At 72.0% G+C, this 112936-nt stretch carries 99 protein-coding genes and 1 pseudogene (1 of these 100 cut by a window edge); 57 read left to right on the top strand and 43 right to left on the bottom strand.

Going from position 1 to position 112936, the window contains the following annotated elements:
• The 9 genes from cysC to QBL25_RS31440 form a co-directional block, all read left to right on the top strand.
• Positions 1-225, top strand: partial view of an adenylyl-sulfate kinase gene (gene cysC, locus QBL25_RS31480; RefSeq protein ID WP_409060324.1) — the 3' portion only. Its footprint begins 363 nt before the window's first position; only the last 225 of its 588 coding nucleotides appear in the window; its start codon lies beyond the left edge, outside the window; it ends in the stop codon at positions 223-225.
• Positions 222-1160 (top strand): sulfate adenylyltransferase subunit CysD, encoded by a 939-nt coding sequence (cysD, locus tag QBL25_RS31475; RefSeq protein WP_409060323.1) that lies wholly within the window; start codon positions 222-224, stop codon positions 1158-1160. Before cysC ends, cysD begins: the two co-directional genes overlap by 4 nt.
• 2 nt (positions 1161-1162) lie before the next feature.
• Positions 1163-2533 carry a sulfate adenylyltransferase subunit 1 gene (locus tag QBL25_RS31470; protein WP_409060322.1) on the top strand — a complete coding sequence of 457 codons (1371 nt, stop codon included), beginning with the start codon at positions 1163-1165 and terminating at the stop codon, positions 2531-2533.
• A gap of 229 nt (positions 2534-2762) precedes the next feature.
• The gene (locus QBL25_RS31465; protein ID WP_409060321.1) at positions 2763-3893 is read left to right on the top strand and encodes an aliphatic sulfonate ABC transporter substrate-binding protein; all 1131 of its coding nucleotides are present in this window, start codon (positions 2763-2765) and stop codon (positions 3891-3893) included.
• 36 nt (positions 3894-3929) lie between these two features.
• Positions 3930-4721: an ABC transporter ATP-binding protein gene (locus QBL25_RS31460; RefSeq protein WP_409060320.1), complete on the top strand. Its 792-nt coding sequence runs from the start codon at positions 3930-3932 to the stop codon at positions 4719-4721.
• A complete protein-coding gene (locus QBL25_RS31455) occupies positions 4708-5610 on the top strand; it encodes an ABC transporter permease (RefSeq protein ID WP_409060319.1) in 903 nt (300 codons plus the stop codon). The genes QBL25_RS31460 and QBL25_RS31455 overlap by 14 nt, the downstream gene beginning before the upstream one ends.
• A gap of 5 nt (positions 5611-5615) precedes the next feature.
• Complete coding sequence (locus tag QBL25_RS31450; protein WP_409060318.1) at positions 5616-6377, top strand: sirohydrochlorin chelatase; 762 nt, start codon at positions 5616-5618, stop codon at positions 6375-6377.
• Positions 6378-6388: 11 nt separating this feature from the next.
• Positions 6389-7246 carry an SCO6745 family protein gene (locus QBL25_RS31445; protein ID WP_409060317.1) on the top strand — a complete coding sequence of 286 codons (858 nt, stop codon included), beginning with the start codon at positions 6389-6391 and terminating at the stop codon, positions 7244-7246.
• A 47-nt stretch (positions 7247-7293) separates the two neighbouring features.
• Positions 7294-7803, top strand: a complete 510-nt coding sequence (locus tag QBL25_RS31440; RefSeq protein WP_409060316.1) for a GNAT family N-acetyltransferase — start codon at positions 7294-7296, stop codon at positions 7801-7803.
• Here the strand turns inward: QBL25_RS31440 and QBL25_RS31435 are convergent.
• The 7 genes from QBL25_RS31435 to QBL25_RS31405 all read right to left on the bottom strand — a co-directional run bounded on the left by QBL25_RS31435 (position 7796) and on the right by QBL25_RS31405 (position 14449).
• Positions 7796-8827: a ketopantoate reductase family protein gene (locus QBL25_RS31435; RefSeq protein ID WP_409060315.1), complete on the bottom strand. Its 1032-nt coding sequence runs from the start codon at positions 8825-8827 to the stop codon at positions 7796-7798. The two genes, QBL25_RS31440 and QBL25_RS31435, sit on opposite strands and share 8 nt — an antisense overlap.
• Before the next feature lie 32 nt (positions 8828-8859).
• Entirely contained in the window at positions 8860-9243 is a 384-nt protein-coding gene (locus QBL25_RS31430; RefSeq protein ID WP_409060314.1) for a DUF4440 domain-containing protein, read from the bottom strand.
• A complete protein-coding gene (locus tag QBL25_RS31425; protein ID WP_409060313.1) occupies positions 9236-9799 on the bottom strand; it encodes a DUF1697 domain-containing protein in 564 nt (187 codons plus the stop codon). Before QBL25_RS31425 ends, QBL25_RS31430 begins: the two co-directional genes overlap by 8 nt.
• A gap of 66 nt (positions 9800-9865) precedes the next feature.
• On the bottom strand, positions 9866-11074 hold the full coding sequence (locus QBL25_RS31420; protein ID WP_409060312.1) for a S8 family serine peptidase: 1209 nt from the start codon (positions 11072-11074) through the stop codon (positions 9866-9868).
• A gap of 393 nt (positions 11075-11467) precedes the next feature.
• The gene (locus QBL25_RS31415; protein ID WP_409060311.1) at positions 11468-12436 is read right to left on the bottom strand and encodes a CDP-alcohol phosphatidyltransferase family protein; all 969 of its coding nucleotides are present in this window, start codon (positions 12434-12436) and stop codon (positions 11468-11470) included.
• Positions 12437-12660: 224 nt separating this feature from the next.
• Entirely contained in the window at positions 12661-13872 is a 1212-nt protein-coding gene (gene mgt, locus QBL25_RS31410) for a macrolide-inactivating glycosyltransferase (protein ID WP_409060310.1), read from the bottom strand.
• Between the two features lie 130 nt (positions 13873-14002).
• Positions 14003-14449, bottom strand: a complete 447-nt coding sequence (locus tag QBL25_RS31405; RefSeq protein WP_409060309.1) for a MarR family winged helix-turn-helix transcriptional regulator — start codon at positions 14447-14449, stop codon at positions 14003-14005.
• 81 nt (positions 14450-14530) lie between these two features.
• On the opposite strand from QBL25_RS31405, the gene QBL25_RS31400 reads away from it, so the two are divergent.
• Positions 14531-15649, top strand: a complete 1119-nt coding sequence (locus QBL25_RS31400) for a hypothetical protein (RefSeq protein WP_409060308.1) — start codon at positions 14531-14533, stop codon at positions 15647-15649.
• A gap of 136 nt (positions 15650-15785) precedes the next feature.
• Here QBL25_RS31400 and QBL25_RS31395 read toward each other — a convergent pair whose 3' ends face one another.
• Entirely contained in the window at positions 15786-18011 is a 2226-nt protein-coding gene (locus tag QBL25_RS31395) for an MMPL family transporter (RefSeq protein WP_409060307.1), read from the bottom strand.
• Positions 18012-18282: 271 nt separating this feature from the next.
• Here QBL25_RS31395 and QBL25_RS31390 point away from each other — a divergent pair, with 271 nt between their 5' ends.
• Together QBL25_RS31390 and QBL25_RS31385 are read left to right on the top strand one after the other, a co-directional pair.
• Positions 18283-19500 (top strand): sensor histidine kinase, encoded by a 1218-nt coding sequence (locus QBL25_RS31390; RefSeq protein ID WP_409060306.1) that lies wholly within the window; start codon positions 18283-18285, stop codon positions 19498-19500.
• Positions 19497-20327 carry a response regulator gene (locus tag QBL25_RS31385; protein ID WP_409060305.1) on the top strand — a complete coding sequence of 277 codons (831 nt, stop codon included), beginning with the start codon at positions 19497-19499 and terminating at the stop codon, positions 20325-20327. Before QBL25_RS31390 ends, QBL25_RS31385 begins: the two co-directional genes overlap by 4 nt.
• Positions 20328-20339: 12 nt before the next feature.
• Here the strand turns inward: QBL25_RS31385 and QBL25_RS31380 are convergent, their stop codons facing one another.
• The 3 genes from QBL25_RS31380 to QBL25_RS31370 are packed head-to-tail and all read right to left on the bottom strand — an operon-like array spanning position 20340 to position 23391.
• Positions 20340-21629, bottom strand: a complete 1290-nt coding sequence (locus QBL25_RS31380; RefSeq protein ID WP_409060304.1) for an ABC transporter substrate-binding protein — start codon at positions 21627-21629, stop codon at positions 20340-20342.
• A complete protein-coding gene (locus QBL25_RS31375; RefSeq protein WP_409060303.1) occupies positions 21629-22471 on the bottom strand; it encodes a carbohydrate ABC transporter permease in 843 nt (280 codons plus the stop codon). The genes QBL25_RS31380 and QBL25_RS31375 overlap by 1 nt, the downstream gene beginning before the upstream one ends.
• Positions 22468-23391, bottom strand: coding sequence for a carbohydrate ABC transporter permease (locus tag QBL25_RS31370; protein ID WP_409060302.1), 924 nt, complete (start codon positions 23389-23391; stop codon positions 22468-22470). The genes QBL25_RS31375 and QBL25_RS31370 overlap by 4 nt, the downstream gene beginning before the upstream one ends.
• Before the next feature lie 182 nt (positions 23392-23573).
• On the opposite strand from QBL25_RS31370, the gene QBL25_RS31365 reads away from it, so the two are divergent.
• Positions 23574-24428, top strand: coding sequence for a phosphotransferase enzyme family protein (locus QBL25_RS31365; RefSeq protein ID WP_409060301.1), 855 nt, complete (start codon positions 23574-23576; stop codon positions 24426-24428).
• Positions 24429-24440: 12 nt separating this feature from the next.
• Here QBL25_RS31365 and QBL25_RS31360 read toward each other — a convergent pair whose 3' ends face one another.
• The 4 genes from QBL25_RS31360 to QBL25_RS31345 all read right to left on the bottom strand — a co-directional run bounded on the left by QBL25_RS31360 (position 24441) and on the right by QBL25_RS31345 (position 28808).
• Positions 24441-25166 carry a 3'-5' exonuclease gene (locus QBL25_RS31360; protein WP_409062838.1) on the bottom strand — a complete coding sequence of 242 codons (726 nt, stop codon included), beginning with the start codon at positions 25164-25166 and terminating at the stop codon, positions 24441-24443.
• A 129-nt stretch (positions 25167-25295) separates the two neighbouring features.
• Positions 25296-26537 carry an SAV2148 family HEPN domain-containing protein gene (locus QBL25_RS31355; RefSeq protein WP_409060300.1) on the bottom strand — a complete coding sequence of 414 codons (1242 nt, stop codon included), beginning with the start codon at positions 26535-26537 and terminating at the stop codon, positions 25296-25298.
• Between the two features lie 103 nt (positions 26538-26640).
• Positions 26641-27960, bottom strand: coding sequence for a copper amine oxidase (locus tag QBL25_RS31350; RefSeq protein ID WP_409060299.1), 1320 nt, complete (start codon positions 27958-27960; stop codon positions 26641-26643).
• A gap of 62 nt (positions 27961-28022) precedes the next feature.
• Positions 28023-28808, bottom strand: coding sequence for a Tat pathway signal sequence domain protein (locus tag QBL25_RS31345; protein WP_409060298.1), 786 nt, complete (start codon positions 28806-28808; stop codon positions 28023-28025).
• A gap of 158 nt (positions 28809-28966) precedes the next feature.
• Between QBL25_RS31345 and glgX the strand changes: the two genes are divergently transcribed.
• Positions 28967-31075 (top strand): glycogen debranching protein GlgX, encoded by a 2109-nt coding sequence (gene glgX, locus QBL25_RS31340; protein WP_409060297.1) that lies wholly within the window; start codon positions 28967-28969, stop codon positions 31073-31075.
• Here the strand turns inward: glgX and QBL25_RS31335 are convergent.
• Positions 31050-32387: an MFS transporter gene (locus QBL25_RS31335; protein ID WP_409060296.1), complete on the bottom strand. Its 1338-nt coding sequence runs from the start codon at positions 32385-32387 to the stop codon at positions 31050-31052. The genes glgX and QBL25_RS31335 overlap by 26 nt on opposite strands.
• Positions 32388-32468: 81 nt before the next feature.
• Here QBL25_RS31335 and treY point away from each other — a divergent pair, with 81 nt between their 5' ends.
• A complete protein-coding gene (gene treY / locus QBL25_RS31330; RefSeq protein WP_409060295.1) occupies positions 32469-34895 on the top strand; it encodes a malto-oligosyltrehalose synthase in 2427 nt (808 codons plus the stop codon).
• Here the strand turns inward: treY and QBL25_RS31325 are convergent.
• Positions 34875-35894 (bottom strand): cytochrome P450, encoded by a 1020-nt coding sequence (locus QBL25_RS31325; protein WP_409060294.1) that lies wholly within the window; start codon positions 35892-35894, stop codon positions 34875-34877. The genes treY and QBL25_RS31325 overlap by 21 nt on opposite strands.
• A gap of 355 nt (positions 35895-36249) precedes the next feature.
• On the opposite strand from QBL25_RS31325, the gene QBL25_RS31320 reads away from it, so the two are divergent.
• Entirely contained in the window at positions 36250-37467 is a 1218-nt protein-coding gene (locus QBL25_RS31320; RefSeq protein ID WP_409060293.1) for a M14 family zinc carboxypeptidase, read from the top strand.
• Positions 37468-37577: 110 nt separating this feature from the next.
• On the opposite strand, the gene QBL25_RS31315 is transcribed toward QBL25_RS31320, so the two are convergent.
• Positions 37578-38129, bottom strand: coding sequence for an FHA domain-containing protein (locus tag QBL25_RS31315; protein WP_409060292.1), 552 nt, complete (start codon positions 38127-38129; stop codon positions 37578-37580).
• Between the two features lie 156 nt (positions 38130-38285).
• Here QBL25_RS31315 and treZ point away from each other — a divergent pair, with 156 nt between their 5' ends.
• A complete protein-coding gene (treZ, locus tag QBL25_RS31310; RefSeq protein WP_409062837.1) occupies positions 38286-40031 on the top strand; it encodes a malto-oligosyltrehalose trehalohydrolase in 1746 nt (581 codons plus the stop codon).
• Positions 40032-40163: 132 nt separating this feature from the next.
• On the opposite strand, the gene QBL25_RS31305 is transcribed toward treZ, so the two are convergent.
• The 3 genes from QBL25_RS31305 to phsA all read right to left on the bottom strand — a co-directional run bounded on the left by QBL25_RS31305 (position 40164) and on the right by phsA (position 45420).
• A complete protein-coding gene (locus QBL25_RS31305; RefSeq protein ID WP_409062836.1) occupies positions 40164-41318 on the bottom strand; it encodes a M24 family metallopeptidase in 1155 nt (384 codons plus the stop codon).
• Positions 41319-42468: 1150 nt separating this feature from the next.
• Positions 42469-43329, bottom strand: a complete 861-nt coding sequence (locus QBL25_RS31300; protein ID WP_409060291.1) for a PDZ domain-containing protein — start codon at positions 43327-43329, stop codon at positions 42469-42471.
• 129 nt (positions 43330-43458) lie between these two features.
• Positions 43459-45420 carry an O-aminophenol oxidase PhsA gene (phsA, locus tag QBL25_RS31295; RefSeq protein WP_409060290.1) on the bottom strand — a complete coding sequence of 654 codons (1962 nt, stop codon included), beginning with the start codon at positions 45418-45420 and terminating at the stop codon, positions 43459-43461.
• 276 nt (positions 45421-45696) lie between these two features.
• Between phsA and QBL25_RS31290 the strand changes: the two genes are divergently transcribed.
• The 6 genes from QBL25_RS31290 (at position 45697) to rbsD (ending at position 53482) form a co-directional block, all read left to right on the top strand.
• Positions 45697-46917 carry a hypothetical protein gene (locus tag QBL25_RS31290; RefSeq protein ID WP_409060289.1) on the top strand — a complete coding sequence of 407 codons (1221 nt, stop codon included), beginning with the start codon at positions 45697-45699 and terminating at the stop codon, positions 46915-46917.
• 563 nt (positions 46918-47480) lie between these two features.
• Positions 47481-48497 carry a LacI family DNA-binding transcriptional regulator gene (locus QBL25_RS31285; RefSeq protein ID WP_409060288.1) on the top strand — a complete coding sequence of 339 codons (1017 nt, stop codon included), beginning with the start codon at positions 47481-47483 and terminating at the stop codon, positions 48495-48497.
• On the top strand, positions 48494-50080 hold the full coding sequence (locus QBL25_RS31280) for a sugar ABC transporter ATP-binding protein (protein WP_409060287.1): 1587 nt from the start codon (positions 48494-48496) through the stop codon (positions 50078-50080). Before QBL25_RS31285 ends, QBL25_RS31280 begins: the two co-directional genes overlap by 4 nt.
• Positions 50070-52019 carry a substrate-binding domain-containing protein gene (locus QBL25_RS31275; protein WP_409060286.1) on the top strand — a complete coding sequence of 650 codons (1950 nt, stop codon included), beginning with the start codon at positions 50070-50072 and terminating at the stop codon, positions 52017-52019. Before QBL25_RS31280 ends, QBL25_RS31275 begins: the two co-directional genes overlap by 11 nt.
• A 132-nt stretch (positions 52020-52151) precedes the next feature.
• Complete coding sequence (locus tag QBL25_RS31270; protein ID WP_409060285.1) at positions 52152-53096, top strand: ribokinase; 945 nt, start codon at positions 52152-52154, stop codon at positions 53094-53096.
• Positions 53093-53482 carry a D-ribose pyranase gene (rbsD, locus tag QBL25_RS31265; protein ID WP_409060284.1) on the top strand — a complete coding sequence of 130 codons (390 nt, stop codon included), beginning with the start codon at positions 53093-53095 and terminating at the stop codon, positions 53480-53482. Before QBL25_RS31270 ends, rbsD begins: the two co-directional genes overlap by 4 nt.
• On the opposite strand, the gene QBL25_RS31260 is transcribed toward rbsD, so the two are convergent.
• The gene (locus QBL25_RS31260) at positions 53479-54384 is read right to left on the bottom strand and encodes a kinase (RefSeq protein WP_409062835.1); all 906 of its coding nucleotides are present in this window, start codon (positions 54382-54384) and stop codon (positions 53479-53481) included. The two genes, rbsD and QBL25_RS31260, sit on opposite strands and share 4 nt — an antisense overlap.
• 171 nt (positions 54385-54555) lie before the next feature.
• Between QBL25_RS31260 and QBL25_RS31255 the strand changes: the two genes are divergently transcribed.
• The 6 genes from QBL25_RS31255 to QBL25_RS31230 all read left to right on the top strand — a co-directional run bounded on the left by QBL25_RS31255 (position 54556) and on the right by QBL25_RS31230 (position 61064).
• On the top strand, positions 54556-55545 hold the full coding sequence (locus tag QBL25_RS31255; protein ID WP_409060283.1) for a pyridoxal-phosphate dependent enzyme: 990 nt from the start codon (positions 54556-54558) through the stop codon (positions 55543-55545).
• A 126-nt stretch (positions 55546-55671) separates the two neighbouring features.
• Entirely contained in the window at positions 55672-56499 is an 828-nt protein-coding gene (locus tag QBL25_RS31250) for a Rossmann-like domain-containing protein (RefSeq protein WP_409060282.1), read from the top strand.
• Positions 56496-57902 (top strand): MFS transporter, encoded by a 1407-nt coding sequence (locus QBL25_RS31245; protein WP_409060281.1) that lies wholly within the window; start codon positions 56496-56498, stop codon positions 57900-57902. Before QBL25_RS31250 ends, QBL25_RS31245 begins: the two co-directional genes overlap by 4 nt.
• 134 nt (positions 57903-58036) lie before the next feature.
• Positions 58037-59176, top strand: a complete 1140-nt coding sequence (locus QBL25_RS31240; RefSeq protein ID WP_409060280.1) for a FecCD family ABC transporter permease — start codon at positions 58037-58039, stop codon at positions 59174-59176.
• A 1-nt stretch (position 59177) separates the two neighbouring features.
• Positions 59178-59957, top strand: coding sequence for an ABC transporter ATP-binding protein (locus tag QBL25_RS31235; RefSeq protein WP_409060279.1), 780 nt, complete (start codon positions 59178-59180; stop codon positions 59955-59957).
• A 111-nt stretch (positions 59958-60068) separates the two neighbouring features.
• Positions 60069-61064: an ABC transporter substrate-binding protein gene (locus tag QBL25_RS31230; RefSeq protein ID WP_409060278.1), complete on the top strand. Its 996-nt coding sequence runs from the start codon at positions 60069-60071 to the stop codon at positions 61062-61064.
• Between the two features lie 54 nt (positions 61065-61118).
• On the opposite strand, the gene QBL25_RS31225 is transcribed toward QBL25_RS31230, so the two are convergent.
• Positions 61119-61688, bottom strand: coding sequence for a MarR family winged helix-turn-helix transcriptional regulator (locus QBL25_RS31225; protein ID WP_409060277.1), 570 nt, complete (start codon positions 61686-61688; stop codon positions 61119-61121).
• Positions 61689-61813: 125 nt separating this feature from the next.
• Between QBL25_RS31225 and QBL25_RS31220 the strand changes: the two genes are divergently transcribed.
• The 3 genes from QBL25_RS31220 (at position 61814) to QBL25_RS31210 (ending at position 64442) form a co-directional block, all read left to right on the top strand.
• Positions 61814-62224, top strand: a complete 411-nt coding sequence (locus QBL25_RS31220; protein ID WP_409060276.1) for an organic hydroperoxide resistance protein — start codon at positions 61814-61816, stop codon at positions 62222-62224.
• A 203-nt stretch (positions 62225-62427) separates the two neighbouring features.
• On the top strand, positions 62428-62889 hold the full coding sequence (locus QBL25_RS31215; RefSeq protein ID WP_409060275.1) for a hypothetical protein: 462 nt from the start codon (positions 62428-62430) through the stop codon (positions 62887-62889).
• Between the two features lie 245 nt (positions 62890-63134).
• A complete protein-coding gene (locus QBL25_RS31210; protein ID WP_409062834.1) occupies positions 63135-64442 on the top strand; it encodes a M28 family metallopeptidase in 1308 nt (435 codons plus the stop codon).
• A 164-nt stretch (positions 64443-64606) separates the two neighbouring features.
• Here the strand turns inward: QBL25_RS31210 and msrB are convergent, their stop codons facing one another.
• The 4 genes from msrB to QBL25_RS31190 all read right to left on the bottom strand — a co-directional run bounded on the left by msrB (position 64607) and on the right by QBL25_RS31190 (position 68038).
• Positions 64607-65014 (bottom strand): peptide-methionine (R)-S-oxide reductase MsrB, encoded by a 408-nt coding sequence (gene msrB / locus QBL25_RS31205; RefSeq protein WP_409060274.1) that lies wholly within the window; start codon positions 65012-65014, stop codon positions 64607-64609.
• A gap of 50 nt (positions 65015-65064) precedes the next feature.
• The gene (murC, locus tag QBL25_RS31200) at positions 65065-66459 is read right to left on the bottom strand and encodes a UDP-N-acetylmuramate--L-alanine ligase (protein WP_409060273.1); all 1395 of its coding nucleotides are present in this window, start codon (positions 66457-66459) and stop codon (positions 65065-65067) included.
• A 195-nt stretch (positions 66460-66654) separates the two neighbouring features.
• Positions 66655-67128, bottom strand: a complete 474-nt coding sequence (locus tag QBL25_RS31195; protein WP_409060272.1) for an indole-3-glycerol phosphate synthase — start codon at positions 67126-67128, stop codon at positions 66655-66657.
• 145 nt (positions 67129-67273) lie between these two features.
• Positions 67274-68038, bottom strand: coding sequence for a pyrimidine reductase family protein (locus tag QBL25_RS31190; protein WP_409060271.1), 765 nt, complete (start codon positions 68036-68038; stop codon positions 67274-67276).
• 37 nt (positions 68039-68075) lie between these two features.
• Here QBL25_RS31190 and zapE point away from each other — a divergent pair, with 37 nt between their 5' ends.
• Together zapE and QBL25_RS31180 are read left to right on the top strand one after the other, a co-directional pair.
• The gene (gene zapE, locus QBL25_RS31185) at positions 68076-69170 is read left to right on the top strand and encodes a cell division protein ZapE (RefSeq protein WP_409060270.1); all 1095 of its coding nucleotides are present in this window, start codon (positions 68076-68078) and stop codon (positions 69168-69170) included.
• Between the two features lie 94 nt (positions 69171-69264).
• Positions 69265-70629, top strand: a complete 1365-nt coding sequence (locus QBL25_RS31180; RefSeq protein ID WP_409060269.1) for an alkaline phosphatase PhoX — start codon at positions 69265-69267, stop codon at positions 70627-70629.
• Positions 70630-70746: 117 nt separating this feature from the next.
• Here the strand turns inward: QBL25_RS31180 and sph are convergent, their stop codons facing one another.
• The 3 genes from sph to QBL25_RS31165 form a co-directional block, all read right to left on the bottom strand.
• Positions 70747-71757, bottom strand: coding sequence for a sphingomyelin phosphodiesterase (gene sph, locus QBL25_RS31175; RefSeq protein WP_409060268.1), 1011 nt, complete (start codon positions 71755-71757; stop codon positions 70747-70749).
• Between the two features lie 240 nt (positions 71758-71997).
• Entirely contained in the window at positions 71998-72576 is a 579-nt protein-coding gene (locus QBL25_RS31170; RefSeq protein WP_409060267.1) for a TetR/AcrR family transcriptional regulator, read from the bottom strand.
• 72 nt (positions 72577-72648) lie between these two features.
• Positions 72649-73830: a Cmx/CmrA family chloramphenicol efflux MFS transporter gene (locus QBL25_RS31165; protein ID WP_409060266.1), complete on the bottom strand. Its 1182-nt coding sequence runs from the start codon at positions 73828-73830 to the stop codon at positions 72649-72651.
• Between the two features lie 195 nt (positions 73831-74025).
• Between QBL25_RS31165 and QBL25_RS31160 the strand changes: the two genes are divergently transcribed.
• Complete coding sequence (locus tag QBL25_RS31160) at positions 74026-74436, top strand: hypothetical protein (protein ID WP_409060265.1); 411 nt, start codon at positions 74026-74028, stop codon at positions 74434-74436.
• Positions 74437-74510: 74 nt separating this feature from the next.
• Positions 74511-75200 carry an alpha/beta fold hydrolase gene (locus QBL25_RS31155; RefSeq protein ID WP_409060264.1) on the top strand — a complete coding sequence of 230 codons (690 nt, stop codon included), beginning with the start codon at positions 74511-74513 and terminating at the stop codon, positions 75198-75200.
• A gap of 20 nt (positions 75201-75220) precedes the next feature.
• On the opposite strand, the gene QBL25_RS31150 is transcribed toward QBL25_RS31155, so the two are convergent.
• The 3 genes from QBL25_RS31150 to QBL25_RS31140 all read right to left on the bottom strand — a co-directional run bounded on the left by QBL25_RS31150 (position 75221) and on the right by QBL25_RS31140 (position 78035).
• On the bottom strand, positions 75221-75826 hold the full coding sequence (locus QBL25_RS31150; protein WP_409060263.1) for a TetR-like C-terminal domain-containing protein: 606 nt from the start codon (positions 75824-75826) through the stop codon (positions 75221-75223).
• Between the two features lie 145 nt (positions 75827-75971).
• Positions 75972-77015 (bottom strand): GlxA family transcriptional regulator, encoded by a 1044-nt coding sequence (locus QBL25_RS31145; protein WP_409060262.1) that lies wholly within the window; start codon positions 77013-77015, stop codon positions 75972-75974.
• Between the two features lie 162 nt (positions 77016-77177).
• Positions 77178-78035, bottom strand: a complete 858-nt coding sequence (locus QBL25_RS31140) for a S1 family peptidase (protein WP_409060261.1) — start codon at positions 78033-78035, stop codon at positions 77178-77180.
• 151 nt (positions 78036-78186) lie between these two features.
• On the opposite strand from QBL25_RS31140, the gene QBL25_RS31135 reads away from it, so the two are divergent.
• The 13 genes and pseudogenes from QBL25_RS31135 to QBL25_RS31075 all read left to right on the top strand — a co-directional run bounded on the left by QBL25_RS31135 (position 78187) and on the right by QBL25_RS31075 (position 90472).
• Positions 78187-79203 carry a GlxA family transcriptional regulator gene (locus QBL25_RS31135; protein WP_409060260.1) on the top strand — a complete coding sequence of 339 codons (1017 nt, stop codon included), beginning with the start codon at positions 78187-78189 and terminating at the stop codon, positions 79201-79203.
• Positions 79204-79367: 164 nt separating this feature from the next.
• The gene (locus tag QBL25_RS31130) at positions 79368-80288 is read left to right on the top strand and encodes a polysaccharide deacetylase family protein (RefSeq protein WP_409060259.1); all 921 of its coding nucleotides are present in this window, start codon (positions 79368-79370) and stop codon (positions 80286-80288) included.
• Positions 80289-80372: 84 nt separating this feature from the next.
• Positions 80373-80549 carry a hypothetical protein gene (locus QBL25_RS31125; RefSeq protein WP_409060258.1) on the top strand — a complete coding sequence of 59 codons (177 nt, stop codon included), beginning with the start codon at positions 80373-80375 and terminating at the stop codon, positions 80547-80549.
• 120 nt (positions 80550-80669) lie between these two features.
• Positions 80670-81482: an aminoacyl-tRNA hydrolase gene (locus QBL25_RS31120; protein WP_409060257.1), complete on the top strand. Its 813-nt coding sequence runs from the start codon at positions 80670-80672 to the stop codon at positions 81480-81482.
• 10 nt (positions 81483-81492) lie between these two features.
• Positions 81493-82218, top strand: coding sequence for a TetR/AcrR family transcriptional regulator (locus QBL25_RS31115; protein WP_409060256.1), 726 nt, complete (start codon positions 81493-81495; stop codon positions 82216-82218).
• Positions 82219-82386: 168 nt separating this feature from the next.
• Positions 82387-82863, top strand: coding sequence for a hypothetical protein (locus tag QBL25_RS31110; protein ID WP_409060255.1), 477 nt, complete (start codon positions 82387-82389; stop codon positions 82861-82863).
• Positions 82860-83504, top strand: coding sequence for a TIGR03086 family metal-binding protein (locus QBL25_RS31105; protein ID WP_409060254.1), 645 nt, complete (start codon positions 82860-82862; stop codon positions 83502-83504). Before QBL25_RS31110 ends, QBL25_RS31105 begins: the two co-directional genes overlap by 4 nt.
• Positions 83505-83590: 86 nt before the next feature.
• Entirely contained in the window at positions 83591-84355 is a 765-nt protein-coding gene (locus QBL25_RS31100; RefSeq protein ID WP_409060253.1) for a DUF4142 domain-containing protein, read from the top strand.
• 109 nt (positions 84356-84464) lie between these two features.
• Positions 84465-85967 (top strand): DUF692 domain-containing protein, encoded by a 1503-nt coding sequence (locus QBL25_RS31095; protein WP_409060252.1) that lies wholly within the window; start codon positions 84465-84467, stop codon positions 85965-85967.
• Positions 85968-85980: 13 nt separating this feature from the next.
• A complete protein-coding gene (locus QBL25_RS31090; protein ID WP_409060251.1) occupies positions 85981-86937 on the top strand; it encodes a TIGR04222 domain-containing membrane protein in 957 nt (318 codons plus the stop codon).
• A gap of 134 nt (positions 86938-87071) precedes the next feature.
• A pseudogene (locus QBL25_RS31085) lies at positions 87072-87806 on the top strand (DUF4142 domain-containing protein); the annotation flags it as partial.
• Between the two features lie 187 nt (positions 87807-87993).
• On the top strand, positions 87994-88755 hold the full coding sequence (locus tag QBL25_RS31080; protein ID WP_409060250.1) for a TIGR04222 domain-containing membrane protein: 762 nt from the start codon (positions 87994-87996) through the stop codon (positions 88753-88755).
• Between the two features lie 97 nt (positions 88756-88852).
• Positions 88853-90472 (top strand): alpha/beta hydrolase, encoded by a 1620-nt coding sequence (locus tag QBL25_RS31075; protein ID WP_409060249.1) that lies wholly within the window; start codon positions 88853-88855, stop codon positions 90470-90472.
• An 18-nt stretch (positions 90473-90490) separates the two neighbouring features.
• On the opposite strand, the gene QBL25_RS31070 is transcribed toward QBL25_RS31075, so the two are convergent.
• From QBL25_RS31070 to hemG, 3 genes are all read right to left on the bottom strand, one after another.
• Positions 90491-90865 (bottom strand): RNHCP domain-containing protein, encoded by a 375-nt coding sequence (locus QBL25_RS31070; RefSeq protein ID WP_359349703.1) that lies wholly within the window; start codon positions 90863-90865, stop codon positions 90491-90493.
• Positions 90866-91055: 190 nt separating this feature from the next.
• Positions 91056-91775, bottom strand: coding sequence for a hydrogen peroxide-dependent heme synthase (gene hemQ, locus QBL25_RS31065; protein WP_409060248.1), 720 nt, complete (start codon positions 91773-91775; stop codon positions 91056-91058).
• Between the two features lie 4 nt (positions 91776-91779).
• Positions 91780-93231 (bottom strand): protoporphyrinogen oxidase, encoded by a 1452-nt coding sequence (hemG, locus tag QBL25_RS31060; protein ID WP_409060247.1) that lies wholly within the window; start codon positions 93229-93231, stop codon positions 91780-91782.
• Positions 93232-93373: 142 nt separating this feature from the next.
• Between hemG and QBL25_RS31055 the strand changes: the two genes are divergently transcribed.
• Positions 93374-94333: a DUF4349 domain-containing protein gene (locus QBL25_RS31055; RefSeq protein WP_409060246.1), complete on the top strand. Its 960-nt coding sequence runs from the start codon at positions 93374-93376 to the stop codon at positions 94331-94333.
• 37 nt (positions 94334-94370) lie between these two features.
• Positions 94371-95765 carry an FAD-dependent oxidoreductase gene (locus QBL25_RS31050; protein ID WP_409060245.1) on the top strand — a complete coding sequence of 465 codons (1395 nt, stop codon included), beginning with the start codon at positions 94371-94373 and terminating at the stop codon, positions 95763-95765.
• A gap of 120 nt (positions 95766-95885) precedes the next feature.
• Here QBL25_RS31050 and hemE read toward each other — a convergent pair whose 3' ends face one another.
• Positions 95886-96893 (bottom strand): uroporphyrinogen decarboxylase, encoded by a 1008-nt coding sequence (gene hemE / locus QBL25_RS31045; RefSeq protein WP_409062833.1) that lies wholly within the window; start codon positions 96891-96893, stop codon positions 95886-95888.
• A gap of 184 nt (positions 96894-97077) precedes the next feature.
• On the opposite strand from hemE, the gene QBL25_RS31040 reads away from it, so the two are divergent.
• The 5 genes from QBL25_RS31040 to QBL25_RS31020 all read left to right on the top strand — a co-directional run bounded on the left by QBL25_RS31040 (position 97078) and on the right by QBL25_RS31020 (position 103597).
• Positions 97078-97746, top strand: a complete 669-nt coding sequence (locus QBL25_RS31040) for a DUF3000 domain-containing protein (protein ID WP_409060244.1) — start codon at positions 97078-97080, stop codon at positions 97744-97746.
• Positions 97747-98007: 261 nt separating this feature from the next.
• Positions 98008-98670 carry a response regulator transcription factor gene (locus QBL25_RS31035; protein WP_160507754.1) on the top strand — a complete coding sequence of 221 codons (663 nt, stop codon included), beginning with the start codon at positions 98008-98010 and terminating at the stop codon, positions 98668-98670.
• A 78-nt stretch (positions 98671-98748) separates the two neighbouring features.
• The gene (locus QBL25_RS31030) at positions 98749-100032 is read left to right on the top strand and encodes an HRDC domain-containing protein (protein ID WP_409060243.1); all 1284 of its coding nucleotides are present in this window, start codon (positions 98749-98751) and stop codon (positions 100030-100032) included.
• Positions 100033-100241: 209 nt separating this feature from the next.
• Positions 100242-101468: a thiolase family protein gene (locus QBL25_RS31025; protein ID WP_409060242.1), complete on the top strand. Its 1227-nt coding sequence runs from the start codon at positions 100242-100244 to the stop codon at positions 101466-101468.
• Complete coding sequence (locus tag QBL25_RS31020; protein WP_409060241.1) at positions 101465-103597, top strand: 3-hydroxyacyl-CoA dehydrogenase NAD-binding domain-containing protein; 2133 nt, start codon at positions 101465-101467, stop codon at positions 103595-103597. Before QBL25_RS31025 ends, QBL25_RS31020 begins: the two co-directional genes overlap by 4 nt.
• A gap of 81 nt (positions 103598-103678) precedes the next feature.
• Here QBL25_RS31020 and QBL25_RS31015 read toward each other — a convergent pair whose 3' ends face one another.
• Positions 103679-104800, bottom strand: coding sequence for a hypothetical protein (locus QBL25_RS31015; RefSeq protein WP_409060240.1), 1122 nt, complete (start codon positions 104798-104800; stop codon positions 103679-103681).
• Positions 104801-104914: 114 nt separating this feature from the next.
• Between QBL25_RS31015 and QBL25_RS31010 the strand changes: the two genes are divergently transcribed.
• On the top strand, positions 104915-105307 hold the full coding sequence (locus QBL25_RS31010) for an NTP pyrophosphohydrolase (RefSeq protein ID WP_409060239.1): 393 nt from the start codon (positions 104915-104917) through the stop codon (positions 105305-105307).
• Here QBL25_RS31010 and QBL25_RS31005 read toward each other — a convergent pair.
• The 5 genes from QBL25_RS31005 to QBL25_RS30985 all read right to left on the bottom strand — a co-directional run bounded on the left by QBL25_RS31005 (position 105277) and on the right by QBL25_RS30985 (position 112759).
• Positions 105277-106773: an ArnT family glycosyltransferase gene (locus tag QBL25_RS31005; protein ID WP_409060238.1), complete on the bottom strand. Its 1497-nt coding sequence runs from the start codon at positions 106771-106773 to the stop codon at positions 105277-105279. The genes QBL25_RS31010 and QBL25_RS31005 overlap by 31 nt on opposite strands.
• 83 nt (positions 106774-106856) lie before the next feature.
• Positions 106857-108359, bottom strand: a complete 1503-nt coding sequence (locus QBL25_RS31000; protein WP_409060237.1) for an amino acid permease — start codon at positions 108357-108359, stop codon at positions 106857-106859.
• A gap of 145 nt (positions 108360-108504) precedes the next feature.
• Positions 108505-110439, bottom strand: a complete 1935-nt coding sequence (gene dxs, locus QBL25_RS30995; protein ID WP_409060236.1) for a 1-deoxy-D-xylulose-5-phosphate synthase — start codon at positions 110437-110439, stop codon at positions 108505-108507.
• A 248-nt stretch (positions 110440-110687) separates the two neighbouring features.
• Positions 110688-111974 carry a sugar ABC transporter permease gene (locus QBL25_RS30990; protein WP_409060235.1) on the bottom strand — a complete coding sequence of 429 codons (1287 nt, stop codon included), beginning with the start codon at positions 111972-111974 and terminating at the stop codon, positions 110688-110690.
• Complete coding sequence (locus QBL25_RS30985) at positions 111971-112759, bottom strand: ATP-binding cassette domain-containing protein (protein ID WP_409062832.1); 789 nt, start codon at positions 112757-112759, stop codon at positions 111971-111973. Before QBL25_RS30985 ends, QBL25_RS30990 begins: the two co-directional genes overlap by 4 nt.
• Between the last annotated feature and the right edge of the window lie 177 nt (positions 112760-112936).

Genomic DNA, 112936 nt, shown 5'->3' with positions numbered 1-112936 from the left:
TACCTGGAGGTCCATGTGGCCACGCCGGTGGAGGTCTGCTCCGTACGCGACGTGAAGGGTCTGTACGCCAAGCAGGCGGCCGGTGAGATCTCCGGGCTCACGGGGGTCGACGACCCGTACGAGGCACCCGAGTCACCCGATCTGCGCATCGAGTCCCAGAACCAGACCGTGCAGGAGTCCGCGGCGGCCGTGCGCGCGCTGCTCATCGAAAGGGGTCTGGCATGACGACCACCGTGGCCACCGTGTCCGAGGGGACGGACAGCCCTTACGCCCTGTCCCACCTGGACGCGCTGGAGTCCGAGGCCGTGCACATCTTCCGCGAGGTGGCGGGGGAGTTCGAGCGGCCGGTGATCCTCTTCTCCGGCGGCAAGGACTCGATCCTCATGCTGCACCTGGCGCTGAAGGCCTTCGCCCCCGCGCCGATCCCCTTCTCGCTCCTCCACGTGGACACCGGGCACAACTTCCCCGAGGTCCTCGAATACCGCGACCGCGTCGTCGCCGAGCACGGGCTGCGGCTGCACGTGGCGTCCGTGCAGGAGTACATCGACGCGGGCAAGCTGCGCGAGCGCCCCGACGGCACGCGCAATCCCCTTCAGACCGTGCCGCTCACCGAGAAGATCCAGAACGAGAAGTTCGACGCGGTCTTCGGCGGCGGGCGCCGGGACGAGGAGAAGGCCCGGGCCAAGGAGCGGGTGTTCTCGCTGCGCGACGCGTTCTCGCAGTGGGACCCGCGCCGCCAGCGCCCCGAACTGTGGCAGCTGTACAACGGCCGCCACGCGCCGGGCGAGCACGTACGCGTCTTCCCGCTGTCCAACTGGACCGAGCTGGACGTGTGGCAGTACATCGCCCGCGAAGGCATCGAACTCCCGCAGATCTACTTCGCGCACGAGCGAGACGTGTTCCAGCGCTCGGGCATGTGGCTGACCGCCGGTGAGTGGGGCGGGCCGAAGGACGACGAGACGGTGGAGAAGCGGCTCGTCCGCTACCGCACGGTGGGCGACATGTCCTGCACCGGCGCCGTCGACTCCGACGCCACCACGCTGGACGCCGTCATCGCCGAGATCGCCGCGTCCCGGCTGACCGAGCGCGGCGCGACGAGGGCCGACGACAAGCTCTCCGAGGCCGCCATGGAAGACCGCAAGCGCGAGGGGTACTTCTAACCATGACCAGCACCACCGAACCCGACAAGGCGCAGCCGCTCTCCACCGAGCAGCTGTCGGCCACCACCCTGCTGCGGTTCGCCACGGCCGGGTCCGTCGACGACGGGAAGTCCACCCTCGTGGGCCGCCTCCTGCACGACTCCAAGTCGGTCCTCACCGACCAGCTGGAGGCCGTGGAGCGCGTCTCGCTCGGCCGCGGCCAGGAGGCGCCCGACCTGGCGCTGCTCACCGACGGCCTGCGGGCCGAGCGCGAGCAGGGCATCACCATCGACGTGGCCTACCGCTACTTCGCCACGCCCCGGCGCCGGTTCATCCTCGCCGACACCCCGGGCCACGTGCAGTACACCCGGAACATGGTCACCGGCGCCTCGACGGCCGACCTCGCCGTGGTCCTCGTCGACGCCCGCAACGGCGTCATCGAGCAGACCCGCAGGCACGCCGCCGTCGCCGCGCTCCTGCGCGTCCCGCACGTCGTGCTCGCCGTGAACAAGATGGACCTCGTGGCGTACGAGGAGACGGTCTTCGCGAAGATCGCCGAGGAATTCACCGCGTACGCCAGCGAGTTGGGCGTCCCGGAGATCACCGCGATCCCGATCTCCGCGCTCGCCGGGGACAATGTCGTCGAGCCGTCCTCGAACATGGACTGGTACGGCGGCCCCACGGTCCTGGAGCACCTGGAGACGGTCCCGGTCAGCCACGACCTGACCTCCTGCCACGCGCGGCTGCCCGTCCAGTACGTGATCCGGCCGCAGACCGCCGAGCACCCCGACTACCGGGGTTACGCGGGACAGATCGCGGCGGGCACCTTCCGGGTCGGCGAGTCCGTGACCGTGCTGCCCTCGGGCAAGACGTCGAAGATCGCGGGCATCGACCTCCTCGGCACCCCGGTGGACGTCGCCTGGACGCCGCAGTCGGTGACGCTGCTCCTGGAGAGCGACATCGACATCGCGCGCGGCGACCTGATCGTGCCGAGCGGCGACCAGCCGCCGACCAGCCAGGACATCTCGGCCACGGTCTGCCACGTCGCGGACACCGCGCTGAACGTCGGCCAGCGGGTGCTGCTCAAGCACACCACCCGCACGGTCAAGGCCATCGTCAAGGAGATCCCCTCGCGGCTCACGCTGGACGACCTGTCCCAGCATCCGGACCCGGGGGTCCTGGTCGCCAACGACATCGGCCGTGTCGTGATCCGCACCGCCGAGCCGATCGCGCTCGACACGTACGCCGCCTCGCGCCGCACCGGTTCGTTCCTCCTGATCGACCCGGCCGACGGCACGACGCTCGCGGCGGGCATGGCGGGCGAGGCGTTCGCCGGCACCGAGGCTGCCGAGGAGCCCCAGGCCGCCGCGGACGACGAGGGCTGGGACTTCTGACATGACCTCCATCGACTACTTCTCGACCTTCGCGAAAGAGGGCGGCCGCGTCGGCAGCGGCGCCCTCGGCAGCGGGCAGGGCGGGGTCGGGCGATGTGCGCGATGACGTACGCGCACTGCTTGCGCGCCCACACCCCCCGCGAGTTCGATCTACGAAGACGAAAACCTGCCGATCTCCCGGCCACGCCCTGACGGCGTGAACGCCGGGCCAACGAGAGGACCACCTCCCGTGTCTGCCAGCTTCCGCACCCCACGCACCACCGGCGGCCGCCGCGCCCTGGCCGCCGTGACCGCCCTGCCCCTGCTCGCCGTGGTGCTCACCTCCTGCGGCTACGGCTCCTCGGCGGACAAGGACGACGACAAGGCCGAAGTGGCCTCGGGTGCGAAGAAGATCGAGGGACTCGACGAAGTGAAGATCGGGTACTTCCCGAACCTCACGCACGCCACCGCGCTCGTCGGTGACCAGGAGGGCCTGTTCCAGAAGGAACTGGGCGCGACGAAGGCGAAGTACACGCAGTTCAACGCCGGCCCGTCGGAGATCGAGGCGCTGAACTCGAAGTCCATCGACATCGGCTGGATCGGCCCGTCGCCCGCCATCAACGGCTACACCAAGTCCCAGGGCAAGAACCTGCGCATCATCGGCGGTTCGGCGTCCGGCGGCGTGAAGCTGGTGGTCAACCCCAAGAAGATCAAGTCCCTGGACGACGTCAAGGGCAAGAAGATCGCGACGCCCCAGCTCGGCAACACCCAGGACGTGGCGTTCCTCAACTGGGCGGCCGAGAAGGGCTGGAAGGTCGACGCGGAGAGCGGCAAGGGCGACGTCTCGGTGGTCCGCACCGACAACAAGATCACCCCTGACGCCTACAAGTCCGGTTCGATCGACGGCGCCTGGGTGCCGGAGCCGACTGCGTCGAAGCTGGTCGCCGAGGGCGGCAAGGTGCTCCTGGACGAGTCCGACCTGTGGCCGGACAAGAAGTTCGTGATCACGAACATCATCGTGTCGCAGGAGTTCCTCAAGGAGCACCCGAAGGTCGTCGAGGCCGTGCTGCGCGGTTCGGTGAAGACCAACCAGTGGATCAAGGACAACCCGGAGAAGGCGAAGGCCTCCGCCAACGCCGCCCTCAAGGAGGCCTCCGGCAAGGAGCTGCCCGCCGAGGTCCTCGACCCGGCGTGGAAGTCGATCCAGACCACGGACGACCCGCTGGCCGCCACGCTCGACTCCGAGGCCAAGCACGCCGTCAAGGCGGGCCTCCTGGAGAAGCCGAACCTCAAGGGCATCTACGACCTGGCGCTTTTGAACAAGGTCCTCAAGGCCGAGGGCAAGCCCGCCGTCGACGACGCCGGTCTCGGCGTCAAGTAACCCCGGACTCAGACCAGTTCCCAGGAGGTGACGACCATGGCGACGACGACCCTCGCCAAGGCGGCGGACGACATCACGGCCGCCCCGCACGCAGCCCGGATCGAGCATGTCTCGAAGTCCTTCTCCACGCCCGCCGGGCAGCAGCTCGTCCTGGACGACATCACGCTCGATGTCGCGCCGGGCGAGTTCGTCACCCTCCTGGGAGCCTCGGGCTGCGGCAAGTCCACACTGCTCAACCTGGTGGCCGGGCTCGACGAGCCGTCGGCCGGCGACATCGCCACCGACGGCCGCCCGGCCCTGATGTTCCAGGAGCACGCGCTGTTCCCGTGGCTGACCGCGGGCAAGAACATCGAGCTCGCCCTGAAGCTGCGCGGTGTCGCGAAGGCCGAGCGGCGCGAGCGTGCCGAGGAGCTCCTCGGCCTCGTACGGCTCCAGGGCGCGTACGGCAAGCGGGTGCACGAGCTGTCCGGCGGCATGCGCCAGCGGGTGGCGCTGGCCCGTGCCCTCGCGCAGGACAGCAAGATCCTGCTGATGGACGAGCCGTTCGCGGCGCTCGACGCCATCACGCGCGACGTCCTGCACGACGAGCTGACCCGCATCTGGCGCGAGACCAACGTCTCCGTCCTCTTCGTCACCCACAACGTGCGCGAGGCCGTCCGCCTCGCCGAGCGCGTCGTGCTCCTCTCGTCGCGCCCGGGCCGGGTGGCGCACGAGTGGCGGGTGGACATCCCCCACCCGCGCCGCATCGAGGACTCCGCCGTGGCGGAACTGTCCGTCGAGATCACCGAACAACTGCGTGGGGAGATCCGCCGACATGGCCAGCACTGACACTCCGGTCGACAAGGCCGAGAGGGACAGCAGCCAGGACCTGGCCGGCCTGGAGGCGGGCCTGGACGCCCTGGACGCGGTCCAGCCCCGGCGCATCCCCTTCCGCCAGACCCTCGTCCAGAAGATCCTGCCGCCGGTGACCGCCGTCGTCCTGGTCCTCGTGGTGTGGCAGATCCTGGTGTGGGCGAAGGTCACCGACTCCTACAAGCTGCCCGCGCCCTCCGCCGTCTGGCACGAGGTCGAGGACGCCTGGATGCAGGGCACCCTCCTGGAGTACGTCTGGACGTCCGTCTCGCGCGGGCTGCTCGGCTTCCTGATGGCGCTGGCGATCGGCACGCCGCTCGGCCTGATCGTGGCCCGGGTGCGCTTCGTCAGAGCGGCCATCGGCCCCATCCTGTCGGGCCTCCAGTCGCTCCCGTCGGTGGCCTGGGTGCCGCCGGCCGTGATCTGGCTCGGCCTCAACGACCAGATGATGTACGCGGTGATCCTGCTCGGCGCGGTCCCCTCCATCGCCAACGGTCTGGTCGCCGGCGTCGACCAGGTGCCGCCGCTGTTCCTGCGGGCGGGCCGCACCCTGGGCGCGACGGGCCTGCGCCACACCTGGCACATCGTCATGCCGGCCGCGCTGCCCGGCTATCTGGCCGGCCTGAAGCAGGGCTGGGCGTTCTCGTGGCGCTCGCTCATGGCGGCCGAGATCATCGCGCAGTCGCCGGACCTGGGCATGGGGCTCGGCCAGCTCCTGGAGGCGGGCCGCACGAACAGCAGCATGTCGCAGGTGTTCTTCGCGATCCTGCTCATCCTGATCGTCGGCATCGCCATCGACCTGCTGATCTTCAGTCCCCTTGAGCGGCGCGTCCTGCGCAGCCGCGGACTCCTCGTGAGGAGCTGACCACCATGTACGCCCGTCCCGTCCTGTTCGTCGTCGCCCACGGCAGCCGCGACCCGCGGCATGCCGCGACGGTGCGCGCCCTGGTGCGCCGGGTGCGCGAACAGCGGCCGGGGCTGCGGGTGGAGACGGGTTTCCTGGACTTCAACTCCCCCTCGGTCCCCGAGGTCCTGGAGTCCCTGGACGCCGAGGGCGTGCGCGACGTGATCGCGCTGCCCCTGCTCCTCACCCGGGCGTTCCACGCGAAGTCGGACATCCCGGCGGTCCTGAGTCAGGCACCGCCCCGGCTCCGCATCCGGCAGGCGGCCGTCCTCGGGCCCTCTCCGCTGCTCCTGACCGCCCTGGACCAGCGGTTGTACGAGGCGGGGCTCACCCCCGCCGACAAGTCCTCGACCGGGGTCGTGCTGGCCTCGGCGGGGTCATCGGACCCGGAGGCGATCGCAGTGATCGCTGAAATCGCGCGGGAGTGGCGGCACACCGGTTGGTGCGCCGTGCGGCCTGCGTTCGCCTCCGCATCTCTGCCCCGCACGGAGGACGCCGTGCGGGAACTGCGGGCCCTGGGGGTGCGCAGGGTGGCGGTGGCTCCCTATGTCATCGCGCCCGGTTTCCTGCCGGACCGCATCGAGCGCGGGGCCGCCGAGGCGGACGTCCTGGCCCGTGTCCTCGGTCCGTCGGCGGGTCTCGCGAGGCTGCTGGTCCGGCGCTACGACGAGGCGTGTGCCGAGAACGGTGTGGTCGGGCATATGGCGCGGGTCCCCGCGCTGGCCTAGCTTGTGGGTTCATGACCCTCTCCAGATCCCGCACGCTCTGGCTGCGGACCGAGCCCCTGCACGCAGTGATCTACTTCGAGGAGCGCTGCCGCGACCTCGGCAGGGCGCTGGGCCTCAAGGGTTTCTGGATGGGCTACTTCGCGGCCCGCACCGCTCCCATGGGCCCGGTCGAGTCGGGTGCCGCGACGGCCGCGCTCGGCGTGTTCGCCCCCGGCATGGTGGAGCGGGCCCTTCCGTCCGCCTGGCAGTACGTGTCGCCGGGCCGGATCGTGGAGGAGCGCGCGGCCTACACGGCGCGGGCCCTGCGCGCGCTGGTCCCGGGCATCGACGACCAGGCCATCGCCCTGTGTCCGCCGCTCGCGGCGATGGTCGAGGACGCCCCGTCGCCGGCCCGCCCGCTGTTCGCGGCGAACCGCGACGTGAGCGAGCGGAGCGACCCGGTGCAGCGCCTGTGGCAACTGGTCACCTGCGTAAGGGAGTTCCGGGGCGACGCGCATGTCGCCGCGCTCGCCGACCATGGACTGGACGCCTGCGAGGCGCTGGTGCTCGCCGCCGCGACGGGCCGGGTCGACCCGGACACCATCCGGCACGACCGGGGCTGGGACGAACAGGACTGGGCGCACGCGGTGGACCGGCTGCGCGGGCGCGGTCTGGTGGACGGGGACGGGCACATCACCGAGCACGGCCGCACGGAGCGCGAGTCGGTCGAGGACGCCACGGACCGGCTGGCGGCGCGCCTGCTGCGACCGCTGCCCGCGCGGGAGGCGGACACGCTCCTCGCCGCGCTGGAACGCCCGGTGCGGGACATCCTCGCGGCGGACGTCGTCCCCTTCCCCAACCCGATCGGGCTGCCGCGGCCCACAGGCTGAGCCAATCCGCTTGCGGACCGGTTCCCCCAGCACCTACCGTCTCGCCGATGACCCCCGTACTCCGTTCCGAGCGTCTGACGCTGTCCCCCTATGTCGCCGCCGACGAGGAACAGTTCGTCGCGCTCCTCCAGGACGAGGCCGTGGGCCGCTGGTTCGGCGACGGGATGCAGAGCGTGTCCCAGACCCACGCGCTGTTCCGCCGCGTCTTCGACCTCGTCTACGCGGAGAACCAGTTCCCGGTGTGGGCGGTGCGGCACGAGGGCCGCTACATAGGCCACGCGGAGATCAAGCCGTCGCCCGAGCGCTGGCTCGACGGCCACGAGATCGTCTACGGCCTCTTCCGGGGCAGCTGGGGCAAGGGCCTGGGCACGGAACTGGCCCGCCTGCTCACCTCGTACGGCCATCAGACCCTGGAGCTGGCCGAGGTGCACGCGACCGTGGACGCGGAGAACACCGCCTCCCTCACGGTCCTCAAGCGCCTCGGCTACACCCAGGGGCGCGCGGTCCCGGAGGACAACGGCCGCACCACGCTCCTGATGACCTCGGTCGTCAGCTGAGACCCGGCACCGCGGCCCTCTCCTCCGCCCGGGCCACCAGGCCGAGCAGTTCGGTCACCGGCATCGATCCCGCCGCGCGCCGCTCGCGCGCGAACTCCTTCGCCACGGCCTGGAGGGTGTCGTTCACCGGTGTGGGCACGCCGTGCAGGCGGCCGAGGAGCGCGATCTCGCCGTTGAGGTAGTCCGCCTCGATCGTGCCCGTGCCCCGGGTCAGGCTCTGCCAGGACGAACCCCCGCCCCGCGGCTCACCGTCCAGGGGCTCCAGGCGGACCCGGTCGCCGCGGGTCTCCTGCTGCTCCTGCTCGCCGACGGCCTCGATGCCGGCGGCGGCCAGCACCGCCTCGCCCTCCGCACGGGCCCGGCGGTAGAGCGCGGCGGCCTCCTCGCCGGAGAGCGGGCCGGTGACCGCCTCGATGGCGTTGGCCAGGTTCGACAGCAGCTTCCCGTACTTCCAGCGCATCACGTCCGCCACTACGGGCGCGAGCAGCTTCGACTTCTCCAGGCCGGCGGAGACGAGCCGGGCGGTGTCGTCGGTGCCCCGCGGGTAGCGGCCGAGGTGCAGGATGCCCGTGTAGGGGGCACCCGCCGCGGAGACCGCGCCGGGCTCGACATGGGTGGCGGGCAGCCAGACGCACATGCCGTAGACCCGCCGGAAGCGGCGCAGCGCGATGCGCTCGCTCTCGACGCCGTTCTGCGCGCAGACCAGCGGCAGGACCTCGCCCGCGGTGCCGCCGCCGGCCACCGGGCGCCCGCTCCAGGCGTCGAGGGCGGCCGTCGCGTCCTGGGTCTTCACGGCGAGGAACAGCACGTCGTCCGGGCGTAGTTCGCCCAGTTCGGACGGGTCCCGGACGACGGGGAGCCGGTGGGTCGTCGTCCCCTCCGGCGTCCTGACCCGCAGGCCGCTCTCCCGCACCGCCTCGTGGTGCGCGCCGCGCGCGACGAGGACCACGTCGTGTCCGCTCCCGGCGAGGCGGCCGCCCACGGTGCCGCCGATCGCCCCTGCTCCGATGATGATGTAGCGCATGGAGCCGAGCCTCGCACATCGCCCCGGGAAGATCAGGCTTCCCGCGGGCCCCGCGCGCTGAACGGCGTGCCCTGGTGGAACCAGAGCAGCCACTCGCCCTCGCACCGGCGCCACAGCGAACTGCGGTGCGCGAGGCGGCCGTTGCTCTCGGTGTCGAAGGTGAGGTGCACGACGTCGTCGGCGAGCTGGACGCCCCGCATCCGGGAGGTCATGATCGGGCGGCCGGCCCCGGCGGGGCTCTCGGTCAGGGCTTTGATGATCGAGGCGCGGTCCCAGTGGGTGCCGGAGGTGCCGAACTCGGTGAACTCCGGGTGCAGGATCCGGCCCAGCAGTTCGGGCGAGGCGCGCACCTCGGGGGCGAGCAGGTGCAGTTCTGCCTCGATGGCCGCGTCGACGGCGGGCGTGCGGTCAGCCACGGTCCGGCTCCCCCGTCATCTCCACCAGTTTGGCGACGGTGTTCCAGTTGCGGGTGGTGGCGACGACCCCCTTGAACAGCGCGGGCCTGGCGAGGACTTCGCCGAGCTTGGAGCGGCCGAGGCCGTCCGGCGCGTAGAGGTAGAGCGCGCGGTCGCCGAGCCGGAACTCCTCGGGCAGGAAGGCCGCCCGGTCGATCGCGTCGAGCCGGGAGGGGTCGACCGGCTCGGAGAAGTACGTGACGTGCAATTGCTTGCCCTCCAGCGTGGCGGCGGGGAAGGGGCAGGCGTCGGCGACCGCCTTGAGATAGGCCCCGTCGCGCACCAGGACGCTCACGTCGAAGCCGAAGTGGCCCTCGATGGCCTCGCTCACCCGTGCGGCCAGCGCGTCCTCGTCGGCGGCCTCGCCGGTGAAGACCGCGTTGCCGCTCTGCAGATGGGTGCGGACGTCCCCGAACCCGAGACCGGAGAGCAGGGGCCGCAACTGCGCCATCGGCAGCTTTCTGCTGCCGCCCACGTTGATGCCGCGCAGGAGCGCCGCGTATGCCTTGACCGTCATCCGCACACCATAGGACGGCCGCCGCGCCCCGTGGGGGTGGGCGCGGCGGCCGTCGGTCGGTGGGTGTTACTCGACGACCTTGAGCAGCTTGTTGGGCGTGCCCTCGCTCGGGTTGGAGATCTTGTCCGGGGTCGCGCCGTCGGTCAGCGCCTTGGCGACGGCGTCCGGCTTGGCGTCCGGGTGGGCCCCGACGTAGACGGCCGCGGCGCCCACGACGTGCGGGGTCGCCATCGACGTACCGGAGATGGTGTTGGTGGCGTCGTCGTCGGTGTTCCAGGCGGACGTGATGTCCGAGCCGGGGGCGTAGATGTCCACGACCGAGCCGAAGTTGGAGAAGTCCGACTGCTCGTCGTCCTTGGTGGAGGAGGCGACCGTGATGGCCTCCTTCACGCGGGACGGGGAGCCCTGCCCGGCGTCCGAGGACTCGTTGCCGGCCGCGACCGCAAAGGTGACGCCGGAGGCGATCGCCTTCTGGACCGCCGCGTCGAGCGCCTCGTCGGCGCCGCCGCCCAGGCTCATGTTGGCGACCGAGGGGCCCTGGTGGTTCTTGGTGACCCAGTCGATGCCCGCGACGACCTGCTCGGTGGTGCCGGAGCCCTGGTCGTCCAGGACGCGGACCGCGACGATCTTCGCCTTCTTGGCGACGCCGTGCGCCTCACCGGCGATGGTGCCGGCGACGTGCGTGCCGTGGCCGTTGCCGTCGTCCGCGTTGTCGTCGTTGTCGATGGCGTCGAAGCCGGACGTGGCGCGACCGCCGAAGTCCTTGTGGCTGACGCGCACACCGGTGTCGATGACGTACGCGGTGGCGCCCTCACCGGCCGCGTCCGGGTACGTGTACTTCTTGTCGCCCGCGGTGTCCGCCTGGTCGACGCGGTCCAGGCCCCACGACGGCGGGTTGTCCTGGGTGGCGTCGATGGTGAACTTCTTCGACTGGACGACCTTGCCGACGGCCGGGTCGGCGGCCAGGCGCCTGGCCTCGGTCTCGGTGAGGCTCTTGGCCGAGAAGCCGTTGATCGCGGACGAGTAGTTGCGCCCCAGCTCGCCGCCGTACTCCTCGGCGAGGTCGGACTTGGCGCCCTTGTCGGCCTTCTCGTCGAGCATGACGATGTAGCTGCCGGAGACGGCGCCCTTGGCGTCGGCTCCGTATACCTTGCCCTCGGCGGGGGTTGCCGCGCCGGCGAACGAGGTGGCGAAGACGGTGACGCCGACCGCGGTGGCGGCGGTGGCTATCGACGCCACGAGCTTCACCGGGCGGACACGCTTGTGAGTTGCCATGAAGAGGGATCTCCTCGTGGTGATGTGGGGGGATGTGGGGGGTTTCAAAACTTCACTGCGACAGCCCTTGGGATCCGGAAGATCTCCGGGCGTTGGGACGAAACCATGTCTGATTGACGCGCCCAGATCAATACCTACATGCGCCTGTGACTTGTTCAACAAGGTTCTGTAATAACAAAACGGGCCCCCGCCGCCAGATCGGACACCGCCCGCCCCGACCCGCTCAACTCGTCATGGATGTAAGGGGCTTGTGACGCCCTGACTCCTACTTCCCGAGGAGGGCCGAGGCGCTGGAAGACAAGAAGCCCTCGCACGCCGGACGGGCTGGAACTTTCCAGCCCGTCCGGCGTGCGAGGGCGCGTACGAGGGCGGGCCCGGCGCAGCCGGTGCCGCCTAGACCGTGGCCAGGACCTTGCGCTCCTCGAAGGAGTCGATCGTCCGCGTGAAGTCCCGCGTCGAGAGCAGCAGCTTGTAGATGATGGCCAGCTCGAAGACCAGCAGCAGCGCACCGGAGACGATGGTCGCCGGGAGCACCACGTCGAACAGCGGGCCGATCATGAAGACGCCCATCTGGAACTCGATGCCGCTCACCAGGTGCGTACGGATGCGGTGGCGCAGCAGGAAGGAACGCGCCCGCAGGTACGCGGGGAACTTGTGGCGGAACTCCTGGTGCAGGTCGATGACCTGGCGCTTGGGCGCGGGCTCCGGAGCCTCCGGGGTCTCCGGGACGCCCTGCTCCGCCCGCGTCTTCTGGAGGTCCTGCTCGATGTCGGCCTCGGGGTTGTCCCGCAGGAGGTCTTCCATGAAGGCCAGCTCGGCCTCGTTCTCGGCCCGCCGGGCCGCCCGCATGCGGACCTTGATCTGCTTGCGCATGGTGTGGCGGATCTTGAAGATCTCCAGCCCGTTGATGTAACGCAGCGTGTCGAGGGCGACCACGGCGACCGCCGCCCAGATGTAGAAGGCGTCCCCGGTGCGGTGGAACTGCCCGCCCATCAGGGCGACCGCGCACGCCATCACGCGGATGCGGTCGAAGACGAAGTCGAGCCACGCGCCGAACACCGAACCGGTGCCGGTGAGGCGGGCGACCTTGCCGTCCATGCAGTCGAGGATGAAGCTGCAGTGGTAGACGACGGCGCCGACGACGAGCCACTGCCAGTCCCCCAGCGCGAAGAACCCGGCGGAGACGAGCCCCAGCAGGAACGCGCCCCAGGTGATCTGGTTGGGCGTGATCCGGGTGCGCATCGCCGTCCACCGCACGAGGGGCGTGGCGACCGGATCGACCAGGATCACCGTCCACCACGCGTCGCGCTTCTTCTGGGTGATGCGGCGCACCTCGTCGAGGGGCGGTATGTCTCGTCGCATGGGGGTCAACTTCCTGGCGTTCGCGGAACGTTCACCTCACGCTAGAGAGGCATTGGTTCAAGGAACAAGAACCTCAGCGTGCAACCTTTGGCCGGGGGTAACGGTCAACCTTGCAGGACGAGTCAATACCTATGCCAGAACCACCCTGCGTTACCTGAGCGTTATCGAACGACAGGTATGTAACAGAAACACCCCCTGACGCAACGCAAACGCCTCACGGAGTGTCACACTCCGGCCGCCTTCGCGAGCTCCTCCTCGATCAGGTCCGCGGCCCCGCGGGTGCCGCCCTCCCCCGCCATCCCGGCCCGCACCTCGCCGAGGCGGCGCGCCACCTCCGGGTCTCCGACCAGGGCGAGCACGGCCTCCCGCAAGGTCTCCGCGGTGGCCTCCGCCATCGGTACGTGCCGGGCCACCCCGAGGGCCTGGAGCATGTCCGCGTTGCCGAACTGGTCGACGGCCTGCGGTACGGCGACCATCGGCGTCCCCGTGGCGAGCCCCTCCTGGCTGCCGCCCGCGCCGGCGTGCGTGATGAAGGCGTCGGCCTGCTGGAGGACCGCGAGCTGCGGCACCCACTGCCGCACCTCCACGTTCCCCGGGATCTCCCCCAGCTCACTCGCCTCGACGTGCTTGCCGACCTGGAGCACCACGTGCCACCCCGGCAGATCCCCGAACGCCTTGACGCACTCACGGTAGAAATCGGGCTGCTTGGTGAAGGCCGAGCCGAGCGAGACGAGCAGCACCTTCTCCGCGCCGGCCGGCCGGCGCCAGTCGCCCTGCGCCGAGCGGTCGCCCTGGCAGGCGCCGACGAACGTGTGCACCGTCTCGTCGACCCGGTCGGCGTTCGGCTGGAGCGCCTTGGGGATCAGGACGAGCGAGCGCGGCGGGCGGCCGACGAAGGGATCGGGGTGCTGCGTGATCCCGTTCTCCGCCAGCCAGGCCCGGAAGCGGGCGTAGTAGGCCTGCCCGCGCTCGGTCTCCTTCAGGCCCGCGTACATCGGCTCGGCGACCTCCTCCTCGTAACCGTCCCAGGCGACCAGGTTCGGCGAGAGGGAGATCTCGGGCACGCCCCACCGGCGGGCGAGCACGCGTGCGGAGTAGGAGGTGATGTCGTGCAGGACGAGGTCCGGTTCGTCGCCCTCGTACGCCGCCGCGAGCTGCGGCAGGGTCGCGATCGCCTCGGCGAGGAAGGGCTCGATGTTGTCGATCAGCTCGGTCCCCCAGGCCTCCGGGTCGGCGTCCGGGCCCGGCAGCGTCGTCTCGTAGAGGACCGGCTCGGCGCCGGTCTCGGCGACCTTCTCGGCGAAGAGGCGCGGGATCGCGTACGTGACGCGGTGGCCGCGGGCGACGAGCTCGCGGATCACTTCGAGGCTCGGGTTGACGTGCCCGTGGGCGGCGATGGAGAACATGGCGATGTGGGCACGCTGGCGTGAGGTCATGCCGAGACCTTAAGCGAGACGAGACGTCTCGTGCAACCCCAGGAGCGGACGGAATCCAACCGGCCCACCCGACCCGCGCGGCCCATCCAACCCGCGCAGCCCGTGCGGCCCGCCCGGTCCGGCCCCGCGCCTACTCGACGTCCACGCCACCGCGCGACGCCGCGTCGTTGTACCGCAGCAGGCACTCGGCGAACTTCTCCAGGTCCGGCGCGCTCCAGTCCGTCAGGCGCTCCTGGAACGCGACCCGGCGCGCGTCGGTGACCTGCGCGAGCACCTCGATGCCCCGGTCGGTGAGATGCAGCACGTGCACGCGGTGGTCGGCCGGGTCGAGCCGCCGCTCCACGAGCCCGGCCTTCTCCAGCGCGCCCACCTGCCTGCTGATCGTCGACTTGTCCAGCGTGTAGTGCGTCGCGAGGTCCGTGGCCCGGCAGCCGCCCTGATACTCCAGGTGACTCAGGAGCGTGTACGACACGAGCGACAGCTCGGGATGCATCCGCGCGGCGGTGGCGCGGGCCCGCCGGGCGAACGCCGTCATCTCCCGCTGAATGATCTCGATGGATCCGTCTCGGTCGGCCACGATTTCTCCCTCTCCGCGAATGGTTGTACAGTACAACACCGAGATTGAGTGTATAAGCCAACTATCGCGAGAGGTCTTCCGATGACCGCCACCTCGGCGCCCGCCCACAAGGCATCTGCCGGCCCGGCAACCCCCTCCGGACCACTCCGCCACGTCCTGCTGCACCTCGTGACGCCCCTGCTGATGTGCCTCGGCATGGGCCTCGCCTACATGGGCGCGTTCGTCACGCCGGAGCCGCACGACCTGCCGATCGCCGTCGTCGGATCGGGCGAGCGGACGCAGGCCCTCGCGCAGACCGTGAAGGACGAGGCGGGCGACGCCCTCGACGTGCGGACCGTCGGCACCCGCGCCCAGGCGGTCGACGCGCTGAAGTCACTGGACATATCCGGGGCCTACCTCCCCGACGCCAAGACCCCCGAGGTGATCGTGGCGACCGCGGGCTCCGACATGAGCGCCATGGCGGTCGAGAAGATCTTCACGCCGGTCGCGGCGGAGCGTGGCGTCCCGCTGAAGGTCACCGACGTCGCGCCCACCGTCGACGACGACCCCACGGGCCAGGGCCTGTTCTTCCTGCTCGTCGCGGTGAGCATCGGCTCGTACGCGTCCGTGGCGGCGCTGGGGGCCGCGGGGGCCGGGATGCGGATGCGGGCCAGGGCGGGGCTCGTCGTCGGCGTCTCGTTCGCCGTGAGCCTGATCGGCGCGGCGCTCGCCGGGCCCGTCTTCCACCTGGCACACCACGGCCTGTGGGGCGTGTGGGCCCTGGCGTGGCTGTACGCGGCCGGCATCCTCTTCGTCGGCATCGGGCTGCACACGTTCCTGAAGCGCTGGACGACGCTGGCGATGATGGTCCTCTTCGTGATGCTCAACTTCACCTCGTCCGGCGGCCTCTTCAGGCCGGAACTCCAGAACGGCTTCTTCGGCTCCCTGCACGCCTTCTGGAACGGCGCCGGATTCGTCGAGGGCCTCCGCAGCCACCTCTACTTCGGCGGCCGGGGCATGGCAGCGCACGTGTGGACGCTGGCGGCATGGCTGCTGCTCGGCCTGGTGATCACCGGTATCGCCGCGCTCTGGGAGCGACGGCACCGGCCGGCGGTGACCGCCCCCGCGGACGGCGGAGCGGCCGGGGACGCACGGCGGAAGCGGGAACAGGAGCAGGAGCAGGAGAGCGAGGAGGAGATGGAGGAGTCGGTCGCCGTGTGACGGCGACGGCCCCGGTTTCACGACGGCTCCACGACGAACTCCCTGACGGCTCCCTGACGGCTGTGGCCCCCGCGTACGGATGCGTACGCGGGGGCCACAGGGGTTACGGCGGTTACGGGCGTTCCGCGTAGGGCGGTTACGGACGTTCCGCGTACGGCGGTGCGGACGCGTGCGGCTGGTACGGCGCGGGGGCCGGGGCGTGCCGCGGTCCGTCAGGTGTGCCGTGGTGGTTCTGGGGCCGGTTCGACCTGCGCGGCCACCACAGTCCGCGGCCCAGGAGCGCGGCGAGCGCGGGCACCAGGACCAGGGAGAGCACGAGCGAGGAGAGCAGGATCCCCAGGCCGGTGGCGAAGCCGATCTCCTGGGTGGAGGGGCTCGCGGCCAGGCTGGCGAAGGAACCGGCGAGCACGATCCCGGCCGTGGCGACGGCGGGCGCGGTGTGCCGGACCGCCTCGGCCACGGCGTGCCGCGCCGGACCCGGCTTCGCCATCTCCTCCCTGATCCGGTCGGTGATCAGGATGTTGTAGTCGGTGCCGAGGGCGACGACGAACAGGAAGAGCACCAGGGGCAGCGTGAACGACACCCCGGGCCGGTCGAGGCCGTGCTGGAAGAGCAGCGTGCTCGCGCCGAGCGTGGCGACGAACCCGAGCCCCACGGCGATCATCAGCACCACCGGCGCCAGCAGGGAGCGCAGCAGCAGGAAGAGGATCACCGCGATCAGCAGGGCGGCGACCGGGAACACCAGGCGCAGGTCCTTCTCCACGGCCGTGGAGATGTCGGCGAAGACGGCGGCCGTGCCCGTGACGTAGGCCTTGGTGCCCTCCGGCGCGGTCCGGGACGCGGTGTCCCTGATGGGCCCCGAGACCAGGTCGCGTGCCTTCTGCGTGTCGGATTCGACGCTCAGGAACAGGTCGACCCGGGCGGCCGTGCGGTCCTTGCTGAGCACGGGCCTGCCCACCTCGCCGACGCCTTCCGTCTTGGCGAGGGCCCGGGTCATGCCGGTCAGTGAACTCTGCGCGAGGTCACCGCCTTCGGAGCCGCGTACGTACACGCTGTGCGGGTCGGACACTCCCGCGGGCAGGCTGCGGGAGATCTGCTCGGCGGTCCTGACCGCGGCGGTCTCGTGCAGGCCCTGCTGGTCGTAGCTCATCTTCATGCCGAGCGCGCCGGCGCCGAGCGCCCCGAGCAGCACCAGGCTGCCGAGCGCGTACCGCACGGGGCGTGCGGTCACCGCGTGCCCCAAGCGGGCGCTGAGTCCGTCGGTGCGCTCCTTCTTCCAGGCGCGTGCGGGCCAGAACATGCCGCGGCCGAGCACGGCGAGGAGCGCGGGCATGAGCGTGAGGCTGGCGAGGAGCATCACCAGGACGGAGATCGCGATGGCGGGGCCGAGGACCCGGAACTGGCCGAAGCTGGCCAGACCGAGCGTCGCGAAGGCGGCCACGATCGTCAGGGCCGCGGACGTGATCGCGCTGCCCACGCGCCCGGTGGTCTCCGCCGCGGCGGCCCTGGCGTTCTGCTCGGGATGGTTCCGCAGCTGCTCCCTGAAGCGGAACATCAGGAAGAGGAAATAGTCGATCCCGATTCCCAGGAGTACGACACCGATCAGCGAGGGAGTGGACGGGTCGAGGCTGATGCCGAAGAGCTTGGCCGCGCCGACCACGGCTCCCGACGCGACACCGCCGATGAGCGCGACCGCGACCAGGGGCACGAATGCGGCGGCCAGACTGCGGAAGACCAGGACGTTCAGGAGGACGATGAGTCCCATCGTCAGGCTGGAGACGACCTTCGCCGTGGGCTCCTCGGCATCCGTGTCGTCGGTCACGGACGCTATTCCGCCGGTGAATCCCACGCGCAGGCCGTCGGCGGCGAATTGGTCCTTCGCGCCGTCCCGGAATTTCTTGTAGACGTCCTGCACGCCCGGGTCGGCGGGATTTCCGGAGAGCGACACCGTCAGGAGCCGGAACGACTTGTCCGGGGCCACGGCTCCCGGCGCGACCCGCGGGGTCTGCGAGTGGTCCTTCATCAGCTCTTCGGGCTTCGGCGCGACGACCCGCTCACGGCCCAGGTCGGCGGCGGTTTCGGTGATCTTCCGCTGGTCGCCGGGCGTGAGCTTCCCGCCGTCGTCCCTGCCGACGAGCACGGTCAGGGCATTGGGGTCGGGCTTGGTGCCGAATTCCTCCTCCGCGATGCGCAGGGCGATCGCCGAGTCGTACTTCTCGGGCAGGAAATCCCCCGCCCGGGAATTGGTGACGTCGTACATCATCGTGTTCCCCACGAACGACAAGGCCGCTCCGAGGATGGTCCAGACGACGATCGTCAGCCATCGATGCCGGGTGGAGAACGAGGTGAGTGTGCGGATCATTTCTTGTCCCTGCTTTTCCCGGGGCGGCGGAATGGCCAGGAGAATTTCTCGAGGCTCCAACAGGTCATCACGGAGAACCACTTGAGAGCGTCGGCCGCCGGAAGGGGACGCACCCGTGACCGTGGTCCGGTGTTCCCCCGCGTCCAGTACCGGAGTACTGGGCGGAAGAACCCCAACCGCGGCGATTCCCGGCCCGGCGGTCCGGGATGTAATGGAGGCGAAAGACGGGAACATCAGGGCCCGCACCACCGCTCGACCAGGAGGCGCCCGGATGGGCCGTGACTTCTTCCCGCCGGCACCGCCCAAGGGCGGGCCGCGGCCGACGCCGGGCGACGTGGCGGTCGCCGTCGTCGCGGTGGGGTTCGACGTACTGGCCTACCTCGCTCCGGGCGAGGAGGCCCCGAAGGCGCCCTTCACCGTGCTCGGTGTGCTGCTGGTCGTCTCGTCCGTGGTCCCGCTGCTCTTCCGGCGCCATCACCCCGCGCCGGTGCTCGCCGTGGTCCTCGCCGTGCAGCTGGCCGTGAACCTGGGCCTGGTCATCGATCCGGGCACACCGATGTCGAACAGCTACGGGGCCGCCGTCACGGTGGCGCTCTACACCGTGGCCCGGTACAGCGGGCGGCGGGCCGTGGCGCTGGGGGTCCTCGGCACCGCGCCCGTGCAGCTCGCGCGGTATCTGAACAACGACGTGCCCTTCCTGGGCGTGGGCCTCACGGACGTGCTGGTCACGCCGTGCCTCGTCGTCGGCGTGGGCCTGGCCGTGCGGCAGTGGAAACAGCAGCTGGACATCAACCGCAAGCTCCTGGCCGACCGCGCGGTGACCGAGGAGCGGCGCCGCATCGCACGGGAGCTCCACGACATCGTGGCCCACCACATCACCACCATGTACCTGATGTCCGGCGGGGCCAGGTCGACCCTGGACCGCGATCCGGACACGGCCCGCGAGGCGCTGGTGACCCTGGAGGAGTCCGGCCGCACGGCGCTGCGGGAGATGCGCCAGCTCCTCGGGGTGCTGCGCAGCACCGACACCCCGGAGGAGGCGCCGTCCGAACCCCAGCCGGGGGTGGACGGCATCGAGCGGCTCGTCGCCGATTCGACCGCGGCGGGCCTGCCGGCCGAACTCCACGTCACCGGGCGGCCCGTGGCCCTGCCGATGCCGGTCGGTCTGACCCTCTACCGGATCGTCCAGGAGGCGCTGACCAACGCCCGCAAGCACGCCGGGCCCGCGCGCGCCACGGTGCGGCTCAGCTATCTCCCGGACCGCGTCACCGTCGAGGTGGCCGACGACGGCGCCGGGGACGGCAAGGCGTCCGGCGGCAAGGTGCCCGGCGGCGGCGAGGGCGGTGGGTACGGTCTGCTGGGCATGCGGGAGCGCGTCGCCCTGCACGACGGCTCCTTGCGGGCCGGCCCCTGCGAGGAAGGCGGGTTCGCGGTGACCGCGAGCGTGCCGCTGTCCACCGACACGTACGAGAAGGACGGGATCCGATGACTTCCCCCACCGAACCCGGGGCCGAGCGGGGCAGCGCGCCCGGCAGCGAGACCGGCAGCGCGCCCGGCAGTGAGACCGGAATCGAGTCCGGCGGTGAGACTGGTGGCGCGCCCGGCAATGAGACCGGAAACGAGTCCGGCGGTGCGTCCGACGGCATCACCGTACTCATCGCGGACGATCAGCCGCTGGTGCGGCGCGGGCTTTCGCTGATCCTGCTCTCGGACCCCGCCATCCGGGTCGTCGGCGAGGTGGGCGACGGCGAGCAGGCGGTCGCGGCGGCCCTCGAACTGCGCCCCGACGTGGTCCTGATGGACATCCGCATGCCCGTGCTCGACGGCGTCCGGGCCACCGAACGCCTGACCGCCGAGCTGCCCGGGTGCCGGGTGCTCGCGCTCAGCACCTTCGACATGGACGAGCACGTGGTCGGCGCCCTGCGGGCGGGAGCCGCGGGGTTCCTGCCCAAGGACGTCTCCCCCGAGGAACTGGTGGCCGCGCTGCGCACCGTCCACCGCGGCGAGGCCGTCGTCGCCCCGCGGCTCCTGACCCGGCTGCTGGCCACCTTCGTGACCCCGGCCCCGGCCTCGCACCCGCCGACGGCCGACCTCGCCGGGCTCACCCCGCGCGAGGTCGACGTGCTCCGCCTGATCGCCGCGGGCCTCGACAACACCGAGATCGCGCGGCGGATGGAGATCGGCGTCCAGACCGTGAAGAACCACGCCACCGGCATCTTCGCCAAGCTGGGCGTCCGCGACCGCGCGCAGGCGGTCATCGCCGCGTACGAGTCGGGACTGGTGCGGGCGGGCCAGGGAAACGGCTCCCGCCCCTGACCTGGCCCCGGCCTAGCGCTGGTACCTCTTGAGCACGAGGTTCCCGTCCTTCACCAGCCGTTTGCGCAGCTCGTCCAGGTCGATCGCCCCGCTGTAGTACTCCTGGAGCGCCGGTGTCGCCACCTTGTCCTTCCACTCCGCGTACCCGCGCACCGACTGCGCGGGCGCCGAGCGGAGGTCCTCCGCGAGCGCGGTGCCCACCGCCCAGTCGTTCTTCTTCGTGCGCAGGGCCGGGTCCTTCAGGGCCTGCTCGCCCGTCGGCAGCATCCAGTCGCCCCGGGCGAGGCGCACCATGTTCTTCGGCTGGAGGAGGAAGTCGATGAACTCGACCGCCTCCTTCTTGTGCTCGGTGTCCTCGGAGACCGACAGGGTCTGCGGGCTGACTCCTTGGGCGAGCCCCTCCGCTCCGGCCGGTGCGGGCAGCACCTGCCAGTCGAAGCCCTCGGGCGCCTGCTGGACGATCTGCTGGCGGTAGGAGAAGCCGAGCGGGACCATCGCGTACTTGCCGCCGAAGAAGCCCGGCAGCGTGTCGGAGCCGCCCATGCCGAGCGTCGTGCTCGATGCGCTCTTGTCGACGTTGACCTGATCGTGGACCGTGCGCGGCATGATCGCGTCGGCCTCGTCGAAGCGGATGTCGACCTTGCCGTCCGCGCCGCGGTGGAACATCCGGCCGCCGGTGGAGAGCGAGAGGTTGAGCGTCGCGGAGACCGGCTCCTTGAGCGGCCAGGCCACGCCGTACTTGCCCTTGCCGTCGCTCAGTTCCTTGGTCACCGTCCGGAACTCGTCCCAGGACCAGGGCTTCTCGGGCGTCGGGATCCGTACGCCCGACTTCTTCAGCCATGTCGCGTTGGCGATCAGGACGCGGGGTTCCTGGAGGAACGGCACGCCGTAGACGCCGTCCCCGAAGGTCGTCGTCCGCCAGCTCCGCTCGGGGATGTCGGACTTGAGGCGGTCGGGCAGCAGCTCGTCGAGGTCCGCGAGATACCCGCCGTACGCGAAGTCGGCCAGGTCGTCCGAGGCGTCGTGGATGATGTCGGGCGCCTCGCCGCCCTCGAAGGAGGTGAGGAGCTGGTCGTGGACGCTGTCCCAACTGCCTTGGACGTACTCGACCTTGACGTCCGGGTGGGCGGCGTTCCACTCCGCGACCAGTTCCTTGTTGGCGTCGACCGACTCCTTCTGCCAGGCAAGGGACTGGAAGCGCAGGGTGATCCGGCCGTCGTCGGAGCCGTCGGAGTCGCCGCTGCATCCGGAGAGCAGCAGCGCGAGGGCCGCGGTCACGGCGACGGTGAGGCGTGCGCGCATCAGCTCTTCACCGCCCCGGTCAGCATGCCGCCCGTGATCCGCTTCTGGATGATCGCGAAGATGACGAGCGAGGGAAGGGTGGCCAGGAACGCGGCCGCGGCGAGCGGGCCGAGGTCGGCGGCGCCCTCCGCGCCGATGAAGTGCGTGAGGACGACCGGCAACGTCTGTTTCTCCGGGGTCTTGAGCAGGACGAGCGCGAAGAAGAATTCGTTCCACGCGGTGATGAAGGCGAAGAGGACCGTCGCCACGATGCCGGGTGCGAGCAGCGGCGCGGTGATCGAGACGAGCGTACGCAGCTTGCCCGCGCCGTCGACCGCCGCCGCCTCCTCCAGCTCCGTGGGGACGGCGCGCACATAGCCCACCAGCATCCACAGCGCGAAGGGCAGCGCCCACACCACATAGACCATGATCAGGCCCGGCAGGGAGTTGATCTGGCCGAGGTTCTTCAGGACCAGGAAGAGCGGGATGATCACCAGGACGAAGGGGAACGCCTGGCTGACCACGACCCAGCCGGTGGCCGCTCGCGCCAGGACCGTGCGGTGGCGTGCCATGACGTACGCCATCGGGGTGGCGATGGCGACGGCGATGAGGGCCGCGCAGACCGCGGCGATCAGGGAGTTGCCCGCGGCGCGAAGGAGTGGCTGTTCGTCGAAGGCCTGGCGGAAGTTGGCGAGGGTGGGGTCCTTGGGGATCCAGGTGGGGTGCAGGCTGGCCAGCTCGCGCGGCGGTTTGAAGGCCGTGGAGATCAGCCAGAGGAAGGGGAAGGCCAGGAAGACGAGGTAGCCGAGGAGCGCGAGGTACTGCCCGGCGCGGGCGGGCTTGCCGGTGCGTGTGGTGCTCACTTCTCGTCGCCTCCCTTCAGCCGGCCCACGAGGTAGAAGGCGAGGATCACCGAGATCACCGCGACCATGACGCAGCCCATCGCCGCCGCGTAGCCGAACTGGCCGTAGCGGAAGGCCTCTTCGTAGGCGAAGAGCATGGGCAGGCGGGTGCGGCCGCCGGGGCCGCCGTTCGTCAGGACGTAGACGAGGGCGAAGGAGTTGAAGTTCCAGATGAAGTTGAGGGCCGTGATGGCGAGGGCGACCGGCTTCAGCGCGGGCCAGGTGACCGTGCGAAAGCGCCGCCAGGCGCCGGCGCCGTCCATCTCGGCCGCCTCGTGCAGTTCGCGCGGGGTGTTCTGCAGTCCGGCGAGCAGTGCGACGGTGGTCTGCGGCATGCCCGCCCAGATGCCCACGACGATCACCGCGGGCAGTGCGGTGCTCAGGCCCGTGAGCCAGTCGCGGCCGTCGCCGAGGCCGAGGTTGCCCAAGGTCTCGTTCAGGACGCCCGCGTCCGGGTTGTAGACCAGGCGCCACATGATGCCGACGACCACTTCGGGCATCGCCCAGGGGATGATCGCGAGCGAGCGCGCCAGCCAGCGGAAGCGCAGGTTCTGGTTGAGCAGCAGGGCCAGGCCGAGCGCCAGGAGGAACTGCGGCACGGTCACGCCGACCGCCCACAGCAGACCGATGCGGAACGAGTCCCAGAACAGGGTGTCGTGCAGAAGGTCCTGGAAGTTGAGGAGGCCGATCCATTCGGTGGGTTCGGTGCGGCCGGACTGGGAGTCGGTGAACGCGAGCGTGATGCCGTAGAGGAGAGGGCCCACGCTCAGGATCAGGATCGGGATCAGTGCGGGAAGCACCAGGAACCAGGCGCCGTGGTCCGCGCCTCTGCGGGCGGACGCGCCGTTCGCTGACCGCTTCGTCGCGGTCGCCAATGTCACGGAATCGGCTCCTTTGGGCGGCTCATCGGGGTTTGGCCGCCCACGCGGCCCCCGTCATCGTGCTGATGGGATCTTGATACGTCAAGCAGCTGCGCAGGCCCCACAACGGCGTGGCCTGTACGAATGGGACACTGTGCCCCGGTCCGCGTGAAGTACGCGGCGAGCGGTGCGGGAGGCAACGGATGGACGAGGCGCGGGCACGGGACGTACTGGCCGCCGCGGGGCTCGACCGGGAGGCGGCGCTGCTCGCGCTGGGCGAGAACGCGGTGTTCGGCAGTGGCGGGTCGGTGGTCAAGGTGGGGCGTGCGGCGCCCGAGCTCCTCGACCGGGCGCGGCGGGAGCTGCGGATCGCACGCTGGCTGGAGGACTCGGGGGTGCCCGCGGTGCGGGCGGCCGAGGACGAGCCCCGGCTGGTGGACGGCCATCCGGTGACGGTGTGGCACCGGCTTCCGGAATCCGTGCGGCCCGCCGAGCCGCGCGACCTGGCCGCACTCCTGCGCCTGGTGCACGCGCTGCCCGCCCCGGAGTTCGAGCTGCCCCGGCGCGAGCTGCTCGGCGGGGTCGAGCGGTGGCTGCGGCTCGCCGGTGACACCATCGACGCGGGGGACGCGGACTACCTGCGCGAGCGCAGGGACGGCTTCGAGGCGGCGGCAGCCGCGCTCACCCCGCGCCTCACCCCCGGCCCCATCCACGGCGACGCACTGCCCCGCAACGTCCTGGTGGGCGCGGAAGGACCGGTCCTGGTGGACCTGGAGACCTTCTCCGCCGACCTGCGGGAGCACGACCTGGTGGTCCTGGCGCTCTCCCGGGACCGGTACGGTCTGGCGCCCGAGGCGTACGACGCGTTCGTCGCGGAGTACGGCTGGGACGTACGGGAGTGGGACGGGTGCGCGGTGCTCCGGGGCGCCCGGGAGACGGCGAGCTGTGCGTGGGTCGCCCAGCACGCGCCGACCAATCCGAAGGCCCTGGCCGAGTTCCGCCGCCGGGTCGCCTCGCTCCGGGACGGGGACACGGCGGTCCGGTGGTATCCGTTCTAGGGTGCCGGGCCGTCAGACGCCGGACGCGCTGAACTCCTCCCGGAGCGGCCAGGTGCCGTCCACCACCGCGTCGGTCTCGCCCTTCTTGCGGAGGAACTTCTGGAAGTCCGCCGCCCACTCGGCGTACCAGTCGATCTGACGGCGGTGCAGCTCCGCCGGGCCGAAGGCCGCCAGCTTGGGGTGGCGATCGGCTATCGCGGCGGCCAGGTGGGCCGCGGCCAGGGCGTCGGCGGTGGCGTCGTGCGCCGCTTCCAGCCGCACGCCGTACTCCGCGCAGACCGCTTCCAGGTTCCGCTTGCCCTTGCGGTACCGCTCGACGGAGCGGTCGATCGCGTACGGATCGATGACCGGGGCCGGTTCCGCGCCGCCCAGGCGCTCGCGCAGGGACGGCAGGCCGTGCCGGTGCAGCTCGGCGGAGAGCAGGGTCAGGTCGAAGGTCGCGTTGTACGCCACGACCGGGACGCCCGTCTGCCAGTACGAGACGAGGACGGCCGCCATCGCGTCGGCGACCTCGGCGGCCGGTCTGCCCTCCGCGGCGGCCCGTTCGTTCGAGATGCCGTGCACCGCGACGGCCTCCGCCGGGATCTCGACCCCGGGGTCGGCGAGCCACTCCCTGCGGCCCAGCGTCTCGCCGGCCTTGACCTCGATGACCGCGCCCGTGACGATGCGCGCCTCGCGCGGGTCCGTCCCGGTCGTCTCCAGGTCGAAACCGATCAGCAGCTCCCGGTGCCAGCCCATGGCCGCGCCCCCTATCTCTGTGGTGCTTTCCCCCATTGACCACCACGATCCCACGCGCCACTGACAATCCGAGTGGCGCGTTCCGCTTGCCGCCCCGGCAGAGCGCGCGGACGGCCCGGACCCCACGGCTCAGGAGACCGGCCGCGAGTCCGCCCAGGCGAGCTCGAACTCCTCCCGGTACGTCTCGAAGAGTCCGCTCTCGTCCGGCTCGTCCGCCTTCACCAGCCGACGGCCACCGCGCAGCACGAGCACCGGCGCCTCCATCCCGCGCGTCCTGCGCAGGTACGACTGGACGACCGCGATGCCGTCCGCGCCGTCCCCGTCCACCAGATACGCGGTGAAGCGCGGCGTCTCGTCGAACACCTGGATCTCGAAGGCACCCGGGTCACGCAGGCGGGCCCGCACCCGGCGCATGTGCAGGATGTTCATCTCGACGCCACGGCTCAGCTCACCCCGCTTCAGGCCCAGTTCGCGCTCCCTGCGCTTGACCGCGCTGCTCGCCGGGTTGAGGAAGAGCAGCCGCACCCGGCAGCCGGACTCGGCCAGGCGCACCAGGCGGCGCCCGGAGAAGTTCTGGACCAGGAGGTTCAGGCCTATCCCGATCGCGTCGAGGCGGCGGGCCCCGCCGAAGATGTCCTCGGCCGGGAACTGCCGCAGGAGGCGCACCCGGTCGGAGTGGACGCCCACCACGTCGGCGTACCGGTCGCCGACCAGGGACTCGACGGCGTCGACGGGCAGCCGGCGCGCGGAGGGCGTGTCGGTGCCCGCGCCGAGTATGTCCAGGAGCTTGGCCGAGGCGCGCTCGGCCTGGGCGAGCACGGCGGTGGACAGCGCGCGGTTGCGCGAGACGACGTTGCGGGTCACTTCCAGCTCGTCCAGGGCGAGCTCGACGTCCCTGCGGTCGTCGAAGTACGGCTCGAAGCACGGCCAGTGCTGCACCATCAGCTCGCGCAGCTGGGGCAGGGTGAGGAAGCTGAGGACGTTGTCGTCGGCCGGGTCGAGCAAGTACCCCTTGCGGCGGCTCACTTCGCGTACGGCGACGGCCCGCTGGACCCACTCCTGCCCGGCGGGTCCGGCGGCGGCGACCACCCAGTCGTCGGCGTGGACCGGTTCGTAGATGGGTCGCAGAACAGCGGCCACGACCGCGCGCAGCCGCTGCTCCACGAGATTCAGCCAGATGTAGGCCCGCCCGGCGCGCTGCGCGCGTGTGCGCACCTCGCGCCAGGCCTCGGCGCCCCAGTCCAGTTCGGGTCCGATCTGAGATCCCATCTCCATCGGCCGCGCCAGGGACACCGCTCCGGGCGGGCCGTCCGCGGAACTCCCCTCGTGACCCTCGTCACCAGGGGGCAGTTCCCGCCCTCCCGAGCTCACTCAGCGCACCCCTTCCGCTCCCCAGAGCACTCCCCCGTTCAACGATCAAGGAAGGGTACTCCGGGAGCGGCGGGCGGTGCAGCCGGATGGCAAGGGTGGATTCTCAACGACCCAGCGGAGGCTGGCCGTTCTGGCCGGCGAGCTCCTGCGGAGTGAGCGGGCTCATAGCGGTCACGTCGCGCGCGGCCAGCGAGAAGCCCTGCCAGTGGACCGGCATCGGCTGCTGGTCCTCGTCACGGGCGATGTGGTGGAAGCCGATGTGGACCCAGGTGACCGGGTGGGTCAGGGACTGGCCGTTCACCCACTTGTCCACGCTGGTCGGCGCGCCGCCCGCGCAGCCCGGGTTGTTGCTCGCGTACTGCTCGCACTTCTTGTACTCGGTGAAGTACACGTCGTGCTTGGTGAAGGGGCGTCCGGCGTGCTTGCTGCTGGCGCCGGGCACGATCTCGTACGAACGGGGGTGGCCGTCCTTGTTCTTGCCCGCGCCGCTGACCACGCGCCACCAGCGCATGTCCTTGCGGTCACCGGCGAGTTCCTTGGTGACCTTGGTGCGGGTGGTCTTCGTGGTGGGGCTGCCCTGGCCGGTGGGCGGGGTGACCTTGGAGTCGTACTGCTCGACCTTGGCCTTCGGGGAGCCGTCCAGGCCGAAGTTGAGCCGCCAGAAGACGTTGTGCGCGTGGCTCTCGGCCTTGGCCTGGTCGCCCTTGCCGATGGGCCAGCCACGGCTGTCGCCGCCGTCGTAGTCGTACGGCGAGAGGCTGCCGGTGGCACCGACCTGGGAGGTGATGGTGCCGTCCGAGGAGAACCGCCACTCGGTGATGTACTCGTACCAGGAGGCCTTGTTCACGGTGTAGACGAGCAGGTCCTTGCCCTGGCCCGTGTAGACCTTGCCGGTGCCGCCGGTGCTCTCGTCGTCGTTGAGGCGGTACGCGTGCCCCCGCGCGCGCGTGGTGGCGCACAGCCCCTTGACGTTGCCCCGCTGCGGGACCTTCACGGTCTTGATGGTGCCGCCGGGGCACTCGCCGGGGTTCAGGTTCTGGAGTGCCTGGCCGAAGTCGGTGCCGGTGACGTCGTCGTACTCGGCCTCGCCGTCGTCGTAGGGCACGTGGACCTGCGCGAGCCGGGCGCTGGTCAGGACGGGTATCGGCTTGGCCTCGCCCTTGGGCTGGTAGCTGATCTTGTCGAGGATCAGACCGGAGAGCGTGTTGTAGTGCCAGCACATGCGCCAGGTCGTGCCGCCGTCGACGGTCTGCTCGATCTTGTAGGCGTCACTGCAGTCGGCGGCCGCCGCCGCGGGGGCGGCGGGCGCCTGCGGCAGGGCCGATGCGGGTGAGGCGGCGGTGAAGGCACCGCCGATGAGCGCGGAGACCGCGAGGGCCATGGTGGCCTTCTTGCGGGCGCGCGAAAGTCTGTTGACGTGCATTGCGGTGAGAACTCCCTCGTACGAGGAGAAGCAGAAGTGTGGTGTGGTGCGCGCGGCCGGAATCAGCCGAGGCGGCCCACGGAGCGGCTGCTCAGGTCGACGACGAGGGACCGGGTGTCGATCCACGGGCCGTTCTTGACCTTGGTGACGACCTGGAGGCACCGGTGCTTGCCGCACTCGGCGAGCCCCGCCGGGACGCGCTCGACGGTCTCCTTGCGGAAGACCATGCCGCTGAGCTGGAGCTGTCCCGGGCCGGTCAGCGCCTTGCCCGTGGCGTGCTTGAAGTCCTGCTTCAGGCCCTTGCCCAGCGGGTCGGCGATCAGGAGCTGCGCGCCTTCGGCGAGCTCTTCCTGGCTGGGCGGCGGCTGGACGTTCTGCGCGGTGTTCGTGTCCTCCACCTTGCCGGTCTCGACGTTGACCGTCTTGGTGATGACCGCGTCCTTCTTGTAGTCGTAGTAGACGACCTCCGCACGGCGCGGGGCGGCGGCGCCCGTGTCGGTGGGCTCCGGCTCGCTCAGGTTCGTCGACAGGAGCTGCGGACCGCGGTCGCCCTCGACGTCCCTGGCGCTGGAGCGCATGCCGCCCGTCACCGACGCCTTCTCGGCGCGCTCGATCTCGGCGTCGGTCAGCGGATCGCTGCCGATGCCCTTCTCCCCCTCGTCGGGCGCGGCCTCGACCACGCCGTCCTTCGCGATCGCGTTCTGCTGCGCGTCCGCCGCGTTGGCCCGGCGGTCCCCCGACTCGCCCGCCCCCGGAAGTGTGACGCCCACCAGCACCGCGGCGGCGGCCACGGCCACTGCCGCGCCCGCCATCACCTTGCCCAGGTTGCGTCTGACTAGCTCTCGCACTTACTCCCCTTTTCCCCCACGAGCCCCGAGAAGGGGCATTCCGAGTATGTGGTCGAGGGGTTAGACGGGTGCAACTCCCGCGTGGTTGCCCCACTTTCGGGGAGACTCTGACCAAAGTCACCCCGAGCCGAGGGGGCGGTAGTGGAAGAGTCGGATGCATGCAGGTGTGGCCAGGGCAGGCGTATCCACTCGGTGCCACGTACGACGGCGCCGGAACGAACTTCGCGGTCTTCTCCGAGGCCGCCGACCGCATAGAGCTCTGTTTGTTGCACGACGACGGCTCGGAGACAGCCGTCGAGCTGCGCGAATCCGACGCGTTCGTGCTGCACGCGTACCTGCCCGGCGTGATGCCGGGCCAGCGGTACGGCTTCCGTGTGCACGGCGCGTACGACCCCGCGCAGGGACATCGCTGCAATTCCGCGAAGCTGCTTCTCGATCCGTACGCCCGCGCGGTCAGCGGCCGGATCGACTGGGGCGAGGAGGTGTACGGCTACCGCTTCGGCGATCCGGACAAGCGCAACGACATGGACTCGGCGCCGCACATGATGACCTCCGTGGTCGTCAACCCGTACTTCGACTGGGGCGACGACCGGCCGCCGCGGACCCCGTACAACGAGACCGTGCTCTACGAGGCCCATGTGAAGGGCCTCACCATGCGGCACCCGGACCTTCCCGAGGAGCTGCGCGGGTCGTACGCGGCGCTCGCGCATCCGGCGGTCATCGATCACCTCGTGCAGCTGGGCGTGACGGCCCTGGAACTGATGCCGGTGCACCAGTTCGTGAACGATCACCGTCTGGTCGACATGGGCCTGAACAACTACTGGGGCTACAACACGATCGGTTTCTTCGCGCCCCACAACGCCTACGCCTCCTGGGGCGACCGGGGCGAGCAGGTCCTGGAGTTCAAGCAGGCGGTGAAGGCGCTGCACGAGGCGGGCATCGAGGTGATCCTCGACGTCGTCTACAACCACACGGCCGAGGGCAACCACCTGGGCCCCACGCTCTCCTACAAGGGCCTGGACAACGCCTCGTACTACCGCCTGACGGACGATCCCCGCTACTACATGGACACCACGGGGACCGGCAACTCCCTCCTGATGCGGTCGCCGCACGTCCTCCAGATGATCATGGATTCGCTGCGGCACTGGGTCACCGACATGCACGTGGACGGCTTCCGCTTCGATCTCGCGGCGACGCTCGCCCGGCAGTTCCACGAGGTGGACCGCCTGTCGTCGTTCTTCGACCTCGTGCAGCAGGACCCGGTGGTGAGCCAGGTGAAGCTGATCGCCGAGCCGTGGGACGTCGGCGAGGGCGGCTACCAGGTGGGCAACTTCCCGCCGCTGTGGACCGAGTGGAACGGCATGTACCGCGACACCGTGCGTGACCTGTGGCGGGGCGAGCCGCGCACCCTCGCGGAGTTCGCGTCCCGGCTCACCGGCTCGTCCGACCTCTACCAGGACGACGGGCGGCGCCCGCTGGCGTCGATCAACTTCGCCACCTGCCACGACGGCTTCACCCTGCACGACCTCGTCTCGTACAACGAGAAGCACAACGAGGACAACGGCGAGGACAACCAGGACGGCGAGAGCCACAACCGCTCCTGGAACTGCGGCGCCGAGGGCGAGACCGAGGATCCGGAGGTCCTGGCGCTGCGCGAGCGGCAGATGCGCAACTTCATCGCGACGCTGATGCTCTCCCAGGGCGTCCCGATGCTCAGCCACGGCGACGAGTTCGCCCGCACCCAGGGAGGCAACAACAACGCCTACTGCCAGGACAACGAGATCGCCTGGGTGCGCTGGCCGGAGGGCGAGTGCGGCCAGCTGGAGTTCACGCGCGCGATGGCGTGGCTCCGGCGCGACCACCCGGTCTTCCGCCGGAGGCGGTTCTTCCACGGCCGGCCGGTCGAGGGCACGCACGACGAGCTCTCGGACATCGCGTGGTTCACGCCGGAGGGCGAGGAGATGACGCAGGAGGACTGGGACGCCTCGCACGCGCGGGCGCTCACGGTGTTCCTGAACGGCAACGCGATCTCCGAGCCGGGCTCGCGCGGCGAGCGGATCACCGACGACTCGTTCCTGCTGATGTTCAACGCGTCGCCGGAGCCGCTGGAGTTCGTCGTGCCGGTCAACCACGGCCGCCAGTGGCAGGTGGTCGTGGACACCTCGCGGGCGGAGGGCGTGCCTCCGGACACCGGGCCGAAGGCCGAGGCCGGTGACCGTCTGACGCTCGCCGACCGGAGCCTCACCGTCCTCCAGCGCCCGGCGTGAGCGAGGGAGCGGCGTTCGCGCCGCCGTCCGCCGCGGGGCGGGCGGCCAGCGCGACGAGGAACGCGACGACGGCGGCCACGCTGCCGAGCGCGAACGCCGCTCCGGGGCCGTGGGACTCGGCCAGGCGGCCCGCCACGGCGAGCGTGACCGCCTGGCCGCCGACGAAGGCGCTGGCCGCGAACGTCATCCCCTCGGCGAGGCGGCCCGGCGGACAGGAGCGCTCGGTGAGCGCGAAGCCGGTGATCAGGTTCGGGGCGTAGACGGCGCCGAACACGGTCACCACGAGGTACAGGGCGAGCAGGCCGTCCGTCCACACCAGCGGCAGCGACAGCAGCGCCGCGGCGGCCGTCGCCACGCGCCAGCGCGCGTGGAGGCCGAAGCGCTCGGGCAGCGCGGCCATGGACAGGCCCACGACGGCGCTCATGACGCCCATGGCGGCGTAGACGAGGCCCGCCTGCCCCGGTTGCCCCAACTCCTCGGTGCGGGCCGTGATGCCCGCTCCGCAGGCGCCGAGGAGCACCCCGACAAAGACCAGCCCGACCCGTACGACGACGACCTGGCGCGGCAGCCGTTCCCGGCCGCCACGCGCGCGTGCCGCTCGCCCCGGCACCGGGGCGGTCCGCGCCGTCCGGCCCGTGGGATGCAGCGCGAAGCCGGAGCCGCAGACGGCGACCAGGAGGGCGGCGGCTCCGAAGGCGTACGCCGGGTGGCCCGCCACCGCGGCGAGGCCGACCACGGCGGGGCCGAGCACGAAGGACAGCTCTTCCATCGTGCTCTCCAGGGACAGCACGGTGTCGACCAGCCGGTCGTCGCCGCCCGCACGGCGCACCAGCGGGACGGCGCGGGCGCGGGCCAGCGGGCCGATGCCGGGGATGCTCGCGCCGGCGAGCACGGCGAGGACGACGAGCGCCGGGGTGGGCAGCTTCAGGAGGGCGCCGAGCGTGTACACCGCGATGGCCACGGCGTTGAGCAGCGAGAAGCCGAGCACGACGGCGCGCTGGCCCCGCCGGTCGGCGAGGCGGCCGACGAGCGGGCCCATGGTCACCTGGCCGAGCGCGAGGGCGCAGGCGACCACACCGCCCGTGGCGAGCGATCCGCTCGTCTCGGTGACAAGGAGGACGCTGCCGAACTGGATCATGGCCACGGGGAGCCTGCCGAGGAACGAGATCACCGGGAGGAGCGCCCCGGTGTGCCCGATCACCTCCCGGTAGGTGTCCAGGAGTCCCGGGGTGCTCGCGCCCCCGGCGCCGCCTCTGTCCCCGTGCCCGCCCTCGTGCCGCCCGTCCCGCGCGACCTGTGCTTTCGCAGCCATCGTCCGAAGCTAGTCACCCCTTGACGGCCAGAAGCATGAGTCGATGGCACGAAACCCCGCCAGGCGGGTACGTACGTTCGCATGACGCCTGAGCGCTCAGAGCCCGCGATTCCGCCGCCGCCCACCGCCACGTACCGGCTTCAGCTCCAGCCGGAGTTCCCGTTCGACGCCGCCGAGGCGGCCGTCCCGTACCTGGCATCGCTGGGGGTCTCGCACCTGCATCTGTCGCCGGTGCTGGAGGCCGTCCCGGGGTCGACGCATGGCTACGACGTCGTGGACCCCGCGCGCGTGCGCGGCGAACTCGGCGGCGAGGAGGGGCTGCGGTCCCTCTCGCGCACCGCGCGGGCGCACGGGCTGGGCCTCGTCGTGGACATCGTGCCGAACCACATGGCGGCGGTGCCGCGCCACAACCACGCCCTCTGGGAGGTCCTGCGGGAGGGGCCCGCGTCGCCGTACGCGCGCTGGTTCGACGTCGACTGGGACGCGGGCGACGGGCGCGTGCTGCTTCCGGTGCTCGGGCGCGGGATCGGGGACGAGCTGGAGCGGCTGCGGGTCGACGGGGACGTGCTGCGCTACCACGAGCACGCGTTCCCCCTCCGCGACGGCACCGCGGGGCTTCCGCTGCCCGAGCTCCTCGACGCGCAGTACTACCGGCTCGCCTGGTGGCGCCTCGCCCGTACGGAGCTCAACTACCGGCGCTTCTTCACCATCTCGGATCTCATCGGGGTGCGCGTCGAGGACCCCGAGGTGTTCGACGCGACCCACGCGAAGATCCTCGAACTGCTGCACGAGGGGGTCGTGGAGGGGCTGCGCATCGACCACCCCGACGGACTCGCGGACCCCGGGGCGTACCTCCAGCGGCTCCAGGAGGCCACGCGCGGACGCTGGACGGTCGTGGAGAAGATCCTCGCCGACGGGGAGCAGCTGCCGGCGGCCTGGCCCGTCGCGGGCACCACCGGGTACGACGCGCTGCGCCACCTCGACGGCCTCTTCACGGACCCGGCGGGGGCCGGCGAGCTCCTCGGCCAGTACCGCAGGTTCGCGGCGCCTCCCGTGGACCGGGGCGGCGACTGGGACGCGACGGTGCGGCGCGCCGCGTACAAGGTGCTCACCCATGAGCTGGCCGCCGAGATGGACCGCCTCACGCGGGAGGCGGCCGCGCTGTGCGCCGCGGACCCCGCGCTGCGCGACCACGCGCCGTGGGCCCTGCGCACCGCGCTCGTCGAGCTGCTCGTGCGGCTGCCCGTCTACCGGCCCTACGTCTCCGGGGGCGCCGAACCGGCTTCCGTGCTCACGGTGACGGCCGCGGAGGAGGCGAAGGCCGCCTTCGCCGTGCGGGAGGAGGCCGAGGCGGTGGACGTCGTACGGGACCTGGTCCTCGGCCGGCTGGCGTCCGGGCCCGCGGTCGACGGCTTCCGCGCGCGGTTCGCGCAGATCTCGTCGGCGCTGCGGGCCAAGGCGGTCGAGGACACGGCGTTCTACCGGCACGCGCCGCTCCTCTCGGCCGCCGAGGTGGGCGGCGCCCCCGAGCGTCCCGCGGTGTCACCGGAGGCCTTTCACGCCTACTGCGCGCGCGTGCAGCGCGACTGGCCGTACGCGGGAACGGTGCTCTCCACGCACGACACGAAGCGCAGCGCCGACGTGCGGGCGGGCATCGCCGTCCTGACGCAGTGCCCGCAGCGGTGGGCCGACCTGCTGGTCGAGGTGACCGAGCAGACCGCGCGGGTGGGCGGCACCAGCGCGCCCGACCCCCAACTGGCCTGGGCGGCCTGGCAGACGGCCGTCGGCTTCGGCTTCCCCTACGACGAGCGGCTCCAGCAGGCGCTGCTCAAGCACGTGCGCGAGGCGGGCCTGCACACGAGCTGGACCGAGCAGAACGAGGCGTACGAGAAGGCCGTGACGGCGTTCGTGGAGGCGGGCCCCTGCGGGCCGCCGCTCTACACCGTGGCGGAGTTCGCCGCCGGGCTGCTGCCCCATGTGCGGGCGAACGTCCTGGGGGCGACGCTGCTGCACCTGACGATGCCCGGGGTGCCCGACGTCTACCAGGGCACGGAGCACGAGTACCGGGCGCTCGTGGACCCCGACAACCGGCGGCCCGTGCGCTTCCAGCCGCATGTCCTGGCCTACCTGGAGCAGCACCGCGACCGCTGGGACCTCTCCGAGGAGAAGCTGGCCCTGACGGCGGCGGCGCTGCGGCTGCGCAGGCGGCACCCGGAGCGGTTCGGCGGCGCGGCGACGTACGAGCCGCTGGCGGCGCGGGGTCCCGGGGCGGCGCACTGCGTGGCCTTCGCGCGCTCCGGTGAGGTGATCGTGGCGGTGACCCGGCTGTCCTTGCGGCTGGCCGAGGCAGGCGGCTGGGACTCCACGGAGCTGGAGCTTCCGGAGGGGCGCTGGGCCGATCTGCTCACCCGGGGGCGGGAGTTCACGGGGCACGCGCGCGTGGCGGAGCTGTTCGGGGAGCTGCCGGTGGTGCTGCTCGAACGGGTCTCAGCGGGGGCGGACGAGTAGCCGGCGCGGCGCCCGCGCCATCAGGCCCCGGGGCGCGGGCCGGAAGCCGGGCGCCCAGCGCAAGCCCGGCATGGCGTCGAGCAGGGCTCGCAGGCCGCATTCGGCGGCGAGCCCGGCCAAGGCGGTGGCCGGACAGAAGCGCGGCCCGGCGGCTAGCACCAGGTGCGCGGGGTCCGCGCGGAAGATGTCGTACCGGTCGGGGTCGGCGAAGCGGAAGGGGTCGCGGCCGGCGGAGCCGACGAGGCAGGCGACGACGGCTCCCGCCGGCAGGGCCGTCCCGCCGAGCCGGACGGGCGCGGTCGCGCGGCGCAGCACGACGGGGGCGGGCGGATCACGGCGAAGGGATTCCGCCCAGGCGCCGGGTATCAGCCCCGGGCGGACGCGGACGAGCGCCAACTGGGCCGGGTGGTCCAGGAGGTTGGCGAGGAACGAGGCCAGCGCGAGGGCGGTGGTCTCGCCGCCACCGGCCAGCAGCGACTCGGCGAGCGCGGTGACCGCGTCGTCCGAGAGCACCTGTCCGTCCACGCGGGTGCGGCACAGGGCGGAGAGCAGATCGGTGCCGGGGTGGGCGCGCCGCCGCGCGACGTGGGGGCGCAGCAGCGCGGTCAGCTCCTGGCGGGAGCCGTCGGGACGCACCGCGCCCGTACGGCACCACTCCTGGACCCGTGCGGCGTCCTCCCACGGCAGTCCGAGCGCCGCGACGGCGGCGGCCGCGGGCAGCCAGGCACTGAACTCGGCGACGAGGTCGACCTCGCGCCGCCCGGATATGCGCCGGGCCAGGACATGGGCGGTGCGCTCGGCGGCGGCCCGCAGGGCGGGTTCCATGAGCCCGCGGGAGGCCGGTCCGTGACCCGCGTCCGCCGCACCGAGCCGGGCGTCGGCGAGGGCGGCCCGTACGTCCGCGTACCGGCTGAGCAGCCAGGCACCGAGCAGCTCGTCGCGGACGAGGGGGTGCCGCTCGCGCAGGGTCCGGTAGAGCGGATAGGGGTCACGCTCCACGCCGGCGTCCAGGAGGCTGAGGGGCCGTGTGGGGCCGGGCCGTCCGGCGCGCGGGGGCGAAGCCGGGGGCAGGGCGGTCGCGGCCCGCCCGGCATCCGGGGACGAACTCGGCGCAGCCGGCGACGGACGGGGCCCTCGCGGGGCCGAGCTCGTGTACACGGTCCCAGGGCATCACCGGAGAGCCGCACACGCAGGATCCATACACCCATTCGGGTGACGCTGCGGGACAACGCCGACGTGGGCTGATGTCCCTTGGGCCGCACGCTTGACACCTGCCCGACCGCGTGGCGTACTGCGGATTGCGTCAGCGGACAAGACGGGGGTGAGTCAACTGGCGGACCAACGCTATCCCAATGTGGCCGAACTCGTGCTGGCCTCACGGGAGTTGGTCGCGCACCGCCCCGAGCTCAGCACGCTGCGCCAAGTGGGTGTCTCGCGCGCGGGACGGCCCCTGCACCTGCTGTCCGTCGGCCGCTCACCCCGCGCCGTCCTGGTCGTCGCGGGCGCCCACGCGAACGAACCCACCGGAGGTTCGACGCTGCTCCACCTCGCGGAATGGGCCCTGCGGGACGAGGACCTGCGCGCCGACGCCTCCTGGCACTTCCTCCTGTGCGCCGACCCGGACGGCGCGAACCTGCACCGCACGCCAGCGCCGCGCACCCTCTTCGACTACCACCGGCACTTCTTCCGGCCCGCGGGGCCCGAGCAGCCGGAGTGGTCGCCCTCCGTGCTGCCGCCCGACCGGCTGCCGCCCGAGACCCGCGCCCTGACCGGCGTCATCGACGAACTGCGGCCCTACCTCCAGGTGTCGCTGCACGGCACGGATCTCGGCGGCAGCTGGGTGCAGTTGACGCGGGACATCCCGGGGCTCGCGGAACCGTTCGCCAAGTCCGCCGCGGAGCTGCGCATACCGGTGGAGACGGGAGCTTCGGACGCCGCGGGCTGGCCCGTGTCGGGGCCGGGGGTGCACGTGCTGCCGGGCCCGGGTTCGGCGGCCGCCTATCCGAGCCTCCCCGAGGACGCCCGGCACACCACCTGGCACCACGCCCACCGGTACGGCGGTCTGACCGCCATCGTCGAGGTCCCCATGTGGGCGAGCGACCTCGTGGACGACGCGGCCCCGCACCCCGCCCCGGTGCTCGCGCTGCGCGGCTTCGCGCGGCGGCTGCGCCAGGACGCGGGCCTGGTCGAGGCCGTCCTCGGCGAGGCGCTGCCGCGGCTCCCGGAGGCGCGGGGGCCGCTGCTGCGCGCGGCGCGCTGGGCGCTGGACCTGGTGCCCGGGCTCGCCGACGACTGGGCGCGGCTGCCGCCCGCGGGCACCTCGATGGCGTACATCGGCAGTGTCGACGCCTTCGGGCGGCGGCTTCCGCTGCGGGCCGCCGCGATGCTGCTGCGCGTCCTGGACGCGGCGGGCGACCCGGCCGCGCCCCGCCTCGAACGGCTCGTGCGGCACTGGAGCGACGCGTTCGCCGAGCGGTTCAGGGCGCGCTGGGTGCCGCTGGAGGACCAGGTCGAGCACCAGTCGCGGACGACGGTCGCCGCCGCGCGCCACGCACGCGTGCAGGACGACTGAGCGCCGGCACCCCCGCGTACGGAGCACGCGCACCGCCTGTCCTGAGAGGGCTTAGACCTGAGCGGGCTCAGACCTCAGAGGGCTCAGACCTCAGAGGGCTCGGAGGCGTGTCACGAGGCTGACAGGCGGAAGCTCATCTTCCCGAAGCTGATCTGATCGCCGTCCTGGACGACGGCCGCGCCGATCACCCTGCGGCCGTTCACGGACGTGCCGTTGGTCGACCCGAGGTCGCGCACCACCCACATACCGCCCTGCCGGCTCAGCTCGGCGTGCACCCGGGAGACCGTCTCGTGGCTGAGCCGCAGGCCGTTCGCGGGATCGCGGCCGATCCGCAGCGGATACGGGTTCCCCGGCACCGGCAGGAGCAGCTTCGGCAGCCGCTCGGCCTGCCAGGCCCTGCGCAGCCGGACCGTGAACCCGGAGACCGCGCCGACGGTGCCGAACACCGCACGGGAGAGACGTCCTTCGGTCCGCAGATCGGCGGTGAGCGCGGCGAGTTCGTCCGGCTGCCGGGCCGCCAGCGCCAGCTCCATGCGCCGCACGAACGTGTCGTGCGACAGCTTGCCGAGGGCGGCGCCCTCCCTGAGCACCTTCAGCGCCCTGTCGCGCTCGGCGTCGGTCAGCCGCGCGGGGTACGTGTGGATCTCAAAGGACGACGTCACCCTGGTGATTGTCGGTCAGCTCGGCCGGAGTGTCCAGAAAACGCGTAACGACCGCGAACCGATCACTTCTGCAGCACGATGGAAACCACGACCACGGATGACGCACGGAAGAAGACGGACGGACGGCAGCGGATGGCGGAGAAGGGGGAACGGTCGGTGGAGTTCGAGGTGTGGGCCCCGGGGGCCGAGCGAGTCTCGCTGCGGTGCGAGGACGCCACGTACGCGATGGAGCGCGCGGCAAGCCGGGCCGGGTGGTGGACGGCGCGCGCGGAGGCCGCCGACGGGGCGCGGTACGGCTTCTCGCTCGACGACGGCCCCGTGCTGCCCGATCCCCGCTCGCGGCGCCAGCCGGACGGCCCGGACGGGCTCAGCGCGGTCGTCGACCACGACCGGTACGCGTGGCGCGCGCCCTGGGCGGGGCGCGGGGTGCGGGACGCGGTCCTGTACGAGCTGCACGTGGGGACGTACACCCCGGACGGCACGCTCGACTCGGCCGCGGGTCGGCTCGGGCATCTCGCCGAGCTCGGCGTCACCCATGTGGAGCTGATGCCCCTCTGTCCGTTCCCGGGGCAGCACGGCTGGGGGTACGAGGGCGTCTCCCTGTGGGCGGTGCACGAGCCGTACGGCGGCCCCGAGGCGCTGAAACGATTCGTCGACGCGGCGCACGCCCATGGCATCGGCGTCGTCCTGGACGTGGTCCACAACCACCTCGGCCCGTCCGGCAACTACCTGCCCGCGTTCGGGCCCTACTTCACGGAGACCCACCAGACGCCGTGGGGCGCCGCCGTCAACCTCGACGCCCCGGGCTCGGACGAGGTGCGCGCCTATCTGATCGGCAGCGCGCTCGCCTGGCTGCGCGACTACCGCCTGGACGGCCTGCGGCTGGACGCGGTGCACGCGCTGCGGGACACGCGCGCGTGCCACTTCCTGGAGGAGCTCTCGGCGGCCGTGGACGAGCTGGCCGTCGAGCTCGGCAGGCCGCTCTCGCTGATCGCCGAGTCCGACCAGGGCGACCCCCGGGTGGTCACCCCGCGCGCGCAGGGCGGACTCGGTGTCCACGCGCAGTGGAACGACGACTTCCACCATGCCCTGCACACCACGCTCACCGGCGAAGCCCACGGCTACTACGAGGACTTCGCCCGCGCGCCCTTCGCCGCGCTCGCCAAGACGCTGACGGGCGGCTTCTTCCACGACGGCACGTACTCGACGTTCCGGGGGCGCCGGCACGGCCGTCCCGTGGACCGTGCCCGGACGCCCGCGTACCGCTTCCTCGGCTACACGCAGACCCACGACCAGATCGGCAATCGCGCACAAGGAGACCGGCTCTCCGCCTCCCTCTCCCCCGGTCTGCTCGCCTGCGCGGCGGCGCTGACCCTCACCGGACCGTTCACGCCGATGCTGTTCATGGGCGAGGAGTGGGGGGCGGCGACGCCCTGGCAGTTCTTCACGGACCACACCGATCCCGAGCTCGCCGACGCCGTGCGCCGGGGCAGGCGGCGGGAGTTCGCGGCGCACGGCTGGGCCGAGGGGGACATCCCGGATCCCCAGGACCCGGCCACCCGGGAGCGCTCCTGCCTCGACTGGGCCGAGCCGCTCACCGACCCCCACGCGCGCGTGCTGGCCTGGTACCGCGAGCTGATCGCCCTGCGGCGCTCCCGCGGCGACCTCCTCGACCCCGATCTGGCGGCGCTGCGGGTCGCCTACGACGAGGAGCGGCGCTGGTTCGCCGTCCGGCGCGGTGATCTGCGGATCGCGGTGAACTTCGGCAAGGAGCCGGTGGACGTCCCGCTGGGCGGCCGGGGCGCCCGCGTACTCGCGGCGTGGGACCCGGTCACCGCACCCGGAACGGACGGCCTGCTACGCCTGCCCCCCGAGTCCTGCGCGGTGCTCGCGACGCCGTGAGGCGGTAGGGGGTGCTTGCGAGGATGTGAGGCGGTACGCGGGGCCTGTCGCGCCGGGAGGCGGTAGGCGGTGCTTGCCGGGCCGGGAGGCGGTATGCGGTCCCGCCCGGCCGGGAGGGGCGTGCGGGCGTGGTCAGTCGACGATCGCCAGTTCGCGCGGCGTGGCGTTGAGGCGCCGGACGCCGTCGTCCGTGACCGTCACTATGTCCTCGATCCGCACGCCGAAGCGGCCCGGCAGATAGATGCCGGGCTCCACGGAGAAGCACATGCCGGGCACGAGCGGGAGTTCCTCGCCCTCGATCATGTAGGGCGGCTCGTGGGTGGTGACGCCGATGCCGTGCCCGGTGCGGTGGATGAACCGCTCGCCGTAACCGGCCTCGGTGATCACGGCCCGCGCCGCCCTGTCGACGTCCTGGCAGGCGGCGCCGGGCCGCACCGCGCGGCAGCCCGCCTCCTGCGCCTCGCGCACGACGTCGTGGACCCGCTGCTCCTCGGCGTCGGGCTCGCCCACGTGCACCGTGCGCGAGGTGTCCGAGCCGTAGCCGTGCAACAGGCCGCCGAAGTCGAGGACGACCATGTCGCCGTGCACGATGACGCGCTCGCCCGCCTCGTGGTGCGGGTTGGCGCCGTTCGGACCGGAGCCGACCACGGTGAAGTCGACCTGGGAGTGCCCGAACCGCCGCAGCAGGTCGGCGAGATCGGCGGCTATCTCGGTCTCCTTGCGGCACGCGAAGCGGACCTTCTTGATCTCTTCGTACGCGGCGTCCGCGGCCGCGCCGGCCGCCGCGAGGCGCTCCAGTTCGGCGGCGTCCTTGACGGCCCGGAGCATGGGGAGCGCCTCGGTCAGCGACACGTAGGAGGTGTTGGGCAGCTCTTTCTGGAAGCCGAGGAGATGCATGGCCCAGGAGTTGTCGCTGATCCCGAAGCGGCCGTCGACGTCCAGGAGCGGTGCGGTCGAGGCGTAGGGGTCCTTGCCGTCGGTCCAGTCCCGCAGCGTGAGCGCGCTCGCGCCTGCGGCCAGCTCCGCGTCCGGGGCCTCCAGGGTTGGCACCACGAGGACCGGCTCCTGCCCCGCGGCGAGGACGAGGACGGTGAGGCGCTCGGTGTCGGCGGTCGGCCGGTAGCCCGTGAGCCAGACCATGTCGGGCCCCGGGGCCACGAGCAGCCCGGCGAGCCCCGCGTCCGCGGCGGCGGACGCCGCGCGATCCATGCGGGCCTTGTAGTCGTCGGCGCTGAAGGGGGTGGGGGTGCCGGATATCGGGGTTCCGGTCGCGGGGGTTCCGGTCATGGGGGTGCCGGTCGCAGGGGTTCCGGTCATGGGTGGCCTCCAGGGGTGCTCGCTGCGGCGGGGCGGCGGCACGGCGTGACGCTTCGGGGTGCTCCGGGGCGTTTCGGCGAATCGGGGCGCGTCGAGCTGTGCGGTGCCTGTGCCGCCGATCCTGCCCCTGGCCCGGCCCGCGCGCGAGCCAATTGCGGCGGGGGCCGGGGTCGGGGCCGGAAGCCCGCGGCCCCGCCGCAGTCACGTGCCTAGCGTCCGGGGTTTGCCTAGTGGGGGTGGTGTGGGTGCGTGGCGTGTGGCTGTCGCTCATGCGACGCGCGGCGTGCGTGGCGTACATGGAGCGCGGCGCGTACGTCGGGTACAGCGCGTAGGCCAGGTGAGCGGCACATGCGTGGGGTGCCACGCGTACGCCGGGTGCGGCGCGTCCGTGGAATGCGGCGGGTGCCGCGCGCACGTGGCGTGCGGCACGAACGCCGAGTGCCATGTGTACGCCGGGTGCGGCGCGCACGCGGAAGGCGGCGGGTTCCGCGCGCACCTCGCGTGCGGTGCAGACGCGGAGTGCGACGCACAACTCCGGTGCAGCACCCACACCGTGCGCAGTGCGCGGCGCCTACGTGGGGGGTGCCGCGCGTACGGGAATGCGGCGCGAACGCCGAGTGCCGCGCCCACCTCGCGTGCGGTACAGACGCGGAGTGCGGCGCACAACTCCGGTGCAGCACCCACGTCGTGTGCGGTGCGCGGCACCTACGTGGGGTGCGGCGCGAACGCCGAGTGCCATGTGTGCGCCGGGTGCGGCGCGCACGCGGAAGGCGGCGGGTTCCGCGCGCACCTCGCGTGCGGTGCGTACGTGGTGTGCGGCGCACAACTCCGGTGCAGTACCCACGCCGTGTGCGGTGCGCGGTGCATACGTGGAGTGCGGCGCGAACGCCGGGTGCCATGAGTGCGCCGGGTGCGGCGCGCACGCGGAAAGCGGCGGGTTCCGCGCGCACCTCGCATGCGGTGCGTACGTGGAGTGCGGCGCACAACTCCGGTGCAGCACCCACACCGTGCGCAGTGCGCGGCGCCTACGTGGGGTGCCGCGCGAACGCCGAGTGCCATGTGTACGCCGGGTGCCGCGCGCTCGTAGCGTGGCGCGCCCGCCCCCCGTACGCCCCCTCCCTCAGGTCACGAAGCCCGGTGTCACCGACAGGGACTGGCGTGTGCCGTTCTCGTGGCGGACCGTCACCGTGACGTTCTTGCCCGGGGCCGCCGCCGCGACCGCCGTAGCCAGGGCCTTGGCCGACGCGATGCGGGTCCCGCCGAGGGCGAGCAGCACGTCGCCGCGTACGAGACCGGCGGTGTAGCCAGGGCCCGGGCTGTGGACGCCGACGAGCAGGGCTCCGGCACCCCTGGGGGCGTCGACGGCCTCCACGCCGAGCGTGGGACGAGCGGCCGCACGCCCCGCCCCCGCGGCAGACCCCTTCCGCGGTGGCTCCGGTCGGGCGGACGGGTCGGCGGCGGGCCGGGACGCCGTGCCGGGAGCGGCCGGTGCCCCCGGTCCCGCGGGCCCGCCACCGGGCGCGGCCTGCCCCTGGCCCAGCCCTTGCCCCTTGGCGCCACCCTGGCCCTGCGCCTGGCCCTGCGCCTGTTTCTGAAGGTCGGCGAGTTTGCTCATGCCGATGACGGTGGCGCTCACCGTGCCGATCCCCACCCCCGTCAGCACGAGGACGACCGAGAAGAGCAGGCCGAAGAGCACGGTGACCAGCCGCCGCCCGCGCCGCCGCGCGGCATGCGGGCGGTGGCCGCCGCCCGCTCTGTGCCCCGTACCGGGAGCCGGCGCCGTGCCGACCTTGCCTCCCGTACGGATCTTCCGGCCGGGGCCGGGCTCCCGGCCACCGCCCGGCTCCCGGCCCCCGCCGGGCTTGCGGCGGCCCACACCGAATCTCCGGCCGATGCCGAATCCGCCGCCTCTGCCGAACTTGCCGCCTGTGCCGGGCTCCTGCCCGGGCATCGGCTTGGGACGCAACGCAGTCTGTTCCATGGCTCGCCTCCGGCCACAGCCCTACCCGGCGTGACCCGGCGCGACGATTCACGAACGAGTGACGTCCAGGTGTGCGGCACCCCCGGCCGGGCCGCCCCTTCCCCCGGCCGGGGGCGCCGTCGCGGCCCGTCAGCCCGCGTGGCCTCCCTCGTGGCCCGACCCTTCGTGGCTCGACCCCTCGTGGCCCGACCCCTCGTGCCCGCCGTCATGGCCGCCGTGCCCCGCCCCGTGGTCGAACTTCAGGGCCTCCTTCGGCATGACCACGAAGGGCCGCATCATGCCCATGTCCTCGTGCTCCAGGAGGTGGCAGTGGTACATGAAGCGGCCGTACGCCCCGTCGAACTTGCCCATCACCCGCAGCAGTTGACCGCCGGGGACCAGGAAGACGTCCTTCCAGCCCCGCTCGTTCGGGGCGAGGGGGATCTCCCGCTGCGGGTCGAAGGCGATCGGGGCGAGGGTCCCGCCCACCGTGACGTCGAAGCCCGAGACGTCGTACGCGTCGCGGCCCAGGAGCTGGAAGTCGGCCAGGTGGATGTGCATGGGGTGGGTCACCGGCGGGTTCACCGCGAGGTTCAGGAAGCTCCACTGCTCGTGGCTGCCCTCCGCGACGGTGAACCCGAGACCGTCGTTGAAGGTGCGGGCCGTGCGGCGGTAGGTCTTGGTCTTCCCGTCCGCGCCCCGCAGCTGGATGACTCCCTCGGTCGCCACCCGGATCTCCCCCGGGTCCTTGACCTCGGCCATCTCCCAGATCTCCGGGTGGCCTCCGCCGCCCTTCGTGGCGGGCGGCGTCAGGACGATCAGCCGGTGGCCGTGCTCGATGTCGTGGCTCAGCGGCCGGAACGAACCCGAGAGGATCTCCGGGAGCGCGAACGGGTCGTCGACCTCGGCGTCCCGCACACGGAACTCCATGACCTGCGGATACCGCACGTCGTTCGCCGGGTCGGGCACCCCCGGGGCCTGGCCCCTGCCCTTGTTCACCAGACGCACCCGCCGGCCCGCGAGGGCACGGAAGTCTATCAGGAGGTCCATCCGCTCGGCCGGGGCGACGGTGAGCGTGGGCAGCGCCCCGTCGAAGTCGACCGGCACGGGCCGCGGCAGCAGACCGCCGTCGCTGCCGATCTGGTGCAGGACACCGCGCACCGGGTTGTTCTCCTCGTCGACGAGCACGAGGTCGTAGATACGGGCGTTCGACGCGTTCACCAGGCGGAAGCGGTGCCAGGCCGCGTCCACGTCCGCGTACGGCCAGATGCGGCCGTTCACCGTGGTGTACGGGCCCGTGAAGGGCAGGGACACCGGCTTGCCCGTCTCCGGGTTCTTGGCCTGGACGATGACGGTCTTGTGCAGCAGGCGGCCGTTCAGCCGTCCGTCCTCGTCCGTGTCCAGGTTCCGGTCGGCGATCAGCAGCGGGATCTCCCGCTCCCCGCAGGGGAGATGGAGCGCGTCCTCTTCGTCGTCCCGCACCAGATACGTGCCGTAGAGGCCCGCCTGGACGTTCCACCGCGTGATGTTCATCGCGTGGTCGTGATACCACCACTGGGCCGCCTGGTGGTCGTTCGGATACTCGGAGAGCTGGGCGTCCCCGAAGCCCACCGCGTTGTCCGCCCAGCCGTCGTTTCCCCCGCCGGTCTGCGCGCCGTGCAGATGCGTGACCGACCAGGCCGGAAGCGCGGCCACGTCCTTGTTCGGCTCGACGCCCCCGCGTCCGGGCAGCGTGGCGGGGCTCGGGTCGGCCCGCGGCACCTCCACCGAGGTGACGGGATACTCGCTGCTCTTCGGGATGCGGTTGGTCCACGCGATACGGATGCGGCGACCGCGCCGCACCTCGATGGTCGGACCCGGCACCCGCCCGTCGTACCCCCACATCAGGGTGGGCGGCAGCTGCGGGTGCAGCCGGATCCAGGCCGGGCGCAGCGCGATCTCGGTCTCCGCGGGCACGTCGGTCTCGTCGTGCACGTCGACGGAGTCCGGCCGGAGGACCGGCGGCACCGGGAGCGGCGCCACGTACGGCGTCAGCTCCCCGCTTGCCGTCCGCCCGGTCCGTCCCGGGTCCGGGGCCGGGTGGTCCGTGGTGCGCTCGATGATGTCGGTCAAGATGAACACCCCCGTGTTGATCAGTTCCGTTGATCAGTTCCGTTGATCAGGTCCGTTTGATCAGGTCCGTTGATCAATGCAAATGCAATGGCCCTTGTCCTGCGGCTCATTGGGCGGCCTGGTCAGTTGCCGCCCCCTCACACCAGATAAGACTCCCGGCACCCTCACCAAGTTCCATGAATCCCCCATTCCGCAGGAAAAGTATCGGAATGCACATAGGGAATTGGGCAGTCCTGTTGTGGGTCTGCCGTCAGTGACCGCTGTTACTTTCGGAGCATGACCGAACGTGCACTCCGTCTGCTGCGACAGGACCCGCGCTTGGCCGAGCTGGCCGCGTTCCCTTTCGCATTCGACCTGTCCCGCGCGGACCACGTCGAAGAGGTCCGCCTCGCGTCCGGTGGCCCGCTGGAGGCGATCGCCGGAGACGATTCCGGGGGCACGTATTTCGTGTGCGGAGACGGTTCCGTGCTGTACGCGGATTCCGAGGGGTCCGCCGGGGTCATCGGGGACAGCGTGGACGACGCCCTGGAGATCCTCGTAGGCCTCCCCGGCTGGCACGACTACGTGGGCCTGTCGCCGACCGACGGCGAGGCGCGGATACTCGCCGAAGTCGCCGACACGGAGGGCGACTTCCGCGAGGACTGCGTGCCCGACCTGGACGCGCACCGCAGCGAACTGCGGGCCGCGCTCGGCCTCCCCGCGCGCTCCCCCGTACAGCTCGTCGCGCGTCTGCACGCGGCCCTGCTGCGCACCGAACCGGACCACCTCCTCCTCAACGCGGCCGAGCACCTGGCGTACCGGCGGCTGGACCCGCATCCGCGCCCGCCCCTGTGGGAGCAGGTGCTCGCCAAGGGGCGCACCGACCTGGCCCTGCTGCGGACCGGCGACCGCACGGTCTGGGACGGCGTCGCCCGGGACCGGCCGCGCCGGGTGGCGGCGCTGCGGGCCGCGCAGTACGACCGGCGGAACACCGACCGCACGCTCCTGCGCCATCTGCTCAAGCACGAGGCGGACGCCTCCATGTCGGACGAACTGCGGCTCGCCGTCGTGCTGGTCGGGCTGCACTGCCTCGACGAGGACCTGCCGCTGCTGCGCGAGGTGCACGAGACGACGTACGACACCTGGTGCGGTCTGGCCGGGCTTCCGGAGGAAGCGGGTCAAGTCCAGGAGTGGGCGCGGTCGTTCGACGTGTCCAACTACGGGGTGGACCCCGACGACGAGCCGGAGACCACCTGGCTCGAACTCGCCCGCGAGCAGGGCATGGTGGAGACGGCCCGCACCCATCTGATCCGCGCACTGGACGACACCGGGCCCGACCCGGCACAACTGGCCGTGCTGCGGGACGAGTTCACGCTGATCGGCGACTACACCCAGGCGATCCGCGCCCAGTGGCTGCACCGCTCGCTCCAGGGCACCGAGCGGGCCCGCGCGGACGCGGACGCGCGGCTGGCCGAGTTGGAGCGAAAGGCGGTGGAGGCCGCGGGGGCGGAGTCGTAGGGGCCACCAGGACCGAGCCGCGCCACACCCCGACGTGACGCCCCTCGCCATCCCTCGCCGCCCCATGCCGCCCCATGCCGCACCTCGCCATCCCTCGCCGCCCCTCGCCATCCCTTGCCGCCCCTCGCCGCCCTCGCCATCCCAAGCCGCCGCTCGCCGCCCTCGCCATCCCGCCCCGCCCGCACCCCCTCGCCCCCCCTCGCCATCCCTCACCGTCCCGCGCCGCCCCACACCAACCACACCAACCACACCCCACACACCCACACACCCACACGCCCCCACACCAGCTGACGCGGTAGCCGCCGGGCCAGGCCAAGCCCGGGGCCGGGGCCAAGCCCGGGGCCAAGCCCGGGGCCAAGCCCGGGGCCAGGGCCAGGCCCGGGGCCAGACCCGGGGCCGGGGCCAAGCCCGGGGCCGCGAAAAGCCGACCCCGCCAACCACCCGCTCACCTGAGCACCCCGCATCACAATCTGGTCTCGCTGCCCCTCCAGGGTCTTGCCACCCGCCCGTGTAATCGATTCCAATCCTCCGTGTAATCGATTCCACAAGGAGGTGGACCGGCGATGGCGAGCATCAAGGACGTCGCGGCCGAGGCAGGCGTGTCCGTCGCCACGGTCTCCCGCGTCCTGAACAGTCACCCCTCGGTCAGCCCGGCCGCCCGCGCCCGCGTCCTCGCGGCCGTGGAGAGCCTCGGCTACCGCCCGAACGCCGTCGCCCGCTCCCTGCGCACCGCCGAGACCCGCACGCTCGGCCTGGTCATCAGCGACGTGCTGAACCCGTACTTCACGGCCCTGGCCCGCTCCGTCGAGGAAGCGGCCCGCGCGCTGGGCTACAGCGTGATCATCGGCAACGCCGACGAGCGGCCCGAGCTCCAGGACCACCACGTGCGCACGCTCCTGGACCGCAGGATCGACGGGCTCCTGGTCTCGCCCACCGACGGCGGCTCCCCGCTGATGCTCGACACCGCGCGCTCCAGCACGCCGATGGTCTTCGTGGACCGCTGGATCCCGGGCGTGGACGTCCCCGTCGTCCGCGCCGACGGCCGCCGGGCCGTGCGTGATCTGGTCGCTCACCTGCATGGCCTCGGCCACCGCAGGCTCGCGATCATCGCCGGTCCCGCGGCCACCACCACCGGCAGCGAGCGCGTCGAGGCCTTCCGCGAGGCGCTCGCCGCGTACGGGCTTCCGCTGCCCGACGACCACATCGGGCAGGGCGACTTCCAGGCCGACAGCGGACGCCGGGCCACCGAGCGGTTCCTGGCACTGCCCGAGCCGCCGCACGTCATCTTCGCCGCGGACAACCTGATGGCGCTCGGCTCGCTGGACGCGATCCGCGCGCACGGGCTGCGCGTGCCGCACGACATCGGCCTCGCCGCCTTCGACGACATCCCGTGGTTCGTGCACACCGACCCGCCGATCACCGCCATCGCGCAGCCGACCGGAGATCTGGGCCGGGCCGCCGTACAGGCCCTGGTCGACCGCATCGAGGGCAGGAGCCCGCGGTCCGTGACCCTGCCCGCACGTCTCGTCGTACGCCGCTCCTGCGGCGAGTCCCCCACCGACCAGAGGAGCACCACGTGAGCGACAAGGACGCGTTGCCGCGCGACGCCGACGGCGGCCGCGAGGAGCTGCTGCGGATCGAGGGGATCCGCAAGACGTTCCCCGGCGTCGTCGCACTCGACTCGGTCGACTTCGACCTGCGCCGCGGCGAGGTGCACGTACTGCTCGGCGAGAACGGCGCGGGCAAGAGCACGCTCATCAAGATGCTCTCCGGCGCCTACCGCCCCGACGCGGGACGCATCCTGGTGGACGGCGAAGAGGTCCGCATCCACGGGGCACAGGACGCCGAGCGGCTCGGCATCGCCACGATCTACCAGGAGTTCAACCTCGTACCCGACCTCACCGTCGCCGAGAACATCTTCCTTGGCCGCCAGCCGCGCCGCTTCGGGATGATCGACCGCAAGGCGATGGAGGCGGCCGCCGGGGAACTCCTCGAACGGGTCGGCGTGCAGGTGTCGCCGCGCGCCAAAGTGCGCGAACTGGGCATCGCCCGGCTCCAGATGGTCGAGATCGCCAAGGCGCTCAGCCTGGACGCGCGCGTCCTGATCATGGACGAGCCGACGGCCGTCCTGACGAGCGAGGAGGTCGACAGACTCTTCGCGATCGTGCGGCAGTTGCGGGCGGACGGCGTCGGCGTCGTCTTCATCACCCACCACCTGGAGGAGATCGCGGCGCTCGGCGACCGCGTGACCGTCCTGCGCGACGGCCGCAGCGTCGACCAGGTGCCCGCGTCGACCGCCGAGGACGAGCTCGTACGGCTGATGGTGGGCCGCAGCATCGAGCAGCAGTATCCGCGCGAACGCCCGGACACCGGGGGCGCGTTGCTCTCCGTGCGGGGCCTCACCCGGGACGGCGTCTTCCACGACGTCAGCTTCGAGGTGCGGGCCGGTGAGGTCGTCGGCCTCGCGGGGCTCGTCGGCGCGGGGCGGACCGAGGTGGCGCGTGCCGTCTTCGGCGCCGATCCGTACGACGCGGGTTCGGTCGACGTACGCGGTGAACGGCTGCCCCGGCACGACGTGATTGCCGCGATGGGCGCCGGCATCGGCCTCGTACCGGAGGACCGCAAGGGACAGGGGCTTCTCCTCGACGCCTCCGTGCAGGAGAACCTCGGTCTGGTGACGCTGCGTTCGGCGACGCGGGCCGGGCTCGTGGACCTCAAGGGGCAGCGCGTCGCGGCGGCCGGGATCGCCGAGCGGCTCGGCGTGCGGATGGCCGGGCTCGGCCAGCACGTGCGCACGCTGTCCGGCGGCAACCAGCAGAAGGTCGTCATCGGCAAGTGGCTGCTGGCCGACGTCAAGGTCCTGATCCTCGACGAGCCGACGCGCGGCATCGACGTGGGCGCGAAGGTCGAGATCTACCAGCTCATCAACGCACTGACGGCCTCCGGCCACGCGGTCCTGATGATCTCCAGCGATCTGCCCGAGGTCCTCGGCATGAGCGACCGCGTGCTCGTCATGGCGCAGGGCCGCATCGCGGGCGAACTCACGGCGGACGAGGCGACGCAGGACGCGGTGATGGCGCTCGCCGTCAGCAGTACGGCGGCGGACACCTCCGCGGCGACAGAGAACGAAGCAACCGAAGGGAAGGCCTCCCGTGGCCACTGAAACGCTGAAGAGCAACGCGGGTGGCGCCACCGGCCTTCGCCGCGTCCTGCTCGACAACGGCGCCCTGAGCGCCCTGGTCGTCCTGCTCGTGGCGATGTCGCTGCTGTCGGGCGACTTCCTCACCACCCAGAACCTGCTCAACGTGGGCGTGCAGGCCGCCGTCACGGCGATCCTCGCGTTCGGCGTCACCTTCGTGATCGTCTCGGCGGGCATCGACCTGTCGGTCGGCTCGGTGGCCGCGCTCTCGGCCACCGTCCTTGCCTGGTCGGCGACTTCGCAGGGCCTTCCGGTCTGGCTCGCGGTCGTCCTCGCCGTCGGGACCGGCGTGGCGTGCGGGTTCGTGAACGGCCTGCTCGTCTCGTACGGCAAGCTCCCGTCGTTCATCGCGACGCTGGCGATGCTGTCGGTGGCCCGCGGTCTCTCCCTGGTCATCTCGCAGGGCAGCCCGATCCCGTTCCCCGACTCGGTCTCCCACCTCGGCGACACCATCGGCGGCTGGCTGCCGGTCCCGGTCATCGTGATGATCGCGATGGGCCTGATCACGGCGCTCATCCTGGGGCGTACGTACATCGGCCGGTCCATGTACGCGATCGGCGGCAACGAAGAGGCGGCCCGGCTCTCCGGGCTGCGCGTGAAGCGGCAGAAGCTCGTCATCTACGGCCTGTCCGGCCTCTTCGCCGCCGTCGCGGGCATCGTCCTCGCCTCCCGTCTGGTCTCCGCGCAGCCGCAGGCCGCCCAGGGGTACGAGCTGGACGCCATCGCCGCGGTCGTCATCGGCGGCGCCAGCCTGGCGGGCGGGGTCGGCAAGGCGTCCGGCACCCTGATCGGCGCGCTGATCCTGGCGGTCCTGCGCAACGGCCTGAACCTCCTGTCCGTGTCCGCCTTCTGGCAGCAGGTCGTGATCGGCGTCGTCATCGCGCTCGCGGTTCTCCTCGACACCCTGCGCCGCAAGGCCGGGGCGACCCCGGGGGCGTCGACCGGCGCGGCGGCCGGCGGCGGGAAGAAGGGGCCGCAGGTGCTGAAGATGGCCCTCGCGGCCGTGCTGGTCGCGGCCGTGGTCGGCGGTGTCTCCTTCTTCAACAGGGGCTCTTCCTCCGGCACGACGACGAAGGTCGGCATGTCGCTCTCCACCCTCAACAACCCCTTCTTCGTGCAGATGAAGGAGGGCGCGCAGGCGGAGGCCGAGAAGGCGGGCATCGATCTCACGGTCACGGACGCGCAGAACGACGCGTCGCAGCAGACCAACCAGTTGCAGAACTTCACCGGCGAAGGCATGAAGTCGATCATCGTCAACCCCGTGGACTCGGACGCCGTGGGTCCCGCGGTGCGGGGCGCCAACAAGGCGGACATCCCGGTGATCGCCGCCGACCGCGGCGTGAACAAGGCGAAGGCCGCGACCCTCGTCGCCTCCGACAACGTCGCGGGCGGCAAGCTCGCCGCGAAGACCCTCGCGGAGAAGCTGGGCGGCAAGGGCAAGATCGTCACGCTCCAGGGCGTCGCGGGCACGTCGGCGAGCCGCGAGCGCGGCAAGGGCTTCGCCGAGGGCATCAAGGAGTACCCCGGCATCAAGGTCGTCGCCTCCCAGCCCGCGGACTTCGACCGCACCAAGGGCCTGGACGTCATGACGAACCTCATGCAGTCGAACCCCGGCATCGACGGCGTCTTCGCCGAGAACGACGAGATGGCGCTCGGCGCCGCCAAGGCCCTGGGCGGCAAGGCGGGCAAGTCGGTCTCGGTGGTCGGCTTCGACGGAACGCCCGACGGGCTCAAGGCCGTCGAGGCGGGCACGCTGTACGCGTCGGTGGCGCAGCAGCCGAAGGAGCTGGGCAAGATCGCCGTGCAGAACGCGGTGAAGGCGGTGCGCGGCAAGGACGTCGACTCGATGGTGAAGGTCCCGGTGAAGGTGGTCACGGAGAAGAACGTGGCCGACTTCTCCTGAGGCCGCCTCTTGAAGCCGCCCCTCCTGAGGCCGCTGCCCCTTGAGGCCAGCGCCTCTTGAGGCCGCCGCCCCTTGAGGCCATCACGCGGGACATCCCCACCGTCGTACCTACGCAGGAGCTGGACACCACAGATGCACGACGACCACGACGACGCCACGTACGACCTCCTGGTCGTCGGGTCGGCCAACGCCGACCTGGTGATCGGCGTCGAGCGCCGCCCCGCCCCCGGCGAGACGGTCCTCGGCTCCGACCTGGCGACCCATCCGGGCGGCAAGGGCGCGAACCAGTCGGTCGCGGCGGCCCGCCTGGGCGCCAGGACCGCCCTGCTCGCGCGGGTCGGCGACGACGCGCACGGGCGGCTCCTGATCGACTCCCAGCGCGCGGCGGGCGCGGACACGGTCGGCGTCCTGGTCGGCGGGGCGCCCACGGGCGTCGCGCTGATCACCGTCGACCCGTCGGGCGACAACAGCATCGTGGTCTCGCCCGGCGCAAACGCCCGGCTGACCCCCGAGGACATCCGCGCGGCGGGCAGTCTGCTCGCCGCGTCCAGGGTGGTCTCGACGCAGCTGGAGATCCCCGTCGAGTCGGTGACGGAGCTCGTACGCACCTTGCCGGCCACGGCGCGCTTCGTCCTCAACCCCTCGCCTCCGGCGCCGCTGCCGCGGGAGGTCCTCGCGGCCTGCGACCCGCTGGTGGTGAACGAGCACGAGGCGCGGTACATCCTGGGCGACGGCGCGGCGGCCTCGGACTCCCCCGCGGACTGGGCGCGCGCGCTGCTCGCGCTCGGCCCCCGCTCGGTGGTGATCACCCTGGGGGCCGAGGGAGCCCTGACGGCGTCCCCCGGTGGCTCCCCCGTCTCCGTGCCCAGCCCCGAGGTGGACGCGGTGGACACGACCGGCGCGGGCGACGCGTTCACGGCGGCCCTGGCCTGGCGCCTGGGCCTGGGCGATGACCTCCCGACGGCGGCGGCGTACGCGACGCGCGTGGGGGCGGTCTCGGTCACCCGGCAGGGCGCCCAGGAGTCCTACCCGACGGCGGACGAGATTCCGGTCCGGGAAGACGGTGCGCCGGCATGAAGAGGAGCGGCATCCTCAACCGCCATCTCTGCGGCGCCCTGGCCGAGTTGGGCCACGGGGACACGGTTCTGGTCTGCGACGCGGGCATGCCGATCCCGCCGGGCCCCCGGGTCGTCGACCTGGCGTTCCGTGCGGGAGTCCCCTCCTTCGCCGAGGTCCTGGACGGCCTGCTCGCCGAGCTGGTGACGGAGGGCGGAACGGCGGCGACGGAGGTCCGGGAGGCGAACCCGGCGACCGCCGAGCTCCTCGCGGCCCGCGTCACGCCCCTCGCCCTGATCCCCCACGAGGAACTCAAGGACCGCACGGCCACGGCCCGCCTGGTGGTCCGCACCGGCGAGGCCACGCCGTACGCCAACGTCCTGCTGCGGTGCGGGGTGTTCTTCTAGCCGACCCCGCCGGGAAAGCTCAGCGTCCGGTACACCGTCACCCCGCCCGCCAGTTCCGTGCACGCCTGGGCCGCCGCGCTGACCCGGGCCGTGTACGAGGGGTCGGCGGTGTCCAGCAGGATGCCCAGGGTCGTGCCGCTGTGGGCGACGGCCACGCCCAGGCCGCCGACCTCCCGGCAGATCTCCCGCATCGGCTCCAACGCCGCTTTGTGGCGCAGGAGTTGGTTCATCCGGGCGCTGCGCGTCGCGACCCGGCCCACCTCCGCGAGGTCGCGGCGGCGCACGGCGCACGCGAGGCGGTCGAGCAGGCGGGCGTACTCGTGGCGGTCGGCCAGGGTGAACGGCTTGGGGATGCGGTTGAAGTCCACCGTGTCGACCGAGCCGCCCTCGTCGATCCCCACCACGGCCATGACGGGCAGCGATCCGAGGATGCCGCGCAGCCGCACGGTGCGGTGGTGGAAGGCGACGATCGCCGGATAGAGCACCCCGTCGGTGGGTTCGATCTCCGCCAGCAGCCGCTCGATCCGCGCCGGCGGCATCGGGACGCCCAGCGCCTGTCCGACCGCCCGCGCGGTCGCGACCAGATCGGCCGATGAGCTCGCAAGCCCCTTGCCCTCGGGGATGACGCTGGTGACGTGGAGGGTCCCACCGGCCGCCACGCCCGTCTGCCGGTGCGCCAACTCGGCGATCGTACGCGCCAGTCGGAGCGCCTTGGTCTTGTGCGCGGGACGGACCGCCACCTCCCCGAAGCCGGGTTCGGGCCGGAACGTGGCCATCGTCCACCGCGCGACGGGCAACGTCACCAGGAAGTCGCCGTCCTCCTCCGGCAGCACGCCCTGAAGCAGCTCGCCGAAGGTCCCGAAGGCGGTGCCCACCCCGATCCCGGCCGATCCCGCGTCCATGGCCGGGCGGGGCCGCGGCCCGGCCTCCTGGAACAGCTTCACAGGTCTCCTCTCAACGTCCCGTACGCCTCCAGCGCCCACAGGCTGCCACACCCTTCATCGTCTTGACAATCATTTTCATCTAGTGTGATGCTCTCGGCTCGTCGACCGACACAGGGGGCAGCGACAGAGATGCACGACCACATAGCCGAAGCGGTGAAGAAACCCGATCTCATATCCCTGGAGCCGGACTTGGTCTGTCTCCGGTTCGAGACGATGAAGATCTATTCGGCTCTGGGAGCGGTCCGCCACCTTCTCGACACGGGAGCGGTGAAACCCGGCGACACGCTCATCGACAGTTCCAGCGGTATCTACGCCCACGCACTGGCGCTCGCCTGTCACCGCCACGGAATGAAATGCCACATCGTGGGTTCCACGACCGTGGACCACACGCTCCGCGTCCAGCTGGACATTCTCGGCGCCACGCTGGAACAAGTGCGGCCGTCCAGGAATCTCCGGCTCGACCAAGAGCTGAGAGTGCGGCGCATCGCCGAGATACTCGAAGCGAATCCCTCCTACCACTGGATGCGGCAATACCACGACCGCATTCACTATCTCGGCTACCGCGACGTGGCCGCGACGATCGACGCCGAGGTGCCCGAAGGGCCGCTCGCCCTGGTGGGCGGGGTCGGCTCGGGGGCTTCGACCGGTGCCATCGCCGGATATCTGCGGGACGCGGGCCGCGATGTCTCGCTCGTCGGCGTCCAGCCTTTCGGCAGCGTCACCTTCGGGTCCGAGCACGTGGCCGATCCGGACATGATCATCGCCGGTATCGGCAGCGCCATCGAATTCCAGAACGTCCGGCACGAGGCCTATGACCGCGTGCACTGGGTGAATTTCGACTGCGCGGTCTCCGGGGCGGTCTCGCTCCTCAGGAACAGCGGGATATTCGCCGGTCTGTCCACCGGCGCCGCCTATCTGACCGCTCTCTGGGAACAGCGCCGCGACGCCTCCCGCACGTACGTCTTCATCGCCGCGGACACGGGCCACCGCTATGTCGAGAGCGCCTACGCGAAACACGCCGAGGCGCCGGACATCGACACCCTGAAGCCGCACGAGATCAGCTCGCTCGACGAGCTGCGGCACCCCTGGTCGACCACGTCCTGGCCCGACCTTCCCTGAGGGCTCCGGCCTGCGCCGACGGCCCCGGCCCTTCCCGACGACGCCGACCTGCGCCGACGGCCCCGCGCTCCCTGACCCTGCCCGGCCTTTCCGCCGGCGTCCACCACCACACGGAGAGAACTCCCCATGTCACACCCCGATCCGCGCACGCCCCACAACGTCGCGGAGCTCATCGACGCCGTCCTGGCGGGCGCGTACGGTCCCGACCCCAAAGACCTCTCCGTCACCAGCGCGTTCTGGCTGTACAACACCACCCGTCTCGCGGGCAGCCAAGTGACCTACCACAACCACTACTTGCTCCTGCGGGTCGGCACGGCGTTCGGCGCCTGCTCCTTCGAGGCCGGTGAACTCGGCCCGGACTTCTGCGAGAACGCCTCGGGCCACAGCCTCGACAAACTGCTGCGCGCCGAGTCCACGCCCGTCCGCATCGCCGCGCTCGACGCCTATCTCGCGCAGGTGAGCCCGCACCGGGACGCCGCCGAAGCCGAGCGCGTCGCGCTGCCCACCGGCACCCCGGAGGTCCGGGCGGTGGCCCGCGACGCCGCCATCGCCGGGCTGCTCGACATCGAGCCGGGCGCCAAGGTGGCCCTGATCGGCGTGGTGAACCCGCTCGTCGCGGCCATACGGGAGCGGGGCGGGGTCTGCCTGCCCTGCGACCTCAACCTCCGCACGACCCAGTGGGGCGACCCGGTCACCGACGACATGACGGAGGTCCTCCGGGAGGCCGACGCGGTGGTCGCCACCGGGATGACGCTGAGCAACGGCACCTTCGACCTGATCCTCGCGCACTGCCGCGAGCACGGGGTGCCGCTGGTCGTGTACGCGCAGAGCGGCAGTGCCGTGGCCCGCGCGTTCCTGTCCGCCGGGGTCACCGGGCTCTCCGCGGAGCCCTTCGCGTTCTCGCAGTTCAGCGCGGACGAGACGCCGCTCTACCGCTACAAGGAGGCGGCGTGAGCGTCGACTCCAAGGAGCCCGCCGTGGCGCGCGGGGACGCGGGCGCGGACGAGGCGCTGCCCGGTGACTGGCGGATGGCCCGTGCGCTGTGGCCCGTCCTGGTCGCCTCGGCGGTCGGCCTGCTGCCGTTCACCGTCTTCAGCACGTACTTGGTGCCGATGGCCGAGGACGCCGACAGCAGCGTCGCCACCCTGGGGGGCTTGCGCGGACTCGGCGGGCTCGCCGCCCTGCTGGTGGGCACCGCGCTCGCCCCGCTGATCGACCGGGTGCGCAAGGAGTGGGCGGCGGCGGGCGGGCTCGCCGCGCTCGGGGTGTCCGCGGCGCTCGGCGCGAGCGGGGACTTCATCCTGCTCGCCGTGTTCTGCCTGCTGGTCGGCGCCAGTACGTCGGTCCTGAACCCGGCGCTGACCGCGGCGGCGGCCGACCGCTTCGGGTCCGGGAAGGCCGCGGGGCGCGCGGCGACGCTCGTCACGGCCACGCAGTCGATGACCGCGATGCTGGCGGCGCCGGTGATCGCGCTGCCCGCGCTGTTCTGGGGCTGGCAGGGCGATCTGTTCGCCGTGACCGGGGTGTCGCTGCTGCTGGCCGCGGTCTTCTTCGTACGGGGCAAGGACAGGCCGGTCGAGGAGCGGGACGACTCTCCGCGCCTCGGCTACATCGCCTCCTTCAAGGCGCTCGGGGCGATCCCCGGTGTCGTGCCGCTGCTGCTCATCGCCCTGCTGCGCACCGCCGTCTTCATGGGATACCTCTCCTACCTTGCGGCCTATTACGACGACCGCTTCCACCTCGACCCCGGGCTCTTCGCGTTCGTGTGGACGCTGAGCGGCGCGTCGTTCTTCGTCAGCAACCTCCTCACGGGGCGGATCACGAACTCCGAGGACCCGCGGCTCGGCACCGAGCGGATGCTGGCCGTCGGTCTGCTCGCCGCGCTCGTCTCGGTCGTGGGCTTCTACTTCACGCACTGGCTGCCGCTCGCGCTCGCGATGACGTCCCTGCACGCCGCGAGCCATGCCGTCGTCGCCGCGTGCGTGGTCAGCCTGCTCGTCCGGCGCTGCGGAACACAGCGCGGCGCGGCCCTGAGCGTGAACGCAGCGGGCATGAGCCTCGGTGTCTTCGTGGGCGCAGGCCTGGGCGGCCTCGGCCTCGGCCTGGCCGGCTACCCGGGAGTCGCGGCGACGTTCGGCGCCCTGGTCCTGGCGGCACTGGCGGCAGCGGCGGTCGTCCTCCGGACAGACCGGACAGACCGGGCGGAAGGCGAGCTGCTGGAGGAGGACGGCCAGGCATCCACGGGTGCCGCCGACGGAGACCCGGCGGACGGAGGTGCGGCAAGCGAAGGCCCGGCGGACGGTGAAGGCCCCGCCGGCAAGGGGGCCGCGAAGGGGTCCGGGACGACCCCCACCTAGCGCCACGCGTCCGCCGCGCCGCAGCCGCGGTCGCAGCCGCAGCCGCCCGGGGGGAGTCCGGTCGGCGACCGGCCGCTCTCCCACCCGCCATCCGGCACATCCCTGCCCCATCCCCCGACCCGAGAGGCCCGCCCATGCCCCCGCCGTTCACGCCGTCCCCCACGGCAGCCCCCGCCGCGGTCGTCGGCGTCGGTTCTCCGGATCCGCCGGTGCGAGGCGCGAGGCAACGGCTCGGGTCTCGGGCGGGCCTTGCGGCGACCTGCCTCGCGCTCCTCCTCGTCCTGCTCCTCTCCGTCGTCGTGGCCATCGGCCTCGGCTCCGCCGTCGTCTCGCCGGGTGACACGGCCCGGCTGCTGTGGGCGGCGCTGAGCGGCGGAAGCATCGACGCCGACGAGTTGACGACGTATCAGATCATCTGGCAGATCCGCACGCCCCGCGTGCTCCTCGCGGCGCTGGTGGGAGCCGGCCTCAGCGCGGTCGGCGTCGCCATCCAGGCGCTGGTGCGCAACGCCCTCGCCGACCCGTTCGTCCTGGGCGTCTCCTCCGGCGCCTCGGTCGGCGCCGTCGCCGTCACGGTCACCGGAGGGCTCGCGGCCCTCGGCATCTACGCGGTGTCGGCGGGCGCGTTCATCGGCGCGCTCGTCGCCTCCCTCCTCGTGTACGCCGCCTCGGCGAGCCGCGGTGGCGGACTCTCGCCGCTGCGGCTCGTCCTGACGGGCGTGGCCATGGCACTCGGCTTCCAGGCCGTGATGAGCGTGATCATCTACTTCGCGCCGGACAGCGAGGCGACCAGCATGGTCCTGTACTGGACGATGGGCAGCTTCGGCGCCGCGAGCTGGGGCGCGCTGCCCGTCGTGGCCGCCTGCGTGCTGCTCGGTGTCGCCGTGCTCCACCGCTACAGCAGGGCCCTCGACGTCCTGGCACTCGGCGACGAGACCGCGACGAGCCTGGGCATCAGCCCCGACCGGCACCGAAAGGGCCTGCTCCTGCTCGCCTCACTGATCACCGGGGTGATGGTCGCCGTGAGCGGCGCGATCAGCTTCGTCGGCCTGGTCATGCCCCATCTCGTACGCATGGTGGTCGGCGCCACGCACGCCCGCGTGCTCGCCGTCGCGCCGCTGGTCGGAGCGGTGTTCATGGTCTGGGTCGACCTGGTGTCACGGACCCTCGTGGCGCCGCGCGAGCTGCCCCTCGGGGTCATCACGGCCCTGGTCGGAGTGCCGGTGTTCGTCGCGCTGATGCGTCGCAAGGGCTATATGTTCGGAGGCCGTTGAGATGGACCTCGTACTCGACGGCCTGTCCGTCACCCTCGACGGCAAACTCCTCGTCCGGGATCTCTCCCTGGAGGTGGGCAGCGGCCAGATCGTCGGCCTGGTGGGCCCGAACGGCAGCGGCAAGTCCACCGCGCTCAAGTGCGTCTACCGCGCGCTGCGCCCCAGCTCGGGCGTGGTCCGCGTGGGCGACGACGATCTCTCCCGCCTGTCGCCGCGCCGCGGCGCGCAGGTCGTGGCCGCGATGGCTCAGGACGGCTCGGTGGACCTCGACTTCACGGTGGCGGAGGTCGTGGCCCTGGGCCGCGCACCCCACCTGCGCGGAAACCAGGCCCTCGGCGCGCGCGAACGGGAGCTGTGCGCGCGGACGATGGCGCGTCTCGACCTCACTCGCCTCGCGGACCGCGGCATCCTCACCCTCTCGGGCGGCGAACGCCAACGCGTCCTGCTGGCGCGGGCGTTGGTGCAGGAGCCACGGGTCCTGGTCCTCGACGAGCCGACCAACCACCTCGACGTCCGCCACCAGATAGAACTCCTCTCGCTCCTGAAGGCCTCGGGCCTCACCGTCCTCGTGGTCCTGCACGACCTCAACCTCGCGGCGGCCGCGTGCGACCGCATCGGCGTGCTGTCGCAGGGCGCGCTGGTGGCCGCGGGGACGCCGGATGAGGTGCTCACCACGGGTCTGGTCGAGGAGGTGTTCGGCGTCAAGGCCAGCGTGATCACCCACCCCCTGACCGGCGACCCCCAACTCCTCTACGCGCTGACCTCCTCAACTCCCTTGTGAGCCAGCCCCTTTGCCCCCCATCCAACACCGCTCTCCGAACCACCCCCTCTGAATCTCCTCCTCTGATTCCCCTCCCCTTGAATCTCCTCCCCTGAAAGGCACCACCAGGCCATGCCCAGAACACGCACCACCATCGGATCAGCGCTCGCGGCGGCCCTGCTGCTCGCGGGATGCGGCGCCGAGGTCGAACCGGCCTCCAAGGACGCGGGCGCCCCCAAGAAGGTCACCGTCAAGCGCTGCGGCGAGCCGGTCACGTACACGACTCCGCGGCGCGCGGTGGTCTACGAGGGCGGCAGCGCGGACAAGATGTTCAGCCTGGGGCTGACCAAGCACGTGCACGGCTATGTGATGCCCCCGGCCAACCCGCCGGTGAGTGAGTCCCCTTGGGCGTCGGAGTACGCGAAGGTGAAGATGCTCAGCGACGACCTGCTCAACAAGGAGCTGGTCGTGGAGGCGAAGTCCGACTTCGTCGTCGCGGGATGGAACTCGGGCTTCAGCGACCAGCGGGGCATCACCCCGCAGATCCTGGACAAGCTCGGCATCCAGAGCTTCATGCACACGGAGAGCTGCTTCAACTACCCCAAGTACCCGCAGAAAGTGACCCCGTTCAAGGCCCTGTACTCGGACCTGGACCGGCTGGGCACGATCTTCGGGGCCGAGAAGAAGGCGGACGAGGTCGTGGACGGCCTCAAGAAGCGCGTCGCCGCCGTCGAGTCCAAGGCGCCCAAGGGCGACCGGCTCCCCGTCTTCCTCTACGACTCCGGCACGGACCAGCCCTTCACGGCGGGCAGCCAGGTCCCGCCCAACGACATCATCAAGGCGGCCGGCGCCAGGAACGTCTTCGACGGTCTCGACGAGCGCTGGACCCAGGTGAACTGGGAGGCCGTCGCCAAGGCGGAGCCCGAGGTCATCATCATCTTCGACTACGGCGACATGCCCGCCAAGAAGAAGATCGACTTCCTGAAGAAGTCCCCGCACACCAAGGAACTGCCCGCGGTGAAGAAGAACAACTTCTTCGTCCTCGACTACAACGAGGGCATCAGCGGCCCGCGCAACATCGACGGCCTGGAGAAGTTCGGGAAGTACGTACGGGAACTGAAGCGCTGAGGCCCACCGCCTCGTACGGAGCGGCCCGCCACGCCATTCCCCTCCGGGTCCGCCTCACTGGGCCCGGTCGAGCGAGCCCGTCAGGCGTCCGAGGAGTCCCTGGAGGGTGAGGATCTCCTCGACGGTCATCCCGGTCGAGGCGAGGATCCGGCGCGGGACGGGCAGCGCGCGCTCGCGCAGTCCGTCCCCCTCCCCGGTCAGCTGGACGGTCACGGAGCGCTCGTCGGCGGCACTGCGCTCCCGCCGCACGAGCCCCGCCGTCTCCAGCCGCTTGAGCAGCGGCGAGAGCGTGCCGGAGTCGAGGCGCAGCCGCTCGCCGATGGCCTTGACGGGCTGCGGGCCGTGCTCCCAGAGCACCAGCATCACCAGGTACTGGGGGTACGTGAGACCCAGGTCCTTGAGGGCGTCGCGGTAGACGCCGCCGAAGGCGCGCGAGGCGGCGTGCAGCGAGAAGCAGACCTGGTGGTCGAGGCGGAGCAGCTCGGCGTCGGGCACGCCGAGCGCCTCGGGCACGTCCGGCGCGTCCGGCAGCCCGGCGTCCGGCGTATCGGGCAACCCGGCGTCCGGCGCGTCGGGCAGCTCGCCTCCGGGCGGGGGCGGTACGGCGGTCGGCGATGACGTCATGGCTCCAGCGTACCTCGCACACGCCATTAAGTTGTGCACAACTAAATCGTGTGCAACCATTATGGGCAGAGCGAACGACCACCGTTCCTCTCGTTCCGTTCTCCGTCCGAGGGAAGAGGCATCCCATGAACGCGCTGTACACCGCCGTCGCCACCGCCAACGGCCGCGAGGGCCGCGCCGTCAGCTCCGACGGCCAGATCGACCTCGCGCTCGCCATGCCCCCGGCCCTCGGCGGCAACGGACAGGGCACCAACCCCGAGCAGCTCTTCGCCGCCGGGTACGCGGCCTGCTTCGCCAGTGCGATGGGTGCGGTCGCCCGTGAGATGAAGGTCGACACCAAGGACGTCTCGGTCACCGCCGAGGTCTCCATCGGCAAGGACGACACGGGCTTCGGCCTCGCGGTCGTGATGCGCGTGGAGCTGCCGGACTCCCTGGCCGGCGAGACCGGTCAGAAGCTGGTCGAGGCCACGCACGCGTACTGCCCGTACTCGAAGGCGACGCGCGGCAACATCGAGGTCGAGCTCGTCATCGAGTAGTCGCACGGCGAGGTCGAGCCCGTCGTCAAGTAGTCGCACGGTGAGGTCGAGCCCGTCGTCGAGCAGCGGCCCGGTCGCGGACGCGACCGGGCCGGGGGCCGGACAGGACAGGGCCGGACAGGACAGGGCCGGACGCCGGGTACCGTAGAGGTACCGATCTCATGGGCCTCCTGGTGGGCTGCGTGAACCCCAGGAGGCCCAGCATGACGACGAACCGCGGACGCAAGGACGTGATCCGGAACCGGATGACGTCGACCGGCGAGTCGTACAACGTCGCCGCCCGCAACCTCAAGGCCATGAAGGACATGGGCGCGACCCGCGAGGCGGTCGTCACGCAGCGCTGGCAGCCCGCCGAGACCCTGGACGTGCCCTGCCCCTGCGGCGGCACGTGCGAGCCGGGCGAGAAGTGCGACCGCTGCCACGCCCGCCACCGCCACGTGGCCCGCTACCCCGGCAGCCGTACCGAGGTCGAGACCTGGGCCGACCGCTATGACTGCATGGGCTGCGCGTCCTCGTACACCATCCTCGTCGTCCTGCCGGGCCGCCCGTGGGGCATCGCCGAGACGGTGGTCCAGGGTGCGGACGCCGAGCCGGTGGTCAAGGCCCGGGTCTTCCCGGGTGTGAAGCACCCGCTGCTGCGTCCCGAGACCCCCGAAGAGGACTGAGTCCGGCCGCACGCGCGACACCCGAGGGGTGTCCGATATCCGAAACTGGCTGACCGGCATCTGACCGGTTTCCTCTCTTGACGGTGGGTCGTCCCAGCTTCAATATCAGGCAACGCACAACCGCCCCACCCTTCGCTCAGCACAGCTCCAACGCCCTGCGGCATCCGCGTCGCAGGGCGTCAGTACGTTCCGTCCCCCTCGCTGTTCGGAATTCGGAGCCCCACATGAGAATCTCCAGACCCGACATGCCCCGCGCCCTGAGACGGGCCACCGCGGGTGTCGCCACCCTCGCCGCCGCGGGACTGCTGGCCGTCACCGCGCCGACGGCCCTCGCGGCCCCCTCCCCGACGCTCGCGGCCCCCGACATCCCGCTCGCCAACGTCAAGGCGCACCTGACCCAGTTCCAGTCCATCGCGACGGCCAACGGCGGCAACCGCGCCCACGGGCGCCCCGGTTACAAGGCCTCCATCGACTACGCGAAGGCCAAGCTGGACGCGGCCGGGTTCACCACCACCGTGCAGCAGTTCACCTCGAGCGGCGCCACCGGCTACAACCTCATCGCGGACTGGCCGGGCGGCGACGCGAACAACGTCCTGATGGCAGGCGCCCACCTCGACAGCGTCTCCTCGGGCCCCGGCATCAACGACAACGGCTCCGGTTCGGCCGGCGTCCTGGAGACCGCGCTGGCCGTCTCCCGCGCCCAGCTCAAGCCGGCGAAGCACCTGCGGTTCGCCTGGTGGGGCGCCGAGGAGCTGGGCCTGGTCGGGTCGAAGTACTACGTCAACAACCTGCCCGCCACGGAGCGTTCCAAGGTCTCCGGCTATCTCAACTTCGACATGATCGGCTCCCCGAACCCGGGCTACTTCGTCTACGACGACGACCCCACCATCGAGAAGACCTTCAAGGACTACTACGCGGGTCTGAACGTCCCCACGGAGATAGAGACCGAGGGCGACGGCCGCTCCGACCACGCCAGCTTCAAGAACGTGGGCATACCGGTCGGCGGCCTCTTCACCGGCGCCAGCAACACGAAGTCCAGCGCGCAGGCCCAGAAGTGGGGCGGCACGGCGGGCCAGGCCTTCGACCGCTGCTACCACTCCTCGTGCGACACGACGGCGAACATCAACGACACCGCCCTCGACCGCAACAGCGACGCCATCGCCCACGCGATCTGGACGCTCGGCGCGGACACCCCGGTCCCGCCGGGCGACACGTACGAGAACACCGCGGACGTGGCCGTCCCGGACAACGGCGCCGCCGTGACCTCGACGGTGAACGTGACCGGCCGCACGGGCAACGCCCCGGCCGCCCTGAAGGTGGACGTCGACATCCGGCACACCTGGCGCGGTGACCTGGTCGTCGACCTGCTGGCCCCCGACGGCACTGCGTACCGCCTGAAGAACTCCAGCAGCAACGACTCGGCGGACAACGTCATCGCGACGTACACGGTCAACGCGTCGAGCGAGACGGCGAACGGCGCCTGGAAGCTGCGCGTGCAGGACGTGGCGGCGCAGGACACCGGCTACATCAACAGCTGGAAGCTGACGTTCTAGAACCACTCCAGCACTTCAGCACCTCAGCACCTCAGCACCTCAGCACCTCAGCACCTCAGCACCTCAGCACCTCAGCACCGAACCATCGCAGCACCGGTCGACACGCACCGGCGCCCGGCAGCGTCTTCGCCGCCGGGCGCCGGTCCGGTGTTCGGGTGCGTCGCTCAGGCCTCCGTGGGCGCGAGCGTCAGTGAGATGGAGTTGATGCAGTACCGCTGGTCCGTGGGCGTCGGGTAGCCCTCGCCCTCGAACACGTGACCGAGGTGCGAACCGCACCGCGCGCACCGGACCTCCGTGCGCACCATGCCGTGCGAGGCGTCCTCGACGAGCTCGACCGCGTCCGTGTCCTTGGGGTCGAAGAAGCTCGGCCAGCCGCAGTGCGACTCGAACTTCTCCTCCGAGGTGAACAGCTCCGCGCCGCACGCGCGGCAGGAGTAGACACCCTTGGTCTTGGTGTCGGTGTACTCACCGACGAACGCGGGCTCCGTGCCCGCCTGGCGCAGAACCGCGTACTCCGAGGGGCTCAGCTCCGCGCGCCACTGCTCGTCCGGCTTCTCGACGTCGTACGACATGAGACTGAACCCCTTACCTCGATGAATGCGACTGCTTGCGCCCGCGTCGCCTACTGCGACAGCTCGGCCAGGATCTGCGGGCCGAGGTCCGTGACGTCGCCCGCTCCCATGGTGAGAACGAGATCACCGGGCCGTGTCATTCCCGCGACGGTCCGGACGGCCTCGGCCTTGTCGTGCACGGCACGGACGTCGGCGCCCGCGGCCACGGCCGCGTCGGTGATCAGGGCGCTGGTGATGCCGGGGATCGGGTCCTCGCGGGCGGGGTAGATGTCCAGGACCACGGAGGCGTCCGCGAGGGCCAGGGCCTGGCCCATCTCCGTGCCCAGCTCCTGGGTGCGGGAGAAGAGGTGCGGCTGGAAGAGCACCAGGAGGCGCGCGTCGCCCGCGGAGGAGCGCATCGCCTCCAGGTCCGCGGTCATCTCGGTGGGGTGGTGCGCGTACGAGTCGATGACCTGGACGCCCTTCGCCTCGCCCTTGAGCTGGAGGCGGCGCTTGACGCCGGTGTACGAGCCGAGGGCGGACGCGAGGTTGTGCGCCGGGATGCCGAGCGCGATGCCCGCGGCCAGGGCGGCCACCGCGTTGTGTGCGTAGTGGCGGCCGGGGACGGAGACCGTGAAGGTCAGGAACTTGCCGTTCAGGATCACCGTGACCTCGCTGGTCAGGCCGCGCGGGGTGATCTTGTGGATGCGCAGGTCGGCACCCTCGGACTCGCCGTACGTGACGACCTTCAGGTCCGGCAGGGCGCGCACGCGCCGCGTCAGCTCGGCCGCGCCGTCCTGGTCCGCGGCGATCACCAGGGTGCCGCCGGGGACGATCTTGCCCGCGAAGGTCTCGAAGGACTCGTAGATCTCGTCCATCGAGGCGTAGTTGGCGTGGTGGTCGAGCTCCACGTTCAGGACGATGGCGACCTCGGGCGCGTACTTGTGGAAGCTGCGGTCGCTCTCGTCCGCCTCGGCCACGAAGATGTCGCCCTCGCCGTGCAGCGCGTTCGAGCCCGGGGCGTCGAGGTCGCCGCCGATCGCGTACGACGGGTCGAGGCCGAGGGTGGAGAGGGTGACGGCGAGCATCGAGGTCGTCGTGGTCTTGCCGTGCGTGCCGGCCACCGCGATCGGGCGCAGGCCCTCCATGAGGGAGGCGAGCGCGTCCGAGCGGTGGACGACCGGAATGCCGAGCTCCGTGGCGCGGGCCAGCTCGGGGTTGTCGGCGCGGATCGCGGAGGAGACGACCACGCTGGTGGCGTCCGAGGCGAGGTGCGCGGCGTCGTGGCCGATGTGGACCGTGGCGCCCTGGGTGCGCAGGGCCTCGGCGGTGGCGGACTCCCGCGCGTCGCTGCCCGCGACCTTGGCGCCGCGCTGGGCCAGGATCTTGGCGATGCCCGACATTCCGGCGCCGCCGATGCCGATGAAGTGCGGTCGGTCCATGGCGGTGGGCAGGCCGGGTGCCATACGTGTGTCTCCCCAAGATCCAAGAGTTACGGCAGATGAGCAGGGCCCAGGGTATTGCCTCGGATGCCCGGCAGGCACACCTGAGCCCCGCGAGGGGCTCGGGCGCCTCTCTTTGGCCCGCGGATCCCCCGCCGTTTCCGGCGCGGCGCCCGGCCTCCCGGCGGCGGAGCGCTCGGTCCCGCCCCGGTGAAGTCCTCAGTCCTCCGTGTGCGAGAACAGCTTCAGGACCGGTACGCCCACCTTGTGGCGCGCCCGCGAGGCCCAGTCCCGGTGGAAGAACTCCTCCACGTAGTGCGGGTCGGTCAGGACGATGACCTCGTCCGCGTGCGCCTCGTCGACCAGCCGCTGGAGCGCGTCCAGGGGGTGATCCTCGATCAGTTGTCCGGTCGCCTCGCAGCCCGCGGCGCGCAGTGCCGTCAGGGAGACCTCCAGGGCCTTCTGCGCGGGGGCGGTGGCGTCCTGCCCCTCGGGTACGTCGCCTTCCTTCGCCGCCTCGTCGAGCTCGCCCAGCGCCACGTCGTCGATGGCCCGCAGCAGGCGGTCCGCCTGATCGCCGCGGGGCTGGAGCAGCACCCTGAAGGTGACCGTCTCGTCGCCGTGCAAGGTGGTGACGAACTCCACGTCGGCGGAGGTCAGGGCCTTCTCGATCATCAATACGCTTGTGAACACGACAGGCGCCCTTCTCATCCGTGGGCCGCCGAGAGTCTGTCTCGACGGGCCCCTGCGGAAACCATCCTGCCCCGTGGCCGCACGGGGTCTGCGACTTTTAGTGTGCCCAGCGGAAGCCAAACGGAACGGGTGATTCCGCTGATTGTCAGGTACGACGGTATCGGGTGAAGAGGAACCCGGCCTCCTCCAGTACGGAAGCCAGGGCGAATCGTTCCGGCACCGCGAGCGCGGACCCCCACGCGATGCGCTGCGCGTCCCCCGCGGTGAGCATCGGGGACACCGTCAGACACAGCTCGTCCAGGGCCCCCGCCGCCACGAACTGGCCGAGCAGCCGCGGTCCGCCCTCCGTCAGGAGCCGGGTCAGGCCGCGCTCGGCCAGGGCGGGCGCGACCCGCTCCGGTTCGACCCCCGCGCCCTCCCCCGCGACCACCACCACGGCACCCGCCTTCTCGGCCGCCGCGACCCGGGCGGCGGGCGCCTCGGCGCCGGTCACCACGAGCGTGGGCACCAGGGGCGAGGTGAAAAGCGGAAGGCTGAAATCCAGGTCCAGGCTCGCGCTGACGACGGCGATGGCGGGGGCCACCGTCTGGCCGGCCGCGGCCCTGCGCTCGGCGAAGTCCTCACGCGCGCGTGCCGGGCGGTAGCCCTCCTTGCGGACCGTCTCGGCCCCCACGACCACGGCGTCGGCGACCGCGCGCAGGGTGCCGAAGATCCGCATGTCCGTGGCGTTGGAGATGGGCTGCGAACGGCCGTCGTGCTGGGCCGCGCCGTCGAGCGTGGACACCATGTTGGCGCGCAGCCACGGCGTGTCGCCCGGTGGGTAGGCGTACGCGTCGGCCAGCTCCGCCAGCGCCCACTCTCGTACTGATGTTTCGTCTGTCTGGTCGGTCACAGGGAACAGGCGTCGCATGCCCAGCAGTCTTGCACGGCGCTTAGAGTTAGGAACCGTGTCGTCCTCCACCGCAGCCTCCGGGCAGAGCCCCATAGCCGAAGCGGCTCCCCTGTCGCTGTGCGCCCGCGAGCCCCATGTCCCCGCCGACCGCCTGGTCGCCGAGATGGTGCCGCCCCCGCGCTTCGACTCCGTCCGCTTCGATACGTACATCCCGGACCCGAACCAGCCGAGCCAGACCGAGGCCGTGCGGGTCCTGAGCGGCTTCGCGGCCGGTCTCGGCGGGGCCCACGCGTCCGGCGCGGGCAAGAAGCGCTGGTTCGGCCGCGCCAAGCCCGCGGCCCCCACGGGCCCGCGCGGCGTCTATCTCGACGGTGGGTACGGCGTGGGCAAGACCCACCTCCTCGCCTCCCTCTGGCACGCGACGCCCGCCGCTCCCGAGCAGAAGGCGTTCGGCACCTTCGTCGAGCTGACGAACCTGGTGGGGGCGCTCGGCTTCCAGCAGACGGTGCGCACCCTCAGCGGGCACCGCCTGCTCTGCATCGACGAGTTCGAGCTGGACGACCCGGGCGACACGGTCCTCGTCTCCTCGCTGCTCGCGCGCCTGGTCGACGAGGGCGTGGCGCTGGCCGCGACCTCGAACACGCTGCCGGGCAAGCTCGGCGAGGGCCGGTTCGCGTCGGCCGACTTCCTGCGCGAGATCCAGGGCCTGGCCACCCACTTCAAGTCGCTGCGCATCGACGGTGAGGACTACCGCCACCGGGGGCTTCCGGAGGCGCCCGCTCCGTACTCGGAGGAGCAGGTCACACGGGCGGCGTACGCGACCGAGGACGCGAGCCTGGACGACTTCCCGCACCTGCTCGACCACCTCGCGCGCGTCCACCCCAGCCGGTACGGGGCGCTCACCGACGGGCTGCGGGCCGTGTGCCTGACCGACGTGACGCCCGTCCCCGACCAGTCGACCGCCCTGCGCCTCGTCGTGCTCGCCGACCGGCTGTACGACCGCGAGGTCCCGGTGCTCGCCTCGGGCGTGCCGTTCGACCAGTTGTTCAGCGAGGAGATGCTGAACGGCGGCTACCGGAAGAAATACTTCCGGGCGATCTCGCGGCTCACGGCACTCGCCCGGGACGCGAAGGCCCTCGTAAAGCCGTAGCGACTCACCGCTACGCGCGTGGTTCCCGCACGCCTAGGCGCGTGGTACACACATCCGGTCATGTTCCTGTCCGCCAGCAGGAGGTCGGCCTTTTATGTCCACGACACGACGTCAGGTGCTTGCCCGTACCGGTGCGGTGGGTGCGGGAATCGCCTTCACCGGAGCGCTCTCGGAACTCTTCGCGGGCAGCGCCGCCGCGCAGGGCAGGGCGGGGTACGGGCCGCTGGTGCCCGACCCCGCGGGTCTGCTCGATCTGCCGAAAGGTTTCCGCTACCAGGTCCTGTCACGGGAGGGGACCGATCTGCCCTCAGGTGAGGGCAAGGTGCCGAGCAACTTCGACGGCATGGACGCGTTCCGCGGCAAGAAGGGCGGCGTCCATCTCGTCCGCAACCACGAGAACCGGCACAACGGAAGAATCGCCGTGCCCACGGTCGAGGGCCTCACCTACGACCCGATGGGCAAGGGCGGCTGTACGGCCATCGCGCTCGACCGCCACAACAACGTCCTGGGCCAGCGGGTCGCGATCGCCGGCACGGCGGTCAACTGCGCGGGTGGGCCCACCCCCTGGGGCACCTGGCTGACCTGCGAGGAGACCGAGGACAAGGCCGGCACGAACGGCTACACCAAGGACCACGGCTTCATCTTCGAGGTCGACCCCGTCGACCCGCGCCGCACCGGAGCCGTGCCGCTCACCGCGATGGGCCGCTTCCAGCACGAGGCGATCGCCGTCGACCCGCGCCGCGGCGTCGTCTACGAGACCGAGGACGCCTTCCTCAAGCCCTTCGGCCTGTTCTACCGTTTCCTGCCCAAGAAGCCCGAGGGCGGCCGCGGTTCGCTCCGCGCGGGCGGCAAGCTCCAGGCCATGCGCGTACCGGGGGTGCCCGACCTGTCCGCGATCCAGGAGACGGGCGCGTGCTTCGACGGCATCGAATGGGTCGACGTGCCCGATCCGCTCGCGGTCCAGACCCCCATCAGGAACCAGGACTTCGGCCCCAAGGGCATCACGCACGCGCAGAAGCTGGAGGGCTGCTACTGGGGCGGGAGTTCCGTCTACTTCGTGTCGTCGTTCGCGCACAGCGCGGAGGGCTCCGCGGCCGACCACTTCGGGCAGATCTGGCGCTACGAACCGACGAAGCGCCGGCTCACCCTGGTGATCGTCTTCGGCCCGGACACCGACATCCAGATGCCCGGCGAGTCCCCCGACAACATCTGCCTCGCGCCCAGCGGCGGCCTGATGGTGGCCGAGGACGGCGGAGGCGCCCAGCACGTGTACGGCCTGACCCGCCGGGGCGAGGTCTACGCGATGGCCCGCGGCCGGCAGAACATCGGCACCCCGCAGGAGCCGGAGTGGGGCGAGTTCGCGGGCGTCTGCTTCTCGCCGGACCACGACACGATGTACGTCAACTGCTACACGCCCGGGACGACGTTCGCGGTGACGGGCCCGTGGCACAGGACGTGACGCGCGCCGACGTGGACTGACGTGACGTGGACTGACGTGACGTGAACTGACGCGCGTCGACCGAGCAGGGGTGCGGCGGGCCCGTCGCGGGCTGCCGCACCCCCGGAGGCATCGCGGCTAGGAGCCGATCACCGGGTAGTGGTCGGAGAGGTTGGTGTAGGTGTACTTCGTGCCCCAACTGGACACCGTCCAGGGCGCGCTCTGCTCCTTGACCACTTCGTTGTGCCAGGTGGCGGGGCGGGCGTGCCCCTTGCGGTGGAGGACGTGGTCCAGGTCCTCGCGGGGGTCGTCCGGGTAGCGCTCGGCCGCGATGGAGTTGTCCCGGGTGTCGAAGGAGTACGGGTGGCCCGTGCGGCCGTCGGCGGGGGCGAGACCGGCGTCGGCGAGCATCGAGGCGTACTCGGCGCTGTGCGAGTCGACGTTGAAGTCCCCGGCCACGATGACCTGTTCGCCCGCCGGGATGTTCTTGGCGTCCAGGAAGGCGTCCATCTCCTTGAACTGCCGGGCGCGGGTGGTGGCCGCCTCGCCGGAGCCGCAGCCCGGGTCGGTGGACTGGGCGTGGGTGCCGACGACGTGCACCTTCGTGCCGTTGACGTTCAACTGGGCATAGACGAAGCCCTTGTTGGAGTAGTAGTCGGAGCCGCAGGCATCCTTGTAGACGTACTGCTCCTTGCGCAGGATCGGCCATTTGCTCAGGACGGTCACGCCGCCGTCCTCCGGGGTCACCGACGAGTACGCGCCGCCGGTGGCGTCCCAGCCGCTCTTGCTCCGGCCCATGACGGGGGTCTGGTGCGGGTAGCGGTCCGCGGCATTGGCCTTCAGCGCGTCCGACGCGGAGTTGTCGAAGGCCTCCTGGACGACGACCACGTCCTTGCCCCGGAAGAAGTCCGCGGCCGGGATGGCCTTGGCGCGGTGGTCCTGGCCCCAGTTCGGGTAGAGGGTCTTGCTGAAGAGGAACGCGTTGTAAGAGAGCACCTTGAGTGCGGGCGTGTCGACGGAGGCGGCAGGCGCGTCGGCGGCGGACGTGCCGGCGGCGGTCGCGGCCGGGGCGACGGCGGTGAGCGTCGCCGCGGCGAGCGCGGTGGTGATCGCGACGGCGTGAGTCCTGCGCAGCGCTGGGTGCGGCACTGAATCTCCTGTGGGTGGGGGGTTGTTGCGGCTGATGGGGCGCCGCACATCCAATCAGCCGTGATTACTTCTGGGGATACGTCACGTGAACAAAGAACACGGGGCGGGAACGCGTTGTTTTTGTGTGACCTGCCAGGACTCCAACCATGACTCAAATGGCGTGGAGCCAGGCGCTGTTGCGGGACGGCTCCGGGCGACCTGAGGCGAGACCACCTCGAACCATCGGGGACGATCCCGTGGTCACAGGTCGGCGAGCGTGCTCTCCACCGTGTCGAGCAGCGTCTGCCGGTCGTCCTGGACGCGGGCGAGGACGCGCAGGCCGTAGTAGGTGCTCTGCACCCGGCGGGCGACGGTCCGCGCGTCGGCGGTCGACCGGAGCTCGCCGTCGTGCTGACCGGCCGCCACGACCGCGCGCAGCTCCTCCTCCACCCGGTCGAAGGTGCGCCGCACGGCGTCCTTGACCTCCGGGTCGGGTCCGGCGATCTCGACGGCCGCGTTGATCGCGAAGCAGCCGCGCCCGTCCGCCGCGTCGAGGTCGGCGTCCACGGCGTGGACCATCATGTCCCGCAGCCGCTCCTTCGCGGTGCCCTCGCCCCGCAGGATCGCGACCTGCTCGGCGGTGCTGGTCTCGTGATACCGCCGCAGTGCGCGCAGATAGAGCTGCCGCTTGCCGCCGAAGGTGTTGTACAGGCTGGAGGGCCCGAGGCCCGTGCTGTCGCACAGCGCGCGCGTCGAGGTGCCTTCGTAGCCGTGCCGCCAGAAGGTGTCCATGGCCGCGGTGATGACGCGGTCCTCGTCGAACTCTCGTGGCCTGGCCATGGCCCCAGGGTACGCGTTTTGGAATACACGTACAAAATCCGTGGCGTCCCGGCGCGCCCCCACCTGCCCCACCTATACGAGGGCGCCGACGCTCACGGTCTCGGTCCGGGCCGCCCGCTGGAGCCGCCACGCCCAGAGCACGGCCGCCGCGCCGGCCGCGGCGAGCGCGGCGCCGACCCAGGCCACCGAGGCGTAACCGAGCCCGGCGTCGATGGCCAGACCGCCGAGGAGCGGGGCCAGGGTGTTGCCGACGTTGAACGCGGCGGTGTTGGTGGCGCCGACCAGCGTGGGGGCGGCCGGGGCGAGCGTGAACACCCGTGACTGGAGGGCGGGGTTGGTGACGTATCCGACCAGGCCCAGGAGGAACACCAGGACGATCACGACGACCGCGGAACCGGCCGTCAGGGCCAGCAGCGCGGAGAAGAGGGCGAGCGCCCCGAGGCCCAGGCCGAGGGTCCGCAGTGGATGGGCCGCGGCGGTGCGACCGCCGATCGCCAGGCCCACCATGCCGCCGACGCCGAACAGGGCGAGGACGGCGGGCACCCAGCCCTCGGGCACTCCGCTGACGTCGGTCAGCAGGGGCGCGAGATAGCCGAAGGTGACGATGACCGCCCCGAAGGCGAAGGCCGTGATCGCGTACGAGAGCCAGAGCTGGGGCCGCGCCATCCCGCGCAGCTCCGCCTTCACCGACGTACGCCCGGCTTCGGGACGGCCGCCGGGGACGACGAGCAGCGTGCACGCGAGGCTCACCAGGGTGGCGGCGGCCACCGCCCAGAACGCGGCGCGCCAGCTGGAGTACTGGGCGAGCAGGGTGCCGGCGGGCACACCGACGACCGTGGCCAGCGTGAGCCCCCCGGCCAGGACGGCGACGGCCTTCGCCTTGGCCGCGGGCGGCACGAGGGCGACCGCGGTGGCCACGGCCACGCCCCAGTACCCCGCGTACGCGAGGGCGCTGAGCACACGCGTGACGAAGAGGACCCCGTAGCCGGGCGCGAGGGCGCCGATCACGTGGGCGACGACGAAGGCCGCCTGGAGGGAGACGAGGGCGGTCCGGCGCGGCCAGCTCAGGGTGGCCACCGCGAGCAGGGGCGCGCCGACGACCATGCCGATCGCGAACGCCGAGATCAGCAGGCCCGCGTCCGGGATGGACACCCCCAGGTCGGCGGCCATGCCCGGCAGAAGGCCGGACAGCATGAACTCCGAGGTCCCTTGGGTGAAGATGCCGAGCCCCAGCACGTACACCGCAGGCGGCATGGACGCCCCTCTCCTGATCGCGATCGCGATTCATGTTCTGGAGCGACTGCTCCATAATCGACGATCAGGACGCTAGCACATTCTGAATCGCTCGCTTCAAAACTGTTCGTTCAGAGGGCGCCGGCCCGGTCGCAGCCCGGCGGCCTCGCTCCCGGCGGGGCGGTGTTGTCAGTGGCGGGTGTCATTCTGATCGGCATGAAACCGCTTCTCTCGGCCGGTGCGGAGCCGTTGACCCTGGCCGGTGTCGGTGCCGCGCTGCGTGCGGCGTGGGCCGCCGACACCTGCTCCCCCGACGACGTGGCCCGCACCCCGTGGACCCCCGACAATCCCGCCTGGGGGCACTGCGACATCACCGCGCTCGTCGTGCACGACCTCTTCGGCGGCGAGTTGATGGTGGGCGAGGTGTGGTCCGCCGGGGGCGAGCAGCAGGGCTTCCACTGGTGGAACCGCCTGGCGAGCGGTGTCGAACTGGACCTGACGCGGGAGCAGTTCCTCCTCGGCCAACGGGTCACGGCGCCTCGCGCCGTGGTGCGGCCACCGGGCCGCCTGCCGCGCCGCCAGGCGGAATACGAACGGTTGTGGCAGCGGTTCACGGAAGCGGTGTAGCGCCCGCACGCCCACGTCCCGACGCCGGGGCGCCGCTTCGGTGCCACCGACCCGAGAGAGAGCAGGCCGTCAGCATGGAGTTGCACACCCGCGAGTGGGGCACCGGTGACCGGGTCGCCGTCCTGGTCCACGGCATCATGTCGGACCACCGCACCTGGCGCCGCGTGGGTCCGGCTCTCGCGGACAAGGGCTACCGGGTGATCGGCGTGGACCTGCGCGGGCACGGCGCCAGCGGGCGCGGCGCGTACAGCCCGGAGATCTTCGCGGACGACCTCGTGGACACGGTGCCTGCCGGGGTCGAGCTCGCGATCGGGCACTCGCTGGGCGGCATGGCGCTGGCCCTGGCGGTGGAGCGGCTCGCACCGGCGCGGGCGGTCTACTCCGACCCGGCGTGGGCGCTCGGCGCGGCGGGCGTGGACCCCGCCGTGTTCGTCCAGTTCCGGAAGGCGACCCGGACGACGATCACGAACCTGAACCCGCGCTGGGAGGAGGCCGACGTCGACGTCGAGGTCGCCACGCTGGCCCTCTGGGACCCGGACACCGCGCTCGGCTTCTCCGGAGCGAACGCCCTCGACCGCACGCCCGCCGCTCCGGCGGTCCCGTCGCTGGTGCAGGCCGCCGACCCCAGCCATCTCCTCTCCGAGGCGCTGAAAGGGGATCTGAGGAGGCGCGGGTTCGAGGTGCGGACGGTCAAGGGCGCAGGACACACCATCCACCGCGATGACTTCGACGCGTTCATGGGGTCGTTGGACGGCTGGATATAGGCGCGGTCCACTGGTCTGCCCTACTTCTCGAACACCCTCGCGTGGGCCGCGTGATAGGCGGCTTCGGCGCTGGTGTGCACCAGGCGCTGGTCGACGGGGGCGCGGAGGATGAGGAGGCGGTAGTAGAAGGGCGCGCTCAGGGCGGCGATGACTTCGTACGGGTCGGTTTCCGGGGGGAGTTCGCCGCGTTCGACGGCGTGGCTCACGATCCGGGTGACGTGTTCGGTGCGTGCGGTGAAGGCGCCGCGGACGATGTCGGCGACGCGTGCGTCCTGCGCGGCCGCCGCCACGATGCCCTCGACGAGGTGGTAGTTGCGCGGCACGGCCTGGAAGTCGGCGATGGCCTGGGCCAGTTCGTGCAGGTCCTGCCGGAAGTCACCGGAGTCCGGGGTGGGGATCGTCGAGCTGTGCTGGGCCAGCAGGTCCACGACGACGCCTTCGACGGTGCGCCAGCGGCGGCGGATCGTGGACACGTGGACGCCGGAGCGCGCGGCGAGCTTGTCCAGGGTGAGCGCGTGGAACCCGGCCGCGTCGAGCTCGTCCAGGGCAGCCGCGAGAACGGCGGTGCGGGTACGGGCCGTCCGCCCGCCCGGGCGGGCCGAACCATGAGGGGGTCGCTCAGTCATCGGCGCCAATCTACTGCGCACAAGATCCCACACCCCCGCCCACCTCGGTGGCCCCGGTCCGCCCCTGTGGGCCTCGCGGCCCCGCGTTGCGCGCGGGGCGCGCCTCTCGCTAACGTGAGCGGAGCCTAATGCTCCACGACGAGCGTTAGCGACTGTTCGACCGATCACGAGCGCGGGGGTTAGGCATGGCAGAGGACTGGAAGGGCGCATTCGTCCCGTCAGGCGACGAGAGGTTCTCACCCGAGATCCGGTGAGCCCGGCGGCAGGCACTCGGCGTGGTCCCCGTGAGCGCACGGAAGTGGTGGCGCAGGGCCGCCGGGGACGTGAACCCCGCGAGAGCGGCGACGCGTTCCACCGGGATGTCCGTCGTCCGCAGCAGGCGCTGCGCCTCCTGAAGGCGTGCGCGCAGCAGGTACTGGAGCGGGCTGAGACCCGTGTGCGCACGGAAGCGGCGGGTGAGGCTGCTGATGCTGGTGCGCGCGTGGGTGGCGATGTCGGGGAGGGTGAGCGGGAGGTGGAGTTCGGCCTCCATCCACCGCAGGGTGGGTTCGATGCCCGCGCTCTCCGCGACCTCCCGGTCGATCTCCTCCCGGACGCTGTCCGCGTCGGCGTGGAGGGGCGTGAGGAGTTCCCGGGAGGTCTCGCCCGCCACCCGTCGGCCGTGATCACGCCCCAGGACGTGCAGACAGACGTCCAGCCCTCCGTAGATGCCCGCCGCCGTGAGGAACGGCCCGTCCTCGACCACGGCGCCGAGCGGGTCGACGTCGATACGGGGGTGCAGCTCCGCCAGTTCCTCGACGTGCCGCCAGCCGGTCGTGGCGCGGCGGCCGTCGAGCAGACCGGCCGCCGCGAGCGTGAACGTCCCGGTGCCGACGGCGGCGACCCGGCACCCCCGGTCCGCCGCCGCCCGGAGCGCGGCGAGAACACCGGGCGGCGGGGCGTCACGGTGTCCGGCACGCCCGGGGACCAGCACGACGTCCGCGTCGGCGAGGCCGTCGAGTCCGTGCGGTGCGCCGATCCGCAGCGCGGGCGCCGGGGCGCCCGTCGCCCGCAGGCCGGGGGCCGCGCAGAGCCTGACCTCGTACTCCGCTTCGGGGTGCTCGCGGCAGGCGGTGCCGAAGACCAGCCCCGGGGTGGTGAGTTGATGCCCCGGGGCCCCGTCGAGAGCAAGGACGGCGATGACTGACATGTCCCGAATCTAACCGTGTGGCCGGAGACGGGCCGCATCCCCTCCCGGGTCCCGGGCGAACCTCTCCGGGCCCACGGGCTCCCCGACCTGTCCGGGGCCGCGGGTCTCCGGGGCTTTGGGGCTTTGGGGCTCCGGGGCTCCGGGGCTCCGGGGCTCCGGCTCTCAGACCTTCTTGTGGAGCGTCTTGCCGATCCAGCCCTTGTAAACCGTCACGTTGGTGTATAGCCCAGGGCCGGTGGAGCACCGCGCGTCCCAGTCGCCGTCGCCCGACGTCGTCCCGACGAGCTCCGGGCGGCCCCCCTTCGCGCGCTGGATCTGCGGGCCGCCGGAGTCCCCGAAGCACGCCATGGCGCCCGGCTTCGGGCTGACCGTGCACAGCCGGGTGTGCCCGGCCCTTCCGGAGCACTCCTCCTCGGTGCCCCTGCGGGTGTCCAGCTCCTGGAGCCGCGCGGGGAACTTCATCTCGGCCATGTCGCCCGTGTCGACGGTGGTACCGAAGCCGAGGATTCGGGTGCGCGTGCCGGCCGGGCCCGCCTTCCCGGCGATCCGGAGGGGCTGCTGGGCCACCGGCCGGTCAAGACGCACCAGCGCGAGGTCGTCCTTGTTGGGGGTGACCCTGCCGGGGGCGGTCTCCGTGCCCTGCTCGTACCCCGGGTGGATCACGACCTTGTCGATGGCGCGGACGGTGCCCCCGGTCTTGCGGTGCTCACTGCCCACGCGCACCTTCCCGGTCGGGGTGATCTCCAGCTCGGGGTCGACGCAGTGCGCCGCGGTGAGCACCCACCGGGGGTCGATCAGCGTCGCCCCGCATTGGGCGTCGGCCTCCACCATGGGGATCGTGGCCATGAACGGGTAGCGCTGCGTGGAGTCATGGCCGTTGACGACGGCACCGGCGCTGCCGGCCAGCGCCGTGGCGCCGAGAACGGCCGTCGCGCCGGCCGCCGCGGCGGCCCGCACGAGCAGGCCCCGCCGCCGTGAAGAGCGGGCATCGGTGGTCGGCCGGAAATCCGGACGGTGCATGGGGTGACCTTTCAAGAAGAGGTGGTGCGGCTGTGCACGGGCCGGAAGTCCCCTCGCTTCGGTCCGTCGTCCCCGTTGTCCCCGTCATCCTCCGGTCCGGCTCCGGGCCCGGAACAGGCTCCTCGATGTCACCCTCGGCTAAATTCTGGACATGTCAGTGATCGCCGTCCTCGCCCTCGACGGGACTCCCGGGCACCAACTCACCGCGCCCGCGCTCGCCTTCGCCACCGCGGCGCGGCATCACCCGACCATCGCCTACGACCTGCGGATCTGCACCGGGCCCGGCTTCCGGGCCACGGGTTCGCCCGCCCCCTTCCGCGTCGAGGCCGACTGGGGTCTCGACGGACTCGACGGCGCCGACACCGTGCTGCTGCCGGGGCACGCGGGCTTCCGTGACGCGCCCGCACCGGAGGTCGCAGAGGCCCTGCGCGCCGCCGCCGCGCGCGGCTGCCGGATCGGGGCCGTCGGCACCGGCACGTTCACGCTCGCCGCCACGGGACTCCTCGACGGACGCCGCGCCGCCACCAGCCGCTGGCACACGGCGGAACTCGCCGAGCTGCACCCCCGCACCGAGGTCGACCCCGACGGTTCGGTCGTGGCGGACGGGCCCTTCCACAGCGCTGCCGGGGTCCTCGGCGGCATCGACCTCTGCCTGCATCTGATCACCCTGGACCACGGTGAACCCGTGGCCATCGAGACCGAGCGGCAGGTCTTCCTCCAGCTCCACTCCCCCACCGCCGCCCACGCGACGGACGGCGCGGCCGACGCGGTGTTCAACGCGGTCACCCTGCCCGGCAGCCGCATCGAGCCGACCACGCGGTGGATGGAGGCGAATCTGCACCACCCGCTGACGCTCACCGAGATCGCCGCGCACGCGGGGCTCGGCGTCCGCAGCCTGACCCGCCGATTCCGCGCCGAGACGGGCCTGACCCCGCTCCAGTACCTGCTCCGTACGCGCGTCCAGCGGGCCCAGCGGCTCCTGGAACGCACCGACGAGCCGGTGGAGCGCGTCGCGGCGCGGACCGGCCTCGGCACGCCCGCCAACCTGCGCCACCACTTCCAGCGCCTGACGGGCACGAGTCCCAGCACCTACCGCGCGGCCTTCCGCTCGATGGTCGCCGGGCTCACCTGGCCGGAGCGGGCTTCCGGCCCGCCGTCCGAGGAGTGAGGGGCCCGTCCGGCGACCGGGCCGAGCTGCCCGGTGGGCGGGCGATGCCGTCCGACCGGTGAGCGGCGCACGGCGCGGCAGGCGGTTCGGCCGTCCGGGGCGGCGTGGGGCCGCGCGACCCTCGCCTCACCATTTCATCCTTTTTATGCCTATACGTTCGCCGGATGAACGTCCTGACACGCACGCCGACCGCGCAGAGACCGTCGGCCGCCCCCGGGCGGCGGCCGAGAGCACGGCGAGCGACCGCCGCCCGTGCCCTGAGCGCCCTGACCCTCACCGCACTCGCCGCCTGCGGCACGGTTTCCGAGCCGAGCGGCTCCGGAGCGCAGAGCGCACGCGCCACGGCGAGCGCATCGCCCCGCCCCGCGACCCTCGCGCCCGGCCCCGCGGGGCTCACCCCGGTCTTCAAGAACGCTCCCCGCACCCCGGCGTCCGCCGCCCCCGCCGTCGCGCTCACCTTCGACGCCGACATGACCGCCGACCAGGGGCCGCGCGCCGCGTCGGGCGAGCGGTTCGACCATCCGGCCCTCGTGTCGACGCTGCGGCGGCTGAAGGTGCCGGCGACGTTCTTCATGACCGGGCGGTGGGCCGAGGAGTATCCGGCGCAGGCCAAGGACATCGGCCGCGACCCGCTCTTCGAGGTCGCCAACCACTCCTACAGCCACTACGCCTTCACCGAGCGCTGCTACGGCCTGCCGACCGTCCCCGCCTCCCGCATGCGCGCCGACGTGGAGCGCGCCTTCGCCGCCTTCCGCAAGGCGGGCGTCGAGCATCAGGTGCCGTACTTCCGCTTCCCCGGGGGCTGTTACGACAAGCGGGCGCTGCGGGCGCTGGCACCCGGCGGGGTCACGGCCGTGCAGTGGGACGTGGTGAGCGGCGACGCCTTCGCGACGGACGCCGACGCCGTGGCCCGGCAGGTCCTCGACGAGGTGCGCCCGGGCTCGGTGGTCGTCATGCACTGCACGCGCAGCGCGGCTCCCACGACCGAGCGCGCCCTGCGGAAGATCGTCCCGAAGCTGCGCGAGCGCGGCTTCAGGTTCGTCCGGGTGTCGGAGCAGATCAGGGCGGCCGGTACGCGCGGATAGGCACGGACAGGCACGCACAGGCACGGCCGGTCACGGGTCGCCGCCCGCCGGTCGCTCTGGACGGCCGCGGATAGGCTGGCTCCCATGGACTCCACCGCCGAATCAGCCGAAGCCGCCGAAGCCGCGGACACCGTCGACGGCCCGTTCGCCGAGTGCGTGCTGTGCCGCGAGCCGACCGAGTACCCGGAGACGCACAAGGGCGTGACGCTGTGCCCCGTGTGCGAGTGGCACGAGGCACAGCGCACCGCCTGCTCGGGCTGAGCGTCCCGGGACGTACGCCGGACCGGGCATCCCGACGCATGATCCGCGGCCGCGTGGGCGCGCCTGGCCGGTGGGAAAAGCCCCTGCCGGGTCCGATCTTCCGCCTGGCAAAATGGGTGGGTGAGCAGCGACCAGTCCGCCGGGAATTCCCCGCAGCAGGACACCCCAGACCCCCAGGACAGCCCCTTCCGCGCGGAGCCGACGCCACGCGACGAGGCACCTCAGTACGTCCTGCCGCTGGTGGCGCGCATCGAGCGCGCCGAGCCCCCGCACCGTACGGACGCCCTGGAGACCGCGGCCCGTGCGGTGCTCGTCATGCTGGCCGACAAGCGGTCCCTCGGCGACGGCGCGTGGGCGCAGGCCATGCGGGACTGGCAGGACGCCCGGATCCGCAAGGTGGTGCGGCGGGCCCGCGGCGCCGAGTGGCGGCGGGCCGAGGCGCTCCCGGGCATCACGGTCACCGGAAAGTCGGCGGAGGTCCGCGTCTTCCCGCCGGTGCCGCTGGACGGCTGGCCCAAGGACCTCGCCCGGCTCCAGGTCTCCGGCACGGACCTGGACGATCCCGAGGCGGTACCGCCCGCGGACACGACCGCGCCCGTCCTGTGGATGAGCCCCGACGTCGGCATGTCGGCGGGCAAGGCGATGGCTCAGGCCGGGCACGGCGCCCAACTGGCCTGGTGGGAGCTGTCGGACGAGGAGCGCGCGGCCTGGCGGGACGCCGGTTTCCCGCTCTCCGTCCGCACCCCGGACGCGGCACGCTGGCGCGAACTGACGGCGAGCGGCCTGCCGGTGGTGCGCGACGCGGGCTTCACGGAGATCGCCCCCGGTTCCTGCACCGTGGTCGCCGACCACCCCGCGTTGCGCCGACAGGACCACCCTCGCGAGCGCGCGGGGGAGGATGTACGGCGAGACATCGACGAAGTACGGCGTTGAGGAGACCGGCATGGCGAGCGAGCTCGGCGTGAGCGAGGACGCTGGGGCGAGAGCGGGCGCCGGAACGGGAACGGCCCCGAGCGCGGGCGCGACCGGTACCGCCAAGGTCGACGGACGCGTCGAGCGCGGCAACCAGACCCGGCGCCTCGTCCTGCGCCGCACGGTCGACATCGCCTCGGTCGAGGGCCTGGACGCACTCTCCGTCGGCCGGATCGCCACCGAGTTGAAGCTCAGCAAGAGCGGTGTCTTCGCGCTGTTCGGCTCCAAGGAGGAGCTCCAGCTCGCCACCGTCCGCGCGGCGGGCCGCATCTACCTGGACACGGTGGTGGAACCGGCCGAGCAGACCCCGCCCGGCCTCGACCGCGTCCGGCAGCTGTGCGCGCGCTGGCTCGACTACTCGGAGCAGCGGGTCTTCCCCGGCGGCTGCTTCTTCTACGGGGTGATCGCCGAGTTCGGCGCCCGGCCGGGCGCGGTGCACGACGCCCTGGCCCGCGCCAACCGCGACTGGACCGGCCGGATGGAGCAGCACGTCGCCGAGGCCCGCGACGCCGGCGAGCTGCACCCGGACACCGACGCTCCCCAGCTCGCCTTCGAGCTGATCGCCCTGATGGAGACGGCGAACTCGCACTCGGTGCTGCACGACGAGCCGGACGCCTACCGCAGGGCGGCCACCGCCATCACGGCCCGCCTGCGCCTGGCGGCCACGAACCCGTCGTCGGTGCGACCACTCTCCTGAGCGGCCGACCAGACGTTCGCGCAATCGCCCCACCGGATGGGCGCGCAATCGCCCCACCGGGCGGACGCGCAATCGCCCACCAAACGGGCCGTGATCGCCCCACCGGACGGCCGAAACAACTCCGCGAAACAAGTAGCACGACCGTTCGTTTAGATTTATGCTCGCGGTATGCCTTCCTTCCCGCCCAACCCGCGCACCATCGCGCGGACGTCCTGGCAAGCGGGCCCCGCGGCGACGCACGCGCCGGGCCCCGCCCTGGTGAGCGTCACGGAGTTCACCGCCCACCGGCACACCGATGCGGTTCCCATCGCCCTGTCGGGACTGCGGCTGCGCAGGCGCTGGCCGGAGACGTCCGGCGCCGTCGGCATGTGGCTCTGGATCGACCCGTGGCACAAGCGCTCGGGGTCCGTCTCGGTCTGGACCGACGAGCGGTCGCTGTACGCGTTCGTCCGGCGCCCCGACCACGTGCGCATCGTCCGCGCCCACCAGAACCGGGGCGCGATGCGCGCCACCTCCTGGCCGGTGGACCGGCCCGACGACCCGGCAGCCATCTGGGCCTCCGCGCAGGCCCTGCTCACCGCGCCCGCCTCAACCGCCTGGCCCGAAGCGGCCGTTCACCCCAAGGAAGGCCCGAAGACCTCATGACCGACCCGACCGACCTGACCGACCCGACCGACCTCCTCGCGCTCGACCGCACCGCCGTCCGGGAATCCCTCCGCCTCCTGCGCTCGGCCCGCGACGGCGACTGGGAGCGCCCCTCCCCCTGCTCCGGCTGGACGCTGCGCGATCTCGTGGCACACATGGCAGCGCAGCACCACGGGTTCGCCGCGGCGGCACGGGGAGCCGGTGCCGACCGTACGTACTGGATCGCTCCCGAACTCGGCCGTGATCCGTTCAAGGTGTACGACGAGTCCGTGCGGCACGTGCTGGCCGCCTTCGCCGAAGAAGGCGTCATGGAACGGGGGTTCACGCTTCCCGAGATCGGGGCCACCGTCTCGGGGCACATCGCCGTCGGCTTCCATTTCCTGGACCACGTGGTGCACTCCTGGGACGTGGCGAAGGCCGTCGGCGCCGAGGAACCGGGCTTCCCCCCGCCGGTCGCCAGGGCCGCGCTGGAGATCGCCCGCCGCGTGCCGAAGGACCCCGAACGCCGGGGACCGGGGGCCGCGTTCGCTCCCGTACTGCCCACGCCGGAGGACGCCTCCCCGCTGGAGGAGACGCTGGCCCTCCTCGGCCGCTCGCCCGCATGGTCGCCGACGTCACACACGGGTCCGGCAAAGCGTTGAACATCACGCACGCATCTTCCGTATCTCCCGGTACCAGGAAGTAGCTTGCCTCCACGGCAGGTTGACGGGCAGGGAGGCACGGCACATTGCGGCGCATCAACGGCACGGCTCTGATCATCGCGGCACTCGTGGTCACACTGGGCGCGCTCGCGTTCCCCATGTGGTCCTACGCCGACCGTTCGGGAACGGGGCAGGCCAATCTGGCCGCCGGATCCGTGGCCACCCAGTGGGGCCCCCTTTCGGCGGCCGACCGCGATCTGCTGGTCAAGGTGCGGCTGGCCGGGCTCTGGGAGCTGCCCGCGGGCCAGCAGGCCGTGGAGCGCGCGCCGACCGAGGCGATCAAGGAGGCAGGTGACCATCTGATCGTCGGCCACACGGACCTCGACAAGCGGGCCCGCGCGGTCGCGGCGCAGCTCAGCGTGGAGCTGCCGAACCAGCCCACCGCCCAACAACAGGGCTGGCTCCAGGAGTTGACCGAGGCCGAAGGGATGGAATACCAGCGGAAGTTCGCGAACCTGCTGCGGGTCGCGCACGGCAAGGTGTTCAGCGTGATCGCACAGGTGCGGGACAGCACCCGCAACACGCTCATCCGGCAGCTGGCCAGCGACGCGAACCAGACGGTCCTCGACCACATCACGATGCTGGAGGCCACCGGCCTCGTCGACTTCGACGAGATCGCGAACGGCGGCGCCGCCACCGCCACGGCCAGCCCCAGCGGCCCCCCGCCGCCCTCCGGCGTCCCCCCGGTGCCTCCGGCGGCGGGCCCGACCGGCGACGTGTCCACCACCTCGCGGCCCTCGCCCGCCCCGCCGGGAGAAGTCAACACGAACCGGCCGGAACCTCAAATGTAGCTCTGAACGTCCTCCCCCAGGGGTTCGGCGGCCCGCGGCGGGGCCATGACCTCTGCACACGTTCACAAGACACGGGCACGACGCGGGGTCTTGGCGGAGGAGGGGGAACATGAAGCACTTGGGGACCGGAATCGGATGGCGTCCGGAGATCGCGGACGCCGTGGAGCGGATGCCGGGCATCGACTGGGTCGAGGCCGTCGCGGAGAACCTGTGCCCGGGGCACCTCCCCGACTCCCTCCTGCGGCTGCGCGAGCGCGGTGTCACGGTGGTGCCGCACGGGGTCTCGCTGGGCCTCGGCGGCGCGGAACGCCCGGACGAGACGCGCCTCGCCGCGCTCGCCGAGCGCGCGCGGGCGCTCGGTTCGCCCCTGGTCACCGAGCACATCGCGTTCGTACGCGCCGGGGGCCCGCTGACGGCCTCGCAGCCCCTGGAGGCGGGCCACCTGCTTCCCGTACCGCGCACCCGCGACGCGCTCGACGTGCTGTGCGAGAACGTGCTCATCGCCCAGGACGCGCTGCCCGTGCCGCTCGCCGTGGAGAACATCGCGGCGCTGATCTCCTGGCCCGGCGAGGAGATGACCGAGGGACAGTTCCTGTACGAGCTCGTCGAGCGCACCGGCGTGCGTCTCCTCATCGACGTCGCGAACCTCCACACCAACCACGTCAACCGCGGCGAGGACCCGTCGAAGGCCCTGGACGAGCTGCCGGTCGAGGCCATCGCGTACGTCCACGTCGCGGGCGGCTTCGAGCGGGACGGCGTCTGGCACGACAGCCACGCCCACCCCGTCCCCGAGCCGGTCCTCGCGATCCTGTCGGACCTGGCGGGGCGGGTGAGCCCGCCGGGCGTCCTGCTGGAGCGGGACGAGAACTTCCCGGCACCCGGGGAGCTGGAGCGGGAGCTGGACGCGATACGGCAGCGGGTGCGCACGAAGGCCCCCGCACCCGTCTCCGGCGAGAGCGCCACCGTCACCGCCACCAACGCAGCCACCACCGCCACCACAGCCACCGCCACCCCACACGCCGTACGAGCCGCTGAGGCCGCACCAGCTGACCAAGCCTCCCCAGCCGCACAGACGACGCAGGCCACGCAGACACCACAGACTGCGCCGGCCGCGCAGACCGCGCAGACCGCCTCAGCCCCCAACGACCCCGACGGCCCCGACGACCCCGACGACCCCGACACCCCCGAAGCCTCCTCCCCCGCCCGTCAGCGTCTCGCCCTCGCGCAGACCGCTCTCCTGTCCGCCCTGGTGGCCGGCACGCCCGCGCCCGAGGGTTTCGACCGGGCCCGGCTGACCGTGCAGAGCCGGGCGCTGACCGGCAAGCGGGCGGACGTGGTGGCCAAGGTGGCGCCCGAGCTGCCGCAGATCCTCGGCGCCAGCTACCGCGCGGAGTTCTTCGCGTACGCCCAGGCGCGGCCGATGTCCGGCGGATACCGGCGGGACGCGCTGGACTTCGCCGAGCGGCTGCTGCTCGCCGGGCAGCCCGAGGACGCCGAGGCACGCGGCAGGCTGACCCGGTGGTGGCTCGACCGGTCCGGGCCCGTGCCGCCGGACGGGCGGCCGGTCACACGGTGGCTGCGGGCGGCGCGGTTCGCGCTGCGCCGGGGATAGGACGGCGGCGGTCATGGAGATCCTCTCCCTCTGTTTCGCCGCATTGGTCGCCGCCTCGTCGGCCGGTCTCCTCCTGGGTGCCGCCCGCATACGGCAGGCGGCGCCCGCTCAGCCCGACGCCCGGCACGGAGCCGTGTTCGACCCCCTGGAGGCCGCCTTCCTCGCCGGCGGCCCGGGCAGGGTCGCCGACGCCGCGATCGCGGCCCTGCACGAGGACGGCGGCCTGGTCGTCGCGTTCCCCGGGATCGTCGAGATCCGGACGGCCGAGGCGCGCAACCCGGTGGAGGCCGCGGTGCTCCAGGCCGGGGCCGACGCGCCGAGCGGAGCCCTGCACCGGCTGCGCATCGGCGTGATGCGCAGCCCCGCCGTCCAGGAGATCGGCGACGCGCTGGCCCGGCGCGGTCTGCTCGTGCGCCCCGAGGCCCTCGCCCGGCTGCGCCGCCGGACGCTCCGGCACCACGCACTGAGCGTCGTCGGGTTCTTCGTCGTGATCGCCGTCATCGCCGTCGAGGACGGCGACGGCCCCTCGTGGGACCCCGTGAGCGCGGCGACCATCACCCTGATCGTGGCCTGGCTGCTCGGCGTCCTGGTCGGCCGGCTCGGCAGCCGCGCCACCCGGACCCGGGTGACCGCCACGGGCCGGACCGCCCTCGCGGAGTACCGCGCCGCGGGCGCGCACGCGCCCGGCACCGCGGCGCACCGCGTGGCGGTGGAGGGTCTCGTCGGCGTCCTCGACCCCGAGCTCCAGGCCCAGTTGCAGGCCGCGCGCCGCGTCAAGCCGGGGCACGCGGCACAGACGTCGTCGTACGCCGGTTCCGGCTCGGGCACGATCGCCTGGTGCGGAGGCGGGGCCGGCGGTTCGTGCGGCGGCTCGGGCTGCGGTGGTTCCGGCGGCTGCGGGGGCGGCTCCTCCTGTGGCGGAGGAGGCGGCGGTGGCGGCTGCGGGGGTGGCGGAGGGGGCAGTTCCTAGCTCCCCGCCGTGCGGACAGCGCCCGCCCCGCATCCGATGCCCCTTACCGGTACGGCAGCTGACGTACTCCGGGCGGTATCCCGCTGGCGCCCTACCGCGGCGCACTAACGTGCGGTGCCGCAACAGGAGGCGTCATGCGATCCATCAACGGCACCGGCCTCGTCGTCGCGGGACTCGTCGCGACCCTGGCCGCGCTGCTCTTCCCCGTCTGGTCGTACGAGGACAGGTCCGGCACCGGCGTGGACAGACTCGACGCGGAGACGGTGTCGACGGAGTTCGGCCCGCTCTCCGCGCTCGACCGGGACTTCATCACCAAGGTGCGGCTCGCGGGCCTCTGGGAACTTCCGGCCGGGCAGCAGGCCGAGACGCGCGGCACCACCAAGGCGGTGCAGACGGCGGGCGAGCATCTCGTCGAGGGCCACACCTTCCTGGACGCGCGGGTGCGCGAGGTGGCGACACGGCTGCGTCTCGAACTGCCCAACCAGCCGACCTCGCAGCAACGGGCCTGGCTCGACGAGCTGAGCGACGCGCAGGGCGACGCGTACGACGAGAAGTTCGCCAACATCCTGCGGGCCGCCCACGGCAAGGTGTTCTCCGTGGTCGCCGAGGTCCGCGCGACCACCCGCAACTCGCTGGTGCGCGCGCTCGCGGACGACGCGAACACGACGGTCCTCGACCACATCACGGTCCTTGAGGACACGGGCTTCGTCGACTTCGACGAGCTGGCGCGCGACGCGGCATCGACGGCCCCCGTGCCGGTGACCCGCTCCCCCGCCCCGCCGGGCCCGGCCCGGTCCCCCGACCCCGCGAACCCGGTCACGCCCTCCCCCACCTTCTCGCTGCCGCCGCCGGCCGCACGCCCCAAGCCCACGAAGACCGCGGAGCCCACGAAGCCGGAACGCCCCAAGGACGGCAAGAACAGCAAGGACGGCAGAGGCGAGGAGAGCGGCAAGGAGAAGGCCCGCGGCAAAGCGGAACGTGACGTACCCGCGACCGCGCGTCCGCATGGTGGATAACCCGTGGCGCCACCCCGCGGCCCTCGCATAGAACACCGGCATGTTCTGGCTTCCGCTCCTTCTCGTGGCCTGGGTCGTCACGGGTCTGTCCTGCGCCCGGCTCTGTCTCACCGCGTACCGCACCGCCCGGCGCGGGCCCACCCCGGGGCGCGGTCATGAACTGACGCTCTACGAGGCCGCGTTCCTCTCCGGAGGCCCCGCGCGCGTCGCCGACCTCACCCTGGTGTCGATGGCCCGCGCCCGGCGCCTGCTGCTGGCGCACACCGGCTGGGCGACGGTCGTGGACCCCGTGGGCGGCGACGACATGGAGCGGTCCGTGCTCGGCGCGATAGGGCCCGGCGGGCAGTCGCCGATAGCGCCGGTGCGCCGGGCGGCGGCCGGCACGGAGGCGATGCGCGCCCTCGCCGACCGGCTCGTGGCGGCGGGACTCGCCCTGCCGGAGGGCACCTGGTCGGGGGTCGCGGGAGCCGTCCGGCAGGTGCGGGCGGCCTCGGCCGCGGTGCTCGCCCTCGGGGCCGTCGCGCTCCTCATGCCCGCCCAGGAGCCGCGGGGAGAGGTGCCCGTCGCGCTCTGGTTCGCGCTGCCCCTGGTCCTGAACGCGAGCTGCCTCGCGGTCGCCCGCTTCGAGATCCACCCCTATCCCCGCTGGGCCTCGCCCGCCGGTCAGCTCCTGCTGAGCGCGCTGCCGGCGCGCGGCGGCTGCGACCTCACCGCCGTCGCCGTACGCGGGACGCGCGCCCTCGCCGATCCGGACCTGCGTGCGGCGTTCGCACACCGGGATGCGGCGCATCGGGGTCATTGAGCCGAAACCGGCGAGGCGGTGCTTTACTTCGCCTTTTACCGAACGAATCATCCCTTTTGTTCGAGCAACACACGGCCGAATGAAGGGATGGAGAGCGATGAGAGCAGCAGCCGCCCTCTACGGAACCGCCGGATCCTTGGTCCTGACCGCACTCGTCGCCGCTCCCACGGGAAGAGCGTCGGCGGCCGACGTCTTCACCCACCCGGAGGCGCAGGGCACCCAGGTCGCGGCGCAGCGCGCGCAGGCGGCGGGCATCCGCTTCGGCGCCTGCCCGGCGGCGGAGCACCTGCCCCCCTCGATCAAGTGCGGCACGGTCTCGGTGCCGTTGGACTACGCGCACCCGGACGGCAAGCAGATCCGTCTGACCGTCAGCCGCACCAAGGCCACCGAGCGGGCCGAGCCGCGGCGGGGCAAGGCCGTCAAGCGGCAGGGCGCCCTGGTGTTCAACCCGGGCGGTCCCGGCGGGTCCGGCATGTACTTCCCGATGGTCGGCATGCTGCCGGAGTGGAAGCGCATCGCGGCGGCGTACGACCTCGTGGGCTACGCCCCGCGCGGCGTCGGCCGCTCGGCGCCGATCTCCTGCCAGGACCCCAAGGAGTTCGCCAAGGCCCCGACGCAGTCGCCGACCCATCCCGACACCGCGTACAAGCTGAAGCGCGTCCAGCAGGCGAAGGCGTACGCGGAGGGCTGCGTCAAGCGCTCGGGCACGGCCGTGCGGCACTACACGAGCCTGAACAACGCCCGTGACCTGGACGTGCTGCGGGCGGCGCTCGGCGAGCGGAAACTGACCTTCATGGGCGCCTCGTACGGCACCTACTTCGGCGCCGTGTACGCGACGCTCTTCCCCACGCACGTGCGCCGCATGGTCTTCGACTCGGCGGTCAACCCCGACCCCGCGCAGATCTGGTACGCCAACAACCTCGACCAGTCGGCGGCCTTCGAGCACCGCTGGGGCGACTTCCGCGCGTGGGTGGCCAAGCACGACAAGACCTACCACCTGGGCAAGACGCCCGAAGCGGTCCTGCGCAGCTACGAGAAGGTGCGCGACGAGCTGGCGGCCAAGCCCGCGGGCGGCAAGGTCGGCCCCGGTCAGCTCCAGTCGGCGTTCCTCCAGGCCGGGTACTACGACGACTACTGGCCGGCGCGCGCGTCGGCGCTCGCCGCGTACGTGAAGGGCAACCCGAAGCCGCTGATCGAGCAGGCGGGGCCCGAGCCGAAGGCGGCCAAGGAGCAGGAGAACGGCAACGCCGTCTACACCGCCGTCGAGTGCAACGACGCGCCCTGGCCGACGGACTTCAGGACCTGGAACCGCGACAACTCGCGCCTGGCGCGCGTCGCGCCCTTCGAGACCTGGGACAACGCCTGGATGAACCTGCCGTGCGCCTACTGGCCCGAGGCCCGGCAGCAGCCCGTGGACGTGCGCGCCGACGAGGGGAAGCTGGCGCCGACGCTGATCCTGGCCGCCGAGCGGGACGCGGCGACCCCGTACGCGGGCGCGCAGGAGCTGAACCGCAGGCTGGGCGGGTCGGTCCTGGTGACCGAGCGGGACGCGGGCACCCACGGCATCGCCGCGGGCCCCAACAAGTGCGTCAACGGCCACATGGAGGCCTATCTCCTGGAGGGCAGGCTCCCCGTGCGGCGCGCGGCGTGCGCACCGCACAAGGAGCCCGAGCCGCTGTCCGGCGCGCGGGCGGCGGCTCTCCCCAAGGAGCGCTAGCCGACGGGGCTCAGCCGGTCACAGCGCGCCGAGCCGCTCCAGCGGGAACGGCGGCTGGGCCAGCGGGCGCACCGCGAGCCGGGTCAGCGGCAGGGCGTTGTCGTCGCCCGCCGTGCGGTTGGCGTGCAGGACGCCGCAGTGGGTGCAGCGGTGGACGAGGACCCATTCGCCGTCTCCGCGGACGGAGATGGCGAGGGGTTCCATCCGGGCGCCGCACTCCGCGGCCCGGTCGCCCGGGGTGTCGTCGAGGTGACGGCTCCACAGGCAGGTCGGGCAGTGGTTGCGGTGGTCGGTGCCGGGGGCGGTCATCGAGACGTCGAGACCGCACTGCAGGCAGCGGAAGGACTGGGCGCGCGCTTCAGTGCGGGCCCGCCGAGAGGTGTTGCGGGACATGGTGGGAGTGACTCCAGTGCGTCGCGGAACGGGCTGACTTCGAGCTGATCCGCGGGGCCCTGGGCATACACGCACCGTCTTTCCGTTCTCGGCATGGCTGTGTCGGTCTCGACCCCTCGATGAAACGCGCACAGGGCGGGCGCGGCAACCGAATTACGGCTGCCGCGCCCGCCCTGCGCGGAAAGCGGGGTTACGCCAGGCCCGCCACGAGGTCGGCGACCGACTTGCGGCGGCCGGTGTAGAACGGCACCTCTTCGCGGACGTGCATGCGGGCCTCGGAGGCGCGCAGGTGCCGCATGAGGTCGACGATGCGGTACAGCTCGTCCGCCTCGAAGGCGAGGATCCACTCGTAGTCGCCCAGGGAGAACGAGGCGACGGTGTTGGCGCGCACGTCGGGGTAGCCGCGGGCCATCATGCCGTGGTCCTTGAGCATGCGGCGGCGGTCCTCGTCGGGCAGGAGGTACCAGTCGTAGGAGCGCACGAAGGGGTAGACGCTGATGTAGTTGCGCGGCGTCTCGTCGGCCAGGAAGGCCGGGATGTGCGACTTGTTGAACTCGGCGGGGCGGTGCAGCGCCATGTTCGACCAGACCGGCTCCAGGGCGCGCCCGAGCCGGGTGCGGCGGAAGAGGTTGTAGGCCTCCTGGAGCTCGTCGGCGGTCTCGGCGTGCCACCAGATCATGACGTCGGCGTCGGCGCGCAGGCCCGACACGTCGTACGTGCCGCGGACGGTGATGTCCTTGGCGGCGAGCTGGTCGAACAGCTCCTGGACCTCGTCGGCGTAGCCTGCGCGGTCCTCGGGGAGCACGTCCCGGAGCTTGAAGACGGACCACAGCGTGTAGCGGATGACCTCGTTGAGGTCCTTGGCCTTCTTGCCCGCGTTCGGGCTCTTGGCGGGGGCGTCGTCACTCATGGCCCTATTCTCCTCCGCCGCCGTGCAGGCTCTGCACCGGGTTGCGGGTGAGCTCCTGCACACCGGCCAGGTCACCGCCCAGCTGGTCGACGGCCGCGTGGGCGCTCGCGATGCACGCGGGGATGCCCACTCCGTCGTACGCGGCTCCGCACACGGCGAGGCCGGGCAGCTTGCTCACGTGCTCGCGGACGCGGGCCACGCGCGCGTGGTGGCCGACGGGGTACTGCGGAAGGCCGTCGTGCCAGCGGGTGACGCGGGTGGCGACGGGTTCGGCGGTCAGGCCGGTGGCCTCGCGCAGGTCGTGCCGGGAGAGCGCGACGAGCTCGGCGTCGTCGCGCCGCAGGATCTCCGTCTCGCCGTACCGCCCCACCGAGGTGCGCAGGACCAGCAGGTCGGGGTCCTCGTCGGCGATCCAGCCCCATTTGCGCGAGGCGAAGGTGGAGGCCTTGATGGTGTGCCCGTCGACGGGCGGCACGAGGAATCCGCTGCCTTCGGGGAGGTCGGTCTCGCCGCGGCGGTAGGCGAGGGTCATCAGGGCCATGGAGGCGTACTCGATGCCGGCGAGCTCGGCCGCGGCGGCGGGGGCCTCGGCGCCGAGGAGCGCGGCGGCGGCGTAGGCGGGCACGGCGACGATCACCGCGTCGGCGGCCAGGTGCCGCCCGTAGACGTGCACCTCCCAGCCGTCCCGGGTCTTGCGCAGGCCGTCGACCGGGGAGTTCAGCAGGATCTCGCCGCCACGCGCGCGTACCGCGTCGGCGACGGCGAGGGGCAGTTGTCCCACGCCGCCCTCGATGCCCATGAAGACAGGGCCGGTCTGCTGGTTCCGGGCGGCGCGGGCCTGGAGGGCGCGGACGCCCTCCGTGAGGGAGGTGTGCGTGCGGGCGGCCTCGAAGAGCTGCGGGACGGCCGAGCGCAGGGAGATGCGGTAGGCGTCGCCCGCGTACACGCCGCCGAGCAGGGGCTCCACGAGGCGGTCGACGACCTCGTGGCCGAGGCGCGCGGCCACGTACTCGCCGACCGCGACGTCGTCCCCGACCTCGGTGGGCGGCAGGTCGCGGTCCTGCTCGATGCGGCGCAGCCCTGCGTCGGAGAGCACTCCGGAGAGGGCCGAGGCGTCACCGGGGACGCCCATGACGTGGCCCTTGGGCATCGGGCGCAGGGCTCCGCGGGTCCAGATCGCGGCGGTGGCCGTGGCGGGCGGCTGGAGCCGGTCGGCGAGGCCCACCTCGCGGGCGAGGGCGACGGCCTCCGGGCGGCGGGCCAGCATCGACTCGGCGCCGAGGTCGACGCGGACGCCCTCGATCTCGCCGGGCAGCAGCTTGCCGCCGAGCCGGCCGGAGGCCTCCAGGACGGTCACACGGGCTCCGGTGCCGAGCGATCGGTGGGCGGCGGCCAGTCCGGCGATCCCGCCACCGATGACGACGACATGGCCTGTTCGTGTGTCCGTTTCGCGCATGGCCCCACTCTACGAGCCGCCGCTCGGCGAGCCGTGCGAGTCCCGACCGTGACCCCATCGGAACCGGTCGGCAACCACCGTTCCGGCCCGCCCCGGCGTCAAAGGAGCAACAGACACCACGACCTTCGGGGGGTACGTCGAGATGTACGCGTCCAGCACGTCGAGGCACCGCACGGTCCAGGCACTCTTCGCGCTGCTGCTCGCGGCGGCCCTCGCGCTCACCGGGTGCAGCGCGGGCGGCGGCGACAGCGGCGACAACGACAAGGCGGCGGGCAGCGGCGCCCGGCAGGACGCGGGCGGCTCCGACGAGAAGGGGGTGGCCGGAGGCGGCGGCGCGGACCAGTCCGGCAAGAAGAAGCCGCCGGAGCTGACCGGCACCCACATCATCCGCACGGCCACCCTGACCGTGCGCGTCAAGGACGTGCCGAAGGCCCTGGAGGAGGCGCGCTCGGTGACCGCCGACGCGGGCGGCGTCGTCGGTGACGAGACCACGGACCGCGACGACCGGGGCCACGAGCGCTCCCGCATCGTGCTGCGCGTCCCGCAGGACCGGTACGAGGAGGTGCTCGCGTCCCTCGAAGGCACGGGCAAGCTGATCGAGCGCAGGGCCAAGGCGGAGGACGTCACCGAGCGGGTCGTCGACGTGGAAAGCCGCGTCAAGTCGCAGCGGGCGAGTGTGGCGCGGGTGCGGGAGCTGATGGACAAGGCGACCAAGCTGAGCGACGTGGTGACCCTGGAAGGGGAACTGAGCTCCCGTCAGTCCGAGCTCGAGGCGCTGCTGGCCCAGCAGTCCTCGCTCAAGGAGCGGACGAGCATGTCCACCATCACGCTCTCGCTCGCCGAGACGGCGGTGAAGAAGGCGGACCCGGCCGACGACGACCCCACGTTCCTGGACGCGCTGTCCGGCGGCTGGGACGCCTTCGTGACGATGCTGCGCTGGCTGGCCGTGGTGATCGGCGCGATGCTGCCGTTCGTGGCGGTGGCGGTGCTGCTGTTCCTGCTCTGGCAGCGTCTGGTGCGGCCCCGGCTGCCGCGCCGGCCGGCCGTGGCGGCGGCCCCCGCGGCTCCCGCCGCACCGGCGCGCGAGGGCGACGAGGAGTAGCGGGCCGTCAACTGCCGCAGCGTCGTAGCGTGTCCGTATGAGTAGCGCGAGAGAGCGACTGGTGGTCATCGGGGGTGACGCGGCGGGCATGTCCGCCGCGTCACAGGCACGCAGGCTGAGGGGCCCGGACGAGCTGGAGATCGTCGCGTTCGAACGCGGCCACTTCACGTCGTACTCGGCCTGCGGCATCCCCTACTGGGTCGGTGGCGACGTCCCCTCGCGGGACGAGCTGATCGCGCGTTCGCCCGAGGAGCACCGGGCCCGCGACATCGACCTGCGGATGCGTACGGAGGTCATGGAGATCGACGCCGAGGGCGGCCGGGTCCGTACGCGGGACCTGGAGTCCGGGGCCGAGGGCTGGACGTCGTACGACAAGCTCGTGATCGGGACCGGCGCCCGGCCGGTCCGGCCCGCCCTGCCCGGCATCGACGCCCCGGGCGTGCACGGCGTGCAGACCCTGGACGACGGCCAGGCGCTCCTGGACACGCTGGCGGACACGGAGGGCCGCAGGGCGGTCGTCATCGGCGCGGGCTACATCGGCGTCGAGATGGCCGAGGCCCTGATCCAGCGGCGCTACGAGGTCACGGTCGTCAACCGCGGCACGGAGCCGATGTCGACGCTCGACCCGGACATGGGCCGCCTGGTCCACGACGCGATGTCCGGCATGGGCATCGAGATGGTGAACGACGCCGAGGTCACCAAGATCCTCACCGGTGACGACGGCCGGGTCAGGGCGGTGGCCACCGAGGACGCGGAATATCCGGCGGACGTGGTGGTGCTCGGCATCGGCGTGCGCCCCGAGACGGAGCTCGCCCGCGCGGCGGGCCTTCCGCTGGGCGAGTACGGCGGGCTGCTCACCGACCTCGCGATGCGGGTGCGGGGCCACGAGAACATCTGGGCGGGCGGCGACTGCGTCGAGGTGCTCGACCTGGTCTCGGGCCGCGAGCGCCACATCGCGCTCGGCACGCACGCCAACAAGCACGGCCAGATCATCGGCGCGAACGTGGGCGGGGGTTACGCGACCTTCCCCGGGGTCGTCGGCACGGCCGTCAGCAAGGTCTGCGACCTGGAGATCGCCCGTACGGGGCTGCGCGAGAAGGACGCGCGGGCGGCCGGCCTCCAGTACGTGCCGGTGACCATCGAGTCGACGAGCCGCGCGGGCTACTACCCGGGCGCCGCCCCGATGACCGTGAAGATGATCGCCGAGCGTCTGACGGGGCGGCTGCTGGGCGTGCAGATCGTCGGCCGCGAGGGCGCGGGCAAGCGCGTCGACGTGGCCGCGGTGGCCCTGACGGCCCGTATGACGGTGGACCAGATGACGGCACTCGACCTCGGCTACGCGCCGCCGTTCTCGCCGGTGTGGGACCCGGTCCTGGTGGCGGCGCGCAAGGCGGTGGCGGCGGTGCGGGACGCCGCGTCGGGGGCGCGCTGACGCGGGCACGGGAGAGGCAGGGGGCCGGACGCGTGGTGCGACACGCCCCGGCCCCCTCCTCACCCGGCACATTCAGGCGAGATTTTCAGCCAACTACGAAACGGTTGCGTCAGTGCGCGGTCAGCGTGAGGTGCGGGTGTGGACGTGCTCCACGAGCCGCGTCAGCGCGTCGGGGTCGGTGGTCGGCAGGACGCCGTGGCCGAGGTTGAAGATGTGCCCCTCCAGGTCCGCGGCGGCGTCCAGGACCTCGTCCGTCTTGGCCTCGACCGCCTCCCGCGTGGAGAAGAGGACCGCCGGGTCGAGGTTCCCCTGGAGCGCCTTGCCGGGACCGACGCGGCGCACGGCCTCGTCCATCGGGACGCGCCAGTCGACGCCCATCACGTCGGCGCCGGCCTCGCCCATCAGACCGAGCAGTTCGCCGGTGCCCACGCCGAAGTGGATGCGCGGGACGCCGTAGGGCGCGACGGCGTCGAAGACCTTCTGCGACGCGGGCATCACCGAGCGCTCGTAGTCGGCGGGGGCGAGCGCGCCCACCCAGGAGTCGAAGAGCTGCACGGCGCTCGCGCCGGCCTCGATCTGCACCTTGAGGAAGGCGCCGGTGATCTCCGCGAGCCGGTCGAGCAGGTCGGCCCAGAGCAGCGGGTCGCCGTACATGAGCGCCTTGGTGTGCTCGTGGTTACGGCTCGGACCGCCCTCGACCAGGTAACTCGCGAGAGTGAAAGGCGCTCCGGCGAATCCGATGAGCGGGGTCGGGCCCAGCTCGGCGGTCAGCATGCCGATCGCCTGCGTCACGTAGCTCACGTCGTCCGGCGTGAGGTCCCGCAGCTGGGCGAGGTCGGCGCGCGAGCGGATGGGGTTGGCGACGACGGGGCCGACGCCCGGCTTGATGTCGAGGTCGATGCCGATGGCCTTGAGGGGCACGACGATGTCGCTGAAGTAGATCGCGGCGTCGACCTTGTGGCGGCGCACGGGCTGGAGCGTGATCTCCGTGACCAGCTCCGGCATCATGCAGGACTCCAGCATGGCCGTGCCCTCGCGCACCTTGCGGTACTCGGGCAGTGAGCGGCCCGCCTGCCGCATGAACCAGACCGGCGTGTGCGGCACGGGCTCGCGCCGGCAGGCCTTCATGAAAGCGGAGTCGTACGTCGCTGCGTTCTGCTGGCCCGCGGGGCTGCTGTTGTTGGCGCTCACCCGGAAAGTCTCGCACGGGCCCGCCCGCGCCCCGCCCCGAGGGACACTCTGCCTTGACCGGGGCCCCTCTCACGGGTGTCTCTCCCTGCGCGAAGCCGCCGTTCCCCTTAATCTTCCCCGCATGGCTGCGGCTCAGGGACAACGGTCGGACGGCGCTGGCGAGATGGAAAGTACGGAGGGGAAGGTGGCGGATTCGGCTCCGTTGCCCTTTCGGGCGGCGGTCGACGCGCTGCGCGGGGCACGGCTTCGGCCAGAGATCGAGATCGACCCGACGCGGCCTCCGCAGCGCCTGGCCCCGTATGCGTACGCCCTGGAGGCGGCGGTGGTCGAAGGCGACGAGGACCTCGCGGACGGACGTCTGGTGCTGCTGCACGACCCGGCGGGACACGACGCGTGGCAGGGCACCTTCCGCCTGGTCACCCTCGTCCGCGCGGAGCTGGAGCCGGAGATGGCGGCCGATCCGCTGCTGCCCGAGGTCTGCTGGTCGTGGCTGACGGGCGCGCTTCAGGCGCGCGGTCTGGCGTGCGGGGAGCCGAGCGGCACCGTCACGCGTGCGGGTTCGCACTACTTCGGCGGGCTCTCCGAGCGGCCGCCCGCGTCACAGATCGAGATCCGGGCCTCGTGGACACCGCGCGAGGGGCACGGCGGAGTGCCGGACACGGCGGCGCATCTCGCCGCCTGGTGCGATCTGCTCTGCCAGGTGGCGGGGCTGCCGCCGGTGAACCAGGGGCACGGCGGGGACGCTTCCGTGGTGTCGCTGCCGCAGCGGCGCGGGCCGCAGACGCCGTAGCGGGCGGCGCGCGGGAGCACCGGGGAGGGGCGCGGGTGCGCGGGGACGATCACGCGGATGAGCGATTCTGAACGACTGCGATTCGGGTTGATCTTCGGATGATCGATCGCATGTCCGAATCGCCCGAATTGTTACTCACCAAATCGTGATCATTCTCTAAAGGCGGGCGGGTTTGGTGCCGAAGACCTTGGTGACCTTGAAAGCACGGTTCGTCCCGGCTTCATCCCCGAGCCGGTTCAGTCCCGCACCCCAGGAGGCCTGGTGTCCGTTCTCCTCGAGCAGCCCGCAAGCCTGGTCGCCTACCGCCCGAACAAGCCGACCGCCATGGTCGTCGTGGCCGACCCGCGCGTCCGCTCCACCGTCACCCGCCACCTGTGGGCCCTCGGTGTTCGCGACGTGATCGAGGCCTCGTCGATCGCGGAGGCTCGTCCCCGCATCGGCAACCCCCGTGACATCTGCGTCGCAGACGTCCACCTCCCCGACGGCTCCGGCCTGACGCTCCTCTCAGAAACCCGCGCGGCGGGCTGGCCGAACGGCCTGGCCCTCTCCGCGGCCGACGACATCGGCGCCGTGCGCAACGCCCTCGCGGGCGGCGTCAAGGGCTACGTCGTCACCGGCACCCGCAACAACGTCGGTCTCCCCACCCGTCCCGGCGCCGCGCCCATCGGCTCGGCCGCCGCCCGAATGCACCGCCGCCCGCCGGGCGCACCCAGCCACCCCGGTGGGTACCGCGAGCTGTCCGGCCGCGAGGTGGAGGTCCTCCGCCTCGTCGCCGAGGGTCAGTCGAACAAGGCCATCGGTGTCTCGATGGGGCTCTCCGCCCTGACCGTGAAGAGCCACCTCGCCCGCATCGCGCGCAAGCTCGGCACGGGTGACCGTGCCGGGATGGTGGCGGTGGCCCTGCGCACCGGAATCATCCACTGACTCATTTACACCCCTCGTGCGCCCGTCGACGGAACGTTCCGTCGACGGGCGCCGTGCATACACAGATACCCTTGACAGGTGACCGACGCCCAAGAGACCGCAGCAGACAGATCACTGCGAACCACCGGAGGCGGCCCTCCGGACGACGTCGAAACGGCGCCGATCCCTTTGGACGAGCCGCGCGACGGCATTCCCCCGGTGGTCGCCGACGAGACCGCCCTCGCCGAGGTGATCGCCGCGTTCGCGGCGGGCACCGGCCCTGTGGCCGTGGACGCCGAACGTGCGTCCGGTTATCGGTACGGCCAGCGGGCCTATCTCGTACAGCTACGCCGTGAGGGTGCGGGCAGCACCCTCATCGACCCCGTCGCCTGCCCCGACCTCTCCGGACTGGGTGAGGCGATCTCCGACGCGGAGTGGGTGCTGCACGCCGCGACGCAGGATCTGCCCTGCCTCCGCGAAATAGGCATGATCCCCACCAGCATCTTCGACACGGAGCTCGCCGGGCGCCTCGCCGGCTTCCCCCGGGTCGGCCTCGGCGCGATGGTCGAGGGCGTGCTCGGCTTCGTCCTGGAGAAGGGGCACTCGGCGGTCGACTGGTCGACCCGGCCCCTGCCCGACCCCTGGCTGCGGTACGCGGCGCTGGACGTCGAGCTGCTCGTCGACCTGCGGGACTCCCTGGAGAAGGAGCTCGACCGGCAGGGCAAGCTGGAGTGGGCCCGCGAGGAGTTCGACGCGATCTCCTCCGCGCCGCCGGCGCCGCCGCGGGTCGACCCCTGGCGGCGTACGTCGGGCATGCACAAGGTCCGCCGCCGGCGCCAGATGGCGGTCGTACGGGAGCTGTGGACCGCGCGGGACAAGGTGGCCCAGCGGCGTGACGTGTCGCCCGGCAAGGTGCTCGGCGACGGCGCGATCGTGGAGGCGGCGCTGGGGCTGCCGCCCAACGCGCACGCCCTGGCCGCGCTGCCCGGGTTCGGGCACCGCATGGGGCGGCGCCAGCTTGAGCAGTGGCAGGCCGCGGTGGACCGGGCCAAGGCCCTGCCCGACTCGGAGCTTCCGCAGCCCGGGCAGACCGTTTCCGGGCCGCCGCCGCCCCGCTCCTGGGCGGACCGTGACCCGGCCGCGGCGGCGCGGCTCTCCGCCGCGCGGGCGGCCGTCTCCTCCCTGGCGGAGGAGCTGAACATGCCGCAGGAGAACCTGATCACTCCGGACACCGTCCGGCGCGTCTGCTGGGAGCCTCCGGCTCAGGTGGACGCGGAGTCCGTGGCGGCGGCGCTGGCCTCGCACGGGGCGCGGCGCTGGCAGATCGCCCAGGTGACGCCGGCCCTGGTCACCGCCCTCACCCAAACCGCCGCCCCGGCCTGACGCCGGCGGACGCCTCCCTCCCACCCACCCACTCCCCCGCAGCACGGGGGCAAGCGGGTGGGTGGTTCCGCGTCCGGCCCCCGAGGCCCCGCAGGGCAAGTGTGACCTTCGCCTCCCCGAGGCAGGGCTGGGCAGCCTAGTTACCGACAAGTAGCATGGAACCCGGAAGCGCGCCGCCAGGCGCACCCGCACCCTGGAGGAGAGCCATCGTGCCTCGTACCGTCAGGGACGTCGTCTTCGTTGATGGCGTCCGCACCCCGTTCGGCAAGGCGGGCCCGAAGGGCATCTACCACGAGACCCGTGCGGATGACCTCATCGTGAAGGCCATCCGGGAGCTGCTGCGCCGCAACCCGGCCCTCGACCCCGCCAAGATCGACGAGGTCGCCATCGCGGCGACCACGCAGATCGGCGACCAGGGTCTGACGCTGGGCCGCACCGCCGGGATCCTGGCCGGGCTTCCGCAGTCCGTGCCGGGCTACTCCATCGACCGCATGTGTGCGGGCGCGCTGACCGCCGTCACGGCGACCGCGGGCTCCATCGCGTTCGGTGCGTACGACGCCGTCATCGCCGGTGGCGTCGAGCACATGGGCCGCCACCCCATGGGCGAGGGCGTCGACCCGAACCCGCGGTTCGTGAGCGAGAAGCTCGTCGACGAGTCCGCCCTCTTCATGGGCATGACCGCCGAGAACCTGCACGACCGCTACCCCACGATCACCAAGCAGCGCGCCGACGAGTACGCCGTGCGCTCGCAGGAGAAGGCCGCCAAGGCGTACGCCAACGGCAAGATCCAGCAGGACCTGGTGCCCGTCTCCGTACGCCGCACGAACGAGGAGGCCGGTGAGACCGGCTGGGGCCTCGCCACCGCCGACGAGCCGATGCGTCCGGGCACCACCCTGGAGAGCCTCGCCGGTCTCAAGACGCCGTTCCGTACGCACGGCCGCGTCACCGCCGGCAACGCCGCGGGCCTCAACGACGGCGCCACGGCGTCGATCATCGCCTCCGAGGACTTCGCCCGCGAGAACGGCCTGCCGGTCAAGATGCGCCTCGTGTCGTACTCCTTCGCGGGTGTCGAGCCCGAGGTCATGGGCTACGGCCCGATCCCGGCCACGGAGAAGGCGCTCGCCCAGGCGGGCCTGTCCATCTCCGACATCGGTCTCTTCGAGATCAATGAGGCCTTCGCCGTGCAGGTGCTGGCCTTCCTGGAGCACTACGGCATCGCGGACGACGACGCGCGCGTGAACCAGTACGGCGGCGCCATCGCGTACGGCCACCCCCTCGCCTCCTCCGGCGTGCGTCTGATGACGCAGCTGGCGCGGCAGTTCGAGGAGCAGCCGGACGTCCGCTACGGCCTGACGACGATGTGCGTCGGCTTCGGCATGGGCGCCACGGTCATCTGGGAGAACCCGAACCACAAGGACGCCGGAGGCGACAAGTGAGCAGCTCCACCACTGAGCTTCTGAAGGGCGCGGCCGAGCTGTTCCCGGACGAGGTCGTCACGCAGGCGCACGTACGCCACCTCGACCTGCCGGCGGGCGCCGGGCGCTTCGCGCTCATCACGCTCGACAACGGCTTCGACCACACCAAGCCGACCACCTTCGGCCCGGGCTCGCTGGCGAACCTGAACGCCGCGATCGACCAGGTCGAGAAGGAGGCGGCCGAGGGCACGATCGTCGGCGTCGGTGTCACCGGCAAGCCGTTCATCTTCGCCGTCGGCGCCGACCTCAAGGGCGTGGAGATCCTCAAGCGTCACGAGGACGCGCTCGCCATCGGCAAGGGCGGCCACGAGGTCTTCAAGCGCCTCTCCGGGCTCGCCGTGCCGACCTTCGCGTACTACAACGGCGCCGCGATGGGCGGCGGTGTCGAGGTCGGTCTGCACTGCTCGTACCGCACCGTCTCCAAGGCGCTCCCGGCCTTCTCGCTGCCCGAGGTCTTCCTCGGTCTCGTACCGGGCTGGGGCGGCTGCGCGCTGCTCCCGAACCTGATCGGCGCGGACCGCGCGGTCTCGGTCATCATCGAGAACTCGCTGAACCAGAACCGCCAGCTCAAGGGCAAGCAGGTCTTCGAGCTCGGCATCGCCGACGCGCTCTTCGAGGGCGCCGACTTCCTGGAGCAGTCGCTGGTCTGGACGGCCTCCGTCCTCAACGGCTCGCTCACGGTGGAGCGCCCCGAGATCGACCGCGGCGAGGCCTGGGACGCGGCCGTCGCGCGGGGCCGCGGCATCGCGGACTCCAAGGTGCACGGTGCGGCCCCGGCCGCCTACCGCGCCCTGGAGATCATCGAGGCCGCCAAGGACGGCGACCTCCAGAAGGGCTTCGACGCCGAGGACAAGGCGCTCGCCGACCTCATCATGGGCGGCGAACTGCGCAGCGGCATCTACGCGTTCAACCTCGTCCAGAAGCGCGCCAAGCGCCCGGCGGGTGCCCCGGACAAGAACCTGGCGCGCCCGGTCACCAAGGTCGGCGTCGTCGGCGCCGGTCTGATGGCCTCGCAGCTCGCGCTGCTCTTCCTGCGCCGCCTCGAGGTGCCGGTCGTCCTGACCGACATCGACCAGGCGCGCGTCGACAAGGGCGTGGGCTACGTCCACGAGGAGATCGACAAGCTGCTCCTCAAGGGCCGCGTCAACCAGGACAAGGCCAACCGCCTCAAGGGCCTGGTCTCCGGTGTCCTGGACAAGGCCGAGGGCTTCTCCGACGCCGACTTCATCATCGAGGCCGTCTTCGAGGAGATCGGCGTCAAGCAGCAGGTGTTCGCGGAGGTCGAGGCGGTCGCCCCGGCGCACGCGATCCTCGCCACCAACACCTCCTCGCTCTCGGTCTCCGAGATGGCGTCGAAGCTGAAGCACCCCGAGCGGGTCGTCGGCTTCCACTTCTTCAACCCGGTCGCGATCCTGCCGCTCCTGGAGATCGTGCGCGGCGAGCAGACGGACGACGCCTCGCTGGCCACGGCCTTCGGTGTCGCCAAGAAGCTGAAGAAGACCGCGGTCCTGGTGAAGGACGCCCCGGCGTTCGTCGTGAACCGCATCCTCACCCGCTTCATGGGCGAGATCCAGAACGTCATCGACGAGGGCACCCCGGTCGCCGTCGCCGAGAAGGCCGTCGAGCCGCTCGGTCTGCCGATGTCGCCGCTGGTGCTCCTGGAGCTGGTCGGCCCCGCCATCGGTCTGCACGTGTCGGAGACCCTGAACCGCGCCTTCCCGGAGCGCTTCACCGTGTCCCCGAACCTCGCCGCCGTCGTCAAGGCCGGCAAGCGCGGCTTCTACGTCTACGACTCCGGCAAGCCGGAGCTCGACCCCGAGGTCGCCGCTCTCCTCAAGCAGGGCGACACCGTCCTGACCGAGGAGCAGACCCGCGACCGCGTGCTCGACGCCGTGGCGCAGGAGATCGGCCTGATGCTCGACGAGGGCGTCGTCGCCGAGGCGCAGGACATCGACCTGTGCCTGATCACCGGTGCGGGCTGGCCCTTCCACCTGGGCGGCATCACGCCGTACCTGGACCGTGAGGGCGTCAGCGAGCGCGTCTACGGCAAGCGGTTCCTGGCGCCGGGCGTGGCCAGCGTTCCCGCGTAGCACCTCTCCGTACGGGCGATGCCCGGCAGGCCTTGCGGTCTGCCGGGCATCGGTCGTTGCGCGGGACGCCCGCGGGGCGCCCTACGCGCGGGTCCACGCGTCGAGGGCCAGGCCCGACTCCGCCTTCTGGCGCGCGAGCCGCAGGGTGCCGTCGAGGCCGATGGTCGCCAGGACGACGCGGCCCCGCGCGTCGAGCGCCAACGACGGGGAGCCCAGGCAGGGTTCACCCGTCTCGGCCCACCAGGCGCCCGCCTTCTCGTCCTCGGTGGGGTAGGCCGCGATGACGGGGCGGCCGTCCTGGCCCCGGTGGGCCAGGACCGTGCAGTCGTGGCCCTCTATCGTCGCGCGGACGGCGGCCGTGTGGCCCGTGTCCGGGGTGCCGCCGAGGGGTCGCGTGTGCTCGTCGCCACAGCGGTGGGCGAGGACGCTGCCGCCGCGGGCGTCGGTGGCGTAGTACGTGAGGCGGTCGGGGGCCGTCTCCAGGGCCGCGCCCGAGCCGGGGGCCGGGGGCAGCGGGATGTCGCCGGTGCGCTGGAAGTCGGCGCCCTGCTCGTCCTGGGTCCAGTGCAGGGTCTTGTTCTCCGCCGGGCCGAAGACCTCGACCCGGCCCGTGGAGGTGGCGAGCGCCGTGATGCCGTCGAGGACCTCGCGGACCTTGAAGTCCTTCCAGCCCTCCCACTTGCCGCCCTTGCCCTCGCGCCGCAGCCGGACGCTGTTCACCGCGTCGCGCACGAAGACGTGGACGGTGCCGGCGGCGTCCACGGCGGCGGTGGGGGCGCCGAGGTGCGGGGCGCGCTCGACGAGCTTGGTGTGCGGGTTGCCGAGCGAGCGCCAGTCCATGAGCGGGCGGCCCGACTGGTACTGCACGGCGTGCACGACGTCGACCTCCGTGCCGCCGCCCTCCTTGGGCTGCTTGCGCAGGGCGATGAAGTGGACGTACCCGTCGGCGCCCTGGGCCAGGGTCAGCCGGGTCAGGTGCGACGCGTCGAAGAGGTCGGGGCCCGTCCAGTCGGGGCCGCCGGGGCGGGTCTCCGTCCAGCGCAGCAGGCCGTTCGCCGAGCGGGCGTACGCCGTGAGCCTGCCGTCCTTGCCGCGCAGCAGCCAGCGGCCGGTGGCGAGGGTGCCGATCGCCACGTGGTCGGCGGTGGCGGCCGTGACGCGGGAGGACTCCCGCTCGGGTCTGGGGGCGGACCTCTGCGGCATGGCTCGGCGCGGACCTTCCTACGAGTGTGGGTTCTGCTCCGGCTCCTCAGTCTACGGTCGCCGCGATCGGCTCCCGGCCGGGGCGAAGGGCCCCGGTGTGCCAGGGTGGGCGCCATGAGAACTCTCCTGGTCGTGGACGCCGCCAACGTCGTGGGCTCGGTGCCCGACGGCTGGTGGCGCGACCGGCACGGGGCCGCCGAGCGCCTGCGGGACCGGCTCGTGGCGTACGCCGAGGCGGGTCTGCCCGGGCGTCCGGGGCCGCTGGAGGTGACCCTCGTGGTGGAGGGCGCGGCCCGCGGCGTGGAGTCCGTCGAGGGGGTACGCGTGGTCCCGGCGCCCGGCAGCGGGGACGACCGCATCGTGGAGCTGGTCGCCGAGGCCGCACCGCGCCCCTGCCTGGTCGTCACCGCCGACCGGGAGCTGCGCCGCCGCGTCGGCGAGCTGGGTGCCGAGTGCCTGGGCCCGCGCTCGGTGCGTCAGCCGGCGGCGGAGTCGGGGCGCGAGTAGAGCACGGCGCCCTCCACCACTCCCACCCGCTCGTATCCGGCGGCGAGGACGCGCCGCAGCGAGGGGATCCGCTCCGGGGCGAAGGGCTTGCCCCGTGAGTCGTCCACGACGAGCGCGGGCGGATCGGCCGCCAGCTCCCGGCGGAAGACCCGCCAGGAGCCCTCCACGGCGTACTTCTCGCCCACGCGGGGGCCGTCGCGGCCCCCGCTGTAGTTGGTCAGGAGTCCGGCCGTCAGATAGCGGCTGGCGGGCGCCCGGCCGGCCAGCCAGTACGTCTCGGGGTGTATGCCCCACACGAGCACCCGCTCCCCCGGTTCCGTGCGCGCCCGGACCTCGTCCGCGATCCGCTGCGCGTGCGCGAGTCCGGGGTGCGGGGCGAGCAGGCCCCAGGTCAGGAACAGCGCGCACGTGCCGGCCGAGACCGACACGGCCGTCAGCGTGCGCTCCCGGGGCAGGATCTGGAGCGCGGCGGTGCCCAGCAGGGCCAGGGGCGGGGTGAGTTGCAGGTAGTAGTGCCCGAAGAAGTGGAAGCCGACCAGGACCGCGCCCGCCGACGAGGCGAGCCAGAGCCACAGCTCGGTGGAGCCGGTGCGGGCGATGCGCAGCACCCGCAGGACCGGCGGGGCAATGCCGGCGCAGGCCGCGGCGAGGATCGCCGCGTTGGTCAACCCGCGGGAGAGCACGTGGAGTTCGGAGCCGGTGAAGGAGGCGTACGCCCCCGATCCGGTCACCGTCCAGAACAGGAACCCGGCGGGGTGCGTGAGCGCGGCCGCGGCGAGGACCGGCCCGCACAGCCCGGCCGCCAGGCGCAGGAGGTCCCCGCGGGCGCCGCCCGTCCGCCACAGCAGCCACACCACCGGCACCAGGGCCGCTCCCCCGGTCTGCTTGGCCAGGAACGCGCAGGCCACGGCGGCGCCCGCGGCTCCCCAGCGGCGCCGGTCGGCGCACCACAGGGCGGCGGCCGTGCTCGGCAGCATGAAGATCTCGAAGGTGGCGGCCTGGGCGTCCTCGGGGTTCAGGCCGACCGAGATGAGCAGGAAGAGCACGCCCGCCGTACGGCCCGCGCGGTCGCCCCAGCGGCGCCTGGCGACGCCGGCCAGCAGGACGGCGGTCAGGAGCTGGGCCGCCACCGCGAGCACTTTGAGCGGGAGCAGCGTCGCGTCGCCGAAGAGCGCGAACGCCCCTTCGTACAGCCAGGGGACGAGCGGCGGCTTGCGGTCGACGACCGTCTCGTAGAGCCGTCCTCCGTCGGCCAGCATCCGCGCCTGGACGGCGAGGTAGCCCTCGTCGGGGCTCCACAGCGGCCACCGGAAGGAGGGGATCCGGGTGATGCAGGCCAGCGCGGCGAGCAGCGGGAGCAGCCGCGGCCAGTACGGCGCACCGGGCGCCGGGGCCCGCTCCGTACGCGGGCGCGGCAGCCGGAGGCCGCGTACGGAGCGTAGTGAGGCGGGAGGCTCGACGAGCATGAGGAGCACGCTATCCGGCCCCGCAGTCCCTGCCTGATGGGGACATACGGGGCCGGATGATTGGCCGGAAGTGACCGGGTCGGCTACGGGGCGTCACCGGCCGCGCGCTGCTTGGCCTGGCGGCCCAGCTGGCTGTGCGAGCGGCCGTACACGAAGTACACGACGAAGCCGAGCGCCATCCAGATGCCGAAGCGCAGCCAGGTCTCGGCCGGCAGGTTCAGCATCAGCCAGACCGAGGCCGCCACCGAGAGGATGGGGACCAGCGGCACCAGCGGGGTGCGGAAGGCGCGGGGCAGGTCCGGGCGGGTGCGGCGCAGGATGATGACGCTGAGGGCGACCACGACGAAGGCGAAGAGCGTGCCGATGTTCACCAGCTCGGCGAGTTCGTCGAGGCTGGTGAAGCCCGCCAGGATCGCGATGAGGACACCGAGCAGGATGGTCGGGCGGTGCGGCGTGCGGTACTTCGGGTGGACGTGCGAGAAGAACCGGGGCAGCAGTCCGTCGCGGCTCATCGCGAAGAACACGCGCGTCTGGCCGAGGAGCAGGATCATGCAGACGGTGGTGAGGCCGACGGCGGCGCCGAAGCTGATGATGCCCCCGTAGAAGGGATGCCCGGTGGCCTTGAAGGCGTCGGCGAGCGGGGCGTCCACGGACAGTTCGCTGTAGTGCTGCATGCCCGTGACGACGATCGAGACGGCGACGTACAGGACGGTGCAGATCAGCAGGGAGCCGAGGATGCCGCGCGGCATGTCCCGCTGGGGCATCTTCGTCTCTTCGGCCGCGGTGGCCACGATGTCGAAGCCGATGAAGGCGAAGAAGACGATGGAGGCGGCCGTGAAGATGCCGAGGACGCCGAAGTTGGTGGGCGCGTACCCGAACATCAGCTGGATGAGCGGGGAGTCGATGCTGTTGCCCGCGGCCACTTCCTGCGCCTTGGGGATGAAGGGCTTGTAGTTGTCGGTGTCGATGAAGAAGGCGCCCGCGACGATGACGATCAGGACGACGGCCACCTTGATGGCGACGATCACCGTGGTGACGCGCGCGGACAGCTTCATGCCGAGGACGAGGACGACCGTGAGGACGAGGACCAGCGCGGTGGCGAGGATGTCGAAGCCGAAGCCGTCGGCGGCGTCGGGCCCGCTGAGCGCGTCGGGCAGCTTCCAGCCCGCGTTGTCCATCAGCGAGCGCACATAGCCGGACCAGCCGACGGCGACCACCGCCGTACCGAGGGCGAACTCCAGGACCAGGTCCCAGCCGATGGTCCAGGCGGGCAGCTCACCGAGCGAGGCGTACGAGAAGGTGTACGCCGATCCGGCGACCGGCACGGTGGAGGCGAACTCCGCGTAGCAGAGCGCCGCGAGGGCGCAGACGACGCCGGCCACGGCGAAGGCGATCGCGGTGGCGGGCCCCGCGGTCTCCTTGGCCACCGCTCCGGTCAGCACGAAGATGCCGGTGCCGATGACGACGCCGACCCCGAAGACCGTGAGGTCGAGCGCGGACAGCGACTTCCTGAGCGCGTGCTCGGGCTCCTCGGTGTCCTGGATGGACTGCTCGATGCTCTTCGTTCTGAAAAGGCTGCTTGCCACGGACGTACCTCCACGCTTGTCGTCCTCGACATGATCGAGAGGGTGAGTACCCCGCAGGCCCCGGCGCGAGCCTATTCACGCGAATGGGCCGGTTCCACCACCCGTACAGGGTGCCGGAACCGGCCCGTCGGCGGTGCGTGTTGACTCAGTCGCGCGCGGGCTCCCCCGCCTCGACCGAGTCCACGGCGGCCGTGCGCTCGTACCGTCCGTCGAGCTTGGCGACCAGGCCGGTGACCTGACGGGAGATGTCCGGGGCGGTCAGCCCGATCTCGGCCATGATCTCCTTGCGCGAGGCGTGGTCCAGGAAGCGCGGCGGGATGCCGAAGTCGCGCAGCGGCACGTCGACGCCCGCGTCGCGCAGGGCCTGGGCGATGGCGGAGCCGACACCGCCGGCGCGGGAGTTGTCCTCGACCGTGACGACCACGCGGTGCTGCTCGGCGAGCGGGGCGAGCGCCTCGTCGACGGGCTTGACCCAGCGCGGGTCGACGACCGTGGTCGTGATCCCCTGCTTGTCCAGGAGGTCGGCGATCTCCAGGCACATGGGGGCGAGCGCGCCCACGGAGACCAGGAGCACGTCGGGGCGGCTGGTGCCCGCCTTGCGCAGGACGTCCATGCCGCCGACCTTGCCGACGGCCTTGACGGCCGGGCCGACCGCGCCCTTCGAGTAGCGGACGACGGTGGGGGCGTCGTCGACCTCGACGGCCTCGCGCAGCTGGAGGCGGACCTGGTCGGCGTCGCGCGGGGCGGCGATCCGCAGGGTCGGCACGCACTGGAGGATCGACATGTCCCACATGCCGTTGTGCGAGGCGCCGTCCGTGCCGGTGACGCCGGCCCGGTCCAGGACGAAGGTGACGCCGCACTTGTGCAGGGCCACGTCCATCAGGAGCTGGTCGAAGGCGCGGTTGAGGAACGTCGCGTACACCGCGAAGACCGGGTGCAGGCCGCCGCTGGCCAGGCCCGCCGCGGAGACGGCCGCGTGCTGCTCGGCGATGCCCACGTCGTAGACCCGGTCGGGGAAGGCCTTGGAGAACTTGTGCAGGCCCACCGGCTGGAGCATCGCGGCCGTGATGGCGACGATGTCCTCGCGCTCGTGGCCGAGCTTGACCATCTCCTCGCCGAAGACGGACGTCCAGTCCATGCCGCCCGCGGCGATGGGCAGGCCGGTGTCGGGGTGGATCGGGCCGATGCCGTGGAAGTGGTCGGCCTCGTCCTCCTCGGCGGGCTTGTAGCCGCGGCCCTTCTCGGTGATGCAGTGCACGATGACCGGGCCGCCGAAGCGCTTGGCGCGCACCAGGGCGGACTCCAGGGCCTCGATGTCGTGGCCGTCGATCGGGCCGACGTACTTCAGGCCGAGGTCCTCGAACATGCCCTGCGGGGCGATGAAGTCCTTGAGGCCCTTCTTCGCGCCGTGCAGCGTCTCGTACAGGGGCTTGCCGACGACCGGGGTGCGCTCCAGGAGGTCCTTGCCGCGGGCCAGGAAGCGCTCGTAGCCGTCGGTGGTGCGCAGGGTCGCCAGGTGGTCCGCGAGGCCGCCGATGGTGGGGGCGTACGAACGCTCGTTGTCGTTGACGACGATCACCAGGGGGCGGTCCTTGGCGGCGGCGATGTTGTTCAGCGCCTCCCAGGCCATGCCGCCGGTGAGCGCGCCGTCGCCGATGACGGCGACGACGTGGTCGTCCTTGCCCTGGACCTCGTTCGCCTTGGCGAGGCCGTCGGCCCAGCCGAGGACCGTCGAGGCGTGCGAGTTCTCGATCACGTCGTGCTCGGACTCGGCGCGCGAGGGGTAGCCGGACAGGCCGCCCTTGCTGCGCAGCTTGCCGAAGTCCTGGCGGCCGGTGAGCAGCTTGTGCACGTAGCTCTGGTGGCCGGTGTCGAAGAGCACCTTGTCGCGGGGCGACTCGAAGACGCGGTGCATGGCGATCGTGAGCTCGACCACGCCCAGGTTGGGGCCGAGGTGGCCGCCTGTCTTGGAGACTGCGTCGACGAGGAAGGCGCGGATCTCGCCGGCCAGCTGGTTCAGCTCCTCCGGGCTGAGCCGGTCCAGATCGCGCGGTCCCCTGATGCGGGTCAGCAGCGGCACCCGTGCCTCCTTGCAGTAGAGCTGTTCGAGCGTTGACCGGATGTTGCCGGGCTTGTCGAGTCTAATGTTCCGCCGCTGACAGTGGCGTCCGGGCCGTGAGTTCCGCGTCACGCGACGCACCCCGGGTACCCCGGGTCACGGGCTTCACCCGGGGCACGACTGTGCCCGGCGTCGTCGTTGACGCCGGGCACAGAGTTTCGGGCGGGGCTGCTGCCGATCGGATGACGCGGGGCCCCCGCCGGGCGGGGTCAGGCTCGGCCTGCCGCCTTCTGACTGCGGCGGGACACCGAGTCGAGCACGACCGCCGCGAGCAGCACGGCGCCGGTGATCATCGACTGCACGGCCTTGCTGGAGCTGCCCGACATGTACAGGCCGGTCATGATCGACTGGATGACCAGGATGCCGAGCAGCGCCGACCAGGGGGTGCCCCGGCCGCCGAAGAGGCTGGTGCCGCCGATGACCGCCGCGGCGATCGCCAGCATCAGGGTGTCGCCGCCGCCCAGGTTGGAGTCGGCCACGCCGGACTGGGAGGCGATGAAGAGGCCGCCCAGGCCGCCGAGGAAGCCGGAGATCGTGAACACGGAGATCCGGATCCACACGACGTTGATGCCGGCCCTGCGGGCCGCCTCGACGCCGCCGCCGACCGCGAAGACCTGCCGGCCGTAGTTGGTGCGGCGCAGCACGAAGCTGGCGAGGACCACCACGGCGACGAAGACGGTCAGACCGAGCGGCAGGCCGTCCTCCTGGTTCAGGACGAAGGCCACGACGTAGGCGAGGACCGCGACGACCGCCGTGCGCAGGGCCAGCTCGCTGACCGGGCGGTGGGGCAGGTCGGCGGCCTTGCGGCGCAGGCGCTGGCTCCACTGGGAGTAGCCGTAGGCGAGGACGGCGACGGTCGCGAGGCCGTACGCGGCGGCGACGTCCGTGAAGTAGTAGTTGTTCAGGTTGTAGATGATGCCGTCGGAGAGGTTGTTCAGGCTCAGCGTGTTGCCGAGCACGTACAGCTGGAGGCCGCTCCAGCCGAGGAAGCCCGCCAGCGTCACGACGAAGGCCGGGACCCCGATCTTGGCGAAGAAGAAGCCGTGCAGCGCGCCGATCGCGGCGGCGGCGACCAGGCCGATGACGACGGCGAGGCCCTCGTTCACGTCCTGCTTGATCGCGAGCACGGAGCTGACGGCGGCGGTGAGGCCCGCGACGGAGCCGACCGACAGGTCGATCTCGCCGAGCAGCAGGACGAAGACGATGCCGGTCGCGATGAGGCCGGGGCCGACGATGTACTGGGCGATGTTGCTGAGGTTGGAGGGGTCGAGGAAGCGACCCGTCGTTATCTCGAAGATCGCCCAGATCACGATCAGACCGGTGACGACCGGTATGGAACCGAGCTCACCGCCCTTGATCTTCCGCTTGAACTCGGTGAGGTAACCGGCGAAACCCTGCTCGCGGACGAGCAGGCGCGGGTCGACGGCGGGGATGGCCGCGGCGGCCGGGGCCTCGGTCTCCACCTTCTGCGGTGGGGTGTTCACGGTCTCACTCACTTCGCGGCCTCCGCGTTGCGCGCCTTGCGCCGGGTCACGGCGTTCTCCGTGGCCCCGGTGATCGCGGCGATGATCTCTTCGTTGCTGGTGTCCTTGACGCTGAAGACACCGTTGTTGCGACCGAGGCGCAGGACGGCCACCTCGTCCGCGACGGCCTTGACGTCGGCCATGTTGTGGCTGATGAGGAGCACCGCGAGGCCGCGCTCGCGCAGCCGCTCCACGAGGTCGAGGACCTGGGCGGTCTGCTCGACGCCGAGCGCCGCGGTGGGCTCGTCGAGGATCACCAGCTTGGGGTCGCCGACCAGGGCACGGGCGATCGCGACGACCTGGCGCTGACCGCCGGAGAGCGAGGCGATCGGGATGCGGACGCTCGGGATGCGGATGGAGAGGGTGTCAAGGAGCTCCTTGGCACGCTTCTCCATCGCCACCTCGTCGAGGACCTTGGCCCGGCCGAGCTCACGGCCGAGGAACAGGTTGGCCACGACGTCCAGGTTGTCGCAGAGCGCGAGGTCCTGGTAGACGGTGGCGACACCCAGACCCTGGGCGTCGTGCGGGCGCGAGATGGAGACGGGGTCGCCGTCCCACTCGATGGTGCCCTCGTCGATGGGGTGGACCCCCGCGATCGTCTTGACGAGGGTGGACTTACCGGCTCCGTTGTCGCCGACCAGGGCGACCACTTGACCTGCGTGTACTTCAAGTTCGACATCGGTGAGCGCCTGGACGGCACCGAAGCGCTTGGAGACTCCGCGCAACGCCAGCACGGGCGGAGCGGACATGTGAACCATCTCCTTCATCCGCCGAGGGGGAGCGGCGGAGGGCCGTACGGGCATGGCGTACGGCGGGACGTGAAAGGTGGGCTAAGGAGGGATGAGGCAGGAGTGCGAGCAGACGTACGGCGTCTTGGCCCCCGACAGCGGGGCAAGCGTGAAGGAGACGAAGACGCCGTACGAGTCCGGTGCCTG

The sequence above is a fragment of the Streptomyces sp. SYP-A7185 genome, from assembly GCF_046103685.1.
In the GTDB taxonomy this organism is placed as follows: Bacteria; Actinomycetota; Actinomycetes; order Streptomycetales; family Streptomycetaceae; genus Streptomyces.
The sequence above is the reverse complement of the archived record's forward strand: the minus strand, read 5'-3'. Positions and strand labels throughout refer to the sequence as shown.

Excerpts from the sequence above, each read along its gene's own strand:
- QBL25_RS31230 (WP_409060278.1), top strand. The coding sequence starts at position 60,069 with ATGCCCAGAACACGCACCACCATCGGATCAGCGCTCGCGGCGGCCCTG.
- QBL25_RS31180 (WP_409060269.1), top strand. The coding sequence starts at position 69,265 with ATGTCCACGACACGACGTCAGGTGCTTGCCCGTACCGGTGCGGTGGGT.
- QBL25_RS31435 (WP_409060315.1), bottom strand. The coding sequence starts at position 8,827 with ATGCGCTACATCATCATCGGAGCAGGGGCGATCGGCGGCACCGTGGGC.
- QBL25_RS31125 (WP_409060258.1), top strand. The coding sequence starts at position 80,373 with ATGGACTCCACCGCCGAATCAGCCGAAGCCGCCGAAGCCGCGGACACC.
- cysD (WP_409060323.1), top strand. The coding sequence starts at position 222 with ATGACGACCACCGTGGCCACCGTGTCCGAGGGGACGGACAGCCCTTAC.
- QBL25_RS31285 (WP_409060288.1), top strand. The coding sequence starts at position 47,481 with ATGGCGAGCATCAAGGACGTCGCGGCCGAGGCAGGCGTGTCCGTCGCC.
- QBL25_RS31380 (WP_409060304.1), bottom strand. The coding sequence starts at position 21,629 with ATGCGCGCACGCCTCACCGTCGCCGTGACCGCGGCCCTCGCGCTGCTG.
- QBL25_RS31235 (WP_409060279.1), top strand. The coding sequence starts at position 59,178 with ATGGACCTCGTACTCGACGGCCTGTCCGTCACCCTCGACGGCAAACTC.
- QBL25_RS31220 (WP_409060276.1), top strand. The coding sequence starts at position 61,814 with ATGAACGCGCTGTACACCGCCGTCGCCACCGCCAACGGCCGCGAGGGC.
- rbsD (WP_409060284.1), top strand. The coding sequence starts at position 53,093 with ATGAAGAGGAGCGGCATCCTCAACCGCCATCTCTGCGGCGCCCTGGCC.
- QBL25_RS31190 (WP_409060271.1), bottom strand. The coding sequence starts at position 68,038 with ATGCGACGCCTGTTCCCTGTGACCGACCAGACAGACGAAACATCAGTA.
- QBL25_RS31350 (WP_409060299.1), bottom strand. The coding sequence starts at position 27,960 with ATGCACGTCAACAGACTTTCGCGCGCCCGCAAGAAGGCCACCATGGCC.
- QBL25_RS31140 (WP_409060261.1), bottom strand. The coding sequence starts at position 78,035 with ATGCACCGTCCGGATTTCCGGCCGACCACCGATGCCCGCTCTTCACGG.
- QBL25_RS31255 (WP_409060283.1), top strand. The coding sequence starts at position 54,556 with ATGCACGACCACATAGCCGAAGCGGTGAAGAAACCCGATCTCATATCC.
- QBL25_RS31055 (WP_409060246.1), top strand. The coding sequence starts at position 93,374 with ATGTACGCGTCCAGCACGTCGAGGCACCGCACGGTCCAGGCACTCTTC.
- QBL25_RS30985 (WP_409062832.1), bottom strand. The coding sequence starts at position 112,759 with ATGGTTCACATGTCCGCTCCGCCCGTGCTGGCGTTGCGCGGAGTCTCC.
- QBL25_RS31460 (WP_409060320.1), top strand. The coding sequence starts at position 3,930 with ATGGCGACGACGACCCTCGCCAAGGCGGCGGACGACATCACGGCCGCC.
- QBL25_RS31105 (WP_409060254.1), top strand. The coding sequence starts at position 82,860 with ATGACCGACCCGACCGACCTGACCGACCCGACCGACCTCCTCGCGCTC.
- QBL25_RS31150 (WP_409060263.1), bottom strand. The coding sequence starts at position 75,826 with ATGACTGAGCGACCCCCTCATGGTTCGGCCCGCCCGGGCGGGCGGACG.
- QBL25_RS31470 (WP_409060322.1), top strand. The coding sequence starts at position 1,163 with ATGACCAGCACCACCGAACCCGACAAGGCGCAGCCGCTCTCCACCGAG.
- QBL25_RS31250 (WP_409060282.1), top strand. The coding sequence starts at position 55,672 with ATGTCACACCCCGATCCGCGCACGCCCCACAACGTCGCGGAGCTCATC.
- msrB (WP_409060274.1), bottom strand. The coding sequence starts at position 65,014 with ATGTCGTACGACGTCGAGAAGCCGGACGAGCAGTGGCGCGCGGAGCTG.
- QBL25_RS31005 (WP_409060238.1), bottom strand. The coding sequence starts at position 106,773 with ATGCTCGTCGAGCCTCCCGCCTCACTACGCTCCGTACGCGGCCTCCGG.
- QBL25_RS31240 (WP_409060280.1), top strand. The coding sequence starts at position 58,037 with ATGCCCCCGCCGTTCACGCCGTCCCCCACGGCAGCCCCCGCCGCGGTC.
- QBL25_RS31075 (WP_409060249.1), top strand. The coding sequence starts at position 88,853 with ATGAGAGCAGCAGCCGCCCTCTACGGAACCGCCGGATCCTTGGTCCTG.
- QBL25_RS31335 (WP_409060296.1), bottom strand. The coding sequence starts at position 32,387 with ATGGCTGCGAAAGCACAGGTCGCGCGGGACGGGCGGCACGAGGGCGGG.
- murC (WP_409060273.1), bottom strand. The coding sequence starts at position 66,459 with ATGGCACCCGGCCTGCCCACCGCCATGGACCGACCGCACTTCATCGGC.
- QBL25_RS31425 (WP_409060313.1), bottom strand. The coding sequence starts at position 9,799 with ATGACGGTCAAGGCATACGCGGCGCTCCTGCGCGGCATCAACGTGGGC.
- QBL25_RS31270 (WP_409060285.1), top strand. The coding sequence starts at position 52,152 with ATGCACGACGACCACGACGACGCCACGTACGACCTCCTGGTCGTCGGG.
- QBL25_RS31130 (WP_409060259.1), top strand. The coding sequence starts at position 79,368 with ATGAACGTCCTGACACGCACGCCGACCGCGCAGAGACCGTCGGCCGCC.
- QBL25_RS31160 (WP_409060265.1), top strand. The coding sequence starts at position 74,026 with ATGAAACCGCTTCTCTCGGCCGGTGCGGAGCCGTTGACCCTGGCCGGT.
- QBL25_RS31415 (WP_409060311.1), bottom strand. The coding sequence starts at position 12,436 with ATGCGACGAGACATACCGCCCCTCGACGAGGTGCGCCGCATCACCCAG.
- QBL25_RS31090 (WP_409060251.1), top strand. The coding sequence starts at position 85,981 with ATGGAGATCCTCTCCCTCTGTTTCGCCGCATTGGTCGCCGCCTCGTCG.
- QBL25_RS31115 (WP_409060256.1), top strand. The coding sequence starts at position 81,493 with ATGGCGAGCGAGCTCGGCGTGAGCGAGGACGCTGGGGCGAGAGCGGGC.
- QBL25_RS31080 (WP_409060250.1), top strand. The coding sequence starts at position 87,994 with ATGTTCTGGCTTCCGCTCCTTCTCGTGGCCTGGGTCGTCACGGGTCTG.
- QBL25_RS31110 (WP_409060255.1), top strand. The coding sequence starts at position 82,387 with ATGCCTTCCTTCCCGCCCAACCCGCGCACCATCGCGCGGACGTCCTGG.
- QBL25_RS31135 (WP_409060260.1), top strand. The coding sequence starts at position 78,187 with ATGTCAGTGATCGCCGTCCTCGCCCTCGACGGGACTCCCGGGCACCAA.
- QBL25_RS31305 (WP_409062836.1), bottom strand. The coding sequence starts at position 41,318 with ATGACCGGAACCCCCGCGACCGGAACCCCGATATCCGGCACCCCCACC.
- QBL25_RS31445 (WP_409060317.1), top strand. The coding sequence starts at position 6,389 with ATGACCCTCTCCAGATCCCGCACGCTCTGGCTGCGGACCGAGCCCCTG.
- QBL25_RS31400 (WP_409060308.1), top strand. The coding sequence starts at position 14,531 with ATGACCGCCACCTCGGCGCCCGCCCACAAGGCATCTGCCGGCCCGGCA.
- QBL25_RS31420 (WP_409060312.1), bottom strand. The coding sequence starts at position 11,074 with ATGGCAACTCACAAGCGTGTCCGCCCGGTGAAGCTCGTGGCGTCGATA.
- hemG (WP_409060247.1), bottom strand. The coding sequence starts at position 93,231 with ATGCGCGAAACGGACACACGAACAGGCCATGTCGTCGTCATCGGTGGC.
- QBL25_RS31050 (WP_409060245.1), top strand. The coding sequence starts at position 94,371 with ATGAGTAGCGCGAGAGAGCGACTGGTGGTCATCGGGGGTGACGCGGCG.
- treY (WP_409060295.1), top strand. The coding sequence starts at position 32,469 with ATGACGCCTGAGCGCTCAGAGCCCGCGATTCCGCCGCCGCCCACCGCC.
- hemE (WP_409062833.1), bottom strand. The coding sequence starts at position 96,893 with ATGAAGGCCTGCCGGCGCGAGCCCGTGCCGCACACGCCGGTCTGGTTC.
- QBL25_RS31070 (WP_359349703.1), bottom strand. The coding sequence starts at position 90,865 with ATGTCCCGCAACACCTCTCGGCGGGCCCGCACTGAAGCGCGCGCCCAG.
- QBL25_RS31040 (WP_409060244.1), top strand. The coding sequence starts at position 97,078 with ATGGCTGCGGCTCAGGGACAACGGTCGGACGGCGCTGGCGAGATGGAA.
- QBL25_RS31260 (WP_409062835.1), bottom strand. The coding sequence starts at position 54,384 with ATGGACGCGGGATCGGCCGGGATCGGGGTGGGCACCGCCTTCGGGACC.
- QBL25_RS31215 (WP_409060275.1), top strand. The coding sequence starts at position 62,428 with ATGACGACGAACCGCGGACGCAAGGACGTGATCCGGAACCGGATGACG.
- QBL25_RS31010 (WP_409060239.1), top strand. The coding sequence starts at position 104,915 with ATGAGAACTCTCCTGGTCGTGGACGCCGCCAACGTCGTGGGCTCGGTG.
- QBL25_RS31155 (WP_409060264.1), top strand. The coding sequence starts at position 74,511 with ATGGAGTTGCACACCCGCGAGTGGGGCACCGGTGACCGGGTCGCCGTC.
- QBL25_RS31385 (WP_409060305.1), top strand. The coding sequence starts at position 19,497 with ATGACTTCCCCCACCGAACCCGGGGCCGAGCGGGGCAGCGCGCCCGGC.
- QBL25_RS31440 (WP_409060316.1), top strand. The coding sequence starts at position 7,294 with ATGACCCCCGTACTCCGTTCCGAGCGTCTGACGCTGTCCCCCTATGTC.
- mgt (WP_409060310.1), bottom strand. The coding sequence starts at position 13,872 with ATGACCTCACGCCAGCGTGCCCACATCGCCATGTTCTCCATCGCCGCC.
- QBL25_RS31015 (WP_409060240.1), bottom strand. The coding sequence starts at position 104,800 with ATGCCGCAGAGGTCCGCCCCCAGACCCGAGCGGGAGTCCTCCCGCGTC.
- QBL25_RS31210 (WP_409062834.1), top strand. The coding sequence starts at position 63,135 with ATGCCCCGCGCCCTGAGACGGGCCACCGCGGGTGTCGCCACCCTCGCC.
- QBL25_RS31300 (WP_409060291.1), bottom strand. The coding sequence starts at position 43,329 with ATGGAACAGACTGCGTTGCGTCCCAAGCCGATGCCCGGGCAGGAGCCC.
- QBL25_RS31455 (WP_409060319.1), top strand. The coding sequence starts at position 4,708 with ATGGCCAGCACTGACACTCCGGTCGACAAGGCCGAGAGGGACAGCAGC.
- QBL25_RS31450 (WP_409060318.1), top strand. The coding sequence starts at position 5,616 with ATGTACGCCCGTCCCGTCCTGTTCGTCGTCGCCCACGGCAGCCGCGAC.
- QBL25_RS31095 (WP_409060252.1), top strand. The coding sequence starts at position 84,465 with ATGAAGCACTTGGGGACCGGAATCGGATGGCGTCCGGAGATCGCGGAC.
- QBL25_RS31225 (WP_409060277.1), bottom strand. The coding sequence starts at position 61,688 with ATGACGTCATCGCCGACCGCCGTACCGCCCCCGCCCGGAGGCGAGCTG.
- QBL25_RS31360 (WP_409062838.1), bottom strand. The coding sequence starts at position 25,166 with ATGGGCTGGCACCGGGAGCTGCTGATCGGTTTCGACCTGGAGACGACC.
- glgX (WP_409060297.1), top strand. The coding sequence starts at position 28,967 with ATGCAGGTGTGGCCAGGGCAGGCGTATCCACTCGGTGCCACGTACGAC.
- QBL25_RS31145 (WP_409060262.1), bottom strand. The coding sequence starts at position 77,015 with ATGTCAGTCATCGCCGTCCTTGCTCTCGACGGGGCCCCGGGGCATCAA.
- hemQ (WP_409060248.1), bottom strand. The coding sequence starts at position 91,775 with ATGAGTGACGACGCCCCCGCCAAGAGCCCGAACGCGGGCAAGAAGGCC.
- QBL25_RS31165 (WP_409060266.1), bottom strand. The coding sequence starts at position 73,830 with ATGCCGCCTGCGGTGTACGTGCTGGGGCTCGGCATCTTCACCCAAGGG.
- QBL25_RS31390 (WP_409060306.1), top strand. The coding sequence starts at position 18,283 with ATGGGCCGTGACTTCTTCCCGCCGGCACCGCCCAAGGGCGGGCCGCGG.
- QBL25_RS31365 (WP_409060301.1), top strand. The coding sequence starts at position 23,574 with ATGGACGAGGCGCGGGCACGGGACGTACTGGCCGCCGCGGGGCTCGAC.
- QBL25_RS31395 (WP_409060307.1), bottom strand. The coding sequence starts at position 18,011 with ATGATCCGCACACTCACCTCGTTCTCCACCCGGCATCGATGGCTGACG.
- QBL25_RS31170 (WP_409060267.1), bottom strand. The coding sequence starts at position 72,576 with ATGGCCAGGCCACGAGAGTTCGACGAGGACCGCGTCATCACCGCGGCC.
- QBL25_RS31290 (WP_409060289.1), top strand. The coding sequence starts at position 45,697 with ATGACCGAACGTGCACTCCGTCTGCTGCGACAGGACCCGCGCTTGGCC.